The organism is Janthinobacterium lyxosi (genome assembly GCF_051380665.1).
Lineage (GTDB): Bacteria > Pseudomonadota > Gammaproteobacteria > Burkholderiales > Burkholderiaceae_D > Janthinobacterium.
In genome coordinates, this window is record NZ_JBNYXM010000002.1 from 115,343 (window position 1) to 225,486 (window position 110,144).

The 110,144-nt window shown below is 62.3% G+C and carries 114 protein-coding genes and 1 other RNA gene (2 of these 115 running past the window's edge); 49 read left to right on the forward strand and 66 right to left on the reverse strand.

The window, feature by feature from the left end:
* Window positions 1-59, forward strand: partial view of a DODA-type extradiol aromatic ring-opening family dioxygenase gene (locus ACQ4WP_RS02340; RefSeq protein WP_436518497.1) — the end only. Its footprint begins 757 nt before the window's first position; 59 of the gene's 816 nt are visible here — the last part of the coding sequence; the start codon falls outside the window, past its left edge; the stop codon is at window positions 57-59.
* 63 nt (window positions 60-122) lie between these two features.
* Here ACQ4WP_RS02340 and ylqF read toward each other — a convergent pair whose 3' ends face one another.
* On the reverse strand, window positions 123-1,070 hold the full coding sequence (gene ylqF, locus ACQ4WP_RS02345) for a ribosome biogenesis GTPase YlqF (protein ID WP_436518498.1): 948 nt from the start codon (window positions 1,068-1,070) through the stop codon (window positions 123-125).
* Between the two features lie 200 nt (window positions 1,071-1,270).
* Here ylqF and ACQ4WP_RS02350 point away from each other — a divergent pair, with 200 nt between their 5' ends.
* Together ACQ4WP_RS02350 and ACQ4WP_RS02355 are read left to right on the forward strand one after the other, a co-directional pair.
* Window positions 1,271-2,068, forward strand: a complete 798-nt coding sequence (locus ACQ4WP_RS02350) for a hypothetical protein (protein ID WP_436518499.1) — start codon at window positions 1,271-1,273, stop codon at window positions 2,066-2,068.
* A gap of 162 nt (window positions 2,069-2,230) precedes the next feature.
* Entirely contained in the window at window positions 2,231-2,554 is a 324-nt protein-coding gene (locus ACQ4WP_RS02355) for a hypothetical protein (RefSeq protein ID WP_436518500.1), read from the forward strand.
* Between the two features lie 14 nt (window positions 2,555-2,568).
* Here ACQ4WP_RS02355 and ACQ4WP_RS02360 read toward each other — a convergent pair whose 3' ends face one another.
* Entirely contained in the window at window positions 2,569-3,495 is a 927-nt protein-coding gene (locus ACQ4WP_RS02360) for a histone deacetylase family protein (RefSeq protein ID WP_436518501.1), read from the reverse strand.
* A 244-nt stretch (window positions 3,496-3,739) separates the two neighbouring features.
* On the opposite strand from ACQ4WP_RS02360, the gene ACQ4WP_RS02365 reads away from it, so the two are divergent.
* From ACQ4WP_RS02365 to ACQ4WP_RS02385, 5 genes are all read left to right on the forward strand, one after another.
* Window positions 3,740-4,648: an AAA family ATPase gene (locus tag ACQ4WP_RS02365; protein ID WP_436518502.1), complete on the forward strand. Its 909-nt coding sequence runs from the start codon at window positions 3,740-3,742 to the stop codon at window positions 4,646-4,648.
* 5 nt (window positions 4,649-4,653) lie between these two features.
* Window positions 4,654-5,652 carry a DUF58 domain-containing protein gene (locus ACQ4WP_RS02370; RefSeq protein ID WP_436518503.1) on the forward strand — a complete coding sequence of 333 codons (999 nt, stop codon included), beginning with the start codon at window positions 4,654-4,656 and terminating at the stop codon, window positions 5,650-5,652.
* A complete protein-coding gene (locus tag ACQ4WP_RS02375; protein WP_436518504.1) occupies window positions 5,649-7,670 on the forward strand; it encodes a transglutaminase TgpA family protein in 2,022 nt (673 codons plus the stop codon). The genes ACQ4WP_RS02370 and ACQ4WP_RS02375 overlap by 4 nt, the downstream gene beginning before the upstream one ends.
* A complete protein-coding gene (gene mltB, locus ACQ4WP_RS02380; RefSeq protein ID WP_436518505.1) occupies window positions 7,661-8,839 on the forward strand; it encodes a lytic murein transglycosylase B in 1,179 nt (392 codons plus the stop codon). The genes ACQ4WP_RS02375 and mltB overlap by 10 nt, the downstream gene beginning before the upstream one ends.
* A gap of 438 nt (window positions 8,840-9,277) precedes the next feature.
* Window positions 9,278-9,610, forward strand: coding sequence for a hypothetical protein (locus tag ACQ4WP_RS02385; RefSeq protein ID WP_034751784.1), 333 nt, complete (start codon window positions 9,278-9,280; stop codon window positions 9,608-9,610).
* A gap of 236 nt (window positions 9,611-9,846) precedes the next feature.
* On the opposite strand, the gene cysM is transcribed toward ACQ4WP_RS02385, so the two are convergent.
* The gene (cysM, locus tag ACQ4WP_RS02390) at window positions 9,847-10,749 is read right to left on the reverse strand and encodes a cysteine synthase CysM (protein WP_436518506.1); all 903 of its coding nucleotides are present in this window, start codon (window positions 10,747-10,749) and stop codon (window positions 9,847-9,849) included.
* Window positions 10,750-11,126: 377 nt separating this feature from the next.
* Between cysM and ACQ4WP_RS02395 the strand changes: the two genes are divergently transcribed.
* The gene (locus ACQ4WP_RS02395) at window positions 11,127-11,267 is read left to right on the forward strand and encodes a hypothetical protein (protein ID WP_436518507.1); all 141 of its coding nucleotides are present in this window, start codon (window positions 11,127-11,129) and stop codon (window positions 11,265-11,267) included.
* 558 nt (window positions 11,268-11,825) lie between these two features.
* Window positions 11,826-13,391 (forward strand): phospholipase D family protein, encoded by a 1,566-nt coding sequence (locus ACQ4WP_RS02400; RefSeq protein ID WP_436518508.1) that lies wholly within the window; start codon window positions 11,826-11,828, stop codon window positions 13,389-13,391.
* Between the two features lie 116 nt (window positions 13,392-13,507).
* Here the strand turns inward: ACQ4WP_RS02400 and ACQ4WP_RS02405 are convergent, their stop codons facing one another.
* From ACQ4WP_RS02405 to gyrA, 15 genes are all read right to left on the reverse strand, one after another.
* Window positions 13,508-14,173 carry a ComEA family DNA-binding protein gene (locus tag ACQ4WP_RS02405; protein WP_436518509.1) on the reverse strand — a complete coding sequence of 222 codons (666 nt, stop codon included), beginning with the start codon at window positions 14,171-14,173 and terminating at the stop codon, window positions 13,508-13,510.
* 174 nt (window positions 14,174-14,347) lie between these two features.
* A complete protein-coding gene (gene rfaE1 / locus ACQ4WP_RS02410) occupies window positions 14,348-15,301 on the reverse strand; it encodes a D-glycero-beta-D-manno-heptose-7-phosphate kinase (RefSeq protein WP_436518510.1) in 954 nt (317 codons plus the stop codon).
* Window positions 15,298-16,665 (reverse strand): UDP-glucose dehydrogenase family protein, encoded by a 1,368-nt coding sequence (locus ACQ4WP_RS02415; RefSeq protein ID WP_436518511.1) that lies wholly within the window; start codon window positions 16,663-16,665, stop codon window positions 15,298-15,300. The genes rfaE1 and ACQ4WP_RS02415 overlap by 4 nt, the downstream gene beginning before the upstream one ends.
* 89 nt (window positions 16,666-16,754) lie before the next feature.
* Window positions 16,755-17,930 carry a lipopolysaccharide assembly protein LapB gene (gene lapB, locus ACQ4WP_RS02420; protein ID WP_436518512.1) on the reverse strand — a complete coding sequence of 392 codons (1,176 nt, stop codon included), beginning with the start codon at window positions 17,928-17,930 and terminating at the stop codon, window positions 16,755-16,757.
* 46 nt (window positions 17,931-17,976) lie between these two features.
* Window positions 17,977-18,279 carry a LapA family protein gene (locus ACQ4WP_RS02425; RefSeq protein ID WP_436518513.1) on the reverse strand — a complete coding sequence of 101 codons (303 nt, stop codon included), beginning with the start codon at window positions 18,277-18,279 and terminating at the stop codon, window positions 17,977-17,979.
* A gap of 249 nt (window positions 18,280-18,528) precedes the next feature.
* Window positions 18,529-18,834 (reverse strand): integration host factor subunit beta, encoded by a 306-nt coding sequence (locus tag ACQ4WP_RS02430; protein ID WP_008446215.1) that lies wholly within the window; start codon window positions 18,832-18,834, stop codon window positions 18,529-18,531.
* Between the two features lie 17 nt (window positions 18,835-18,851).
* Window positions 18,852-20,564 carry a 30S ribosomal protein S1 gene (rpsA, locus tag ACQ4WP_RS02435; RefSeq protein ID WP_436518514.1) on the reverse strand — a complete coding sequence of 571 codons (1,713 nt, stop codon included), beginning with the start codon at window positions 20,562-20,564 and terminating at the stop codon, window positions 18,852-18,854.
* Between the two features lie 119 nt (window positions 20,565-20,683).
* Complete coding sequence (cmk, locus tag ACQ4WP_RS02440) at window positions 20,684-21,352, reverse strand: (d)CMP kinase (RefSeq protein WP_436518515.1); 669 nt, start codon at window positions 21,350-21,352, stop codon at window positions 20,684-20,686.
* Between the two features lie 16 nt (window positions 21,353-21,368).
* Window positions 21,369-22,724, reverse strand: coding sequence for a 3-phosphoshikimate 1-carboxyvinyltransferase (gene aroA, locus ACQ4WP_RS02445; RefSeq protein WP_436518516.1), 1,356 nt, complete (start codon window positions 22,722-22,724; stop codon window positions 21,369-21,371).
* 18 nt (window positions 22,725-22,742) lie between these two features.
* Window positions 22,743-23,651 carry a prephenate dehydrogenase gene (locus ACQ4WP_RS02450; RefSeq protein ID WP_436518517.1) on the reverse strand — a complete coding sequence of 303 codons (909 nt, stop codon included), beginning with the start codon at window positions 23,649-23,651 and terminating at the stop codon, window positions 22,743-22,745.
* 4 nt (window positions 23,652-23,655) lie between these two features.
* Entirely contained in the window at window positions 23,656-24,762 is a 1,107-nt protein-coding gene (gene hisC / locus ACQ4WP_RS02455) for a histidinol-phosphate transaminase (RefSeq protein ID WP_436518518.1), read from the reverse strand.
* A 44-nt stretch (window positions 24,763-24,806) separates the two neighbouring features.
* Complete coding sequence (pheA, locus tag ACQ4WP_RS02460) at window positions 24,807-25,877, reverse strand: prephenate dehydratase (protein WP_436518519.1); 1,071 nt, start codon at window positions 25,875-25,877, stop codon at window positions 24,807-24,809.
* Between the two features lie 83 nt (window positions 25,878-25,960).
* Window positions 25,961-27,052, reverse strand: a complete 1,092-nt coding sequence (serC, locus tag ACQ4WP_RS02465; RefSeq protein ID WP_436518520.1) for a 3-phosphoserine/phosphohydroxythreonine transaminase — start codon at window positions 27,050-27,052, stop codon at window positions 25,961-25,963.
* A 24-nt stretch (window positions 27,053-27,076) separates the two neighbouring features.
* On the reverse strand, window positions 27,077-27,661 hold the full coding sequence (locus ACQ4WP_RS02470) for a DUF2059 domain-containing protein (protein WP_436518521.1): 585 nt from the start codon (window positions 27,659-27,661) through the stop codon (window positions 27,077-27,079).
* Between the two features lie 105 nt (window positions 27,662-27,766).
* Window positions 27,767-30,445 carry a DNA gyrase subunit A gene (gene gyrA, locus ACQ4WP_RS02475; protein WP_436518522.1) on the reverse strand — a complete coding sequence of 893 codons (2,679 nt, stop codon included), beginning with the start codon at window positions 30,443-30,445 and terminating at the stop codon, window positions 27,767-27,769.
* Between the two features lie 264 nt (window positions 30,446-30,709).
* Between gyrA and ACQ4WP_RS02480 the strand changes: the two genes are divergently transcribed.
* The 6 genes from ACQ4WP_RS02480 (at window position 30,710) to ACQ4WP_RS02505 (ending at window position 34,770) form a co-directional block, all read left to right on the forward strand.
* The gene (locus ACQ4WP_RS02480; protein ID WP_436518523.1) at window positions 30,710-30,937 is read left to right on the forward strand and encodes a hypothetical protein; all 228 of its coding nucleotides are present in this window, start codon (window positions 30,710-30,712) and stop codon (window positions 30,935-30,937) included.
* A 164-nt stretch (window positions 30,938-31,101) separates the two neighbouring features.
* Window positions 31,102-31,812, forward strand: a complete 711-nt coding sequence (ompA, locus tag ACQ4WP_RS02485; protein WP_102121617.1) for an outer membrane protein OmpA — start codon at window positions 31,102-31,104, stop codon at window positions 31,810-31,812.
* 127 nt (window positions 31,813-31,939) lie between these two features.
* Window positions 31,940-32,635, forward strand: coding sequence for a bifunctional 2-polyprenyl-6-hydroxyphenol methylase/3-demethylubiquinol 3-O-methyltransferase UbiG (ubiG, locus tag ACQ4WP_RS02490; RefSeq protein ID WP_436518524.1), 696 nt, complete (start codon window positions 31,940-31,942; stop codon window positions 32,633-32,635).
* A gap of 69 nt (window positions 32,636-32,704) precedes the next feature.
* Window positions 32,705-33,409: an HAD family hydrolase gene (locus ACQ4WP_RS02495; protein ID WP_436518525.1), complete on the forward strand. Its 705-nt coding sequence runs from the start codon at window positions 32,705-32,707 to the stop codon at window positions 33,407-33,409.
* 83 nt (window positions 33,410-33,492) lie between these two features.
* Window positions 33,493-33,853, forward strand: a transfer-messenger RNA (tmRNA) gene (gene ssrA / locus ACQ4WP_RS02500).
* 395 nt (window positions 33,854-34,248) lie between these two features.
* Window positions 34,249-34,770 (forward strand): GNAT family N-acetyltransferase, encoded by a 522-nt coding sequence (locus ACQ4WP_RS02505; RefSeq protein ID WP_436518526.1) that lies wholly within the window; start codon window positions 34,249-34,251, stop codon window positions 34,768-34,770.
* 274 nt (window positions 34,771-35,044) lie between these two features.
* Here the strand turns inward: ACQ4WP_RS02505 and ACQ4WP_RS02510 are convergent, their stop codons facing one another.
* Both ACQ4WP_RS02510 and ACQ4WP_RS02515 read right to left on the reverse strand, forming a co-directional pair.
* Complete coding sequence (locus tag ACQ4WP_RS02510) at window positions 35,045-35,455, reverse strand: PDC sensor domain-containing protein (protein ID WP_436518527.1); 411 nt, start codon at window positions 35,453-35,455, stop codon at window positions 35,045-35,047.
* A 214-nt stretch (window positions 35,456-35,669) separates the two neighbouring features.
* On the reverse strand, window positions 35,670-35,996 hold the full coding sequence (locus tag ACQ4WP_RS02515) for a hypothetical protein (RefSeq protein WP_436518528.1): 327 nt from the start codon (window positions 35,994-35,996) through the stop codon (window positions 35,670-35,672).
* Window positions 35,997-36,147: 151 nt separating this feature from the next.
* On the opposite strand from ACQ4WP_RS02515, the gene ACQ4WP_RS02520 reads away from it, so the two are divergent.
* Window positions 36,148-37,467: an ATP-binding protein gene (locus ACQ4WP_RS02520; protein ID WP_436518529.1), complete on the forward strand. Its 1,320-nt coding sequence runs from the start codon at window positions 36,148-36,150 to the stop codon at window positions 37,465-37,467.
* A gap of 60 nt (window positions 37,468-37,527) precedes the next feature.
* Here the strand turns inward: ACQ4WP_RS02520 and ACQ4WP_RS02525 are convergent, their stop codons facing one another.
* The 5 genes from ACQ4WP_RS02525 to ACQ4WP_RS02545 form a co-directional block, all read right to left on the reverse strand.
* Window positions 37,528-37,773: a hypothetical protein gene (locus ACQ4WP_RS02525; RefSeq protein ID WP_070257558.1), complete on the reverse strand. Its 246-nt coding sequence runs from the start codon at window positions 37,771-37,773 to the stop codon at window positions 37,528-37,530.
* Window positions 37,774-37,878: 105 nt separating this feature from the next.
* Window positions 37,879-39,324: an ATPase domain-containing protein gene (locus ACQ4WP_RS02530; RefSeq protein WP_436518530.1), complete on the reverse strand. Its 1,446-nt coding sequence runs from the start codon at window positions 39,322-39,324 to the stop codon at window positions 37,879-37,881.
* Entirely contained in the window at window positions 39,321-39,737 is a 417-nt protein-coding gene (locus ACQ4WP_RS02535) for a hypothetical protein (RefSeq protein ID WP_436518531.1), read from the reverse strand. Before ACQ4WP_RS02535 ends, ACQ4WP_RS02530 begins: the two co-directional genes overlap by 4 nt.
* 72 nt (window positions 39,738-39,809) lie before the next feature.
* Window positions 39,810-41,180: a hybrid sensor histidine kinase/response regulator gene (locus ACQ4WP_RS02540; RefSeq protein WP_436518532.1), complete on the reverse strand. Its 1,371-nt coding sequence runs from the start codon at window positions 41,178-41,180 to the stop codon at window positions 39,810-39,812.
* A gap of 163 nt (window positions 41,181-41,343) precedes the next feature.
* Window positions 41,344-41,580, reverse strand: coding sequence for a hypothetical protein (locus ACQ4WP_RS02545; protein ID WP_282406083.1), 237 nt, complete (start codon window positions 41,578-41,580; stop codon window positions 41,344-41,346).
* 159 nt (window positions 41,581-41,739) lie between these two features.
* Here ACQ4WP_RS02545 and ACQ4WP_RS02550 point away from each other — a divergent pair, with 159 nt between their 5' ends.
* From ACQ4WP_RS02550 to ACQ4WP_RS02560, 3 genes are all read left to right on the forward strand, one after another.
* Window positions 41,740-42,255 (forward strand): hypothetical protein, encoded by a 516-nt coding sequence (locus tag ACQ4WP_RS02550; RefSeq protein ID WP_436518533.1) that lies wholly within the window; start codon window positions 41,740-41,742, stop codon window positions 42,253-42,255.
* A 79-nt stretch (window positions 42,256-42,334) separates the two neighbouring features.
* Window positions 42,335-42,577 (forward strand): Imm32 family immunity protein, encoded by a 243-nt coding sequence (locus ACQ4WP_RS02555; RefSeq protein WP_436518534.1) that lies wholly within the window; start codon window positions 42,335-42,337, stop codon window positions 42,575-42,577.
* Window positions 42,578-42,653: 76 nt separating this feature from the next.
* Window positions 42,654-43,667, forward strand: coding sequence for an SMP-30/gluconolactonase/LRE family protein (locus tag ACQ4WP_RS02560; RefSeq protein ID WP_436518535.1), 1,014 nt, complete (start codon window positions 42,654-42,656; stop codon window positions 43,665-43,667).
* Here ACQ4WP_RS02560 and ACQ4WP_RS02565 read toward each other — a convergent pair.
* Window positions 43,654-44,721, reverse strand: a complete 1,068-nt coding sequence (locus tag ACQ4WP_RS02565) for an SDR family oxidoreductase (RefSeq protein ID WP_436518536.1) — start codon at window positions 44,719-44,721, stop codon at window positions 43,654-43,656. The two genes, ACQ4WP_RS02560 and ACQ4WP_RS02565, sit on opposite strands and share 14 nt — an antisense overlap.
* Before the next feature lie 97 nt (window positions 44,722-44,818).
* On the opposite strand from ACQ4WP_RS02565, the gene ACQ4WP_RS02570 reads away from it, so the two are divergent.
* The 3 genes from ACQ4WP_RS02570 to ACQ4WP_RS02580 all read left to right on the forward strand — a co-directional run bounded on the left by ACQ4WP_RS02570 (window position 44,819) and on the right by ACQ4WP_RS02580 (window position 48,004).
* Window positions 44,819-45,733 (forward strand): LysR family transcriptional regulator, encoded by a 915-nt coding sequence (locus ACQ4WP_RS02570; RefSeq protein ID WP_436518537.1) that lies wholly within the window; start codon window positions 44,819-44,821, stop codon window positions 45,731-45,733.
* 78 nt (window positions 45,734-45,811) lie between these two features.
* Complete coding sequence (locus ACQ4WP_RS02575) at window positions 45,812-46,843, forward strand: MerR family transcriptional regulator (protein ID WP_436518538.1); 1,032 nt, start codon at window positions 45,812-45,814, stop codon at window positions 46,841-46,843.
* Window positions 46,844-46,912: 69 nt separating this feature from the next.
* Window positions 46,913-48,004 (forward strand): hypothetical protein, encoded by a 1,092-nt coding sequence (locus ACQ4WP_RS02580; RefSeq protein WP_436518539.1) that lies wholly within the window; start codon window positions 46,913-46,915, stop codon window positions 48,002-48,004.
* Here the strand turns inward: ACQ4WP_RS02580 and ACQ4WP_RS02585 are convergent.
* Entirely contained in the window at window positions 47,979-49,208 is a 1,230-nt protein-coding gene (locus ACQ4WP_RS02585; protein WP_436518540.1) for a D-amino acid dehydrogenase, read from the reverse strand. The two genes, ACQ4WP_RS02580 and ACQ4WP_RS02585, sit on opposite strands and share 26 nt — an antisense overlap.
* Window positions 49,205-49,672 (reverse strand): winged helix-turn-helix transcriptional regulator, encoded by a 468-nt coding sequence (locus ACQ4WP_RS02590; protein WP_436518541.1) that lies wholly within the window; start codon window positions 49,670-49,672, stop codon window positions 49,205-49,207. The genes ACQ4WP_RS02585 and ACQ4WP_RS02590 overlap by 4 nt, the downstream gene beginning before the upstream one ends.
* Before the next feature lie 91 nt (window positions 49,673-49,763).
* On the opposite strand from ACQ4WP_RS02590, the gene ACQ4WP_RS02595 reads away from it, so the two are divergent.
* Window positions 49,764-50,957, forward strand: coding sequence for an MFS transporter (locus ACQ4WP_RS02595; protein ID WP_436518542.1), 1,194 nt, complete (start codon window positions 49,764-49,766; stop codon window positions 50,955-50,957).
* On the opposite strand, the gene ACQ4WP_RS02600 is transcribed toward ACQ4WP_RS02595, so the two are convergent.
* The 4 genes from ACQ4WP_RS02600 to ACQ4WP_RS02615 form a co-directional block, all read right to left on the reverse strand.
* Window positions 50,954-51,649 carry a Crp/Fnr family transcriptional regulator gene (locus tag ACQ4WP_RS02600; RefSeq protein ID WP_426072696.1) on the reverse strand — a complete coding sequence of 232 codons (696 nt, stop codon included), beginning with the start codon at window positions 51,647-51,649 and terminating at the stop codon, window positions 50,954-50,956. The two genes, ACQ4WP_RS02595 and ACQ4WP_RS02600, sit on opposite strands and share 4 nt — an antisense overlap.
* Window positions 51,650-51,803: 154 nt before the next feature.
* Window positions 51,804-52,451 (reverse strand): response regulator, encoded by a 648-nt coding sequence (locus ACQ4WP_RS02605; RefSeq protein ID WP_436518543.1) that lies wholly within the window; start codon window positions 52,449-52,451, stop codon window positions 51,804-51,806.
* 38 nt (window positions 52,452-52,489) lie between these two features.
* Window positions 52,490-53,722, reverse strand: a complete 1,233-nt coding sequence (locus ACQ4WP_RS02610) for a GAF domain-containing sensor histidine kinase (protein WP_436518544.1) — start codon at window positions 53,720-53,722, stop codon at window positions 52,490-52,492.
* Window positions 53,723-53,786: 64 nt separating this feature from the next.
* The gene (locus ACQ4WP_RS02615) at window positions 53,787-54,368 is read right to left on the reverse strand and encodes a DJ-1/PfpI family protein (protein WP_102121651.1); all 582 of its coding nucleotides are present in this window, start codon (window positions 54,366-54,368) and stop codon (window positions 53,787-53,789) included.
* 199 nt (window positions 54,369-54,567) lie between these two features.
* Here ACQ4WP_RS02615 and ACQ4WP_RS02620 point away from each other — a divergent pair, with 199 nt between their 5' ends.
* On the forward strand, window positions 54,568-54,882 hold the full coding sequence (locus tag ACQ4WP_RS02620; RefSeq protein ID WP_436518545.1) for a hypothetical protein: 315 nt from the start codon (window positions 54,568-54,570) through the stop codon (window positions 54,880-54,882).
* A 110-nt stretch (window positions 54,883-54,992) separates the two neighbouring features.
* Window positions 54,993-55,292 carry an antibiotic biosynthesis monooxygenase family protein gene (locus tag ACQ4WP_RS02625; protein WP_436518546.1) on the forward strand — a complete coding sequence of 100 codons (300 nt, stop codon included), beginning with the start codon at window positions 54,993-54,995 and terminating at the stop codon, window positions 55,290-55,292.
* A gap of 16 nt (window positions 55,293-55,308) precedes the next feature.
* On the opposite strand, the gene pncB is transcribed toward ACQ4WP_RS02625, so the two are convergent.
* From pncB to ACQ4WP_RS02640, 3 genes are all read right to left on the reverse strand, one after another.
* Entirely contained in the window at window positions 55,309-56,499 is a 1,191-nt protein-coding gene (gene pncB, locus ACQ4WP_RS02630; protein ID WP_436518547.1) for a nicotinate phosphoribosyltransferase, read from the reverse strand.
* 77 nt (window positions 56,500-56,576) lie between these two features.
* The gene (locus tag ACQ4WP_RS02635) at window positions 56,577-57,452 is read right to left on the reverse strand and encodes a cysteine hydrolase family protein (protein WP_436518548.1); all 876 of its coding nucleotides are present in this window, start codon (window positions 57,450-57,452) and stop codon (window positions 56,577-56,579) included.
* A 116-nt stretch (window positions 57,453-57,568) separates the two neighbouring features.
* On the reverse strand, window positions 57,569-57,823 hold the full coding sequence (locus tag ACQ4WP_RS02640) for a hypothetical protein (RefSeq protein ID WP_436518549.1): 255 nt from the start codon (window positions 57,821-57,823) through the stop codon (window positions 57,569-57,571).
* A 139-nt stretch (window positions 57,824-57,962) separates the two neighbouring features.
* Between ACQ4WP_RS02640 and ACQ4WP_RS02645 the strand changes: the two genes are divergently transcribed.
* Window positions 57,963-58,166 (forward strand): hypothetical protein, encoded by a 204-nt coding sequence (locus tag ACQ4WP_RS02645; protein WP_436518550.1) that lies wholly within the window; start codon window positions 57,963-57,965, stop codon window positions 58,164-58,166.
* A gap of 108 nt (window positions 58,167-58,274) precedes the next feature.
* Here the strand turns inward: ACQ4WP_RS02645 and ACQ4WP_RS02650 are convergent, their stop codons facing one another.
* Both ACQ4WP_RS02650 and ACQ4WP_RS02655 read right to left on the reverse strand, forming a co-directional pair.
* Window positions 58,275-58,829: a Cif family virulence factor gene (locus ACQ4WP_RS02650; RefSeq protein ID WP_436518551.1), complete on the reverse strand. Its 555-nt coding sequence runs from the start codon at window positions 58,827-58,829 to the stop codon at window positions 58,275-58,277.
* Window positions 58,830-58,941: 112 nt separating this feature from the next.
* The gene (locus ACQ4WP_RS02655; protein ID WP_436518552.1) at window positions 58,942-59,547 is read right to left on the reverse strand and encodes an FMN-dependent NADH-azoreductase; all 606 of its coding nucleotides are present in this window, start codon (window positions 59,545-59,547) and stop codon (window positions 58,942-58,944) included.
* A 134-nt stretch (window positions 59,548-59,681) separates the two neighbouring features.
* Between ACQ4WP_RS02655 and ACQ4WP_RS02660 the strand changes: the two genes are divergently transcribed.
* Together ACQ4WP_RS02660 and ACQ4WP_RS02665 are read left to right on the forward strand one after the other, a co-directional pair.
* Window positions 59,682-60,596: a LysR family transcriptional regulator gene (locus ACQ4WP_RS02660; RefSeq protein WP_436518553.1), complete on the forward strand. Its 915-nt coding sequence runs from the start codon at window positions 59,682-59,684 to the stop codon at window positions 60,594-60,596.
* A 50-nt stretch (window positions 60,597-60,646) separates the two neighbouring features.
* The gene (locus tag ACQ4WP_RS02665) at window positions 60,647-60,874 is read left to right on the forward strand and encodes a hypothetical protein (RefSeq protein WP_070345622.1); all 228 of its coding nucleotides are present in this window, start codon (window positions 60,647-60,649) and stop codon (window positions 60,872-60,874) included.
* An 11-nt stretch (window positions 60,875-60,885) separates the two neighbouring features.
* Here the strand turns inward: ACQ4WP_RS02665 and ACQ4WP_RS02670 are convergent, their stop codons facing one another.
* From ACQ4WP_RS02670 to ACQ4WP_RS02690, 5 genes are all read right to left on the reverse strand, one after another.
* Entirely contained in the window at window positions 60,886-61,197 is a 312-nt protein-coding gene (locus tag ACQ4WP_RS02670; protein ID WP_436518554.1) for a chaperone modulator CbpM, read from the reverse strand.
* Between the two features lie 3 nt (window positions 61,198-61,200).
* Window positions 61,201-62,121, reverse strand: a complete 921-nt coding sequence (locus ACQ4WP_RS02675; protein ID WP_436518555.1) for a DnaJ C-terminal domain-containing protein — start codon at window positions 62,119-62,121, stop codon at window positions 61,201-61,203.
* Between the two features lie 132 nt (window positions 62,122-62,253).
* Window positions 62,254-62,934 (reverse strand): beta/gamma crystallin family protein, encoded by a 681-nt coding sequence (locus ACQ4WP_RS02680; RefSeq protein ID WP_436518556.1) that lies wholly within the window; start codon window positions 62,932-62,934, stop codon window positions 62,254-62,256.
* A 160-nt stretch (window positions 62,935-63,094) separates the two neighbouring features.
* A complete protein-coding gene (locus ACQ4WP_RS02685) occupies window positions 63,095-64,084 on the reverse strand; it encodes a beta/gamma crystallin family protein (protein WP_436518557.1) in 990 nt (329 codons plus the stop codon).
* Window positions 64,085-64,348: 264 nt separating this feature from the next.
* Entirely contained in the window at window positions 64,349-65,014 is a 666-nt protein-coding gene (locus ACQ4WP_RS02690) for a beta/gamma crystallin family protein (RefSeq protein WP_436518558.1), read from the reverse strand.
* A gap of 210 nt (window positions 65,015-65,224) precedes the next feature.
* Here ACQ4WP_RS02690 and ACQ4WP_RS02695 point away from each other — a divergent pair, with 210 nt between their 5' ends.
* Window positions 65,225-66,619 (forward strand): MATE family efflux transporter, encoded by a 1,395-nt coding sequence (locus tag ACQ4WP_RS02695; RefSeq protein ID WP_436518559.1) that lies wholly within the window; start codon window positions 65,225-65,227, stop codon window positions 66,617-66,619.
* Window positions 66,620-66,836: 217 nt separating this feature from the next.
* On the forward strand, window positions 66,837-69,044 hold the full coding sequence (locus tag ACQ4WP_RS02700; protein ID WP_436518560.1) for a S9 family peptidase: 2,208 nt from the start codon (window positions 66,837-66,839) through the stop codon (window positions 69,042-69,044).
* Window positions 69,045-69,115: 71 nt separating this feature from the next.
* On the opposite strand, the gene ACQ4WP_RS02705 is transcribed toward ACQ4WP_RS02700, so the two are convergent.
* From ACQ4WP_RS02705 to ACQ4WP_RS02715, 3 genes are all read right to left on the reverse strand, one after another.
* On the reverse strand, window positions 69,116-69,301 hold the full coding sequence (locus ACQ4WP_RS02705; RefSeq protein ID WP_034759763.1) for a CsbD family protein: 186 nt from the start codon (window positions 69,299-69,301) through the stop codon (window positions 69,116-69,118).
* A gap of 183 nt (window positions 69,302-69,484) precedes the next feature.
* On the reverse strand, window positions 69,485-70,129 hold the full coding sequence (locus tag ACQ4WP_RS02710; RefSeq protein ID WP_436518561.1) for a class I SAM-dependent methyltransferase: 645 nt from the start codon (window positions 70,127-70,129) through the stop codon (window positions 69,485-69,487).
* Between the two features lie 69 nt (window positions 70,130-70,198).
* On the reverse strand, window positions 70,199-72,283 hold the full coding sequence (locus ACQ4WP_RS02715) for a M13 family metallopeptidase (protein WP_436518562.1): 2,085 nt from the start codon (window positions 72,281-72,283) through the stop codon (window positions 70,199-70,201).
* 242 nt (window positions 72,284-72,525) lie between these two features.
* On the opposite strand from ACQ4WP_RS02715, the gene ACQ4WP_RS02720 reads away from it, so the two are divergent.
* On the forward strand, window positions 72,526-72,822 hold the full coding sequence (locus ACQ4WP_RS02720) for a flagellar protein FliT (RefSeq protein WP_436518563.1): 297 nt from the start codon (window positions 72,526-72,528) through the stop codon (window positions 72,820-72,822).
* Window positions 72,823-73,249: 427 nt separating this feature from the next.
* On the opposite strand, the gene ACQ4WP_RS02725 is transcribed toward ACQ4WP_RS02720, so the two are convergent.
* Window positions 73,250-74,380, reverse strand: a complete 1,131-nt coding sequence (locus ACQ4WP_RS02725; RefSeq protein ID WP_436518564.1) for a type IV pilus assembly protein FimV — start codon at window positions 74,378-74,380, stop codon at window positions 73,250-73,252.
* A gap of 172 nt (window positions 74,381-74,552) precedes the next feature.
* Between ACQ4WP_RS02725 and fumC the strand changes: the two genes are divergently transcribed.
* The 3 genes from fumC to ACQ4WP_RS02740 all read left to right on the forward strand — a co-directional run bounded on the left by fumC (window position 74,553) and on the right by ACQ4WP_RS02740 (window position 76,673).
* Window positions 74,553-75,947: a class II fumarate hydratase gene (gene fumC, locus ACQ4WP_RS02730; RefSeq protein WP_436518565.1), complete on the forward strand. Its 1,395-nt coding sequence runs from the start codon at window positions 74,553-74,555 to the stop codon at window positions 75,945-75,947.
* A 95-nt stretch (window positions 75,948-76,042) separates the two neighbouring features.
* A complete protein-coding gene (locus tag ACQ4WP_RS02735; protein WP_436518566.1) occupies window positions 76,043-76,264 on the forward strand; it encodes an RNA-binding S4 domain-containing protein in 222 nt (73 codons plus the stop codon).
* A gap of 124 nt (window positions 76,265-76,388) precedes the next feature.
* Window positions 76,389-76,673 carry a hypothetical protein gene (locus ACQ4WP_RS02740; protein WP_034759786.1) on the forward strand — a complete coding sequence of 95 codons (285 nt, stop codon included), beginning with the start codon at window positions 76,389-76,391 and terminating at the stop codon, window positions 76,671-76,673.
* Between the two features lie 4 nt (window positions 76,674-76,677).
* Here ACQ4WP_RS02740 and bufB read toward each other — a convergent pair whose 3' ends face one another.
* The 8 genes from bufB to ACQ4WP_RS02780 all read right to left on the reverse strand — a co-directional run bounded on the left by bufB (window position 76,678) and on the right by ACQ4WP_RS02780 (window position 84,309).
* Window positions 76,678-78,309 carry an MNIO family bufferin maturase gene (gene bufB, locus ACQ4WP_RS02745; protein WP_436518567.1) on the reverse strand — a complete coding sequence of 544 codons (1,632 nt, stop codon included), beginning with the start codon at window positions 78,307-78,309 and terminating at the stop codon, window positions 76,678-76,680.
* A 17-nt stretch (window positions 78,310-78,326) separates the two neighbouring features.
* Complete coding sequence (locus tag ACQ4WP_RS02750) at window positions 78,327-78,629, reverse strand: BufA1 family periplasmic bufferin-type metallophore (protein ID WP_436518568.1); 303 nt, start codon at window positions 78,627-78,629, stop codon at window positions 78,327-78,329.
* A 283-nt stretch (window positions 78,630-78,912) separates the two neighbouring features.
* The gene (locus tag ACQ4WP_RS02755; RefSeq protein WP_436518569.1) at window positions 78,913-79,113 is read right to left on the reverse strand and encodes a YjfB family protein; all 201 of its coding nucleotides are present in this window, start codon (window positions 79,111-79,113) and stop codon (window positions 78,913-78,915) included.
* Window positions 79,114-79,170: 57 nt separating this feature from the next.
* Complete coding sequence (gene mobB, locus ACQ4WP_RS02760; protein WP_436518570.1) at window positions 79,171-79,695, reverse strand: molybdopterin-guanine dinucleotide biosynthesis protein B; 525 nt, start codon at window positions 79,693-79,695, stop codon at window positions 79,171-79,173.
* A gap of 145 nt (window positions 79,696-79,840) precedes the next feature.
* Window positions 79,841-81,283, reverse strand: coding sequence for an alkaline phosphatase family protein (locus ACQ4WP_RS02765; protein ID WP_436518571.1), 1,443 nt, complete (start codon window positions 81,281-81,283; stop codon window positions 79,841-79,843).
* Between the two features lie 100 nt (window positions 81,284-81,383).
* Window positions 81,384-82,094: a general secretion pathway protein GspB gene (locus ACQ4WP_RS02770; protein WP_436518572.1), complete on the reverse strand. Its 711-nt coding sequence runs from the start codon at window positions 82,092-82,094 to the stop codon at window positions 81,384-81,386.
* 1 nt (window position 82,095) lies between these two features.
* A complete protein-coding gene (locus ACQ4WP_RS02775) occupies window positions 82,096-83,733 on the reverse strand; it encodes an ExeA family protein (protein WP_436518573.1) in 1,638 nt (545 codons plus the stop codon).
* Between the two features lie 51 nt (window positions 83,734-83,784).
* A complete protein-coding gene (locus tag ACQ4WP_RS02780) occupies window positions 83,785-84,309 on the reverse strand; it encodes a hypothetical protein (protein WP_436518574.1) in 525 nt (174 codons plus the stop codon).
* Between the two features lie 416 nt (window positions 84,310-84,725).
* Between ACQ4WP_RS02780 and ACQ4WP_RS02785 the strand changes: the two genes are divergently transcribed.
* Window positions 84,726-84,998, forward strand: coding sequence for a hypothetical protein (locus tag ACQ4WP_RS02785; protein WP_436518575.1), 273 nt, complete (start codon window positions 84,726-84,728; stop codon window positions 84,996-84,998).
* A gap of 51 nt (window positions 84,999-85,049) precedes the next feature.
* On the opposite strand, the gene ACQ4WP_RS02790 is transcribed toward ACQ4WP_RS02785, so the two are convergent.
* Window positions 85,050-85,337, reverse strand: a complete 288-nt coding sequence (locus tag ACQ4WP_RS02790; protein ID WP_034759823.1) for a hypothetical protein — start codon at window positions 85,335-85,337, stop codon at window positions 85,050-85,052.
* Between the two features lie 348 nt (window positions 85,338-85,685).
* Between ACQ4WP_RS02790 and ACQ4WP_RS02795 the strand changes: the two genes are divergently transcribed.
* The 10 genes from ACQ4WP_RS02795 (at window position 85,686) to ACQ4WP_RS02840 (ending at window position 96,505) form a co-directional block, all read left to right on the forward strand.
* Window positions 85,686-86,558 carry a glucosamine kinase nucleotide-binding domain-containing protein gene (locus ACQ4WP_RS02795; protein ID WP_436518576.1) on the forward strand — a complete coding sequence of 291 codons (873 nt, stop codon included), beginning with the start codon at window positions 85,686-85,688 and terminating at the stop codon, window positions 86,556-86,558.
* A 2-nt stretch (window positions 86,559-86,560) separates the two neighbouring features.
* Window positions 86,561-87,295, forward strand: coding sequence for a GntR family transcriptional regulator (locus tag ACQ4WP_RS02800; protein WP_219117950.1), 735 nt, complete (start codon window positions 86,561-86,563; stop codon window positions 87,293-87,295).
* The gene (gene nagA, locus ACQ4WP_RS02805) at window positions 87,292-88,404 is read left to right on the forward strand and encodes an N-acetylglucosamine-6-phosphate deacetylase (protein WP_436518577.1); all 1,113 of its coding nucleotides are present in this window, start codon (window positions 87,292-87,294) and stop codon (window positions 88,402-88,404) included. The genes ACQ4WP_RS02800 and nagA overlap by 4 nt, the downstream gene beginning before the upstream one ends.
* On the forward strand, window positions 88,394-89,407 hold the full coding sequence (locus tag ACQ4WP_RS02810; protein WP_071079063.1) for an SIS domain-containing protein: 1,014 nt from the start codon (window positions 88,394-88,396) through the stop codon (window positions 89,405-89,407). The genes nagA and ACQ4WP_RS02810 overlap by 11 nt, the downstream gene beginning before the upstream one ends.
* A gap of 131 nt (window positions 89,408-89,538) precedes the next feature.
* Window positions 89,539-90,798 (forward strand): ABC transporter substrate-binding protein, encoded by a 1,260-nt coding sequence (locus ACQ4WP_RS02815; protein WP_436518578.1) that lies wholly within the window; start codon window positions 89,539-89,541, stop codon window positions 90,796-90,798.
* 7 nt (window positions 90,799-90,805) lie between these two features.
* Window positions 90,806-91,675 carry a carbohydrate ABC transporter permease gene (locus ACQ4WP_RS02820; protein ID WP_436518579.1) on the forward strand — a complete coding sequence of 290 codons (870 nt, stop codon included), beginning with the start codon at window positions 90,806-90,808 and terminating at the stop codon, window positions 91,673-91,675.
* A gap of 13 nt (window positions 91,676-91,688) precedes the next feature.
* Window positions 91,689-92,525, forward strand: coding sequence for a carbohydrate ABC transporter permease (locus tag ACQ4WP_RS02825; protein ID WP_353658576.1), 837 nt, complete (start codon window positions 91,689-91,691; stop codon window positions 92,523-92,525).
* Window positions 92,526-92,551: 26 nt separating this feature from the next.
* Window positions 92,552-93,880: an MFS transporter gene (locus tag ACQ4WP_RS02830; RefSeq protein WP_436518580.1), complete on the forward strand. Its 1,329-nt coding sequence runs from the start codon at window positions 92,552-92,554 to the stop codon at window positions 93,878-93,880.
* A 14-nt stretch (window positions 93,881-93,894) separates the two neighbouring features.
* A complete protein-coding gene (locus ACQ4WP_RS02835; RefSeq protein WP_436518581.1) occupies window positions 93,895-95,028 on the forward strand; it encodes an ABC transporter ATP-binding protein in 1,134 nt (377 codons plus the stop codon).
* A gap of 160 nt (window positions 95,029-95,188) precedes the next feature.
* Window positions 95,189-96,505 carry a tetratricopeptide repeat protein gene (locus ACQ4WP_RS02840; protein ID WP_436518582.1) on the forward strand — a complete coding sequence of 439 codons (1,317 nt, stop codon included), beginning with the start codon at window positions 95,189-95,191 and terminating at the stop codon, window positions 96,503-96,505.
* 118 nt (window positions 96,506-96,623) lie between these two features.
* On the opposite strand, the gene ACQ4WP_RS02845 is transcribed toward ACQ4WP_RS02840, so the two are convergent.
* Both ACQ4WP_RS02845 and ACQ4WP_RS02850 read right to left on the reverse strand, forming a co-directional pair.
* Complete coding sequence (locus tag ACQ4WP_RS02845) at window positions 96,624-97,745, reverse strand: acyltransferase family protein (protein ID WP_436518583.1); 1,122 nt, start codon at window positions 97,743-97,745, stop codon at window positions 96,624-96,626.
* A 256-nt stretch (window positions 97,746-98,001) separates the two neighbouring features.
* A complete protein-coding gene (locus tag ACQ4WP_RS02850) occupies window positions 98,002-100,662 on the reverse strand; it encodes a TonB-dependent receptor (RefSeq protein ID WP_436518584.1) in 2,661 nt (886 codons plus the stop codon).
* A gap of 388 nt (window positions 100,663-101,050) precedes the next feature.
* On the opposite strand from ACQ4WP_RS02850, the gene ACQ4WP_RS02855 reads away from it, so the two are divergent.
* Window positions 101,051-101,791, forward strand: coding sequence for a GntR family transcriptional regulator (locus tag ACQ4WP_RS02855; protein ID WP_436518585.1), 741 nt, complete (start codon window positions 101,051-101,053; stop codon window positions 101,789-101,791).
* Between the two features lie 193 nt (window positions 101,792-101,984).
* Here ACQ4WP_RS02855 and ACQ4WP_RS02860 read toward each other — a convergent pair whose 3' ends face one another.
* The 9 genes from ACQ4WP_RS02860 to rpsP form a co-directional block, all read right to left on the reverse strand.
* Window positions 101,985-103,436 carry a nitrilase-related carbon-nitrogen hydrolase gene (locus ACQ4WP_RS02860; RefSeq protein ID WP_436518586.1) on the reverse strand — a complete coding sequence of 484 codons (1,452 nt, stop codon included), beginning with the start codon at window positions 103,434-103,436 and terminating at the stop codon, window positions 101,985-101,987.
* 2 nt (window positions 103,437-103,438) lie between these two features.
* Window positions 103,439-104,251 carry a GyrI-like domain-containing protein gene (locus ACQ4WP_RS02865; protein WP_436518587.1) on the reverse strand — a complete coding sequence of 271 codons (813 nt, stop codon included), beginning with the start codon at window positions 104,249-104,251 and terminating at the stop codon, window positions 103,439-103,441.
* 276 nt (window positions 104,252-104,527) lie between these two features.
* Window positions 104,528-104,863: a DUF3579 domain-containing protein gene (locus ACQ4WP_RS02870; protein ID WP_029496213.1), complete on the reverse strand. Its 336-nt coding sequence runs from the start codon at window positions 104,861-104,863 to the stop codon at window positions 104,528-104,530.
* A gap of 225 nt (window positions 104,864-105,088) precedes the next feature.
* A complete protein-coding gene (locus tag ACQ4WP_RS02875) occupies window positions 105,089-106,048 on the reverse strand; it encodes a CobD/CbiB family protein (RefSeq protein ID WP_436518588.1) in 960 nt (319 codons plus the stop codon).
* Window positions 106,049-106,145: 97 nt separating this feature from the next.
* Window positions 106,146-106,802 carry a CoA pyrophosphatase gene (locus ACQ4WP_RS02880; RefSeq protein WP_436518589.1) on the reverse strand — a complete coding sequence of 219 codons (657 nt, stop codon included), beginning with the start codon at window positions 106,800-106,802 and terminating at the stop codon, window positions 106,146-106,148.
* An 80-nt stretch (window positions 106,803-106,882) separates the two neighbouring features.
* Window positions 106,883-107,266, reverse strand: coding sequence for a 50S ribosomal protein L19 (gene rplS, locus ACQ4WP_RS02885; protein ID WP_010395528.1), 384 nt, complete (start codon window positions 107,264-107,266; stop codon window positions 106,883-106,885).
* 131 nt (window positions 107,267-107,397) lie between these two features.
* Window positions 107,398-108,144: a tRNA (guanosine(37)-N1)-methyltransferase TrmD gene (gene trmD, locus ACQ4WP_RS02890; protein WP_436518590.1), complete on the reverse strand. Its 747-nt coding sequence runs from the start codon at window positions 108,142-108,144 to the stop codon at window positions 107,398-107,400.
* Between the two features lie 50 nt (window positions 108,145-108,194).
* Entirely contained in the window at window positions 108,195-108,752 is a 558-nt protein-coding gene (gene rimM, locus ACQ4WP_RS02895; RefSeq protein WP_436518591.1) for a ribosome maturation factor RimM, read from the reverse strand.
* 13 nt (window positions 108,753-108,765) lie between these two features.
* Entirely contained in the window at window positions 108,766-109,017 is a 252-nt protein-coding gene (gene rpsP / locus ACQ4WP_RS02900) for a 30S ribosomal protein S16 (protein WP_010395524.1), read from the reverse strand.
* 288 nt (window positions 109,018-109,305) lie between these two features.
* Between rpsP and ACQ4WP_RS02905 the strand changes: the two genes are divergently transcribed.
* Together ACQ4WP_RS02905 and ACQ4WP_RS02910 are read left to right on the forward strand one after the other, a co-directional pair.
* Window positions 109,306-109,740 (forward strand): NINE protein, encoded by a 435-nt coding sequence (locus tag ACQ4WP_RS02905; protein WP_436518592.1) that lies wholly within the window; start codon window positions 109,306-109,308, stop codon window positions 109,738-109,740.
* 137 nt (window positions 109,741-109,877) lie between these two features.
* Window positions 109,878-110,144, forward strand: partial view of a glycine zipper 2TM domain-containing protein gene (locus ACQ4WP_RS02910; protein WP_436518593.1) — the 5' portion only. It continues 360 nt past the right edge of the window; the window shows 267 of its 627 coding nt (coding positions 1-267); it begins with the start codon at window positions 109,878-109,880; its stop codon lies off the right edge, out of view.

Below are 110,144 nucleotides of genomic sequence, written 5' to 3' on the forward strand. Positions count from 1 at the left end.
AGGATTTCTTTGGCGCCCTGGCAGTAAGCAGTTTCAGGTTTGGAGAAGGCGCACCATAAAAAAACGCCGCGACAGCAATGTCGCGGCGTTTTTCTGAGTGAAGCGGTAACTTAGGTGCCAAATTAGGTGCCGCGCTTGCCGCGCGCAGAATTCCTGGCCTTTTCGGCCGCAATCTCTGCCGCTTTCGCCGCTTTTTCCGCCATCTCGGCCGCGTGCAGGGCCAGCAGGGCCGCGCGCGTATCGGGCGTTTCCAGCGAGATACGTCCCAGGATGCCGCTGCGGTAGTCGAGCAGCAAGGTATGCGAGGCTTTCTCGAAATCGTAATCGCCGCCCTTGATGCGGAAACCGCGCTTGGCGGCAATGCCCTCGACCACGCCGATGGCATCGACTTCATCGACCTTGGTGCCGTAGCGGGCCGCCAGCAAGTCCGGATAGCGCTTGAGCAATTCCTCGGCCAGGAACACGGCCACTTCCTCTTCGATCAGCGCGTTCGAGCCGATGGCGTGGCTGGCCGCCAGCATCAGGCCGTCGCTGGGGATGGCGATCTTCGGCCACAGCATGCCGGGCGTGTCGACCAGGATGGTGTTCTTGTCCAGGTACAGCTTTTGCTGCATTTTTGTCACGGCCGGCTCGTCGCCCACCTTGGCCACGCGCTTTTTCAGCAGCGCGTTCATCAAGGTCGACTTGCCCACGTTGGGGATGCCCATGATCATGATGCGCAGCGGCTTGGTCGGCACGCCGCGGTGCGGTGCCAGCGATTTGGCCAGGTCCGGAATGCGCGCCACGTCGCCCGGCTTCTTGGTCGTCATCGCATACGCGGTCACGCCTTCCTGGGCATTGAAATAGGCCACCCAGGCGGCAGTGGCGGCCGGATCGGCCAAGTCGGTCTTGTTGAGGATCTTCAGGCAAGGGCGCTGGCGGAACAGGCGCAGCTCGTCCACCATGGGATTGCAACTGGCTGCCGGCAGGCGCGCGTCCACCACTTCAATCACCAGGTCGGTATTTTCCATGGTCTCGGCCGCTTTCTTGCGGGCCGCGTTCATGTGTCCTGGGTACCATTGTATCGCCATGCTCTTGCCTTCAGTTCGTTCAGTCAATCCGCTATTTTACGTGGTTGCCGCCACGACGTCCCATTTTCCACCGCCAGCGCCAGCCGTGCGACGCGGACGAGACAATTGGTGATAATTTGGCAGTTACTTGAATGATAAGATCCGCAGTCCGTCCAGCCTGGCCGGTTTCCCCATTGCAAGCTCAACCTGGCACGCATTCCATGCATCTTCCCCGTTTTTTCCTCCTTGCCCCCCTTTGCGCCTGCCTGCTGCCCGCCATGGCCCAGGAACAAGCAGCGGCGCCTGGCGACACGGCCACCCAGGCAATGCAGCAGGTTGTCGACGTGCAAGGCACGCGCGATCCCGACTTGCGCCCCTACCGCACCATGCTCAAGGGACTCGATGCGTATGCCGACCACCAGCGCCTGGCGCCGGGCGCGCCGCTGCGCTTCATGCTGATCCCCGCCACACCCCAGGCCAGGCTCGATGGCGTGACCTTGCACCTGTCGGCCGACAACCTGTCTATCCCTGTCCCCCTGGCGGCGGACGGCGGCTTCACCTTGACGCGCGACAAGACCGCCTACGACGCAAATGCCGACCTGGTCAGCAACAAGAAGCGCGACACCCTGCGCTGGCGCGCCGACATCCACACGCCAGGCCTGCCCCAGAACGTGCGCCGCCTGGGCGACTTGCGCCTGGAATGCGAAATCCGCTGGGCCGTCGAGCAAGATGACCTGCCCTTTGTCCGGCGCAACCTGTTCCGCCTGGCAGGCGGGCCCTGCCACTCGTCGCTGATCCACGTGCCGTTTCCCGTGTTTCGCAAGCTGCTGGCCGTACAGGCGCGCTCGGGCGAGCGCACGCTGGACATCCGCGTCACGCAAGACCGCCAGCGCTACGTGCCGCCGCTGCATGACCTGAACTGGGACGACAATACCCTGCTGACCCTGACGTACGCCGACGACGGCAACATGGCCGGAGCGACCCTCGCAGCACCCTTGAAGGAAGCGCAGCGCCAGTAACGCGCGTCAGGAAAGCCAGGTAAAATATTTCCACATGGATTTTAATATTTTCTACAAGTAACAAAAAAGTATGCTCTAATATCGCCTCTTAAATGAAAAGCAATTATTTTCCAGGCTGGCTCTCGCCAGGGAGATATGCGATGGGAATAGTTCGATAATATGATGATGGAACACACTGGCAAGACGCCCAAGCGCGTGCCGCGCAATGACTGGAAGACGGAATGCCGGCAGTTGCAGGGGCAAGTGACGCAGCTGGAAGAGCGCCTGAAACGCCAGAGCGCCGAAAGCTATGGCTTGCAAATGCTGTATGACCAATTGGTCAATGAAATCAAGCACCACCGCGACATGCTCCAGCTCGACAGCTTCGACGCGGATAAATCATCGCTCGTCTACACGCAAGCCTGGCGCCGCTTCATGGCCGGCGACGCACTCGATTACCAGACCCACCGCCATACCAATTCCCGCAGCCGCCCCAGCTTGCTGTAGTTACAGCTCAACCATTACAGCTCCGCCAGCGCCTTCACATGCGCCGCCACGCTGCGGCCCAGGGACGACAGGTTGTACCCCCCTTCGAGGCAGCTGACGATGCGGCCCTTGCCATACTGATTGGCCACTGCCATCATCTGCTGCGTCAGCCACGTGTAGTCGGCCTCCACCAGGCCCATGCCACCCACGTCGTCTTCGCGGTGGGCATCGAAACCGGCGGAAATGAAAATCATCTGCGGCTGCTGCCGGTGCAACGCGGGCAGCCAGTGGTCGAGCACCAGCTGGCGCACGGCATCGCCCTTCGAGCGGGCCGGCACGGGCACGTTGACGCGCGTGTCCGTGTAGGACTCGACATCGCTGTACGGATAAAACGGGTGCTGGAAAAAACTCACCATCAGGATGCGTGGATCATTTGCCACGGATTCGGCCGTGCCATTGCCATGGTGCACGTCAAAGTCGACGATGGCGACTCTATCGAGGCCCCGCACATCGAGTGCATGCTTGGCGGCGATGGCGACATTGTTGAACAGGCAGAAACCCATGGGTTCGCTGGGCCGCGCATGGTGGCCGGGCGGGCGGATCGCGCAGAAGGCGTTGCTGATCTCGCCATCGATGACGGCGTCGGTGGCAGTCACGGCCGAGCCAGCGGCGGCCAGCGCCGCGTCGTAGCTGTGCGCGTTGAGCAGAGTATCGCCGTCGAGCGGATAGTAGTCGCCCTCCGGCGGCACATTGTCGCGCACCAGGCCGATGGCCGTGGCGCTGTGATTGCGCTCGATATCGGACAATTGCGCGCGCACGCCGTCGCGGTGCTCGACCAGGTCGCTGATGTGCGCGAGTATCAATTGATCATTGATGGCCTGCAAGCGGGCCGGCGATTCAGGGTGCCAGTCGCCCATTTCGTGGCGCTGGCAATCGGGATGGGTATAAATGGCTGTGCTCATGCGCTGTACTGGTTACCTCTGTCTCTGCTCTCTATCCATACCGGGAATGCGCGCCGCAGTCACTGCAGAGCATTCCTGCCTGCCCGGCGCGTTCTCGCATAAAATCACTGGCTGGTCTGTGCCGCCCTTGCCGCCTTTGCTGTCACTCTAATCTACCACGAGCGCGCAGCTGGCGGGCGGCGCCGTTTGACCTGGCCAAAGCGATTGTAAATTAAATAATCTCACGTAATGTGATTAAAATAACATGTTTTCGAAAATACACCAGGCCGCACAGCAGATCGGCGAAGTTCTCGTCGGCAAACACTTGCAGATCCGCCAGACCCTCGCCTGTGTGCTGGCGGGCGGCCATCTGCTGATCGAAGACGTGCCCGGCGTGGGCAAGACCACGCTGGCGCATGCATTGGCCATCTCGCTGGGCCTGCAATGGAAGCGCCAGCAATTTACCAGCGACCTGCTGCCCGCCGACGTGGCCGGCATGAGCGTGTATGACCGCGCCAGCGCCAGTTTCATCTTCCACCCCGGCCCCCTGTTCACGCAAGTCCTGCTGGCCGACGAGATCAACCGCGCCACGCCGAAGACGCAATCGGGCTTGCTCGAAGCGATGGAAGAGCGGCAAGTGACACTCGATGGCGTCACGCGCGCACTGCCGCAGCCATTTTTCGTCATTGCCACACAGAACTGCGCGCACCAGCTGGGTACCTTCCCCTTACCCGAATCGCAGCTCGACCGTTTTCTCATGTGCGTCACCCTGGGCTACCCCGATGTGGCCGCCGAACGGGCGCTGCTGCTGGGCGCCGACCGCCGCGCCATGCTGCAAACCTTGCCGGCCGTGATGAATGCGGACGAATTACTGGAGGCGCAAGCGGGCCTGCACGCCATCCACGCCTCGCCCGCCGTGGTCGACTACGTGCTGGCCCTCGTGCATGCCACCCGCGTGCCCGGCGTGTTTGCCGATGGCCTCAGCCCGCGCGCCGCGCTGGCCCTGTTGCAGGCGGCGCGCGCCTGGGCCGCCCTGGCCGGACGCGACCACGTCACACCCGACGATGTACAAGCCGTGCTGCTGCCTGTCTGCGCCCACCGCCTGCATGCAGCGCAAGGGTCTACGGACAGCCGCGCGCTGCTGCAGCACCTGCTGTTGAGCATCCCCGTCTGAACGGCATGCGCTGGAGCACTATCCCATGGCTGCCGGCGCGCCCCTGGCTGGGCGCGCAGCGCGTGCACATCCGTCCCTCGCGTGCGGGCCTGGCGTTTGCCGCGCTGCTGCTGGCGCTGTGGATCGCCGCCGTCAATTACCGCCTGGGCCTGGGTTATGCGCTGACGTATTTCGCGGCCGCCTGCGCCATCGCCGACATGCTGTTTACCAGCCGCAACCTGGCGGGGCTGTCGCTGGCCGCGACGCCGGGCAGCCCCGTGTTCGCGGGCAGCCACGCCTTTTTCACCTTGCGCCTGATCAACCGCAGCACCCGCCCGCGCCATGCGATCAGCCTGGCGGCGAGCGGTGCGTCGGCAGTGCCCAGCCTGGCCGATATCGCCGCCCACGGGGAAACGGCGGTCAGCATCGGCATGCCGGCGCAGCAACGGGGTTGGTGCGATGCGCCAGCCGTGCGCCTGTCCGGCAGCTTTCCGCTGGGCTTGTTTGTTGCCTGGTGCCATTGGCAGCCCGAGGCGCGCGTGCTCGTGTATCCACAGCCAGAACAGAATGCGCCGCCGCTGCCCTGGCTGGCCGGCACGGTACAGCAAGCCCGGCAGCCAGGCTCGCGCGGCGGCGCCCTGGAACTGGTGGGCGTGCGCGCCTACCAGCCGGGCGACGCCTTGCAGCGCCTGGCCTGGCGCCAGATCGCCCGCCATGATGGCGAGCATTTATTCAGCAAGCAATTCCAGCCTGGCGCCGACGCACCAGCTGGCGCAGCGCACGGCACGCATGGCAACCTTATGCTCGACCACGCGGACCTGCACGCACTGACGCCGGAAACGCGCCTGTCGCGCCTGGCCGCCTGGGTGCTGCAGGCGGAATGCACGGGCCTGCCGTATGGCTTGCGCCTGGGTGCGCTGACCTTGGCGCCGGCCCTGGGCGCCAGCCAGCGCGACGCCTGCCTGCGCGCGCTGGCCCTGCATGGTTCGCCGCACGATTTGCCGCCAGCGCAGGCGATGCCATGAAAGCCTGGCTGAGCGGCTTGCCGCGCGAGAAGGCCGACATCCTGCTGCTGTTGCTGGCTGCCGCCATGGTGCTGGCGCCGCACGCGCTGCACCTGCCCCCATGGTTGTCGGTAGCGACAGCCGCACCGCTGCTGTGGCGCGCCGTCATTACCGTGCGGGGCCGGCGCCAGCCGCAGCTAGCCCTGCTCGTGCCGCTGGCCCTGCTGGGCATCGCCGGCGTGTACGCCAGCTATGGCAGCGTGCTGGGGCGCGATGCGGGCGTGGCCATGCTGGCCCTGCTGCTGGCCTTGAAATCGCTGGAAATGCATGGCCGGCGCGACATTTTTGTCTTCGTCTTCCTCAGTTTCTTTTTACTATTGGCGAATTTTTTTCATGCGCAAGGCATCCTCAGCGCCGCCTGGATGCTGGCCACCGTCATCGTCCTGCTGGCCGCCCTGCTGTCGGCCCAATACGGCACGCTGCGGCCGCGCCTGGCGCAAAGGCTAGGCTTGCTGGGACGCATGCTGGCGCTGGCCATTCCCCTGGCGGCCGTGATGTTTCTTGTCGTGCCGCGCCTCGACGGCCCCCTGTGGGGCGCCGCAGCAGAAGGCGCGCAAGCGCGCACGGGCTTGTCCGACAGCATGCAGCCAGGCGCCATCGCCTCGCTGGCCCTATCAAGCGAGCCCGTCTTCACGGCCCGCTTTTCCACGCCGCCCCCGCCGCAAGAGCAGCTGTATTGGCGCGGCGTGGTGCTGGGCGACTACGACGGCGCCACCTGGATGCGCAAGGGTGCGGGCCGGCGCGCGCCTGCTGGCGACAACCGGATAGACATCACCCTGGAAGGTCAGCCCAGCCACTACGAAGTCACCTTGCAAGCGAGCGGCCAGCGGCGCATCTTCGCACTCGACCTGCCGCGCAGCATCGAACGCTTGCCCGGCAACCCGTATGTCGTCTCGTCCGCGCTGGAAGTGCTGACCATACAGCCTATTACTTCGACCGTGCGTTACCGCGTCAGTTCCCAGCCACGCTACCGACTGCAGGCGGGCCTGTCTTTTGCCCAGCAACAGCCATGGCTGGCCTTGCCCGGGGGCAGCAATCCGCGCAGCGTGGCCTGGGCCCGCGCATTGCGTGGCCGCGGCGCGCACGCGCTAACGCCCGCCGACGCCATCGCCGCCGTGCTCGATCACTTCCGCCGCGCGCCCTTCCGCTACACCTTGCAGCCACCGCTGCTGGGCAAGCATGGCGTCGACGACTTCCTGTTTATCACGCAGGCGGGCTTTTGCGAGCATTACGCGGGCAGCTTCGTCGTGCTGATGCGCGCCATGGGTATTCCCGCGCGCGTCGTCACGGGCTACCAGGGCGGCCTGCGCAACGGGACAGACAACAGCTTGAGCGTGCGCCAGTCCGATGCCCATGCCTGGAGCGAAGTGTGGCTGGCTGGCCGGGGATGGGTGCGCGTCGATCCCACCAGCGCCGTCGCGCCCCTGCGCACGGAGCGCAACCTGGATGCCGCCCTGCCAGCGGCCCCGTCGCCGCTGACGGCGTGGCGCGCCCTGGCTGGGCTCGATGGCGGCGCGCACGGCGCGGTTGCCGCGTGGCGCCAGCAATGGCAGCAGGCCGAATACACCTGGAGCAGCTGGGTGGTCGACACCACGCCGCAACGCCAGCGCGCCATGCTCGATGGCTTGAAAAACTTGCCGGCGAAGAAACTGGCACTCGCTTGCGCCGTGCTGGCCCTGCTGGCCGCCGTGGCCGGCGCACTGGTCTGCTGGCGGCAGGCGCGGCAAGGCGATCCGCTCGATGCCCTATACGCGCAGTTTTGCCGCCAGCAGGCGCGGCGCGGCTACAGCCGTGCGCCGCATGAGGGCCCGCACGGTTATGCTGCCCGGCTGGCCGCAGGCAAGGCCACGCCCGAGGCGCACGCCGCCATCGCACAGTTTCTGGCAATCTATGCCGCGATGAAGTATGGTAATGCCAACCCAGACGAACAACTCCGCGCGCGGCGCAGCTTGCACCGCCTGTTAACCCAATGCCGATGAGACGCTCCTTGTTACCGATCAAAACCTCCGCCCTGTCCCTGCTCCTCTCCCTTCCCCTGTGCCTGGCGACCGCGCACGCGGGCGAAAACAGCAATATTTCCGCTGCCGACCGCGCCCGTGCCGTGCGCGCGGCCAAGGCCCAGCCCGTCAAGAAGGTGGCCGGCAAGCCGGCGGCGAAGAAAGCACCGGCGAAATTCGACTTCGAAGGCGAATTTGTCGACTATACCAACTGGAAAGAAGTCCGCGCCTTCCTCGACGAGATGTCCGCCAAGCATGGCTTTGACCGCGCCGAGCTCGATACCCTGATCGGCAAGGTGCGCTATGTCGAGTCGACCGTGCAGCTGATGAAGCCGGCCCCGCCGGGCAAGCCGAAGAACTGGCAAGCCTACAGCGCCCGCTTCATCGAGCCGGTGCGCATCAATGCGGGCGTGAAATTCTGGGAAGAGAACGCCGAAGCGCTGGCGCGCGCCGAGCGCGAATATGGCGTGCCGGCCGAGATCATCGTCGGCATCATCGGCGTGGAAACCGTGTACGGACGCAACACGGGCCGTTTCCGCGTGCTCGACGCACTGACCACCTTGGCGTTTTCCTATCCGGAAAGTCCGACGCGCGCCGCGCGCATGGAATTTTTCAAGGGGGAACTGGAAAACGCGCTGCTGTACGCGCGCAAGGATGGCATCGATCCGCTGACCCTGCTCGGCTCGTATGCGGGCGCCATCGGCCTGCCGCAGTTCATGCCCAGCAGCATCATGAAATATGCGGTGGACTTCGATGGCGATAGCCACATCGACTTGCGCAATTCCACCGCCGACGCCATCGGCAGCGTAGCGCATTTCCTCGTCGAACATGGCTGGCGCCGCGATGACCCGGCCATCAGCACGTATCGCGTCACCGTCTCGGCCAGCCACGCCTGGGAAAAGTTCATCGGCCAGGGCTTGCAAGCCAAGTACCGGCTGGAAGAATTGCAGGAGGCCGGCGTGAGTACCGTCTCGGCCACGCCCCCGAACATGTTGTTCGGCTTGATCGATCTGCAAAATGGTTCCGAAGCAACTGAGTATCACTTGGCAAGCAATAACTTCTTTGCTATAACTCAATACAACAGAAGTTATTTTTATGCCATGTCAGTGATTGACCTGGGCAAGGCCATCAGCCAAGTGCGCGCACGCTAACCGAAAGTCAGTGTAAAGTTATAATATTACTTGTAAGAAAGCGTAAGCGATGTTGAAGCGACCAGCAAACAGGTCTATGGTGGGGTCGATAACATGTGCCAGCCTCGCTCGCCAGCCTTTGTGCGCCACGGAATACAGAAATGGTTCTATACTTAACTTTTGTCAAAGTACAATTTTTGTTCTATCATAGAGCATAATAAAGAATAAATAGCTGTTGCAACAAGACAACACCTATTTTGTACAAAGCAAGATTACCAGGCTTTCCGGTCTGAAATTGAATCCTGTTGTACAATTGTGTATATATTATTAAAAACTGTATCCCGGATCGTACCGTGTGTGAATTTGTTCCTTTTAGTAAAGAATGAACATGAACGCAGCAAGAGCGAGCTCCGAGTGTTTTTTACTTTGCAGTGCAACTACAGAAGGAACATTAACATCATGACAAACCAAGTCGGCATTGATATGAACAGCGATTCGGACTCCGACGATCTGCTCCAGTACAACCCAAACAGATTGCTCGATACCCTGATCGAAAACCTGCGCCTGAAAAACGACGCAGCGCTGTCCCGCGCGCTGGAAGTCGCGCCACCAGTCATCAGCAAAATCCGTCACCACCGCCTGCCCGTCGGCGCATCGCTGCTGATCCGCATGCACGAAGTGAGCGACCTGAGCATCCGCGACCTGCGTTACCTGATGGGTGACCGTCGTAACAAATTCCGCATCAGCGACAAGCAATTCAAGCCAAAAGAAGGCGAAACGCCACAAGGCTGATCCTGCCAGTTTCGCAGGTTTTCCCTCCCCGCCATGGGGAGGGGGTATTTCCAGCACTTCTCAGGTCGTTCTGGCCGATATAATTTCCTACCGTATTCCCAACGCTGTATCGACGCCCAACAAAACCGTAGCGAGCGGTAGTGATTTGTGGCTAAGAAGCGCAACCGTGCTCTAGCACGGTGAGCATCGCCGGCCGCAAAGCGCGCCGCGCAGTAAGTTTGGTTGGGCGTTCTGCATCAGGCAGGGAATACACCCGTGGACAAGTAACGGTCGCCACGGTCACAGACGACGAACACGATGGTCGCGTTTTCCACCGTTTGCGAGATGCGCAGTGCGATTTCGCAGGCGCCGGCTGCCGAGATGCCGCAGAACAAGCCCTCTTCCGCCACCAGACTGCGCGCCATGCGCTCGGCCACACCCTGGCTCACGTATTCCACCTGATCCACGCGCGACTTGTCGTAAATTTTCGGCAAGTACGCTTCCGGCCATTTGCGGATGCCGGGAATCTGCGAACCGTCCTCGGGCTGTGCGCCGATGATCTGGATGGCGGGATTCTGTTCCTTCAAATAGCGCGACACGCCCATGATGGTGCCCGTCGTGCCCATGGCGCTGACGAAGTGGGTGACCTGACCGTTGGTATCGCGCCAGATCTCCGGCCCCGTGCTTTCATAGTGGGCACGCGAATTGTCTTCGTTGGCGAACTGGTCGAGGATCACGCCGCGACCATCCTTCTGCATCTGCTCGGCCAGGTCGCGCGCATATTCCATGCCGCCCGTCTTCGGCGTGAGCAGGATGTCGGCGCCATAGGCGGCCATGCTCTGGCGGCGCTCCACGCTGAGATTGTCGGGCATCAACAACAGCATCTTGTAGCCGCGCAAGGCGGCGGCCATGGCCAGCGCGATGCCCGTATTGCCGCTGGTGGCCTCGATCAGGGTATCGCCTGGCTTGATGACGCCGCGCTCTTCAGCGCGCTTGAGCATGGACATGGCGGCGCGGTCCTTCACGGAGCCGGCCGGGTTGTTGCCTTCCAATTTGCCGAGGATGACGTTGTTGCGCGCAAGCGCATCGGCGCCCGGCAAGCGCGTCAGTTGCACCAGCGGAGTATTGCCTATCGTATCTTCAAGTGTCTTGTAAGCCATCGTGTCTGTTTAAGTAATTTCAACAAAGACCCATTCTAATATGAGATGCTGGACGGCGCACGGCTAAAAGCCGGTGTTCCGCCAGGCAGCCCGTGCTGCGACCACCCGCGCGCCAGACCGCATGGCGCCTGGCTTTGTGCCATGCCAGGGTTGCCACGCGCAGTGTACCAGCGGGCCGCGCGCGCATGCGCTGGACTCGTGGCGCTTAGTTATTTTAGTAATTTGCTTATTCAATCAATGGATCAGTCATGACCAGCAGCGCACCCGAATTCATCCCCGAAACCACGCAGGACGATCCCGTCCAGGCCAGCAACCTCGATATCCAGGGCCGCATGCACCAGATTTCTCCCGTCTTTACCGAAGCGTAACTGCGCCGGTTGCAACGCTATGGCCAGGTCTGCCACCATGCGGGCGGCGCCACCCTGTTCGAGGCGGGCAGCAGCAGCTTCGGCATGCTGGTCATCCGGCGGGCCATGTCGCCGTCACGCGCCACGCAGGCCTGGGCCGTACCTCGCTGATGCGTGATATCGGCCCCGGCCACTTCATCGCTGAAGTGGCGCAGCTGTCGGGCCGCCCCGCCCTCGTCAATGGCCATGCCGTGGGCGACGTGGACGTGCTCGTTATCAGCTCGGAATCCCTGCGTGTCGAGCTATCTGATCGAGCGCATCGCCGCCACGCCCAACATCACCCTGCACACGCACACGGAAATCATCGCCTCGAAGACGACGAGGATGGCTTGACGGACCCCGCTGGCGCAACAAGCAGACGGGCGAAGAGTGCGATTGCGCCGTGGCCGTCGACGAACAGGGTTTCATTCGCACGGGCTTCGACGTTACGCGTGCCGAATGCCGCGCCCACGGCCACGCCGCGTATTTACCCGACCCGCCCCGGGCAGCCATGGTGCCGCAGATTCATGGCTTCCCGGCACGGCTGCCGGCGGGCACGGCCTGAAAATCGTGCATTATAGAAACTGCTACAATCGGCTGTTGCCATCCAGCTGAAAGAGACCGCATGCCCCACACCGCCAAGCTTTCCTCGCGCAGCAGCATGCCAGCGGTCCGTTGACGGTGCGCCGCATGTTTGTCAAACTGTTGCTGCTAGCCACGCTGTTTGCCGTGCTCAGCATCGCAGCCCTGTACAGCTACGGGCGCTTCGCCGAACGTTCGCTGGGAGCCCCGGGTACGGCCTTGCCCGTGGCAGCCGACGCTACCCTGCTCGACCGCGTGCTGGCGCCGCAACTGGCGCAACGTCCGGACCAGAGCGGCACGGCGCTGATCGACGACAATCAGGAAGCCTTCGCCCTGCGCGCCCTGAGCGCGCGCGAAGCAGGCCGCAGCATCGACCTGCAGTACTACATCTGGCATAACGACGTCACGGGACGGCTGCTGGTGCGCGAACTGCTGCGCGCGGCCGACCGCGGCGTGCGCGTGCGCGTGTTGCTCGACGACATCAACGCGCGGGGCCAGGACGCCGCCATCCTCGCGCTCGACAGCCATCCGCTGATCGACGTGCGCATCTTCAATCCGGGCCGCAACCGCGACGGCATCTGGTTGCGCGCCGTGGAAATGGCCTTGCGTGCCGTCAGCCTGAACCGGCGCATGCACAACAAGGCCTGGATCGTCGACGGCAGGGTGGCCCTCGTCGGCGGGCGCAATATCGGCGATGAATACTTCGATGCCGCCGAGCAAGTCAATTTCCAGGATGCCGACTTGCTTCTGGTGGGCCCCGCCGTACAGCAGACGAGCGACATTTTCGACCGCTTCTGGAACAGCCGCGCCGTCATCCCCATCGGCGCCTTACACGCCGGCAAGAATCCAGGCGCGCCGGAACTGCAGGCTGTGCGCGCCCGCCTCGATGCGCTCACGGGCGAACTGGGCGCCTCGCCCTACCTGCGGCAGCTGACCGATGCGGGCCAGCTGCAAGCCCACCTGGACGGTCGGCTGCGCCTGCACTGGAGCGCGCAGGTGCAAGTGCTGTCGGACCCGCCGGAAAAAGCCGCCCCCGTGGCCAGTTTGCAGCGCAGTGAGCACTGGCTCATGCACAGCTTGCTGCCGCTACTGACGGAGGCGCGCGAGGAAGCGCTGCTGACCTCGCCCTACTTCGTACCCGGCCAGGCGCTGACGCAGAGCCTGGCCGACAAGGTTGCCGCCGGCGTCAAGGTCAATGTGCTGACCAACTCGCTGGCCGCCACCGACGTGGCCCTCGTGCATGCGGGCTATACGCGCTACCGCGAAGCGCTGCTGGGCGGCGGCATCGGGCTGTATGAATTGAAGACCCTGCACCGCAAGCGCATCAGCCTGATGGGTTCGAGCCGCGCCAGCCTGCATACCAAGGCCGTAGTAATCGATGGCCAGCGGGGCTTCGTCGGTTCCTTCAACCTCGATCCCCGCTCGGTCCAGCTCAACACGGAGATGGGCGTGCTATTCAACGATGCCGCGCTGGCGGCCGACATGCGCCAACTGTTCCTGCACTCGACGTCGAGCGACACCAGCTACCGCGTATTCCTCGACAACGGTGCCCTGCGCTGGTCCGATGCCACCGAGCAGCCCGCCAAGGTGTGGACGCACGATCCCGAAGCGAGCTTCTGGCGCCGCATGCTGGTGTCCGTGATGCGCTGGCTGCCGATCGAGTCGCAACTGTAGGCGCTCCGGCAGGGAAAAGTGGCGCACCAAAAAAAAACCCCGCGCGGCCGGTACCACGCGGGGTTTTATCTCGTACTGCGCGGCACCACCACGCAACATGCTTTACAACAACACGCTTACTTTTTCTCGGCTTCAGCCTTCTTCGCATCGGCTGCAGCCAGCTTCGCTTCTTTCTTCGCGGCAGCGGCGGCAGTCTTCGCTTCTTTCTTGGCCGCAGCAGCTTCCTTCTTCGCTTCCACGGCGCTCTTCACAGGCGCGGCGCCATCGGCCGCGGCGGCGGCAGGAGCGGCAGCCTTGGCAGCAGCTGCTTCTTTCTTGGCGGCAGCAGCGGCAGCCCTGGCTTCTTTCTTCGCGGCAGCCGCTTCTTTTTTCGTTTCAGCGGCTGACTTGGCTGGTGCCGCAGCGGTATCGGTCGCAGCAGCGGGCTTCGGTGCGGCTTCTTTCGCTGCAACTTCCTTCACAGCAGCTTTTGCCGGGGCAGCTTTCGCCACCGGGGCCGCTGGCGCGCCGGACTTGGCCTGGCCATTCACCTGCAAGCCCGCTTCCGACAGTTTCACGGAACTTTTCGGGCCGATGCCCTTCACGCGGCTTTCGAAATCGGCCCAATCCTTGAAGGCGCCGCCCTTGGCGCGTTCATCGACGATGGCTTTCGAGGTGACGGGGCCGATGCCCTTGACGCTGTCGAGTGCCGCCTGGTCTGCCTTGTTGACATCGACCTGGGCAAAAGCAAAGCCCATCGTCGCGATCAGGGTGACGATGGCCAGCAGTATTTTTTTGAACATGGGTATCTCTCCGTGATGTGGTTTCAAGATGACTCGAACGCAAGGGATGAGCAGCGCCTTAACGGCTTTAACGGCTGTGACGTGATACGGTTGACAAGACGGGACAGCGGAAGCAGGGGAAAACCTGCGCCAGATCAAACGATGCGGCGCAGGTAGAAGGTGGAATGCAGGCGATTATTGCGAAAACAGCTCTTCGCGGGTGACGGTGGCCGTGCCCAGCTTGCCGACGACGATGCCGCCGGCCCGGTTGGCCGTGCGCACAGCGTCGCCCAGGCCCATGCCGGCGCCCAGCATGGCCGCCATGGTGGCGATCACCGTGTCGCCGGCACCCGAGACGTCGAACACTTCGCGCGCATCGGTAGGCATGTGCAGCACCTCATCGGCCGTGTACAAGCTCATGCCCTCTTCCGAGCGCGTCAGCAACAAGGCTTCCAGGCCCAGCTGCGCGCGCATCTGCTGCGCGCGTTCCGTGAGTTGCTCTTCCGTATTCCAGTTGCCGATCACACGGCGCAGTTCGGACTTGTTCGGAGTGAGCACTGACGCTCCCGCATAGCGGCTGAAATCATCCCCTTTCGGGTCGACCATGACGATCTTGCCGGCGGCCTTGGCCGCCTTGATCATCTCGGCCACATTCACCAGGCTGCCCTTGGCGTAGTCCGACAGGATCACCACGTCGTAGTGCGGCAGCAGCGCATTGAATTGCTTGAGCTTGTCGCGCAGCACCGTATCGCTGGGCGCATCCTCGAAGTCGATGCGCAGCATTTGCTGCTGGCGGCCAATCACGCGCAGCTTGATGATGGTGGAAATGGCCGCATCGCGCTGCAGATAACTGTGGATACCGCCGCCTTCGAGCAGGCGCTCGACCTGGCTGCCGGCCTCGTCGTCGCCGACCACGCCCAGCAAGCTCGTCTTCGCTCCCAGCGCGGCCGCGTTGCGCGCCACGTTGGCCGCGCCGCCCAGCCGCTCTTCGCGCTTCTCGATGCGCACGATGGGCACGGGCGCTTCCGGCGAAATACGGCTGACATCGCCAAACCAGTAGCGGTCCAGCATCACATCGCCCACCACCAGCAGGCGCACCTGGGCCAGCGCGGCCGGCGCCGTCAAGGCTGCCACCTCGTGGGCGCTCATGCGCGTGTCAGGATCGAGCGACCGATCCCGTGGTATTCGATGCCATTCTCGGCCATGACGGCCGGCTCGAACAGGTTGCGCCCGTCAAAGATCACGGGCTGCTTCAGGCGCGCCTTGATCTGCTCGAAATCCGGGCTGCGGAAGGCTTTCCATTCAGTCACGATGGCCAGCGCATCGGCGTCCGTCAGCGCATCCTTCGGACTGTCGGCAAAGCGCACTTTCGCCAATTGCTCCGGCGTCAAGTCCAGTTGCAGCACCCGCTTTGCCTCGGTCATTGCGACAGGATCGTAGACGGCTACCGTGGCGCCGCGCCCCAGCAAGTCGGCCAGCAGGACGCGGGCCGACGCTTCGCGCATGTCGTCCGTATTCGGCTTGAAAGCCAGGCCCCACACGGCAAAATGCCGGCCCGTCAGGTCCGCGCCGAAGCGAGTGACCACTTTGCGGCCCAGCACCTGCTTCTGCTGGTCGTTGACGGCTTCGACAGCACGCAGGATGAGCAATTCCTGGCCGTGGCCGCGCGCCGTGCGCTCGAGCGCCTGCACGTCTTTCGGGAAGCAGGAACCGCCATAGCCGCAGCCCGCGTACAAGAAGCTGTAGCCGATGCGCGGATCGGAACCGATGCCGTGGCGCACGGCCTCGATGTCGACGCCCACCTTGTCGGCCAGGTTGGCCAGTTCATTCATGAAGGAAATACGCGTGGCCAGCATGGCATTCGCCGCATACTTCGTGAATTCGGCCGAGCGCACATCCATCCAGTAAGTGCGTTCGTGGTTGCGGTTGAACGGCGCGTACAGGCTTTTCAGCAATTCGCGCGCGCGCTCGCCGTCCGGCGTGGCGTCGACGCCGATGACGATGCGGTCCGGGCGCATGAAATCTTCGACGGCCGCGCCTTCCTTGAGGAATTCCGGGTTCGACGCCACCGAGAACGTGGCGGCCACGCCGCGCGCGTCCAGTTCGCCCTGAATGGCGGCGCGCACTTTTTCAGCCGTGCCGACGGGCACGGTGGACTTGTCGACGATGACCTTGAAGTCCGTCATGTACTTGCCGATGCCGCGCGCGGCCGCCAGCACGTACTGCAGGTCGGCCGAGCCGTCTTCATCGGCCGGCGTGCCGACGGCGATGAATTGCATCACGCCGTGCGCGGCTGCCGCCTCGACGTCGGTGGAAAAGGTCATGCGGCCGGCGGCGCGGTTGCGCGCCACGACTTCTTCCAGGCCCGGTTCATGGATGGGGATGCCGCCGCTGTTGAGCAAGGCTACCTTCTGTGCGTCCAGGTCGAGGCAAAAGACGTCGTTGCCCAGTTCCGCCAGGCAGGCGCCCGTCACGAGGCCCACATAGCCCGTGCCGATAATGGTGATTTTCATGGTTGTGCCGTATTTCTTATTTGTAAAATTCAGATGCTACATACAAGTACACGCCACATTGCGCGGGGCAAGGTGGCGTGTAAGATTGATCAGTTCATGACGTTGAGCTCTTCTGTGCGGCGTGGAGGATACGTTTCCCACTTGTTGCAGCCCGGGCAGTGCCAGTAAAACTGGCGCGCCTTGAAGCCGCAGTGGCTGCACTGGTAGCGGGCCAGCTTCTGCGTGTAGCCGTGTACGAGGTTTTTCACCATCGACAGCTCGGACCAGATGGCGGCCGGGGCATCCATCATGCGCGCTTCCAGCAGTTTATCAAGGCCCAGCAAGGTCGGCGTGCGGCGCAGCTCGGCGCTGACCAGCTGCTTCGCCGCTTCCACGCCGTCGAGTTCGATGACGGCCTTGAAGACCACTTCGATCAAGTCGATCGACGACGCTTCTTCCAGGTAGGAGCGCAGCAGGTTGACGCCTTCCTGAGCACGGCCCACCTTGGTGTAGCCATCCATCAGGCGCTGCGCCACCAGGGCCACGTGCGGCACGCTTTGCTGCTCCACGCGGCGCCAGGTAATCAGCGCGCCTTCCACGTCGCCGCGCGCCAGCAGCACGTCGCCCGTCAGGATGGTGGCGCGCACACTCTTGCGGTCCGTCTGCAGGGCTTTTTCCAGCAGCGGCATGGCGTCGTCCGGCCTCATGTGTACCAACGCGTCATGCGCCAGCTCGCAATAGAACTGGGCGATTTCCTTCTGGCGCGCGCCGGCGCCCGATTCCTGCAAACCCACGGCCGCTTCGATGGCGCGTGGCCATTCCTTTTCGCGCTGGTAAATTTCCAGCAGGGCGCGGCGCGCCTGGGCCGCATATTGCGTGTCAACCAGGCTATTGAAGGTTTCTTCGGCGCGGTCCAGCAAGCCCGCCTTCAGGTAATCCATGCCCAGCTCATAGGCGGCATGGCCCTGCTGTTCCAGCGGCAAATCCGGGCGCGCCAGCAAATTCTGGTGCACGCGGATGGCGCGCTCCGTCTCGCCGCGGCGGCGGAACAGGTTGCCCAGCGCAAAATGCATATCGGCCGATTCCGGGTCCAGCTTGACGACTTCGATGAAGGCGTCGATGGCCTTGTCATGCTGTTCATTGAGCAGGAAATTCAAGCCCTTGAAGTAATTGCGCGGCAGGCTGCGCGATTCGGATACCAGTTGATGAATGTCCACACGCGCGGCAATCCAGCCCAGCGCGAAAAACACCGGGATACCCAAGAGCCACCAGAGTTCAAAATCCATGCGATTGTTTTTATTCGAGTAAGAGAGATAGGAGCGACGGCGCCGCTTACTGCGCGCTCACGCTGTCCGGTTGCGGCTGGGCATTGCTGGCCACGCCAACGGTTTGCAGCGCGGCAATGGTGGTTTTTTGCTTGGTCGCTTCGCGGCGGTGACGGAACACGGTCGGCGTCAAGGCCAGTACGCCCAGGCTGGCGCCGGCGACAAAAAAGCCCAGCAGCATCAGGACCAGGGGGCCGCGAATTTCATAATTGAGGAAAACATGCAGGTCGACAACCTGCGCATTCTTCAGCGCAAAACTGAAGAACAGGACGAAAAGAACACAGCCAACGATGGTGGAGATGATTTTCATCGATAGGTCCAGAGAGAGCTACACAAGGTGGTGTACATGCCGACAGGGCACAAACTTTGAACGCCTGACAGAACCGTAGCGAGCGGCAGTGATTTGTGGCTAAGAAGCGCAACCGTACTTTAGTACGGTGAGCATCGCAGGCCGCAAAGCGCGACGCGCAGTAGGTTATGTCGGGTGTTATTACAGCATATTAACAAAAAAAAGCGGCATCCAAGGACGCCGCTTTCTATGTCGCCTTCCAGCAGACGATTAATCCTCGATAATCGGTTGCCCGACCATCGCGTCCACCCGCTCGCGCAACTGTTTGCCCGGTTTGAAGTGAGGTACCCGTTTTTCAGGAACCATCACCTTGTCGCCGGATTTCGGGTTGCGGCCGATGCGCGGGGGCCTGCTGTTCAGGGCAAAACTGCCAAAACCGCGGATCTCGATACGCTGACCGGTCGCCAGGGCGTTGGTCATCGCATCGAGAATGGTCTTGACGGCATACTCCGCATCTTTCGCCACCAGCTGAGAATAACGCTCAGCAAGGCGGTTGATCAGCTCGGACTTTGTCATCTGCCGTATCCGCAGTCTTAGTTCTTGTTATCGAACTTAGCTTTCAACAAGGCGCCCAGGCTGGTGGTGCCCGAAGCTGCGTTGTTGTCGGTAGCTGCCATCTTCTGCATGGCTTCCTGGGTTTCAACGTTGTCTTTCGCTTTGATCGACAGTTGAATACCACGGGCTTTGCGGTCGATGTTCAACACCATCGCTTCGACGGTGTCGCCGACTTTCAGGTGCGTACCAGCATCTTCAACGCGGTCGCGCGAGATTTCGGAAGCGCGCAGGTAGCCTTCGACTTCTTCGGACAGTTGGATCACGGCGCCTTTAGGCTCAACCGATTTAACGATACCGGTTACCAGCGAGCCTTTGTCGTTCATGGCTGCGAAGTTATTGAATGGATCACCTTCCAGTTGCTTGACGCCCAGGGAAACGCGCTCGCGCTCAACGTCGATGGCCAGAACGATGGCTTCCAGTTCGTCACCTTTCTTGAAGCGACGCACGGCTTCTTCGCCGGTTTCGGTCCAGGACAGGTCGGACAGGTGCACCAGACCGTCGATGTTGCCGGCCAGGCCGATGAACACGCCGAAGTCGGTGATCGATTTGATCGCGCCGCGGACTTTATCGCCCTTCTTGTGGGTAACGCCAAAGTCATCCCAAGGGTTGGCTTTGCACTGTTTCATACCCAGCGAGATACGACGACGCTCTTCGTCGATTTCCAGAACCATGACTTCTACTTCGTCGCCCAGTTGGACAACTTTGTTAGGAGCAACGTTTTTGTTCGTCCAGTCCATTTCGGAAACGTGTACCAGACCTTCGATACCCTGTTCCACTTCAACGAACGCGCCGTAGTCGGTCAGGTTCGTTACTTTACCGAACAGACGGGTGCTTTGTGGGTAACGACGGGACAGACCGGTCCAAGGATCGTCGCCCAGTTGTTTCACGCCCAGCGAAACACGGTTTTTCTCTTGATCGTATTTCAGGACTTTGGCGGTGATTTCCTGGCCAACCGTCAGTACTTCCGACGGGTGACGTACACGGCGCCATGCCAGGTCGGTGATGTGCAGCAAGCCATCGATACCGCCCAGATCCACGAACGCGCCGTAGTCGGTGATATTTTTGACGACGCCGGTCACGACCGTGCCTTCTTTCAGCGTTTCCATCAGTTTCTGACGCTCTTCGCCCATCGAAGCTTCGATGACGGCGCGGCGGGACAGAACCACGTTGTTACGCTTGCGATCCAGCTTGATCACTTTGAATTCGAGGGTTTTGCCTTCGAATGGGGTGGTGTCTTTGACAGGACGGGTATCAACCAGCGAGCCCGGCAGGAACGCGCGGATGCCGTTGGTCAACACGGTCAGACCGCCTTTGACTTTACCATTGACGGTACCGACGACGATTTCGCCCGATTCCATCGCTTTTTCCAGAGCCAGCCACGAAGCCAGACGCTTGGCTTTATCGCGCGACAGGATGGTATCGCCGAAACCATTTTCCAGCGATTCGATCGCCACGGAAACGAAGTCGCCAACTTTGACTTCCAGTTCGCCGTGGTCGTTCTTGAATTCTTCGACAGGGATGAATGCTTCGGATTTGAGGCCAGCGTTCACGATCACGAAATTGTGGTCGAGGCGCACGACTTCAGCGGAAATAACTTCGCCGGAGCGCATATCTTGACGCGACAACGATTCCTCGAAGAGCGCAGCAAAACTTTCCATACCGGTAGATTCGTTAGTTGTAACAGTAGACATAGGGTTCACACAGGTTATCCAGCAGAGATCGCACGACGCGACTTAAACTGGGTTAGGTTTTTGACACACCCGGACAGGCCAGGAGCCGTCAACGGGCACCACATAGCATGGAAATCACACTATTTCATTACCGACGCATACCATTTCAACACGGTTTCAACGGCAACATCTGCCGTCATTTCCGACGTATCGAGGACATGCGCCCCTTCCGCTGGGACCAGCGGCGCAATCGCACGGTGAGTATCACGTTCGTCCCGCGCCTGCAAATCCATCAGAAGGTCTTCCATCTTAGCAGAAAAACCCTTGTCTATCAATTGCTTGTAGCGCCGTTGCGCGCGCGCCTCGACGCTGGCGGTGAGGAACACCTTCAATGGGGCATGCGGAAAGATCACCGTGCCCATGTCGCGTCCGTCGGCCACCAGACCGGGTGTCTTGCGAAAACCCAGCTGCAAGCTGACCAGGGCCTGGCGCACCGTTGGCAATACGGCAATCTTTGACGCCGTATTGCCCACCTCTTCGGCACGGATCTGCTCGGTGACGTTTTCCTGCGCCAGCAGGATCTCGCCGCCCGCAAAATGGCAAGGCAAGTGTTCGGCCAGCTTGGCCAGCGCATGCTCGTCGCGCAAGTCCGTGCCGCGGCGCAGCGCCGTCAGCGCCGTCAGCCGGTACAGCGCGCCCGAGTCGAGATAATGAAAGCCCAGCTTGTCGGCTACGCGGTGCGCCACCGTGCCCTTGCCGGAAGCGGTGGGGCCGTCGATGGCGATGACTGGAATGTTGGAGGTCGACATAGTATTAAACAATCAATTAAATCAAGGTGTCTTTGGCAATCCCCGCAAACGCGGCGAAATACTCGGGGAAGGTCTTGGCTACGCATTTCGGGTCATTGATGCGCATCTCGTTGCCACGGCGCGCGGCGCCGTCCAAAGAGGCCAGCGAGAAGCACATGGCCATGCGGTGGTCGTCATACGTGTCGATGCTGGCGGCAAGAATCTGTGCCGGCGGCGTCACGCGCAGGTAATCCGCGCCCTCTTCCACTTCCGCGCCCAGCTTGCGCAATTCCGTCGCCATGGCAGCCAGGCGGTCCGTTTCCTTCACCCTCCAGCTGGCGATATTGCGCAAGGTCGAAGTGCCATCCGCGTACAGGGCGGCCACGGCGATCGTCATGGCCGCGTCGGGAATGTGGTTGAAATCCATGTCGACGGCTTTCAAGACGCCGTTCGAACGGGCCTCGATCCAGTTCTCGCCCATGGTGATGGTCGCGCCCATCTGCTGCAAGGCTTCGACGAAGCGCACGTCGCCCTGGATGCTGTCGCGCCCCACACCTTCCACGCGCACGGGACCGCCGCCGATGGCGCCGGCCGCCAGGAAATACGAGGCCGACGAAGCGTCGCCCTCGACATGGATGGTGCCCGGGCTTTGATATTGCTGGCCCGGCTGCACGGTGAACGACTGCCAGCCGTCATGCTCGACCGTCACGCCGAAGCGGCGCATCAGGTTCAGCGTGATCTCGATGTAAGGCTTGGAAATCAGCTCGCCCGTGACATCGATGGTCACCGCGTGGTCGCGCGCCATCAGCGGCGCCACCATCAACAGGGCCGTCAGAAACTGGCTCGACACATTGCCGCGCACGGCGATGCGCTGCGCGTGGATGTGGCCGCGGCGGATGCGCAGCGGCGGGAAGCCCTGCTCCCCCGTGTACTCGATCTGCGTGCCGACGGCGTTCAGCGCGTCGACCAGGTCGCCGATGGGGCGCTCGTGCATGCGCGACACGCCATGCAAGGTGTAATCGCCGCCAATGACGGCCAGGGCCGCCGTCAGCGGGCGAATCGCCGTGCCGGCGTTGCCCATGAAGAGGTCCGCCTCATGGTGCGGGAAGACGCCGCCGCAGCCTTCCACGTGGTGCACCTGGTGCGCCGTGGCGGGGTCGCCCGTCAATTCATCCTGCGTCCATTTCACGCCCAGCGAGGTCAATGCCGTGAGCATGACGAAGGTGTCGTCGGAGGCGAGCAAGTCGATGATCTTCGTCGTACCCTTGGCCAGCGCTGCCAGCAGCAGCACGCGGTTGGAAATGCTTTTCGAGCCGGGCAAACGCACCGTGCCTTCGGCGTGCATCACCGGTTTCAGATCGATATGGTGGGGGTAGTGCTTGGTCTGGGTCATGCTGGAATCCTTGAGTATTTATCGTGTGGGCGCGGCCGGCATTTCCGCCGTTTCAATCGCCTCGATCCATTGCTGCCGCGCGTGCTGGGCGTTCGCATACACGCCCTCGATGGCGGCGCCGTCATTCACGGCCAGGTGGGCGCGCAAGGTCGTCAACTGCGCCAGGTAGGCGTCCAGTTCATGCAGCAGCGCCGGCTGGTTGGCCAGGCTGATGTCGCGCCACATTTCCGGCGATGAGCCGGCGATGCGCGTAAAGTCGCGAAAGCCGCTGGCCGCATATTGAAACAACAGGCCCGCGTGCGGTTTTTTGGCGATGTCGTCGACCAGCGCAAAGGCCAGCAAATGCGGCAGATGGCTGACGGCGGCAAACACCTTGTCATGTTCTTCGGGGCTCAAGGTGCGCAGGATGGCGCCGCAGGCGCGCCACGCGGCCGCCACCCGTTCCACATCGGCGGCACTATTTTCCGCCAGCGGCGTGAGCACCACTTTCTTGCCTTGATACAGATCGATGATGGCTGCGTCGGGGCCATTCGTCTCGCGTCCCGCGATCGGGTGGCCGGGCACGAATAGCCCCACCTTGCCACCGAGCGCCGCGCGCGCGGCCGCCACCACGTCGCTTTTCGTGCTGCCCGCATCGGTGACGATGGTGCCCGGCTGCAAATGCGGCGCGATGGACGCCAGGATGGCGCCCGTCTGCGCCACAGGCGCGGCCAGCAGCACCAGGTCGGCACCAAGCAAGGCCTCAGCCATGTCGCCGCCGATCTCGTCGATGATGCCCAGTTCGAGCGCGCGCGCCATCGATGCCGATGAACGGCCCATGCCGACCACCATGCCGACAGCACCCGCGTGTTTCAGGGCGCGCGCGAACGAGCCGCCGATCAGGCCTACGCCGAAGATAACGACCTTGTTCAGTGCAGGCGTCGTCATAAGGTCAGGCCAGCGCTTTCGTCAGCGCGGCGATGAAGATGGCGTTTTCCTGCGGCAGGCCGATGGAAATGCGCAGCCATTGCGGCAAGCCGTAGCTGCCGACCGGGCGCACAATCACGCCCTGTTTCAGAAGCGCCAGGTTGACTCTAGCGCCGGCGCCGTCATCGTCGCCCACTTTGACCAGCACGAAATTGCCGTGCGATGGCACGTACTCCAGGCCCAGTTGCGTAAACGCTTCTGTGAACTGCTGGTAGCCAGCCGCGTTGTTGCGCGCGCTTTGCTCGAGGAAGGCCTTGTCGTTCAGGGCGGCGATGGCGGCTGCCTGTGCCAGCGAGTTGACATTGAATGGCTGGCGGATGCGGTTCATCAGGTCCGTCAGCACCGGCTGGGCGATGGCGAAACCGATGCGCAGGCCGGCCAGGCCGTAGGCCTTCGACAGGGTGCGCGAGACCACCAGGTTCGGATACTGCCGCACCCACGCCGTCGATTCGTACTGGTCGTCGGCCGAGAGGAATTCGTTGTAGGCTTCGTCCAGCACCACCACCACGTGCTGCGGCACTTTCTGCAGGAAGGCTTCGAGCTGCGCGGCCGAAAGGAAAGTGCCGGTCGGGTTGTTCGGGTTGGCGATGAAGATCAATCGCGTGTCGTCGGCAATCGCCGCCGCCATCGCGTCCAGGTCATGGCCGTAAGCTTGCGCCGGCACGACGAGGTGGCGCGCGCCCAGGCCTTGCGTGGCCAGCGCGTACACGGCAAACGAATACTGCGAGTACACCACGGATTGGCCATGCTCGACAAACGCGTGCGCGGCGATTTCCAGGATGTCATTGCTGCCGTTGCCCAGCGTGATCCAGTCGGCCGGCACGTCATAGCGCTTCGACAGCACGGCTTTCAAGTCGAAGCCGTTGGCGTCCGGATAGCGGCCCAGGTCATCGATGGCGGCGATCATCGCCTGCTTGGCCGATTCCGGCATGCCGTACGGGTTTTCATTCGACGCCAGCTTGACGATGGCTGCCTCGTCGAGGCCGAATTCGCGCGCGACTTCCGCGATCGGTTTGCCGCTCTGGTAAGGGGCGATGGCGCGGACGTATTCTGGACCGATATTTTTAGACATGGTGCTCTTTAAAAAAGTGGGTAATTATTAGAATAGCTACAACTTCACAGACTGACCGGATACGACCCCAGCACCTTGAAAAACGCCGCATTGCTCTGCAGCTCGGCCAGCGCCTGGGCGACGGCCGCGTCGTGCACGTGGCCTTCCACGTCGACATAGAAATAATACTCCCAGCTGCCCATGCGCGCCGGGCGCGACTCGAAGCGCGTCATCGACACGCCGTGCTTCGCCAGGGGCGCGAGCAGTTGGTACACGGCGCCCGCCTTGTTCGGCACGGCCAATACCAGCGAGGTCTGGTCCTTGCCCGACGGCGCAGTCTGCAAGGTGCCCACGACGGCAAAGCGCGTGCGGTTGTGCGGGTCGTCCTGGATATGGCCCTTGACCACGCCCAGCTTGTACTGCGCGCCCGCCAGTTCGCTGGCAATGGCAGCGACCGCCGGGTCCTCACCGGCCATGCGCGCCGCCTCGGCATTCGATGCCACGGCGTGGCGCGCGATGTGCGGGTAGTTCTGGTTCAGCCAGACCTGGCATTGCGCCAGCGCCTGCGAATGGGCGCAGATGGAGGTGACGCCATCCATGTTGCCGCTCTTCGACATCAGGCTGTGGTGCACGGCAATGGCCACCTCGCCGCTGATGATGAGGCTCGTCTGCAGCATCATGTCGAGCGTGCGGTTGACGGCGCCTTCCGAGGAATTCTCGATCGGCACCACGCCGAAGTCCGCCGTTCCCGCCTCGGCCGAACGGAACACTTCGTCGATGGACGCGCACGGCAAGCCTTCGACGGCGCTGCCGAACTGCTGGTACACGGCCTGTTCGCTGAAGGTGCCGGCCGGGCCAAGATACGCCACGGTGACCCTCTTTTCCAGCGAGCGGCAGGACGACATGATTTCGCGGAAGATAGTCTGCACTTCGCGGTCGCCCATGGGGCCGGGATTGCGCTCGGCCACGCCGCGCAGCACCTGCGCTTCGCGCTCGGGGCGGAACACGGGCGCCTGCGTTTCGGCTTTCACATGGCCCACTTGCTGGGCGATTTGCGCGCGGCGGTTCAGCAGCTCGAGGATTTGCGCGTCGATCGCATCGATCTGTTCGCGCAGCGGTTTCAATTTATCGGTCATGGTTGGTGTGTTTCGTCAGCTGTACTTCAATCATGGCCGCGCGGCCAGCGCCGGCGGCGGGCCGGCGCGGTCGTCTATGCGACTCAGCGTCCGGCAAACTCGTTCAAATAGTTGACCAGGGCTTGCACGCCCTCGATCGGCATCGCGTTATAGATCGATGCACGCATGCCGCCGACGGACTTGTGGCCCTTCAGTTGCAGCAGGCCGCGCTGCTTGGCGCCGGCCAGGAATGCGTCGTTCAAGCTTTCATCGCGCAGATAGAACGGAATGGTCATGCGCGAGCGGTATTCCGGGGCGACCCGGTTCTGGTAGAAGTCGTCCGCAGCGAGCGCCGCGTACAGCAGCGCCGCTTTCTCAATATTACGCTGTTCCATGGCTGCCACGCCACCTTGGCGTTTCAGCCACTGGAAAACCAGGCCGGCGATATAGATGCCGTAGGTGGGCGGCGTGTTGTACATCGATTCATGTTCGGCCACGATGCTCCAGTCGAACGCGGACGGGCAGATCGGCAAGGCCTTGCCCAGCAAATCTTCGCGCACGATGACCAGAGTCAGGCCGGCCGGGCCGATATTTTTCTGTGCGCCGCCAAAAATGACGCCATATTGCGATACGTCGATCACGCGCGACAAAATGTGCGACGACATGTCGGCCACGATGGTGGTGCCTGCTGGTACATTCGGCGCCTGCTGGAACTCCACGCCATCGATGGTTTCGTTGGTGCAGATGTGCAGGTAGGCGGCGCCTGGCGTCAGCTTCCACTCGGAGACCGGCGGCACGCCCGTGAAACGCGTGGCCTTGGACGACGCGGCCACGTTGACGTTGGCATACTTGGCCGCTTCCTGGATCGACTTGCCCGACCACGAGCCCGTGTGCACGAAGTCGATAGTGGCTGGCTGCTGCGCGGCCAGGCCCACCAGGTTCATGGGGATGATGGCGTTCTCGCCCAGGCCACCGCCCTGCAGGAACAGGATCTTGTAGTTCTCGGGCACGGCCAGCAGCTCACGCAGGTCGGCCACTGCCTGCTGGTAGATGGAAATGAATTCGGGACCACGGTGGCTCATTTCCATCACCGACATGCCACTGCCATGCCAGTCCTGCATCTCGGCGGCCGCTTGCGCCAGCACTTCCTTGGGCAGGACGGCGGGGCCGGCGGAGAAGTTGTAGATATGGGTCACGATACGGTCCTTGGAAAAATGGAATTATTGGGGCGACTGCGTGGCCGCCCGCATGACTTGTTCGAGCACGGCATTCACGCGCGGGATCAGCACGCGCTGGCTGATGGCCATCGATTCGGCCGACAGTTGCGGCATGGTGGCCAGCATCTTGCGTCCCAGCGGCGTCTTGTAAAAGGCCGTCAGTTGCTCGACTTCCGGCACCGTGTAAAAACGCGCGTACAGGGGCACCATTTCGGCGCTCAGCTCATCGATCAGGGTCGGGTCGGCCAGCACCTGCGTCAAGGTGGCGATGGCGACGGGGATTTCTTCCTCGGCGCTGGCCAGCGCGCGCGCCTTGCGCTGCTCATCCAGTTTCGGGTTGCTGCTGATTTGCTGCTGCGCCGACTGGCGGATCATGGCGGGCACCGATTGCAGCATCTGGTCGAAGATATTGCGCGTCAGCTGCGGGAACTGCATCGCGTCGAGCATGCGCCGCACGGCCACTTTCATGGCGGGGCTGGGCGCTGCCTGGCGCGCTGGCGTGGCTTGTGCACTCTGGGCCAGGGCCGGCAGGGTCGCAAGGAAAGCCAGCGAAAACGCGGCGAAGAAGGTGGCGACGATTTTTCTCATGGCATGCGGGACTTTATAAAAGCGGGGAACAAATGGGACACGCAGGCTGGCGCTGCAAGTGGCGCGCCAATAGCAATTGGGGCTCCCGAAAGAGCCCCAATTATCTTACTCCGGCTGGGCCGGATCAGCCGGATCAACGGGTTCGGCGGCCGCCGGCGCGGCTTCCGTGCCCGCCTCCGTCGTCAGCTCGACTTCGTCGATATCCGTTTCCACCACGCGCTGCAGGCCGGACAGCTTGGTGCCGTCTTCCACGGCGATCAGGGTCACGCCCTGCGTCGCGCGGCCCATTTCGCGAATTTCCGACACGCGGGTACGGATCAGCACGCCACCGGTGGTGATCAGCATGATTTCATCGCTGGTATCGACCAGGGTCGCGGCAACCACTTTGCCATTGCGCTCGCTGGTCTGGATGGCGATCATGCCTTTCGTGCCACGGCCATGGCGCGTGTACTCGGTGATTGGCGTACGCTTGCCATAGCCGTTTTCCGTTGCCGTCAGCACCGACTGCTGCTCGTTCTCGGCCACCAGCAGGGCAATCACGTGCTGGCCTTCTTCCAGGTTCATGCCGCGCACGCCGCGCGCCGTACGGCCCATCGGACGCACATCGTTTTCGTCGAAGCGCACTGCCTTGCCCGAATCGGAGAACAGCATCACGTCGTGCTGGCCGTCGGTCAGCGCCGCACCGATCAGGAAGTCGCCGTCGTCCAGGTCGACCGCGATGATGCCGGCCTTGCGTGGATTGCTGAAGTCCTTCAGCGGCGTCTTCTTCACGGTACCGAGGCTGGTCGACATGAACACGTAATGGTCTTCCGGGAACGTGCGGTTCTCGCCCGACAGCGGCAGGATCACGGTGATCTTTTCGTTGTCCTGCAGCGGGAACATGTTGACGATCGGCTTGCCGCGCGAATTGCGCGAGCCTTGCGGCACTTCCCACACCTTCAGCCAGTACAGGCGGCCACGATCCGAGAAGCACAGGATGTAGTCGTGCGTATTGGCGATGAACAGCTGGTCGATCCAGTCTTCCTCTTTGGTCGCCATGGCCTGCTTGCCGCGTCCGCCGCGCTTCTGCGCGCGGTATTCGGAAATCGGCTGCGCCTTCATGTAACCGGTGTGCGACAGGGTCACGACCATGTCCTGCGGCGTGATCAGGTCTTCCGTTTCCAGGTCGGTCGCATTGAGCTCGATCTGCGAGCGGCGCACGTCCTTGTTGCCAGCGCCGTATTCGTTTTTCGCCGCCGTCATTTCATCGGTGATGATGACGGTGACGCGTTCCGGCTTGGCCAGGATGTCGAGCAAGTCGGCGATATGTTCCATCACGTCCTTGTACTCGTTGACGATCTTGTCCTGCTCCAGGCCGGTCAGGCGTTGCAAACGCATCTGCAAGATTTCCTGCGCCTGGTCGTCCGACAGCTTGTACAGGCCATCCGTTTGCATGCCGTAGTGCTTCGGCAGGTTTTCCGGACGGTAGGCATCGATGCCGCCTGGCGTCGTGCCGTCGCCCGTGCGGGCCAGCATTTCGCGCACGACGGACGAATCCCAGGCCTTGGCCATCAGCTCGACCTTGGCGATCGGCGGTGTCGGCGCGGCCTTGATGATGGCGATGAAGTCATCGATGTTGGCCAGCGCGACAGCCAGACCTTCGAGCACGTGGCCCCGTTCGCGCGCCTTGCGCAATTCGAACACGGTGCGGCGCGTCACCACTTCGCGGCGGTGCGACAGGAAGCATTGCAGCATCTGCTTGAGATTCAGCAGCTTCGGCTGGCCATCGACCAGGGCCACCATATTCATCCCGAAGGTATCTTGCAACTGGGTCTGCTTGTACAGGTTGTTCAGCACCACTTCCGGCACTTCGCCCCGTTTCAACTCGATCACCACGCGCATGCCCGACTTGTCGGATTCGTCGCGGATGTCGGAAATGCCGTCGAGCTTCTTGTCGCGCACGTTCTCGGCAATGCGTTCCAGCAAGGATTTCTTGTTGACCTGGAATGGCAGCTCGTCGACGATGATGGCGATGCGGCCGCCATCCTTGCCGTATTCTTCGAAGTGCGTCTTGGCGCGCATCACCACGCGGCCGCGGCCGGTGCGGTAGCCGTCGCGCACGCCCGACACACCATAGATGATGCCGGCGGTAGGGAAATCGGGGGCGGGAATGATCTCGATCAATTCATCGATCGTGCAATCGGGGTTGCGCAACACGTGCAGCGCGCCGTCGATGACTTCGGTGATGTTGTGTGGCGGAATGTTCGTCGCCATGCCGACGGCGATACCGGACGAGCCATTGATCAGCAGGTTCGGGATACGCGTCGGCAAGACCGTCGGTTCCTTTTCCTTGCCATCGTAGTTGGGCTGGAAGTCGACGGTATCCTTGTCGATATCGGCCAGCAACTCGCCGGCGATCTTGTCCAGGCGGCACTCGGTGTAACGCATCGCCGCGGCGCCATCGCCGTCGACAGAACCGAAGTTGCCCTGGCCATCGACGAGCATGTAGCGCAGCGAAAAATCTTGCGCCATGCGCACCAGTGTGTCGTAGATCGAGGCATCGCCGTGGGGATGGTATTTACCCATGGTTTCGCCGACCACGCGGGCGCACTTGACGTAAGGGCGGTTCCACACGTTATTCATTTCATGCATCGCGAACAAGACGCGGCGGTGCACTGGCTTCAAGCCATCACGCGCATCGGGCAAGGCGCGACCGACGATCACGCTCATGGCGTAATCGAGGTAGCTCTTGCGCATCTCTTCTTCGAGGGAAATAGGAATTGTTTCTTTTGCGAATTGATCCATTGGCGGTTCGACTGATCTCAGGCTGTGGTTAACTTATCTGTTACGCAATGTATGACGCAATACTGCATATCCTAGGCGGCTGTCGTCGTGGACGCCGCACCGCGCGCTGCTGGCGCGGCCCGGCTTCCATGTCGCAGAGTGCCCGAGCAAATCGGCGGACTGGCGACACGACCAGTACGCGTACCGCAGGGGTAGGTCCTGGCCATGCAGTGCCGCCGGCGGCATTTGCTCGACACTCTTAACAGTCAAGCGCACGATTTTAGCATGCGCGCCCAGCTACCTGTACAAATTGGCCATGCCGACAATATTGACAGTTTGCACCGGGGCCGTGCACGCTGGCCTGTCAACAATGCACAATGGCAATACCAGTTCAAGATACCTGCCCTTAAAAGTGGCAAAAAAAGCGATCAATTGTTACAGACGCGTTACAAATGGGCATTTTCGTTGCGCAAAAACAACGTGCGGTCTAAAATCGGGCAAGCTTTGATTTAACCACGGTCGTGTGCCCCTGATGCGTGTGGCAAAATGACTGGGAAGTTAATTGCTAGTTTCGCAATCTGAAACGAGCGCATATGGTCTACATGATAAAATCTTGGCACGTAGCACCAGTAGCGCAGTGTTGTTCTGCGGATATCACCCCCCGAAAGGAAAAAAGAATGAATAAATTTGTAACGCTGTTTTTCGCTGCATCCGCAGTGATTGCTGGCTCGGCTTCGGCCCAAACCCCAACCTCCCCGCCATTCGCGCCAGTTACCACGGACATCAAAGCACCAAGCCCAAAAAGCGCTTACGTGCAAGATGCCCGCGGCGTGATCGTGCGCGATCCATTCGGTCTGTGCTGGCGCACCGGCTACTGGACACCTGCTGACGCGGTGCCAGGTTGCGACGTGCCACTGTGCGTAGAGCCAGAAACCCTGCAAGACGGCAAATGCGTGGCTCCACCAGCGCCAGTCGTACCTGCTCCAGCACCAGCAGTTGTCGTGCCAGTACCAGTCGTCGTTGCTCCTACCTCGGAAAAAGTCAGCTTCGCTGCTGATGCATTCTTCGATTTCGACAAAGCTACGCTGAAGCCAGAAGGCAAAGCCAAGCTGGACGAGCTGACCGCACAACTGGGCGGCATCAACCTGGAAGTCATCATCGCTGTGGGTCACACCGACTCCGTCGGCACCGATGCTTACAACCAAAAACTGTCGGTACGTCGTGCTGATGCTGTCAAAGCCTACCTGGTCACCAAAGGCGTTGAAAGCAACCGCGTGTACACCGAAGGCAAAGGCGAGAAACAACCTGTTGCTGATAACAAAACTGCCGAAGGCCGTGCGAAAAACCGTCGCGTGGAAATCGAAGTTGTTGGTACCCGCAACAAGTAATAGCTGAGCCCCTGGACTTGCCGCAAGTCATCGCGCAAGTCAAGGACAGCATGAAAAACCCCGCCAAGGCGGGGTTTTTTTTCGTCCGTGGCTGCCCGATTGTAAAATTGCCGCTATTATTCGACCTATGAACGCCGACCCTCTCGAAATCCAAAAATTCAGTGAGCTGGCCCACCGCTGGTGGGACCCCACTTCCGAGTTTCGTCCCTTGCACGAAATTAACCCCCTGCGCCTGGAATGGATCAACGCGAAAGTGCCGCTGGCCGGCAAGCGCGTGATCGACATCGGCTGCGGCGGCGGCATCCTGGCCGAATCGATGGCCCGCAAGGGTGCAGACGTGACGGGCATCGACCTGTCCGACAAGGCCCTGAAAGTGGCCGACCTGCACAGCCTGGAATCGGGCGCCAAGGTACGCTACAAACTGATCGCCGCCGAAGCCATGGCCGAGGAAGAGCCGGGCCAGTACGACGTCGTGACCTGCATGGAAATGCTAGAGCACGTGCCGGACCCCGCCGCCATCGTCAAGGCCTGCGCCACCCTGGTCAAGCCGGGCGGCCACATTTTCCTGTCGACCCTGAACCGCAACCCGAAAGCGTATCTGTTCGCCATCCTGGGCGCCGAATACCTGCTGCGTCTGCTGCCGAAAGGCACGCACGACTATGACAAATTCATCACCCCGGCCGAACTGTCGCAATATGCGCGCAGCGCCGGCCTGGACATCAACAGCATGCGCGGCATGGGCTACAATCCGCTGACCAAGATTTACTCACTTAATAGCGATACCAGCGTCAATTATCTGGCGGCCTGCACCCGGCCGCTGTAACCGTCACGCACAATACAAGGCGGCTGCGGCCGCCATTTTTCATTCCTACTTGACACACTTTTGCCCGCCATGATCACAGACCATCTGCCAGCCCCGCGCGCCATCCTGTTCGACCTCGACGGCACCCTGGCCGACACCGCGCCCGACCTGGCAGCGGCCATCAACCTGCTGCGCGCGCGCGCCGGCCTGGCGCCGACCCCGTATGACATCCTGCGCCCCACCGCCTCGGCCGGTGCGCGCGGCATGATAGGCGCGTCGTATGGCATAGCCCCAGGCGAAAGCGGCTACGAAGCCCTGAAAGATGGCTTCCTGAACAATTACGAAGCGGCCCTGGCCGTGGAAAGCCGTTTATTTGACGGCATCCCCGCCATGCTCGACGGCTTGCAAGCGTTGGGCCTGGCCTGGGGCGTGGTCACCAACAAGGCGGCCCGCTTCACCGACCCGCTGGTGGGCCAGATCGGCCTGGGCGCCGCCGGCTGCGTGATCTCGGGCGACACCATGGCGCACCCGAAACCGCACCCCGCCCCTTTGCTGGAAGCGGCACGCCGCCTGGATCTTGCGCCGGAAGACTGCTGGTACGTGGGCGACGACCTGCGCGACATCCAGGCCGGCCGCGCCGCCGGCATGCGCACGGTCGCCTGCGCCTGGGGCTACTGCGGCCCCGTCGAACCGCAACACTGGAATGCCGACCATTTGCTGGACACGCCACTGACCCTGCTGGAGCTGGTCAGCGCGGTGGTGAAGGCGGCGCAGGCGCGGCAGCTGGCGGCGTAAATCGGCACCCGCTTGATCTGGCGCGCCAACAAACGAATGCATCATGCAAGAGTGTGCAGATTGCGCTACAATGAAGGTTCTGTGGGGACGACCTGGTTTCGACGTGGGTTGCAAAGCAGCGCAGGGCATACCGAGGGCGGGCTACCTCGTAAATACAACCTGAAAAAACTTAACTGCAAACGATAACTCGTACGCACTGGCAGCTTAATCGCTGTTAGCTCTAGAACACCTCGTCCCTGGGGTGGGCCGTTAAAAGCTCTAGAGTCATTTACAGGGACTCGTCGTATGCTGGGTTACTTAGCGTCCGACTAAATTATAGGTAACTCGCTTGCCCATAACGTGCACATCCGTGCTGGCTGAGTTAAATTAAATGATAGTGCTAAGTATGTAGAACTGTCTGTAGAGTGCTTGCGGACGCGGGTTCGATTCCCGCCGTCTCCACCACTGAATAAATAAAAGGGCTTCCCCGTTTTGGCGGGGAGGCCCTTTTTATTTATTCCATGCATGCAGAATGCACGTAGCGTATCCGCGTCCGGTACGGGCGCGGGGGTTTTGCGGGGCTTCGGCGAGCGCAGTTCGGCGCCGCAAAACCGGGTTGCGCTTGCAAGCGCAACCCTCTCCGATACTTCTGCCTAGCTCTTGCGCCACAGGCGGTTTTTCCTAACGATAACCTCAGCCGCTCAGGCTGCGGACAAATGATGGACCGGACATTCGCCCCCACAGCGTCTCAGGAAGCAAGACGAAATCCGTTTACGGCATGACTCCGCCACATAGCCCCAACGGAATGATGCAATTTGCAATATCATTGCATCTCCCGTTTCTGACTAAATCGAAAGAATATGATTAATATCCGTGAGGCTGAAATCACAGACCTGCGCGCTCTACAGGAAATCGGCTACCAGACCTACCGTGAGCATTTTTCGGATATTTGGTCCGCTGCCGGAATATCGGAGTTCCTGGATCAAGATTTTTCTCCCAGCACGCTTGAAAACTCGCTCAATTCATTGAAGCAAGTCTGGCTTGTCGCTTCCGACGAAAGTGGAAAACTCGTCGGCTTCGCCAAGGTCAACTTGTCGAAGCCGGCGCCTATCAGCGGCGAGGTGGGCCTAGAACTGCAGAAGATATACTTTCTCAAATCCGAGGCTGGGCGCGGTTATGGAAAGCAGCTTTTGAGCTACATTCACGATCTGGCGCTAGAGCACAGGGAGAGCTTGATATGGTTAGATGTGCTCAAAACCAACTTAAGTGCTCGCCGCTTCTACGCGAAACAGGGTTTTCAAGAACGCGGTGAAATCCCCTTCCAAACGGACAAAGTTGCAATTGGAATGGTAGTCATGGTCTGCCAACTTCCAATCACGTGACGCCTCATCTCACGTGCACTACGTACCGGTCTGGGCATCAGAAAACAAGGCAGCGGTCCCAACGCCGGTTTATACGAATCGGCGCAGAGGCGCAATAAGAAGTATCCCGGCGAACGACAGGGGTAGCTCCGCGGTGATATTGCTTGCAGGTGCCGGGATCAGGTCTTCCATTCAGACAATATCTCAGCATTCAAAAATTATTGCTGCGATATTAGTCGCTTAATCGCCTTCCGATACTTCTCCACCCGCTCCAGATCCCTCTGCGTTGGCTCCCCTATCCGATGAATCCAATCAGCAGCACCAATACCCCACCCACTGCATTTTGCAAGACCGCGTCAAGGCGCCACTCGGCCAGCACTTCTTCCTGTGACAATGCGGCAGAGAGCACCAGTGGGCATTCCTCGATTCTTCGGTAGCTATTGATACGCGTCACGCCATCGACGCGCGACTTGATCGCAGCCGTTCCGACCGGACTTTTGGGCAAATAATCATGAAACATGGGGAATTGTGAAATATCGCGTCCCAGCAAACTCTCATCGAACGGCCGTCTCAATAAGAGAATGCCCGCGCCATTCGCAATGAAAATAGCGCCCTTTTCCCCTATCGAAAAACGTTCATAAAACAGCCTGAAATAATTCATATTGACGGTCGCCAGCACCACGCCGCCGACACTTCCGTCAGGCATATTGATCCGCCGCGACACGGTAACAATCCAGCTCCCCGTTGATTTTCTGCGCACGGGAGGACCGACATAAGGCCCCGATCATCATGCGTTCGATGGTATGTGAAATAATCTCGATCAGAATTATTCAGATTGCTCAACAACGTTTTCTGAGAATTCACCAGCCAGCTGCCATCTTTGGCATAGATGAGGATGCCGTGTAACTGGGGCAGCTCGGCTACACGGGTGACCAGCAATTTGTGAATACGGGCCAGTTCATGATCGGAAACACCATCTGTCTCCACCCGCTCCACCAGTGCGACCAGTACCGTATCAGCCTTTTAATCGTGTCATACGCATGCTGGGCAACAGACTGTGCCAGATTGGAGCTTTCACGCGCGGCTTCATTCAATTGCACTTCCCGTGCGCGCAAGGTCATGCATAACTGGATCGCCAGGAGGGACAGGCACACCAGTACAACAAATGAAATGGCCAGCGGCAGCAAGGAAAAACCCCGGAAACCCGCTCCCGACAATCGTGGCGGCAGCTTGCGTGACCTGGTCATGGATACACTCCCGGATTGATATCCGGCAAAGTGTGCACCAAATAGATGGCAACATATTCACCTATTTATCACAAACAAGATATATAAAATTCACCACACTCGCCGGGCAGCATGCCTTCGCCGTCATGGCGTCGAAGAATCCGGTTTCAGCTTGCCATTGTTTGCAATACCGCCATTCCAGATGGAGCGGAATGGGAAGCAATTCAGCTCCCCCATCTGTTCCAGCAAGAGCCCTCGCAACGTCCTGCGCGCAATGCGCCATCCATCGCGTCAACGGCGTACACTGGCTTCTCTTCCATCAACGCATTGGTCCATCGTGAAACTATCGCGCTTTATTACCGACCATCTGGAGCAGATCCTGGAAGAGTGGGAACTCTTCGCCAGCTCGCTTCCCATTCCTGGAGCCGCCATCTCGAAAGCAGAATTACGCGATCATGCAAAGCAGATGCTGGAAACCATCGTGCGCGACATGGACGTCATCGAGAACGCGGCGCAGCGAAAAAAGAAATCAACCACAGGCGTGTCGGAAATAGCGGGCAAGGAAACCGCAGCCGCGACGCATGGTTCCCTGCGCCAGCAGATTGGCTTCACGCTGCCGCAGCTGACGGCGGAATTTCGCGCAATGCGGGCCAGCGTTCTGCGACTGTGGATGGTACAGGTGTCGGTGGCGTCAAAAACGGCGACAGAAGACATCCTGCGCTTCAATGAAGCGATAGACAAGGCGTTGCAGGAATCGGCCATACGCTATTCGCAGCAGAGCGACCGCACCCGCAATACCTTTCTCGCCATTCTCAGCCACGATCTGCGCAGTCCGCTGACCACCATGACGATGGCAGGCGCGCTGCTGAGCAGGCCAAGCGCGAGCTCCTCTTCCACGGTAGAGATCGGTGCACGGGTTGCCCGCAGCGCGGCCGCCATGACAACCATGGTGAACGATCTGCTGGAATTTGCCAGGACGCAGCTGGGCGGACACATGCCCGTCTCCCCCTCCTTGGGCGATATCGGGGAAATCTGCAAGACGGCCGTCGAGGATGCCTCGGCCGCTCACCCGAAATGCAAGTTTGAACTGAGCACCAAGGGCGAGATGATCGGCGACTTCGATGCGCCCCGCCTGGCCCAGCTGTTTTCCAATTTGCTCAACAATGCTGCGCAATATCGCACCGACGACCAGCCGGTGACCATCACAGCCTGCGGCGACGCCGATACGGCCGTGGTGCAGGTCAAGAATTTTGGCCGCCAGATCCCGGACGCCTCGCTGAAGACCATTTTCGATCCCCTGGTACAGCTGGCCGTTTCTGACGAGCACAAGGCGCCGAATGCCACCAGCATCGGATTGGGTCTGTTTATCGCGCGTGAAATCGCCTGCGCGCACGGCGGCACCATCGGCGCCGAGTCGAGCCTGGAATGCGGCACGGTGTTTACCGTGCGCCTGCCCAGGGTGTCGCTGAATGAAGGAGCGAACGGCGGCTAGGGGCGGATCCCGGCAAAAGACGGCATCTCCTGCTGGCGCCTCTGCCGGGACAGGCTCGCCCTACCTGCGGCTGAGCGGCACATACTCGCCGGGCAAGCTGGCCGCTTCCAGCGCATCGGCAAAGGCCAGCAAGAACTTCGCCGGGCCATGTTCCGACACCAGCAGGGAGGCCCCCTTGTGGCGCAGCAGTTTCAAGACTTCCTGCTGATGCGCCTGGTATTCCTGCGAATGTCCATAGAAGGTCTGATACATTTCCAGCGTTTCCATGGCTTTCGCGGCCAGGATGAATTCGGGTTTGTCCATCATATCTCCTCTTGATCAGCACGGAAACACAGAAGACCCATCATCCGTCTCCTCTGCGTACAGCCATCACCGTCTGCATGGCCGCACTTCCATCATACGCCTCAACGCCTAGACCCGGTAAGGGTCGCCCGACAGTATGCCCTGGTACTGGCTGAGGGCGGCACCGATCTTCACGCCGCCGGCGTCGATATCGTAGAAGCGGATATCCTTGCTGTGGCCGCTGCCACGCACCTTCACCACCGATACCACGCGCTTGAACTGGCCTTCGAGCTCGATGTAGCGCTGCATGACGATGGCGTCGGCCAGGAAAGCGTTGCCGTAGGAACTGAAGCGCAGCATGGTGTACTGGTCTTCCAGCTCGGCCGTCATCAGCACCGACACGCCCATTTCCGTCAAGGCCGCCACCAGACGGTACAGCGATTCGCGGAAGTCCTCGCGGAACATGGAGGCCAGCGCCATTTCAAAGCCGGACAGCGAATCGATGACCACGCGCTTGGCCTTCATGCGCGTGATCATACCCACCAGGTCATGCAGGATTTCATCGAGCGACAAATCCAGGGTGCGCGTGTTGATCACGCCGATCTGGCCGGAACTGACGAGTGCACTCAAATGATGGCTGAGCAACTGGTTCGGGCTTTTCTCGAAGGCGGCGATCACGCCGGGTTCGCCGCAGCGCACGCCTTCCGTCAGGAATTGCGTGGCCAGCACGGTCTTGCCGGAACCGGATGGTCCCACCAGCAGCAGTGAGTACCCTGCCGGCAAGCCGCCGCCCATCATGGCGTCGAGCTCCGGCACGCCCAGCGACAAGCGCTCATTGCCGGAAATGCTGACCTCTTGCATACCGCTGGTCTTCAACACGGCGCGGGAAAATATTTCCACCCCATCGTCATTGATGCGGAAGGTGTGCACGCCCAGGCTTTGTGACTGGCCGCGCATCTTGACCACCTGGATCTTGCGCACCATGGCATCGCGATGCACGAGCTGCGACAGCCACAGGATGCCGTCAGCCACCGTGAACACGGCGCTCGACTCGGCCTCGGGCGCCAGGTATTCGCCGATCAGGAAGGTCGTGGCCAGCCAGCTGGTCATTTGCGCACCCAGCTGCTGCACAAAATTCTGCAGGCCGGCAGCGCCCGTGTCCATGGCCGTGGCCGACTGCACCACGGAGCGGAAGGAATCGACGAAGACCAGGCTGGGCGAGAACGCCGCCACCTCTTCGGCGATGCGCGCCAGCACGCGGTCGAAATCGCCTTCCAGCAAGTCAGCCGACAGATTGACGAACTTGATCGACTGGTTGATCTTTTCCACATCGAAGAAGGGAAACTGCTGCTGATAGCGCAGCATCTTCAGGGGTGGCTCGCCCAGCACCGTGAAAAACAGCGCCCTGCGCTCCGGCGTGGCGAGGGAAAACATGATCTGGTGCGCCAGCGTCGTCTTGCCGCTGCCGGGCGTGCCCGCCACCAGGTTGAAGGAAAACTCGGGTATTCCGCCGCCCAGCAGTTCGTCCAACCCCGGCACGCCAGTTGCCAGGCGGTGGATGGTGACTTTGTTCATTCGTTCGGCTCCATTCCAGCATTATTCACAACGTCATCACCCCAGGCCTTCAGGAGGATGCTATTCGTTAAGAGTTCGCCAATTAATAAAATAAGGGTGTTGATGAAGTGCATCAACATCGCCGTGCTTGCCGCGCAGGCGACTGCGTCCGCCTGTCCCTGCAAGCTGGCGCGCAAGGCGGTCATTGCAGCTGCCAGCGCTTGCGGCGGATGGGGCGACAAGCAGCTGAACTGCTTCTGACTCTGGTGCAGGCTGCGGGCATACATTGACTCCACGCCCCGCTCACCAATGATCTGATTCAATTCAGTGGCCAGTTGCTCCCAAAGGCGAATACTGACGTCTACCACCGCACCTGGTTCGCGTAACAGCGCGTGCTCTATCCTGCGCTGCCGCTGTTCATGGACTGTGGCCATAATCGGATCTTTTCTCTGCGGTTTTCGGTGCATGGACCATGTTAAACAAAAGCATCAGGGTTTCCTCGCCCATCAGCGCGGAACCGTTGCCGTGATTATTCTCGACAAAGCGTCGATATTGATGGGCTTTACCAGATAGTGGTCAAACCCTGCCTGGCCAGCGCGGTCAAACTCGCCAAGCTGACTGTACCCTGACGCGGCGACAAAGCACGGCAGCGGTGCCACCAGGGCCGCACGGGCCGAACTGATGACCTGGTAGCCATCCATGCCCGGCAAGCCGATATCGCACACGATCACATCGTAGGGCGCATCGAGCGCGGCGCGCAAGCCGCTGGGGCCGTCATTGCGCACGTCGACATGGTGGCCGTCCTGCGTCAGCAGCAGCGCCAGCATTTCCGCCGCATCGGCGTTATCCTCGATCAGCAATATGCGGCGTGGCAGTGCGCACGCCGCAGGTACCGCCTGCATGCCCTGCGATGGCGGCGCCAGCGCCGACAAGGGCAGCTGCAACACAAACTGGCTGCCAAAACCGACCCCTGCGCTGAAGACATCCACGGTGCCGCCATGCAACTGGGTAATGATGCGCACCAGCGACAGGCCGATGCCCAGGCCGCCCTGCGCCCGTTCCAGCGAACGGAAGCCCTGGGTAAACAGGTCGAAGATGAAGGGCTGGATATCGAGGGCGATGCCGGCGCCATCGTCGCTGACCGCAATTTCCACCAAATCATCGTGGCGCCGGGCGACGATGTCGATGTGGCCAAACTCGTGCGTAAATTTGCTGGCATTGATGAGCAAGTTGGCAAACACTTGCGTCAGGCGCACCAGGTCTCCTTCGATCACCAAAGGTTCGGCCGGCAGACTCACGCTCAGCACTTGCTGGCGTAGACTGATGCTGGCCTGGCCAACTTCCACGGCACTGGCGACGATGTCGCTCAGCAGGATGGGCGCCAGCTGCAAGGTGATCTTCCCGCTGCTGACGCGCGAAGCGTCGAGCAAGTCGTCGATCAGGCGCGCCATATGCGCCACCTGGCGGCCGATCACGCCATGCACATCCACCAGTTGGGGATCGAGGTCGACCTTCTTGGCCAGCAAGTCATTGGCCATCGCCAGCGGCTGCAAGGGGTTGCGCAACTCATGCGCGAGCATGGCCAGGAATTCCGTCTGGCGCAAGGTTGTCGCTTCGGCGGACGCTTGCAGCTCCTGCGCGCCAAACGTCGCCAGCACGAGATTTTGATTGGCTTCGCGCAACTGCACGATCAACAGGCCAAAGGCGTCGGATTTGTCCTTTTCCTGCAACTGCATCTTGGCCATGATCAACAGTTGATTGATCGTCTCGCGCAACAGCTTGACTTCGCGGTTATGCAAGGCATGCAGATTTTGCTCGGAGGGCAACTGCTGGGCGGGCGCATCCTCAGGATCCGGCGAGAGTGCTGTGTGGTGCATGGTGACGGTGTGCGGCCTGTGGGGGCCGGCCTCAAGGACAACTCTTCGTTCCGCGGCGTTCACTCAGGCATCGCCGCGCACGCCAGCTCTATTGCTGCATACAGTGTATTTCTCTCTAGCCAAACACGATACTCTATTTACCTTACGAAATGAAAGCATTACATTACTTATCGTCAACAGTGCGCAGGGGTAGCACGTAATTGGCAAGCTGCCACCCCATGGCCAGGGCCGATTGCTCCGCTTCGTGCTGCGTGCTGCGATTTTCCAGATTGGCTTGCCGGACATCTTCAAAGCCGCACTTGCTCAGCACCAACTGTCCCTGCCAACACCCCTCGGGCAGTTCGCAGGCGTAGGCCGAGATCAGGAACCCATTGTGGGTGGTGGGATTCGCATAAGACATGAGGCCTCCGTAGGATTGCCAGCAACGCAGTGAACAAGCACCACGGTCGTCATTGCAGTATAGTCAGACTTAGTGTAACCGCAATACGGCTCGAAGTAAGCGCAATGCGGCTCGAATTTCATTTAAATCAAATACATACGCATCAGGCCGCCTGACGGAATGGTCGCGCGCGTGCATAGGCAATTTATTGCATTCCGTGCAAAAATGCGCCTGTCGCAACCTTGCCGGCATTGCTCCATGGACCAATACCATTTCCTCGTCGGCGAATTCAGCAAGAATAGCCCTTTCCTTCCCGCCGCGGCCAGCGCGCAGCTGTTTGCCTGGTTCGCGCAGATTGGCGAACCCGTCGAGCGCTACGGCAGCAAGCGCGGCAAGGCCGTCAAGTTCTCGCAGAGAAATTACGAGAAGAACCTGTTCGCGCCCGATGCCGCCAGCATCGCATTGTTTTCAGCGCGCATCGTGCCGCCCGACGAGGCCGACGAAGTCACGAACTGCGACGCGCTGGCCGTGTATGAGCCGGCCGTTTCGCTGCTGCTGGCGATGCGCGCCAGCAAGCTGCCCTTGCGCGGCAAGCATACCCGGCTTGCTCGAGCATGGCGAGTATGTGTATGGCTACAGCGAAACCCTGGACTATGGCAGCGGCTGCGCACGACAGCAAGACACGCTGGTTTATAAGCGGCGAAGAACAGGCAGCCGCCCGCGCCGACCTGCTCGCGCACGCCATGCCGGGCTCCCATATCGATCATTGAACCCCATGAACACACACCTTTCCCTGCACTGCTATCTGCAAGACGCGCCGTCCGAACGCCCCCTGCCCTGCTCCGACGTCACCATCCACGCCGATCCCGCCACCCTGCGCGCCATTGCCCATTTTCTGCTGGCCAGCGCCGACGCGTTTGATCTGGCGCAAGCACGCGCCGGCATGCACGCCCATCTGCAAGACGAATGGGACGGCTGGCAAGACGACTTCCCCGACCTGATCGTGGTGGCGGCCTGAGGTGAGACATAGACTGGCGCCCCGGCTGGCGCGCCTCGGGTAACATACGCCACCTTTGCTATACAGAGATCGCTCCATGCATCAGTCCTCCTCCTTGCCCGATTCCCGAACCGCCCTGCCCTGGTTGCGCACCGCCGTGCTGGCCGCCGCGCTGGCCAATCTGTCCGCCTGCGCCAGCCCGCCCGCGCACGAGACCTTGTTCCTCGCCACCACCCTTACGCCCGCGCATTCCTTTACCAAGGGCATCGAAGGGCCGGCCGTGGATGCGGATGGCAATATCTACGCCGTCAACTTTGCGCGCCAGCAAACCATCGGCAAGGTGCATCCCGATGGCAACGGCGAAGTGTGGCTGAGCCTGCCCGGCACCAGCATCGCCAACGGCATCCGCTTCGGCAGCCGGGGTCAGATGTATCTGGCCGACTACATGCAACACACGATCTACCTGGTTGACCCAGCCACGCGCGCGCTGTCCATCCACGCGCGCGAGCCGCGCATGACGCAACCGAACGATATCGCCATCACGGCCGATGACGTGCTGTATGCGAGCGACCCGAACTGGAAGGAAAACACGGGCCGCGTGTGGCGCATCGCACAGGATGGCACGGTGACCCTGGCGCTCGACACCATGGGCACGGCCAACGGCATCGAGGTCAGTCCCGACGGCAAGATTTTGTATGTGAATGAAAGCGTGCAGCGCAATATCTGGATGTATGACATCGCCACGGACGGCAGCCTGAGCGGCAAACGATTGCTGATCAAGTTCGACGATTTCGGCATGGACGGCATGCGCGTGGACGTCGACGGCAACCTGTACGTGACGCGCTACGGCAAGGGCAGCGTGGTCAAACTGTCGCCGCAGGGCCGCATCCTGCGCGAGATCAGCGTGCCCGGCGCCAAGCCCAGCAACATCACCTTCGGCGGCCCCGATGGCCGCACGGCGTACGTGACGGAAGTGGTGCAAGGACGCTTGCTGCAATTCCGCGTCGACCGCCCGGGCCTGGAGTGGCAGCGCGCGCAGCAACACAAGAGCAATGCAGCGGCAGCGGCAGCCCCGCCACCGGCCGCAACGGAGCAGGTCAGCGCGGAATGACGCGCTCCGCCTTCAGGCGCGCGAACAGGGCGATGAAGGCATCCTGCGTATCCTGGTAATCAAGAAAGCCCGCCTTGCGGCTCTTGCCCATGTCCGTCATCACTTCCATCGGCCGTCCCAGGTCGGCATCCGTATGCCACCAGGAGGCGAGGCGGCCGATGTCCGTTTCCACCAGATCATGCTGCTGCGCGATGGCACGCCATTGCGCGGGCGCATCCTGCATGCGGCCGGCCAGCGGCGCCATCGTCTCGGGCAAGTCCGCCGCTGCCACGCCGAAATACGCGGCCAGGCGGGGCCACAACCACTTCCAGCGGAACACGTCGCCATTGACGATATTAAAATCCTCGTTGCGCGCGGCGGGGCTGTCCGCCGCCCACGCCAGGTGGCGCGCAATCTGGCCCGCGTCCGTCATGTCGGACAAGCCATGCCACTGCGCGGGCGAACCGGGAAAGACGAAAGGCTGGCCGCTGGCCTTGCACAGGCTGGCATACACGGCCAGGGTCAGGCCCATGTTCATGGCATTGCCCAGCGCGTAGCCGATGATGGTATGCGGGCGGTGCACGCTCCACGTAAAACCGTACTGGGCGGCCGCTTCGAACAGGCGGTCTTCCTGTGCATAGTAAAAATTCTCGACGTCCTGGCGGCCCTGCTCTTCGCGAAATGGCGTGACAGGCACGGTGCCTTGTCCATACGCATCGAACGGCCCCAGATAGTGCTTGAGACCCGTCACCAGCGCCGCGTGGCGCAGGTGGCCGCTTGGCCCCAGCGCGGCCAGCACATTGGCCACCATGGCGCCGTTGACGCGGATGTTTTCCTGCTCGTTGGCCTGGCGCGCCCAGGCCGTGAAAAAGACGTGGCTGGCATCCAGGCCGGCCAGCGCCGATGCCACGGCGGCGCCATCCGTCGCATCGAGCGGCAAGGCCGTGCAGCCGGCGGGCACAGGCGTGCGGCCGCGCGAGACACCCGTCACCTGCCAGCCTTGCGCCAACAGATGCGTGGCCAGATTGCTGCCGATGACGCCGCTGGCGCCGATGATGAGGGCGTGTTTTTGCATGAGAGAGTGGCTCCGAAAGAAAAAACCATCATATCCGCGACACCAATTCTTATCCACGATACTATTTCACCTCATTCATGAATAAAATTCGCGAATCATGTTTTCATCGGAACATTTGAAAGGCCTGACGCCCTTCCTCGCCACGGCCGACGCGGGCAGTTTTACCAGGGCGGCCGAACGCCTGCACCTGAGCAGCTCGGCCGTCAGCAAGAGCGTCGCGCGCCTCGAAGAACGGCTGGGCGTGCTGCTGTTCGAGCGCAGCACGCGACGCCTGAAACTGAGCGATGCTGGCCGCGCCTACTACGCCACCTGCAAGCGCGTGCTGCAGGAACTGGCGGACGCGGAAGACGTGCTGGGCGAGCACGCGACGGAACTGGCGGGCAAGGTGCGCATCGGCGTGCCCGCCGCGTATGGCCGGCTGCGCGTGATGCCGGCTCTGCTGGAGCTGTGCGCGCAGTATCCGCGCCTGCAGCCGTCGATCGCCTTCAGCGACCGCTTCGTCGACCTGTTCGAAGAGCGCATCGATATCGCCGTGCGCATCGGCGCGCCCTCGCACTGGCCGGCCGCGCTGGGACAGATGCACCTGGGCGACGAGCAGCTGATCCTGTGCGCGGCGCCCGCCTACCTGGCGCGGCGCGGCACGCCCGCATCCATCGCAGATCTGGATGGCCACGACTGCATCGCCTACGGGCGCGGCGACGGCTCGCCCATGCCGTGGCTATTCCTGGACGCTGACCACGGCGGGCAGGTGGAACACCGCCTGACGTCTCCCCGCATGACGGTGGGCGACGCGGAAGCACGCACGGCCGCCGTGCTGGCGGGCCTGGGCGTGGCGCAACTGGCCACCTGGCTGGTGCAGGAACACCTGGCCACGGGCGCTATCGTGGCAGTGCTGCCGGCACTGGCCACGCCAGGCTTGCCCCTGTACCTGGCCTGGCCGCTGGCGCGCCAGCTGACGCCCAAGACGGGCACCCTGCTGCAGGAACTGCGGCAACGGCTGACGATCAATTGACTCAGTTGAATATTTCCCTTGACCATGACGTTACGTCAGGTTTGATCCTGTCTGTACGCACCAAGGAAGGAGCAAGCGATGCTGTTGAAAATCGGTGAACTGGCCAGGCTCACGGGCCTGACTATCCGCACCCTGCACCACTATGACAGCATCGGCCTGCTCTCGCCTTCGGCGCGCACACAAGCTGGCTACCGCCTGTACCAGCACGGCGACATGGACCGGCTGCACCGGATCATGGCGCTGCGCAAGTTCGGGCTGTCGCTGGCCGAGATCGCCAACGCACTCGCCGGCCCGGACCTGCCCTTGAGCACCATCGTGGCGCAGCAGATCGCCATGCTGGAGCGCCAGATCGCGCAAGCTTCCACCTTGCGCGCACGCCTGTGCACCTTGCAGGCGCAACTGGCGCAGGGGCAGGCGCCGGAACTGGCCGAGTGGCTCACTACGATGGAGTTGATGACCATGTACGACAAATACTTTACCCCGGAAGAACTGCAACAGATGCCGCTGCTGTCCGATGCAGCCGTAGAACAGGAATGGAAGGCGCTGGTAACGAGAGTGCGCGCCGCCAGGGACGCGGGTGCCGGCCCCGACGATGTGCGGGCGCAAGCGCTGGCCACGCAATGGATGGTCAAGCTGGTGCGCGACACGGGCGCCCACCCTGGCCTGTTCGCGCGACTGAACGACATGCACGCGCAGGAACCATCGATGCAAGCGACGACCAGCATCGATGCGGACTTGATGCAATTCATCATCGCCGCCTTCAATGCCTCGCGCATTGCGCTGTATCGCCCCTTCCTCAACGAACAGGAATATGCGCACCTGGCCGCCAATTACGGCAAGCGTTATGGCGAGTGGCCGGTCCTGATCGCCGCCGTGCGCGCCGCCATGGATGCGCGCACGCCGCCCACCGACCCGGCCGTGCTGCAACTGGCGCGGCAGTGGCTGGAGCTGTTCCGCTCGTATGCGGGCACGAACCCCGCCACGCAGCTGAAGTTTCGCCAGGCGCACCAGCAGGAACCGCGTTTGATGGAAGGCAGCTTTGTCGACGCCGCCATGCTGCAATACTTGGGCGCGGCGATGGCCGTGGTGTCGCAGGAAAAGCAAGCATAAAAGTTGACGTGCGGCACATCGTTGGCGTGGCCATGTAGAATCGGCCATCGCCAATCACCGGAAAACCCGATGCGCCGCTTCTTGTTTGTATGCCTGTCCCTGCCCGCCCTAAACCTGGCCCTGGCGGCCGAGCCGCCCGTGCAAGGGGTGTGGCAGGGCACTCTGGGCAAGGCCAATGTGGTGGCTTGCTTCAACCAGCCCAGCCCCACGCAAGGAGCTGACCGCAGCGGCAATTATTACTACACGCGCTACAAGACGCCGATCATGCTGGCCAAGCCCAACGGCAAAGCGCTGTGGCAGGAACTCGACGCCAAGGGCGACACGACAGGCACCTGGTCATTGAATGCGCCGCAAGACGGCAAGCTAAGTGACAAGCTCATCGGCACCTGGACGGAGCCAAAAAGCGGCAAGACCCTGCCCCTGGCCTTGACCCTGCTGGAAGCGGCGGGCGACCGCGACCATCCATCCTGCGCCAGCGATGCCTACAACCTGGCGCTGGAGGCCTTCCCCAGCACCAAGGTAAGCAAACCCATCGCCTTCGAAGGCAAGCAATACCGTAACCTGCAAATCGGCGACAGCATCACCGTGGAACTGATTGCGCCCGGCGATGGCGTGGCGAAAATCAATGCGCAGCTGCGCACCGTGCTGGCGAAGAACAAGCAGGACCTGGCCGACTTCTATGCCACGCGCCGCGAATATCTGGGCCGCAACGGTTTCACGACGGAAGACGAAGTGTATGCGGAGCCCACCTACTGGTCGCCGCGCTGGGTAACGGTCAAGTTTTACCGCTGGCCGGCCGGCTATGGCGCCAACGGCATCTCCATCAAGTTCCGCACCTGGGACGTGAAGACGGGCCAGGAAACGGACGTGTGGAACTGGTTTGGCGCCAGCGCCAGCGATGGCGACGACAAGGCCGAATTACCGGACCGCCTGCGGCAAGCCCTCTTCAAGGACGTCAAGATCGACGCCGAATGCAAGGGCACGGATTACGACGGCCGTGGCCGCTTCCACCTGTCGCTGAAGCAGGAAGGCGTGTCGTTCTGGGAAGATTCCAACGGCAGCGGCTGCGAAAACGACTTCCTGCTGCCCTACAGCAAGGTCGGCCCCTTCCTCACCGTCAAGGGCCGCGCCGCGCTCAGCGATTTGCTGCCGAAGAACTAGCCACCGCAGTGTTCACCATCGCGGCTACCAGCTCCGCCGTCGCGGCCGCCAAGGTCCAGCCCAGGTGACCATGGCCCGTGTTGTAGTACACGCCGGGCGCCTTGCCCGGCCCCACTTTTGGCAGCATGTCGGGCAGCATGGGACGCAGGCCCGCCCACGGGATCACCTTGCGCGTATTGACGTCCGGAAAACATTGCTCGACCCATGCCAGCAGCGGGCGGATGCGGTCGGCGCGAATGTCGTGGTTGACGCCATTGAATTCCGCCGTGCCCGCCACCCGCAGCCGGTCCTCGCCCAGGCGGCTGCTGACCAGCTTGGTGGCATCGTCGAGCAGGCTGACCTTGGGCGCCGCTGCGCGGCTGGCGGCGTCATCGAGCTGTACGGTGATCGAATAGCCTTTCACGGGATACACATTCACATGCTCGCCCAAGGATGCCGCCAGGGCACGGCTGGCCGTGCCCGCGCAGATGACGACGGCGTCGAACAAGGTGCTGTCCTCGCCCATGCTGACGCGCACCTTGCCGTGTTCGCGCGCCAGCGCCGTCACGTGTGTGCCATAGCGGCATGTCACGCCCAGGCGGGCGCAGGCGTCGGCCAGGCCGCTGGTGAATTTGTGGATGTCGCCCGTGGAATCGCTGTCCGTGTAGTAGCCGCCGTAAAAGTCGCCGGTAAGGGCCGGTTCGATGGCGCGCATTTCCGCAAGCGTGACGGCGCGCCGCTGCAAGCCGCCCCGGGCCAGCAGGCGCGACACGCCGGCCGCCCGCTCGAAGCCGGCCTTGTCGCGATAGACATGCAGGATGCCGGCGCGGCGATGATCGAAGTCGATATCTTCTTCTTGCGCCCACGCAAACAGGTGCTCGCGCGCGGCGATCGCCATGCGCGCCGTGGCGATGGTGTTGCGCTCATAGTCCGGCATGGCGGCGAGAAACTCGGCAAACCAGCTCAGCTTGTGCCAGCTGGGCCAGGGATGGAGCAGCAGCGGTGCATCGCGCCGCGCCATCCATTTCAGCGCGTTCCATATCGTCGCCTTGTGATTCCACACTTCCGCATGCGAGGCCGATAATTGCCCGCCATTCGCATACGACGTTTCCATGGCCGCATAGCGATGCCGCTCGATCAGGGTCACGTCCAAGCCCCGTTTCGCCAGCGCATACGCCGTCGTCACGCCGGTAATCCCACCGCCCAGCACGGCCACGCGCTTCATGCCTCAGGTTCCATTTGCGGCCCTACCTTGTGCACGACGGTATCGCCCGCCTGCAACACGCGGCCATCCTCGGCCAGCACGTCCATCCTGCGCACGGGCAAGCCTGAAGCGCGCTGCAGCAAGGTGGAATGCGCCTCGCCCGATTCGAACAATTGCGCCTCGCTCCACTGGCGCAAGCCCACCACGACGGGAAACAGGCCCAGACCCTTGGCCGTCAGCACGTATTCCTGGTAAGCCGTGCCGTCCGAGGCAGGCGCGACCGTAAAAATGCCCTCTTCCACCAGCGTGTGCAGGCGGTCGGCCAGGATGTTCTTCGCCACGCCCAGGCTTTTCTGGAATTCCCCAAACCTGCGCATGCCGTCGAAGGCGTCGCGCACGATCAGCAGCGACCAGCGCTCGCCGATCACGTCGAGCGCGCGCGCCACGGGACAGGGGTCGGTTTTCAGGCTTTTGCGCTTGGCCACGGGCATTCTCCAGGATTGAGTGGTTGCATTTTAAAACTTCTCGGCGTAGACTCCAAATGGTTTTAATTTGAAACCACATATACATACCCCTATGCGCGACACCACCTCTCCCCTTCCCCTGACAACTCTTGCCCCTTCCCTCGTCTGGCTGTTTGCCTGCGCGGCCGGCCTCAGCGTGGCCAATGTGTATTACGCCCAGCCCTTGCTCGCCACCCTGGCGCACGAATTCGGCTTGACGGACGCCGCCAGCGGCATGGTCATCACGGCCACGCAGCTCGGCTGCGCGCTGGCCCTGCTGCTACTTGTGCCGCTGGGCGACATGCTGAACCGGCGCCGCCTGACCTTGTTCCAGCTGGGCCTGCTTGTCATCACCCTGGCGGCGCTGGGCTGCGCCCGTTCCACGGCCGCCTTGCTGGGCGGCATGCTGCTGGTGGGCTTGCTGGGCACGGCCATGACACAGGGCTTGATCGCCTACGCGGCCAGCGCGGCGGCCAGCCACGAGCGGGGCCGCGTGGTCGGCATGGCACAGGGCGGCGTGGTGATCGGCTTGCTGCTGGCGCGCACCTTGTCCGGCGTGGTGGCCGACATCGCCGACTGGCGCGCCGTGTATTTTGTCTCGGCGGCCATGGCTTGCGCCCTGCTGTTGCTGCTGTGGCGCAAGCTGCCGCCGGCGCAACCGTCCAATCAACGGCTGGCGTATGTCGCCCTGCTTGCCTCGATGGTGAGCATGTTGAGGCACAACAAGGTATTGCGCGTGCGGGGCATGCTGGCCCTGCTGATGTTTGCCGTCTTCAATATTTTCTGGAGCGCCCTGGTACTGCCTTTGACTGAGCAAGGCTATACGCACGCGGCCATCGGCGCGTTTGGCCTCGTGGGCGTGATCGGGGCGCTGGGCGCGGCGCGGGCCGGGGCGCTGGCCGACAAGGGCCGGGCCCAGTGGACGACGGGCGCGGCGCTGCTGTTGCTGCTGGCCGCGTGGCTGCCGCTCGGCTTTGCCGGCACGGCTCTGTGGCCCCTGGTCGTCGGCATCATCGCGCTGGACCTGGCGGGCCAGGCCATCCACGTAACCAACCAGAGCCTGATCTTCCAGGATGACAGCGACGCGCACAGCCGCCTGGTGGCGTGCTATATGCTGTTTTATGCGGTGGGAAGCGGTGTGGGAGCGATTGCCGCCACCAGCGTATATGCGCTGGCGGACTGGCATGGGGTATGCGCGCTGGGCGCGGCGGTCAGCTTGCTCGCCCTGCTGTTCTGGCGGCTGACCTTGCCTGCTGAAAAAGCTTAGTTCAGCATGGCCGTGGCCGAGCCATGGCGGTAGGTTTTCAAGGCATCGGGCTGGATCTGGATCAGCGAACCGCTGACTTTAATCAAATGCAAGTCCGTCAACTGGTGCAGCACGCGCGACAGGGTGGCGGGCGCCAAGTTCAGGAACGATGCCAGCAGACTTTTCTTCAAGTCCAGCTTGACCTCGTTCGAACGCTGCTGGTCCGACGCCTGCAGCAGGTACTCGACCACGCGCTGGGTGGCGTTCTGCACGGAGCAGCGTTCCACGTTGCGAATAAAACCCATCAGGTGGTGCGACAGGCTATTCATCATCTGGCGCGCGATACGCGGCGACTGATCCAGCAGGCGCAGCAGCGCGTGCGGCGGGATGCGCAGCAGCAGGCAGTGCTCGAGCGCTTCGGCGCAGAACGGATACGGCTCATCGAGGAAAATCATGGCTTCGCCAAAGCTCTGGCCCGGGCGGATCAGTTCCAGTACCTTGTCGGTACCTTCCATGGAAAACACGCTCAGCTTGACGAGGCCGAAGACCACCACATAGGCGCCTTCCGCCGCTTCGCCCTTGCGGAACAGCACTTTGCCTTTTTCCACTTCGACGCGCACGACATCCTGGCGCAATTGTTCTAATTGCGAAGGGGAAATATGGCGAAACAGAGCCTGGCTCGATAGCAAGCCATCGACGTTGACCTTATGCATGACACTCTCTTATTAGATTAGCGAATGACTAAGAGTGTAATGCGCAGGCACCGTCAAGGCCATACGTCAAAGGAACTAGGGTTGTCTAGGCCGGAACGCCATGCAGATCAAACAATCGCGCATTCCCTGGGTTTATTTGCGCTTTGCTTGATCTTCATTTACCGAGTTCGCGCTCTACCGCATACACGGCGATCTGCACACGGCTGCTGAGCTTAAGCTTTTTGAGGATGTTTTGCACGTGGATTTTCACCGTGCTTTCGGCCACGTCCAGCTGGCGCGCGATTTCCTTGTTGCTCTGGCCGCGCGCCAGGCAAGCCATGGCTTCGCGTTCGCGCGGCGTCAATTTGTCGTAGTCGGCCTGGGGCGCGTTCTGTCCCGCGCGGAACTGCGACACGAGCTTGGCCGTCATGGCGTCGGCGATCACGGATTCGCCCGCGGCGGCGCGGCAGATGGCCTGGCCCAGCTGCTCGGCTTCGATGTTTTTCAGCAAGTAGCCGCGCGCGCCCGCGCGCAGTGCCGCGCCCAGGTCGGCCGCGTTTTCCGATACGGTCAGCATCAGCACCACCATCTGCGGCATGTCCTGCAAGATCAGCTGCAGCGCTTCCACGCCGGTCGCGCCGGGCATGTTCAAGTCCATCAGCACCACGTCGGGCCGCAGCTCGGCCGTCAGGCGCACGCCGTCGAGCCCGTTCGATGCCTCACCCACCACCTGGAATAAAGGATTGCGCTGCAGCAGCAGCTTGACGCCGCTGCGCAGCAAGGTGTGGTCGTCGACCAGCAGGATTTTGATTGGAGCGTTCACGTATTTGTATCTTCTGACTGGTAGGAATGAATCGTCTGTTACGCCGCCTGGCGCCGGGCTGCCGGCAAGGCCAGCGAGATCGTCGTGCCGCCGCCGGGCGTGCTGTCGATGGCAAATTGCGCACCCAGCCGCTCGGCTCTTTCCTGCATGATACGCAAACCGATCTGCAATTCCGTTTTCTTGTCGCGCAGGTTGGCGGCGAAGCCTTCGCCATCGTCGCGCACCTGCAGCGCAAAATCGCGCCCGTTTTCCACGCGCAGGGCCACGTTGCTCGCTTGCGCGTGCTTGCGGATATTCGACAGCGCTTCCTGCACGATGAAGAGGATCTGCAACTGCTGCTCCGGCGCCAACGGCGCGCCATTGCCGCTCATGTCCAGGGTGCCGACGACGCCCGTCTGCAGCTCGAACTTGGCCAGCACTTCGCTGAGCTTGCTTTCGAGGTCGCTGCCATGCCAGCGCGTGCGGAAATTGACCAGCAATTCGCGCACATCCTGGTAACTCTGTTCGACGCCCATGCGCATCAGCGGCAGCACTTCGGCCGCTTCGTCGAGCTGGCCGCGGCGCACGGAATCGTCGAGCATCTGCACTTGCAGGCTGATGAAGTTCAAGCTTTGCGCGATGCTGTCATGTAGACCTTCGGCCAGCAGGCTGCGTTCGCGCGCGACGGCGAATTCCTTCTCGCGTGCGATCAGGCGCTGGTTTTCGATGGCAATGCCCAGGCTCTGGCCCAGCGTTTCCAGCCAGCCCTGCTGCTGCGCATGCACCGCTTGCGGGCGCGCAAAGTGCAGCGAAAAACTGCCCACCACCTGCTCGCGCGCGAGGATGGGAAAGACGGCGATGGCAATAAATCCTTCGTCCTGGCAACGGTAGCGCTGCAGCGCATCGACCTGGCGGAAATCACGAATCTGGATCACGCCCTGCGCCACGGCCGCGCCGCACAGGCAATCGTTGTTGCGGATGCAGTGTTCCTCTTCCACCATGGCATCGGAAATGCCTTCATGCACGATGATGTGCACGGTGTCTTGTTGCGGATCGAGGATGCGCACGGTGCCGCCTTCGGCTTGCGCAAATTGCATCACATGGCGCAAGAAGCCGCGGCATAGCGCATCGATGGCGTGCTGGCCTGCCAGCAAGGTGGAAATCTCGTGCAGGGTGGCCAGCTGGCGTTCCTGCGCGGCGCTCAGGCCCGATTCGGCTTGCGCTAGGCGGCGCTGGCGCCAGCGCGACGCTGGAAGTTGTTTGCGGGAAGGTTGACTGCGCGGCGCATGCATGAAGAACTCGAATCTGAAAAGTGGTGCGCCCGGCAAGCGCTGCGGCCTGCCGGGCTGGTGAAGGTTACAAACGGATCTCGGTACCCAGCAGCTTGACGAACTGCGCCAGCCAGGCCGGATGCGCGGGCCAGGCGGGCGCCGTGACGAACTGGCCATCGGTGACGGCGTCCGTGACGGCGATGTCGGCATACGTGCCGCCCGCCAGCTTGACTTCCGGCGCGCAGGCGGGATAGGCGGAAATGCGCTTGCCGCGGATGACGTCGGCGGCGGCCAGCAATTGCGCGCCGTGGCAAACGGCCGCGACAGGCTTGCCCGCCTCGGCGAAATGGCGCACGGCGGCGATGACTTTCTCGTTCAGGCGCAGGTATTCGGGCGCGCGGCCGCCGGCGATCATCACGGCGTCATAGTCGGCCGGATCGATCTCGTCGAAGCTGGCGTTCAAAGTGAACAGGTGACCCGGCTTTTCCGTGTAGGTCTGGTCGCCCTCGAAATCGTGGATGGCCGTCTTGATCGTCGCGCCGCTTTTCTTGCCGGGACAAACGGCATGCACGGTATGGCCCAGCATCAGCAGGGCCTGGAACGGCACCATCGTTTCATAATCTTCTGCAAAATCGCCGGTCAAAAACAGAATTTTCTTCGCTGCCATTTAGTTCTCCTATGAAAGATTGATCCCGCATCCCTGCCTGCAGGACGCACCGCAAGACGTATCTTAGCGCGACTTGGCAGCCATACCGGATATTTATCAAACTTTTGCGCCTTGATCGAAGATTTTACAGGCTGAGGCAGAATTTTTTACAGGCTGGCAGGTCAAATTCGGATACCCCTTACTACTGGAAAGTTTGGCCATGAGCACCTCCACCAGCCCCCTTGTTTCGCCTGCCCTGATCCGCATCTTCGACCAGCTTGCCGATGCGCAGCAGGCCCGCAACGCCCTGCTGGAGCAGGGTTTCCCCGCGCACGCAGTCGAACTCGACACGGTTGATGACGAGGCCGTCCCCGTGCAAGGCAAGGCGGCGTGGCGCAGCATGTTCCGCCTTGTCGTCGCCGTGCACCAGGCCGGGGACAGCGAACGGGCCGCCGCCATCGTGCAGGCGCATGGCGGCAGCGACATCGAACAGCGCACGGCCAGCCACGCGGGCCGCAAGCGAGGGCAAGGGTGATGGCAAGGAGGATGGCAAAGAACATGCGGCCGCGCACTGAGCGCGGCCCTCCCCCGCGCGGCCAAATTATGGCAAGATCAAGCTTCCTTCATTCCACAGTGGAACTTGCCATGATTTTTGAAATTGCCCATATCCAGATCAAATCGGCCACGCATGACGCCTTCGAGGCGGCCGTCGCCAAGGCCGTGCCCGTGTTCCAGCGCGCGCGCGGCTGCGAGTCGATGCGCCTGGAGCGCTCGATCGAAAACGGCGATACCTACCGCCTGGTGGTCGGCTGGACGACGCTGGAAGACCATACCGTGCATTTCCGCGGCAGCGACGACTTCCAGGCCTGGCGTGGTCTCGTCGGCGAATTCTTTGCCGCCCCGCCCCAGGTCGAGCACATGAACACGGTAATCGCAGGCTTCTAGACCAGCAATCAAGCGCTTACACGGCGGGGTGGTGAAACACCTGCCGTAAATAGGCGAGAAAGGTTTCATCCTTGCACAGGGTCTTGCCCGGCGAATCCGACAATTTTGCCACCGACTGGCCGTTGCAGCGCACCAGTTTCATGACGATGTTGAGCGGCGTCAAACCCACGTCGTTGGTGAGATTGGTGCCGATGCCAAAGCCCGTCATGATGCGGTCGGCAAAGTGCTGGTACAGGGCGAAGGCCTTGTCCAGGTCCAGGCCGTCGGAAAACACGAGGCGCTTGGTATTGGCATCGATGCGCAGGGCTGCGTAGTGCGCCAGCGCCTTTTCGCCCCACTCGACGGGGTCGCCCGAATCGTGGCGCAAGCCGTCGAACAGCTTGGCGAAATACAGGTCGAAGTCGGCCAGGAAGGCATCCATGCCCACCACGTCCGTCAGGGCGATGCCCAGGTCGCCGCGGTATTCCTGCACCCAGTCTTCCAGTGCCGCCTTTTGAAAGTCGCGCAGGCGCACGCCGAAGGACTGGAATGACTGCATGTATTCATGCGCCATGGTGCCGATCGGCACGATGCCCAGCTTTTTCGCCAGGTACACATTCGACGTGCCTTTAAAATATTCCGGCACTTCATGCGCCAGACGCTGCACCACCTCGTCATGCCAGGCGCCGGAAAAACGCCGGCGCACGCCGAAATCGGAAAATTCAAACGGGTGTTTGCGCCGCGGCAGTTTGCCGAATTCCTTGACGGCCGCCACTTTCAAGCCCAGGCGATGACGCCCTTCGCGCATGGCCGCGTCCAGGTCGAAACGGCGAAAATACAGCTCGTTGATGATGTACAGCACGAAAATCTCGAAGCCCATCACATGCACCTGCGGCCCGGCCGCGTGCACCAGCAAGGTCTCGCCATCCGTGCTGACCTCGATGAACTTGCGCTGGAAGCGGAACACCGTCAAAAAGTCAACGAAATCGCTCTTCATGAAGCGCAGGGTGCGCAAATAGGCCAGCTCGTCGTCGGCAAACGACATCGAGCACAGGTGGTCGAGCTGTTCTTCCAGCTCGACCTTCAGTTCGGCCAGGGGAAAGGCGGTCGCGTTGCGGCAGACAAATTCGTATTCGGTATGGGTATTCGGATGACCGTGCAGCAATGCTTGCCACATTGTAAATTTATACAGATCGGTTTCCAGCAAACTGCGCACTATCGGGGTCATGTGTGTTTTCTCCAACTTCCTGAAGCCAGAATAGTACGCCACTGCAAGCATTTCAGCAGGGCACGTTCGACAGTGGCTCAGGCAGCCGCGTTGGCCAACGCGTTGGCCAGCAATTCGGGCAAGACGGTGGCGGAGGTGGCCAGCCGCACGCCGCGCTCTTGCATGGCGGCAAGGAAGTCGCGCTGCTGCGCTGCAAAGCCCGTGACGGGGCTCATGCAGTCTGTCAGCAAGACCAGGCGCGACAGGGCCGGCTTGCCTTGCTGCCCTTCCAGGTAGTCGGCGATGTGCTCCGTGCTGGCTTTCACGCAATGGCTGCCCGCTTCGCCGGCGACATAAATCTGCTGCGCCGGCAGCAAGGTGGCGAGGAAATCCAGGTTCAGCTGGGTGGCCGCATCTTGCGCGTCGGGCACTTCCGCCATGACGGCCGAGTAATGCTCGGTCCACGGGTTGGACCCCTTGCTCAGCTTGGCCACCACTTGCAGGTGATCCACTTCCCAGGCGTTGTAGGCGGCGCGCACGGCCGCATGGATATTCTGGCCCCAGCTGCCGATCTCGCAATGCACGGGCCACACCATCAACTGGTAGCGTCCCGCTTGCTGCAAGGCATCGAGATAAGCCAGCGCGCGCGGCAAGGCGCCGCTGGCGGCGGGCAGGAACAGGCGGTCGCGCACCTGCTGCGCGCTGATCTGCGTAAACGGCGCAACGGGACCGCCATCGCCCGTGCGCCAGAAGGCGGGGTGGGCGATGTCGTAGCGGTGGTGGGCGTCGAGCGTCACGCTGATCTGCGTCAAACCGCCGCCCCCTTCCCGGATCAGCCGCGCCACGCGCAGCATGTCGGCGTGGGCGCCCGGCACGGCCAGCGCCGGTGCCGCATCTGGCGGCAGCCAGGTGGCGGGCAAGTCGCAAAAATCGTTTTGCGGGTCGATGACGAGCAGGTGCAACTGGCGTTTCATGACAATCCTCTGGCGTGACGATATGTTGCATGATACGGGCACCTTCGCCAGCGCGCCTACCCCGGCGGCACCAGGAGCGTGCTCATTCGCAATAACTTGCACCTGAACAAGCCAGGTCAGGGGTGGAAGACATAACGGCGCTGGCGCCGTTCGACCAGCTTGACGGCCACCTCGCCCGCTTCCGCCATGGCGTCCGATTCCGTTGTAAACTGGTGGTCGGCCGACACCCTGCGCTTGTGCAGCAGATTCACCCGGTGCATGGGGTTGGGCGAAGGGGCATAAATGGCGACGTAGGCGCCCCATAGCTTGCAGCCCCGCAAGCGCTCTGCCGTGTAATTCACTTCATAAAAATCAACATACTTTATCGGCACGATGTGCGCTCCAAAAATGACATGGCCGGACAGCTTGTCTCTACGGACTGACGCGGTAAAAGGGTAAAACCATGCGCTCGCGATTGCTCAGGATACTCAATTCAGCTCTCTTTTTATCACGCGGCACAGGAGAAAAAGGATGAATGACTACATCATCTTCATGCATGACGACACGGAAACACCAATGGACATCGCCACGTCCGCCTGGCAAGACTACTTCGCCATGCTCAGGGCCAGTGGCCGCTTCTGCGGTGGCAGCTCCATCGGGCCCGGCATCTGCGTGCACCGGTCAGGCCAGGCCGGTTACGCCACACTTGTCAGGCTATCTACGTGTGCAGGCTGAGAGTATAGACGATGCGAAAAAATTATTGCTGGGCAACCCTGTACTGAACGCAGGTGGCACGGTGGAAATCCGCGAACTGCCGCGGGACTGACGCGGCCTGGCTGGCGCCTATTTGCCCGCCTCGACGGCGGCATGCATGGACCAGACGACGCTGAGGATTTTCCATTCGCCGTCGCGCTTGACCATTTGCCACGCTTCCACGCCATAGTTCGACAGCTTGTCGCCGACGAGGAATTCATAGTCGAAATTGACCCAGGCCACATGGCGGTCCTGGGTGATCTTGACGTTGTAGAATTTTTCTTCCGTGCGCTGCGGTTCGCGCTTGATGAAGTTGGCGAAACTGACATAGCCACCCACCGCGACGCCATCGAAGTGGACGTCCGTCGTGTCGCGCATTTTCTTGATGAAACCGTCATCGGCCGGCGCAGCGAACAGAATGTTTGTGTGCAGCATCAGCGTCGACAGCAGCTTGACATCCTTGGCGATCAGCGCCGCCTGGAAGTCGGCGACGACTTTTTCGATGGCGCGGATATCGTCGGGCGTGGAGGCGTAGCGACCCACGTGGGGCGGCGCAGCGGGCGCAGGCGGCGCAGTCTGCGCCTGCGCAATGCCTGCCGCCAACAGGGAACATCCGAACAATACTGCGCTTGCCAACTTGTGCATGGGGGACTTTCATGGTGAACCGCTCGCCGGGCTGGCACGGGGCGTGCCGGCGGCAAGCTTATGTCAACCATGGCAAATTGGCAATCCCCATTGGAACTAGATAGCAGCAAACTCAGGCGGCCAGGGCCTCGATCGAGGCGCGGCCCTTGGCGATCGCGCTGGCGACGGCATCCTCGCCCATGGCCCCCCCCTCGGCTTGCACGAACTCGATATCGGTGATGCCGATGAAGCCCAGGGCCGTGCGCAGATAGGTGCTCAGGTAATCATACGCGGCGCCCGGGCCTGCGCTGTAAACGCCGCCGCTGGCCGTGAAAATGACCGCTTTCTTGCCAGTCGCCAGGCCGACGGGGCCCGTCGCCGTATAGTGAAAAGTGCGGCCCGCGCGCGCCACGTGATCGATCCACGCCTTCAGGGTCGAGGGCACGGAAAAATTGTACATGGGCGCGGCCAGCACCAGTACGTCGACGGCCAGCAATTCATCGACCAGGGTATCGGACAACTGCACAGCCGCAGCCGCCTGCGCGCTGCGCTGCCCGGCCGGCGTGAAGAAGGCACCCATCACCTCTTCCGTCAGGTGCGGCACGGGCTGCGCCGCCAAGTCGCGTTCGACGACGCTGGCCCCTTGCGCAGCCAGTTTCGCGACGAATTCGCCGGACAATTGGCGCGACAGGGAACCGCTGTTGCGCACGCTGCTATTGATGTGTAATACCTTGCTCATGAATTGCTCCTGTGGAAATCGGTGACGGGATGGGCCATATCGCAGCCCTTGCACACAGCATAGTTCGGGTCTACCATCGATGAAACCGTATAAATATAAATGTTTAGCATCGAAATTCTAGATATGGAGTTGCCATGAGAGAACCGGGCCAGCCTTCGCTCGACCAGTTGCGCGTGTTCGTCGCCGTCATCGACGCGGGCGGCTTCGCCCACGCGGCGCGCCAGCTGCACCGCACACAGTCGGTGATCAGCTACACCATCGCCAACCTGGAAGAACAACTGAATGTGGTGCTGCTCGACCGCAGCAAGCGCAAGCCCACCCTGACGGACGCGGGCAAGGCCCTGCTGGCCGATGCGCGCGCCGTGGCCCTGAAAGTCGATGGCATGCGCGCGCGCGCCAAGGCGCTGGCCGGCGGGCTGGAAGCGGAGGTATCGGTGGTGGTCGACGTGATGTTTCCCACCTGCGTGCTGGTGCGCATTCTGGAGGCGTTCCAGGCGCAGTTCCCCACCGTCGCCCTGCGCCTGCGCATCGAAGCCATGGGCGCCGTGGCGCAGCTGGTGATGGATGGCAGCTGCCACATCGGCCTCGGTGGCTGGATGACGGCCACGGCCAGCGTCTTCGAGCGCCTGGCCGTGGGCCATGTGCGCCTGATTCCCGTGGCAGCGCCCAGCCACGCGCTGGCGCAGCAAGAAGGGCCGATTGCCTCCAACGTGGCGCGCGAACACGTGCAGCTGGTGCTCAGCGACCGCAGCGACCTGACGCAGGGCCAGGATTTCGGCGTGCTGGGATTGCGCAACTGGCGCCTGGGCGACCTTGGTTCCAAGCACGCCTTGCTGCGCGCGGGACTTGGCTGGGGCAACATGCCCGAAGCGATGGTGCGCGAGGATCTGGCGGCAGGACGGCTGGTGCACCTGCCGCTGGCCGTCGACAAGGGCGAGAATTATCCGATTTACCTGATCCAGCGCGCCGACACGCCGCCCGGCCAGGCGGGCAAATGGCTGACGGAGCGCTTTGCGGAGCAGTTGCCGTTGCTGGAACAGGTCTTCTAGAAGCACGCGCGGGCAGGTATCATGCGCGCATACATTGATAAGGAACCACCATGGCCGGCATCGACGACTTCGTCAACAAACAAAAACCTGGCGCGCGCTTCGTCATCACGGCGCAGATGCTGCGCATGACGCCGCAGCAATTCGACTCCGTGGCGCAGGAATGGATGGAAGACGGCGGCCCCGGTTTCGACGTGGCCGGCATCCCGCACCGGGTGGTCGTCGATGGGCAGTTTTATATAGCCAGGCTCACCGTGACACGCCACGGCGAGCCGGCATAAGGGCGAATGGTCTAATCGACGCCCAGCACGTGCAGGCGCCGCCGCAAACGCGCCACCTCTTCCGACAGGTCGACCACCAGCGCAGCCAGTTCGGCATTCGCGTCGAACACGGATTCGATTTCGTGCAGGCGGCGCGCGCGCACCAGATCCAGGCTGGTGAAGCGCCAGGCCGTCAGTTGCCCCGCCGGCGGGCCGTCCTGCAGCAGCACACCCGTCTGCACATGCTGCACCACCCAGTCCGGCTCCACGGCGCAGGCGCGCGCCAGCTCCTCCAGGCTCAGGGCACGATCTTCGAGCAATTCGCCAATTACCTTGTTTGTCATGATTTACCCTCCCAGCTTCTGGCGCGGATTGAAAGCCATCTCGCGCGCCATGGTTGCATACAGTTCACGCGCCTTGTCGTCGTTCGCCGGCGGCAGCACCACTTCCAGCAGCAGATACAAGTCGCCCGGCTGGGCGGCGGGAATGCCGCGCCCCTTCAGGCGCAGCTTGCGCCCCGTCTGCGAATTGGGCGGCACGCTGACTGCCACCGTGCCCGATGGCGTGGGCACGTCGATTTCGCCGCCCAGCGCCGCCTCCCATGGCGTGACGGGCACCGTCTCGAACACGTCGCGTCCTTCCACCTTGTAGCGCGCATCGGGCTGGAAGCGGATCTCCAGATACAGGTCGCCGGCTGGCGCGCCGCCGCTGCCCGGATGGCCCTGGCCCTTCATGCGCAGCTGCTGGCCCTGCGTGACACCTTTCGGTATCGTCACTTCCAGGGTGCGCTCGCGCGTCACCACGTGGCCCTGGGCGTCCGCTTCGGGCACGCGCATGACAATGTGGCGCTTGGCGCCCTGGTAGCTGTCGTGCAAATCGATGGTGATGGCGGCGTGGCTGTCCTCGCCCTGCATCTGGAAACTGCCGCCGGCGCGGCGACGCCCGCCCACATGGGCAAACAGGTCGGCAAAGAAGTCGCTGTCGTCGGCGCCCGATGATTCGTAGCCCGAACCCCAGTCCGGCGGGGGCCGGAATGGCTGCCCTTGGGCGCCCTGGTTACGCCCCAGCTCATCATAGGCGGCGCGCTTTTCCGCGTCGCCCAGCACGCCGTAGGCCTCATTCAGGGCCTTGGTGCGCTTGTCGGCGTCCGCTTCCTTGCTCACGTCGGGGTGGTATTTGCGTACCAGCTTGCGGTACGCCTTCTTGATCTCGGCCTCGGTCGCCGTCTTCTCGACGCCAAGCTCCTTGTAGTAGTCCTTGTATTCCACCGTGCCTGCTCCCCATGGTTGAACTGCCTATGGGAAGAGTACACGAATTGACTGTGACATAACGTGCGCACAATACAACACCGCCCGCTAGGCACGGGGCGCGCGGGCGGTGCAAGGGGCAACTGAAAACGCCTAGCGCACGCGGCGCAGCGAGGAAATGCGGCGGTCGAGGCCACCGTGCAGGCGGCCGTAGCTGCCTGGCCCCATCACCACGCAGCGGCCACGGAAGTTGGCATCGACGCAGAATTCCCAGCGGCCGTAGTTGACGACGATCGACTCGGCGCGGTCGTTGAAGCCATAGCGACTCAAATCACGCACTTCGCGGTCCAGGCGCACGGGCCGGCCGCGCATGCCGGCGTCAGGAAACATCAGCACGGCGCCATTCATGTCGGGACGGTGTCCGCCGCCATGGCCTGGATAACCGGGATGGGGACGCTCCGGCTCCGGACGCGGAGGGCGCGGCGGGTAGGGACGGTGGTCGCCGCCGCCATGGCCCGGGCGGCCCACTTCGCGCACCGAGGAAACGGCGTCGTTCATGCCCGGCATGCTGTCGTAGCGGCCAGGCTGCAGCACGCGGCAGTTGCCCCGGTAATTGGCGTCCTTGCACACTTCCCAGGTGCCCGAGCGCACGATGATGCTGGAGGTCTTGTCGTTGAAGCCCATGCGCGACAGGTCTCCCGTATCTGAACGCAGGGTGACCGGGCGGCCGCGGAAACCGGCATCCTGGAACAAGGTGATTTCGCCCGCGGATGCGACAAGGGGAGCGAGGAAGGTGGCGGCGCACAGCAGCGCGGGCCGGAAAGATCGAACCATGACAACTCCAATACTGATTACATTTTCGCCAGTGTAGTCCAGGCGACAGGCGGCGAGTGTAACAAAGGGCAAGCAAATGTCAGCGCACGGCAGCGAATGTAAAAACCGCCTGGCGGGATCAACCCGGCAGGCGGCCTGTCAGCATCTCTGCGGGAGAAAATCAGCGCACGCGGCGCAGCGAGGAAATCTGGTTTTCCATGCTGTTCAGGCGATCGTATTCGCCCGGTCCGATCACTTCGCAACGGCCACGGAAATTCGAATCGCTGCACACTTCCCATTGGCCCTCGTTGACGACGATGGACGAGGCGCGGTCATTGAAATTGTAGCGCACCAGGTCTTCCGCATTGCGGTCCAGCGCCAGCGGCTCGCCGCGCATGCCAGCCTCGGGGAACAGCAGGACGGCGCCGCGCTGCTGGTACTGCGGCTGCTGGTATTGTGGATACTGCTGCTCGTATTGCGGCCGCTGGTACTGCTGTTCATACTGCTGCTGGCGCCGCGCTTCGCGCTCGTCGACCATGCGCGCCGACGAGACGCGCCCATCGAGGCCGCGTCCCAGGTCGTCGTGGCGGCCGGGCCCGAAGATGCGGCACACGCCGTTATAGTTCGAGTCGCTGCACAGCTGCCAGTAGCCGTTGTGGATGACGATGCTGCTGGTGCGGTCGTTGAAACCGATGCTGACGAAATCGTCCGTATCGCGGTTCAGGCGCGCCGAACCGCCATTCTGGCCCGCCCCCGAATACACTTCCAGGCTGCCGCCACGGCCATAGCCGCCATGGCCACGATCCGGATCGCGTCCCGGGCGCCCCGGATTGTAGCCATCGCCACGGCCCGACTCGCGCACCGAGCTGATGGCGTCGTTCATGCCCGGCATCGAGCGGTATTCGCCTGGCCCCAGGGTGCGGCAATTGCCGCGGAAACCGGCATCGGTACACACATCCCAGGTGCCCGAACGCACCAGGATGCTCGACACCTTGTCATTGAATCCAAAGCGCGACAGATCATCCGTCGTCTCGCGCAGGTTCACGGCGCGGCCACGCAGATCAACGTCTTCGAACAAGGTGATATCGCCCGCATGGGCGGCCGCATGAACCCCCAGCGACAGCAGCAAGGTCGCCGCGCATGCCAGCGTGTGTTTGAAAGGGCCCGTCATGATTAACTCCATTCTTCATTCTTTGGTGATGATTTGCCTGGCCAAAACGCCAGGATGCCATTGTAACAAGTGCTCGCCCGCGCGGAAGGTCGCCGGCGCTTTCCAAGGTCGATCAAGGCAAATGCATGATCGACATGACAACTGATACCAGTGTAACCATCCGCAGAAAAAACGGTGTAACAAAGTATGGGGAAAGCACAATAAATTGTTACCAAAAGCAATAGCCGGCCCACGCAAGGGCCGGCCACTCTTGCCAGCCTGGCGTCAGCGCACTTCGCGCACCGACGAGATGCGGTTGCTCAGGCGCTCCAGACTCGCGTACTCGCCGGGACCCAGCGTGCGGCAGCGGCCGCGGAAGTCCGCGTCCTCGCACACTTCCCAATACCCGGCGCGCACGCGCGCGCTCTGCGCCGTGTCGTTGAAGTCGCGTTCGCGCAAGTCGGCCGCGCCATTGCGCACGCTCAGGCTGCGGCCGACAAAGTCGTCGCGCGTGTACAAGGTCAGTTCGCCGCCCAGCGCGCGGCCAGGCAGGTGGCCGCGCTCGCGGTCCCGACGCTCGTCCCAGTCACGCTCATGCTCGCGCTCCCGGTCGCGGTCCCGCCCACGGTCCCAGCCGCCGCGCACTTCGCGCAGCGACGTGATTTTGTTGGCGCGGCCATCAAGCGAGGGATAGTCGCCCGCCTCGAGCAGGAAGCAGGCGCCGCGGAAATCGGCTTCCTCGCACGCTTCCCAGCGTCCCGAGCGCACGCGGATGCTTTGCGTCGTGTCGTTGAAACGGACATCTTCCAGGTCGGCGACGGCATCGCGCACGGTCTGCGAGCGGCCGTGATAATCGTCGCGCGAATACAGGGTCAGTTCGCCGGCGCCGGCCAGTTCGGCCGTCATGGCGGCGCCCAACAACAGGGCGCAGTTCAAGGCTTTCTTCAACATGGTCTTACTCCATAGTCAGGATAATGCGGTGTGACTATTTGGTCATTTTGCCAAATAGAGCGCGCAGTCTATCCGCGACTGGCTGTCTTAGCTGTAACAAATGATTACCGCGCGCGCGCCCCCCCCCTTCGGGCCGGGCGCCAGGGATGCCGCGGCGGACAAGCACGGCGAATGCCGGTAGAATCTTGTGTTTAGTCAAGCTTGCCGCCCATGCCACACACTACCTCGTTCACCCTGCCCGCCGTCCGTACTGAAATTTCTTCACTCTGGAAGCTGGCCTGGCCCATCCTGATCGGCCAGCTGGCGACCGTCGGCATGGGCGCGGCCGACGTGGCGATGACGGGACATACGAATCCCGAGGAACTGGCCGCCGTGTCGCTGGGCGCGGCCATCTGGTCCATCGTGCTCGTCACCGTGAGCGGCATCATGATGGCGATCAATACCCTGGTGGCGCATGAAATCGGCGCCGCGCGCCACGACCGGGTGCCGCACATCGTGCGCCAGTCGCTGTGGAAGGCGCTGCTGGTGGGCCTGGTGGCTTGCCTGCTGACGAACATGGCGGCGCTGGTATTCGACCACCTGATGCTGGAACCCGCCGTGGCGGCCAAGGCCAAGCTGTTCGTGCACATCATCAGCTGCGCGCTGCCGCCATTCGCCGCCTACCGCGCGCTGTACGGCTACAGCACCAGCATCAACCAGACCAAGCCCGTGATGGTCATCGCGCTGGCCGCGCTGGGCCTCAATATCCTCGTCAATTACCTGCTGATCTACGGCCACTGGGGCATGCCGAAGATGGGCGGCGTGGGCTGCGCCGTGGCCACCACCTGCTGCGTGTGGATGATGCTGCTGGCCATGCTGGCCTGGATCAGGATCGCGCCCGCCTACCACGCCACGTATCCGTTCACGCACTGGGAAGGGCCGCAGATGTCGTCCATCGGCCCCATGCTGCGCCTGGGCCTGCCCATCGGCGTGACCTACTTTGCCGAAGTGAGCGCGTTTGGCGTCATCAGCCTGCTGGTGGCGCGCTTCGGCGTGATCCAGGTGTCGGCGCACCAGATCGCCCTGAACTTCTCGTCCGTCGTCTTCATGGTGCCGCTCACCTTCGGCATCGCGCTGGTCACGCGCGTGGGCCACGCCGTGGGCGAAGCCAATCTGCGCCGCGCCCGCTTCATTTCGTGGGTGGGCGTGGCCATGTCGCTGACGGCGGCCATCGTCTCGGCCACCCTCATCACCGTCTTCCGCCACCAGATCGCGCAAGCCTACACGTCCGACCCGCAGGTGCAGGCGCTGTGCGCGCAGCTGCTGCTGTTTGCCGCCCTGTTCCAGCTGTCCGACGCGACCCAGGTGGCCACTTCCTGCGCCATCCGCGGCTACAAGGTGACGCGCCAGCCGATGCTGATCCAGCTGCTGGCCTTCTGGGGCTTCTCGCTGCCGATCGGCTATGTGCTGGGACTCGCGCCGGCCGGTTTCATCTGGTCGCCGGCCGAGCCGATGGCCGCCGCCGGTTTCTGGATCGGTCTCGTCACGGGCCTGACGGTGGCCGCCGTGCTGCTGACCTGGTATCTGAACCGCCTGTCGCTGCAGCGCCTGCGCGCGGGGCATTAACCGCAGCGCATTGAACACAGGGCGGCGCGCAATTTATGCGCGCCACTCTTACTGCTTCGCCATACAAAGCACCACCGCCCCACTCTTTCCACCAAAGTAAAGTAGGCAATTGCCGGATTATTCCGTGGCTGACCCTATCGCATTAAATGTCTTGCTCTGGTATCGTTTGCTGTCAAGCATCTTTCTTGACCATCCTTTTACAATCACTGAGACATCCATGCGTTTTATTCTTTGTTTTCTGGCCGCGATGGCCAGCGTTCCCGCATCGGCTGACAAGCTGACCCTGGAACGCATCCATGCCGATCCGGCGCTGGCCGGCCCCGGCGTGCGCAACCTGAAGGTCTCGCCCGACGGCGAGCGCGTCACATTCCTGCGCGGCCGCGCCGACAACCAGTTCCAGCTCGACCTGTGGGAATTCAAGCTGAAAGACAAGAGCACGCACCGCCTGGTCGACTCCAAGGCGCTGGTACCGAATGAAACAATTTCGCCCGAAGAGCAGGCGCGCCGCGAACGCGAGCGCACGGCCAGCCTGAACGGCATTCTCAGCTACAGCTGGTCGCCCGACGGCAAGCAGCTACTGGTACCGTTGGCCGGCAATCTGTACCTGGTCGACGCAGCCCACCCGGACAAGGCGCGCCTGGTCGCCAAGGGCAATGTGCTGGACCCGAAAATCTCGCCGAAAGGCCGCTACGTCTCGTTCGTGCGCGATCAAAACATCTATGTAATCGACCTCAAGACTGGCAAGGAGCGCCAGCTGACGACCGATGGCAAGGGCACGATCCGCAACGGCGAAGCCGAATTCGTGGCGCAGGAAGAAATGGGCCAGCGCACCGGCTACTACTGGGCGCCCGACGATTCCGCCATCGCGTATAAACGCTACGACGAAGCACCCGTACCCGTGGTACGCCGCTTCGAAATCTTCGCCGACCGCACGGACGTCGTCGAGCAGCGCTACCCGGCCGCCGGCGACCCGAACGTGCTGGTGCAGCTGCTGATTGTCTCGCCGGAAACGGGCTCTCAGCGCCAGGTTGACCTGGGCACGAACCCGGACATCTACCTGGTACGCGCCGACTGGAGCTTTGATGGCAAGTCGCTGGTGTACCAACGCCAGTCGCGCGACCAGAAGACCCTCGACCTGGTCGCCGTCGATGCGGCCACCCTGACGCAGCGCACCTTGCTGACGGAAACGTCGACAACCTGGGTCAGCATCCACGACGACCTGCGCTTCCTGTCGAACGGCACCTTCCTCTGGTCGTCCGAGCGCACGGGCCGCAATCACCTGTACCTGTACGACATGAGCGGCAAGCTGCTGCATCCCGTCACCAGCGGAGAATGGGGCATCGACAGCGTGCTGGCCGTGAACCAGAAAACCGGCAAGGTCTTCGTCTCGTCGAACCGCGATGCGGTGATCGACAAGCAAACCTACGCCCTGGCGCTCGATGGCAGCACGGCCGACAAGCCGCAGCGCGTCACCAAGGCCGATGGCTGGCACGACACGACGTTCTCGCGCAATGGCGAAGTCTTCGTCGACACGTATTCCGACCCGGCCACGCCACCGCAAGTGAGCATCCGCCGTCCGGACGGCGCCATGGTGGGCTGGCTGGAAGAAAACGCACTCAATGCCAGCCACCCGTATGCAAAATACAAGGCCGACCACCTGCCGACGCAATACGGCACCCTGAAGGCCAACGATGGCCAGACGCTGCATTATTCCATCGTCAAACCGTCGAACTTCGACGCGACCAAACGCTATCCCGTCTACCTGTCGACGTACGGCGGCCCGCACTCGCAGCACGTGGCTCGCCGCTGGGGCAACAACTTCGACCAGTACATGGCGCAGCAAGGCTTTGTCGTCTTCCGCCTGGATAACCGGGGATCGTCGCGCCGCGAGCGCGCGTTCACGGACGCCATCTATCACAATCTGGGCGCGGCCGAAGTGGCGGATCAACTGGTCGGCATAGCCTGGCTGGGCAAGCAAAGCTTCGTCGACGCGAAGCGCATCGGCGTGTTCGGCTGGAGCTATGGCGGCTTCATGACCTTGCGTTTGCTGTCGGCGGCATCCGACAAGATCGCCATGGGCGTCTCCGTGGCGCCCGTGACCGACTGGTCGCTGTACGACACCCACTACACGGAGCAATTCCTCGGCATGCCGAAGGAAAACGTGGATGGCTACAAGGCCAGCACCGTGTTCGCCCACCTCGACGGCTTGAAATCGCCGCTGCTGCTGGTGCATGGCATGGCCGACGACAATGTGCTGTTCAGCAACAGCACGCGCTTGATCGACGCGCTGGTCAACCGCGGCGTGCAATTCGACCTGATGACGTATCCGGGCGCCAAGCACGGCATCTCGTCGCGCGCGGGCCAACGCCACGTGTACAAGAAAATTGAAATGTTCTTCAAGCAGAACCTTGACGTAGCGAAGTAAAGCGCGCCAAAAATGAAAACCGCCGCCTGTCTCGCGACAGGCGGCGGTTTTTTACATTATTGCTGCCAGATTTACGGTTTGCGGGTGACAGTCTCGACTGCATCCTTGACGTCGCCAACCTTCTTCTGCACTTTGCCTTCGACCTGGTTTGCCAGGCCCTTGGCTTGCTGTTCTTCGCTGCCGACGACTTTGCCAGCGGCTTCCTGGATTTTACCGCCGACTTCCTTCAGTTTACCTTCGACTTGATCTTTGTTCATGATGATATCCTCACGTAGTTGGTACCTCTGTAGTCCGGCACCCGAAGGGCCGGTACTGCGGCTCACACACTGCCACAAGCTTCTTGCTGTGCTTGCTGCGTGTCGATGGGTTCATACTACGCTTGAGCTAACAAAAACTCTGTACGCTTGCTAACACATACTCAATGTCCGTCAACTCCATGGTCATCGAGCTTTACGCCAGACGGTGGCCAGCCAAGGCTGCTGTTCGCGTGGCAAGCCCGGCGGGCGATAGTACTGTTCGACCAGACTGAAACCGGCCGCCTGCACATACGCGGCCCAACGCTCTTCGTCATGGTAGCTGCCGTAGCGCGCGCCGTTCCAGCCTTCCTGGTTGTGGCCGCGCGGATTTGAGCTGAACAGCACGCCGCCCTCCTTCAGGCACGCGTGCAAAGCACTTAGCACGCCAGGCAAGGCGGCGCTGGGCACATGGAACAGCACGGCATTGGCGAACACGCCGTCGAAGTGCGCGGTGGGTAAATCGAGGTCGACAAAATCCTGTTGCCACACCGTGCAGCCGCTGTAGGCGCGTGCCATCTCGACGAAGCGGGGGCAGCCATCGACGCCCGTGGCGTGGTGGCCCAGGGCCGTGAACGCTTTCAGATCGCGGCCCGGGCCGCAGCCCAGGTCGAGGATCGCCAGCGGCGCCGGCTTGCCGATGGCTTTCATCAGCGCGTTAATATTCTGGCTGACGTCATGATCGCGCGTGCCTTCGAAAAACTGCTCGGCGCTGGCGTCGTAATGGGCCAGGGTGCGATGGGTGATGACGTGGATGGGGTCTTGCGGATCTTGCGGTGGGGTCGGCTTCATGGCGCTCCTGTCATCGATGGGCGCATTTTACGCTGCCGACCGGCTCCCCGGCCGGCAGCGTCAGCACTCTTACCAGACGCGCACGCGCTGTTCCGGCGTCAGGTACAGCTGCTGCCCCGGCTGGACGTCGAAGGCCGGGTACCAGGCGTCGAGGTTGCGCACGGTGGCGGCGCGGTATTGCGCCGGCGCATGGCCATCCGTGAGGATTTGCTGGCGCGCCGCCGCTTCGCGCGCCTTGCTGCGCCAGCTGACGCCGTAGCCCGTGAAGAAATCACGGTCCGCCCCCGCTTGCGCCGGCTTGCCCTGCTGCGACAGGGTGAATGCGTCATGCGCGGCAGCCACACCGGCCAGGTCGGCCAGGTTTTCGCTGAGGGTCAGCTGGCCATTCACGGCCATGTCGGGGAACGGCTTGTAGGCCGCGAACTGCGCCACCAATTGTTTTGATGCCGTCTGGAAATGCGCCAGGTCGGCCGGCGTCCACCAGTCGCGCAGCTTGCCCTGGGCATCGAACTGCGCGCCCTGGTCGTCGAAGCTGTGGCTGATCTCGTGACCGATGGTGGCGCCGATGCCGCCATAGTTGGCCGCATCGGACGCTGCCGGGTCGAAAAACGGCGGCTGCAGGATGGCGGCAGGGAAGTTCAGCGCATTTTGCAGCGGCAGGTTGACGGCGTTGACCAGCTGCGCCGGCATGGCCCAGGCCTTGCGGTCAGGAGATTGGCTCAGCTTGGCCAGCTCCTGCTGGTAATGAAACTGTTCCGCCCGCTGCACATTGCCCAGCGCGTCGCCGCGCACCACGCGCAAGCCCGCATAGCTGGCCCAGCGTTCCGGATAGCCCACGCCCACATACAGGGTCTTGAGTTTTTCCTGCGCCTGCGCCTTGGTGGCCGGCGCCATCCAGTCCAGCTTGTCGATGCGGCGCGAGAAGGCGGCGACGATATTCGTCACCATGTCCTGCACGCGGGCTTTCGATTCCGGCGGGAAATAGCGCTCCACGTACAGCTTGCCGACGGCGTCGCTCAGCGCCGCGTTCGTCGCGGCCAGCGCCCGCTTGCTGCGCAGCGACTGCTGCGGCGTGCCGCTCAGGGCGCTGCCATAGAAGGCGAAGCGCTGGTCGGCCGCCGCCTTCGGCAAGGTCGTGCTGAAATGGTTGATCGCGTGGAAAGCGAGGAAATCTTTCCAGGTGGCCAACGGCACGCTCGCCACCAGCGCGGCGCTGCCCGTCATGGCCTTCGGATGCCAGACGATGAAATCCGTCTGCTGGCCCAGCCCTGCCGCCTGGAAGAAGGCTTTCCAGTCCAGGCCTGGCGCTTTGCTGGCGAAGTCGGCGGCGCGCCACGCGTTGTTGCCCTTGGCGACATCGGCCGAATCCTCGCGGCTGGCGTGACTGGCGGCAATCTGCTGCTCCAACGCAAACACGCGCGCGGCGCGGGCCGGCGCATCGCTGTAGCCGGCCTGCTTGAGCATGGCCGCGATATGCGCCTGGTAGCCCGTGCGCAAGCCCTGCATGCGCGCGCTGTCGCCCTGGTAAAAGGCGCGGTCGGGCAAGCCCAGGCCGCCCTGCAGCAGATAGGCCACATTGCGCGTGGTGTCGTTCAAGTCTTGCGCCACCCACAGGCCGAACAGGTTTTCCGTATAAAAATTGGTGGCGTTGAGCGGGTCGACATCGGCGCGCAAGCTCTCGCCCAGCGCGCGAGCCAGGCCCGCCTGGTCGCGGATGCCATTGATCCTTGTCAACAAGGGCTTGATCGGCGCCCAGCCTTTCGCTTCGATAACCCCTTCATCCATCCATGAACGGTAAAAATCGCTGACCTGGCGCGCGGATGCATCCGTCTGTGGCTCCGCCGCCAAGCCTTCGACGAGGCTGATGATGCGCTCGTTGGTCGCGTTGGCAAGCATGGCGAAGGAACCCCAGCTGCTGCGGTCGACGGGAATCTCCGTGCCGCGCAGCCACTCGCCATTCACGTAGTCATAGAAGTCGTCGCCAGGCAAGACAGCCGTGGGCGCCGCCATCGCGGCGGCAGAACTGGCGACCGCCTCCTGGCCATGCGCGTGGACGGCGGCGCCGGTCAGCGCGAAGCCGGACAGGGCCAGCGCCATGGCGCGTTTGCGCCAGGAAGCAGGGAAAGAGGAAGCGGCAGCAGCGACAACGCGCATGGTGATCCTTTCAGGCAAAGTGACGGCGGTAGTGTGCAAAATCATAACGCGTTTTGAGGCGCAGCAACACACTCCCCTGTCACCGCGACGCCAGCGGGCATGCGGCTTGGCAGGCGATTCTGGCGGCATACAAGCAATCATCTAAATTATTTTCATTTTTTTCAAAAAAACCCTCAAGTTCCCGTTCTGGCCGCCGTTAATTTAGACAAGCGGTAATCCTTTCACTAGTTACGGGTGTGCTCATGACCTCCAACGACGTTCTCTCGATGTATGAAAATATTGCAGGAATGACCAACAAAATGGTTGTGGCCGCACGTTCGAGCGACTGGGATGGCTTGGATACCCTGGAAAACCAGTGCGCCAGCGCCGCCAGCACGACCATGACGGGCAGCGTACCTGCCCTGGCCGGCGCCTCGCGCCTGCGCAAGATCGATTTACTCAAGCAAATCCTGGCCAATGATCGCGAAATCCGCGCCATCACGGAACCGTGGATGACGCAGTTGTCGAATGCCATGCCAGGATCGCGCGCCCACATGTAAGTCAATAAGCAAGCTTGCAGAGCCAGAAACAACAAAAGCACCCGGGGGTGCTTTTTTTACGTCTGCCGCCGTGCCAGGGAGCCCGACATCTGCGGCGCTCAAGAAGCAAGGAGGGGAAATTTGGAAGGCGAACCCCAGGTATCTCCTGGCGCCGCCTCGCTGCCGGTTGCATCCGGCGTTCGCGAGCACATCGTCGGCATCGCAAACCGCTTCCAGACCCAGGCGTTTATGCAACGCTACACCTGTTTGTCGCGCCACACTATCGTTGGTGACTGCGCCAGGCTGGGGCTGTTTTATCGTAGAGCAAGTCCACTAAGTTAATCATATCACCATCTTTAAAAAATAGGCAACACGATAGGCAGGCTTTTTTCTGTATTTTTTAAATATCTTTTTTTATATCAAATTTGAGCGCGGCCTTGCAGCACCATTAACGCGAGAACGGCTCCGGTTCCGGTTCGGCCGCTTCCTCCTCCAGCGCTTCCGTCAGCACCGGCACATCCTTTTTCTTGCGGCCGAATGGTTTGCGCAGCAGGACCCAGTATTTCGACGGCGCGCCCGCCCCCGCAGCTTGCTTGCGCTTGCGCACGACATACACGATGAGCGCCGTCAGCAGCAGGAAGATCAGCGTGCCAACACCCAGCCACAGCAAGCCGTTGCCGCCCGCTTTCGTTTCCTTGTCAGCCGCTGGCGCCGCATACAGGGGCTTGGGCTTGGCATGGGGCGCCTCCGCCACGGCAGGCGGAACGGCAGCGGTCGTAGCGGCGGGCAGCGCCAGCGCCTTTTGCAAGGCGCCAATCTTGCCTTCCAATTCGCCGAGCTTTTCATTCAGGACCACGTTTTTCTGGTCCAGCGCCACGCACGCTTCCGCCTGCCCAGCATCCGCCTGCGGCGCGCAAGCGGCCACGGGCGCCGTGGCGCGGCGCAACGGCGCCGTACGCAGCACGGGGGCGGCCAACTTGGGCGCGGCGGGCGGCGGCACAAACACGCGCGACGGGCGCACCAGACCCTCGGCACGCGCGCGGGCCGCCAGCGCGGCGGCATCGGGCGGCGGCGCGCCGGGCGCAACGCGCGGCTGCGGCAGTGGCTGCACCAGCGGCACAGGCACAGTCGCCGGAATAGCTGGCCTGACTGGCGCACTGGCGGCGACGGCAACGGGCGGCGCCGGCGTCAGCCACAAGGTGCCCAGGCGCACGACGGCGCCACTACCATTGCCCAATAACAAATACAAATGCACATGACCAGCCTGGATCGCTTGCCGGGTGGTCACGCGCACATAGTGCCGCCCACCCCGTTCCAGCGGACTGATCGTCAAGGTTTGCAAGGCCGGGTCCATGCCGATGCCGCCGCCGCGGTACACATCGGGCGAAGCCAGGCGCACGGCCACGCCACTGGCTTCCTCAGGCGCCAGGGCCGTCAGTTCGATCTCGGCCAGCAAGGGCTGGCCCACGTGCGACAGCACCGCCATCTCGCCCAGTTCGGCCGCCATGACGGGCGACAAGGCCAGGCTGGCGGCGGCGCACGCGATCAGGGACCAACGGGGAAGGATGCTGCTTTGCATGGACTGATCGCTTTGATAACAAGATAAATAAGGGGAACTCGCCTGTCTTTAACGGCAGGAAATCGCAAAAATATAGATGGACCATGGCAAAAATGATGCAATACAGCATCATCCTGTGCCTTTTTGACGCCTGGAGTACACTCGTTCCACCTCCATCGATGAAAGGGATGCCATGAGTAGCAGAATCGAACGCGACAGTTTCGGCCCGATCGACGTACCCGCCGACCGGCTGTGGGGAGCGCAAACGCAGCGCTCGCTCGAGCATTTCCATATCTCCACGGAAAAGATGCCGCCCGAACTGATCGCCGCCCTGGCCACCGTCAAGCGCGCGGCCGCCCACGTCAACCTGGACCTGGGTCTATTGGATGGCAAGAAAGCCATCGCCATCACGCAAGCGGCCGACGAAGTGCTGGCCGGCAAGCATGACGCAGAATTCCCGCTGGCCGTCTGGCAGACGGGATCCGGTACGCAAAGCAATATGAACATGAATGAAGTGCTGGCCAACCGTGGTTCCGAACTGATCGGCGGCTTGCGGGGCGCCGAGCGCCTGCTGCACCCGAACGACGACGTCAACCTGGGCCAGTCCTCGAACGACATCTTTCCTACCGCCATCCATGTGGCGGCTGCCCTGGCTGTCGCCAACACGGTCTTGCCGCCGCTGCGCCAGCTGCGCGCCACGCTCGACGCCAAGGCCACGGAGTTTGCCGACATCGTCAAGATCGGCCGCACGCATTTGCAGGATGCGACGCCCTTGACCCTGGGCCAGGAATTTTCCGGCTATGTGGCGCAGCTGGACTTTGCCGAGCACATCATCACGGCATCCTTGCCGCCGCTGCTGCAACTGGCCGCCGGTGGCACGGCCGTGGGCACGGGCTTGAACGCCCACGTGGAATTTGCCGGCCGCATCGCCTTTGAACTGGCGCGCCTGACGGGCCAGCCGTTCGAGACGGCCAGCAACAAGTTTGCCGCGCTGGCCGCCCACGATGCGCTGGTGGCCGCCCATGGCGCGCTGAAAACCCTGGCCACGGCCCTGATGAAGATCGCCAACGACGTGCGCTGGATGGCCTCCGGCCCCCGTTCCGGCCTCGGTGAAATCACCATCCCCGAAAACGAGCCGGGCAGCTCCATCATGCCGGGCAAGGTCAATCCCACCCAGTGCGAAGCGCTGACCATGCTGTGCTGTCAGGTGTTCGGCAACGACGTCGCCATCACGGTGGGGGGCGCCTCGGGCAATTTCGAGCTGAACGTCTTCAAGCCCCTGATCGCGCACAATTTCCTGCAAAGCGCACGCCTGCTGGGCGACGGCATGCGCAGCTTCGACGCGCATTGCGCGCACGGCATCGCGCCGAACCGTGTACGCATCGCCGAACTGATGGAGCGCTCCCTGATGCTGGTCACGGCGCTGGCGCCGCATATCGGCTACGACAAGGCGGCGCAAATCGCCAAGCAGGCGCAGCACGAAGGCACGACCTTGAAGGAAGCGGCGCTGGCCCTGGGCTTTGTGACGGAAGAGCAATTCAGTGCATGGATCGTGCCATTGGAGATGACGCGGCCCAACAAAAGCTGACCTCCACCCTGCATTGCTGGCGGCTTCAGGTAAACTATGGATTAGTTGAGGTCGTCATCAAGTGTTTAAAACACATCGTTGCAATAAGGGATACAATGCAAAAAGTAAGCTTTGATTTAACATCCGAGTTCGTCGAGCTGAACCAGCTATTGAAACTGGTCGGCCTGTGCGACAGCGGTGGCGCAGGCAAGGTCATGGTCGATAGCGGCGTGGTGAAGGTCGATGGCAAGAAGGAATTGCGCAAGACCGCCAAGATCCGCGCCGGCCAGGTCGTCAGCGTGGACGATATTCGTATCACGGTCGTCGCTCCAGTCTGACCCCGGCATGGGGCGCGCGAGCAGCCCCGTGCGTCCAGCCAGCCCCCTGCCAGCCCGGCTGCCCGAATCAAGCTGCAACATGTCGTTATTGTCAGATAAATATCGATTGCAGAAGGGAAGCGCCATGGACCATCCCGAACAAGGTACGCGCAGCCAGGAACGCCTGATCGGCGACTTGCGCCAGGTGATAGAAAACGCGGAAGAATTACTGCGCAACACAGACAAATACACCAGCAGCCTGTACCAGAGCGCGCGCGCCAGGCTGGAACTGGCCCTCGTCGCGGCCACGGCCGAACTGGCCCGCTTCGAAGAGGAGCAAGTGACGCGCATGATGGACGCCACCCTGGCCGCGAATGCCCTGTATCGCGATCAGACGGGCGAAGCGCGCTTGCTGCGGGCCTTCGAATAAAGCATTACGCTGCCAGCACCGCATGCGCCAGCCACTGGCGCAAGTGTGCCGCCAGGTCAAAGGCCGGGTCCCGCTCGAACACCACATCGAGCGCGGCACCAAATGTCTGTCCTTGCTGCAACGCCAGCAAGGCCGCGTGCGCGGCCGCATCCACTACCAGCACCTGCGCCTTCCAGCGCGGCCGGCACACCAGTGCCCAGCTAGCCACCTGCATATCCTGCGGAAACCTCCCCTGCCCTTCACTCTGCCCATCCCCCTCCTGATGCACCTGCCACAGGGCCGCCACTTGCCAGTTCGATGCCAGCAAGGCGCAAGCGGGATGCAAGGTCAAACGGCGTGCTTCCAGCTGATCGGGATGCAAGGCGGCCAGCGACTCGGGCGCCAGCGCCTGCGCATCGGACGCGTAATGGGCCAGGTGCACGGCCCATTCCAGGCGCGCCATGTCAGGCAGGTAGGGCAACTCGACCACGGGCGGGAACGCAGCGAGAAAATCGGCGAAACTGGTGCCAAACCGGTTCAAATCGGCGCTATCTGACGGATACTGGCGGCCATACGCGCGTGCCAGGCCAGCAAAGAAATCCTCGCCCACCAGCGCCAGCACGACGGGATAGGCGTGCGCCAGGGTGCGGCGCCAGGTGGCGCTCAAGTTGCCGCGATACAGTGAAAAACGCTGCGCTACCGCCTCTCCCGCGAACGATGGCAGGGCTGCCATCGTATCAAGCAAGGCCGTGGCAAACACTTGCTGACCGGCCACCAGCGTATCGGCAGGAGCAGCCGGCGGCGCCGCCAGCAGCGCTCCCTGCCATGGTGCCTGCGGCACATGGCGCGCCAGCATGGCCTGCGCCTTGTCCGCTTCGCCCAGCAGGATATCCAGCGGCGGTATATGCGTATCCCATTCGACCAGGGTGGGAATGGCGCCAAAGCGCAGCAAGGCGGCCGCATACAAGTCCCAGACAGGATCAGCCACGGCGGCGCCATGGTGGTCGATCACGGCGTGCGGCGTCAGCAAATGGCCGCCCAGGTGCAGCTCGCCCACGCTGCCCGGCGCGATGGACTGCATGGCCGTCAAGGCGTCTTCGCCGTGGTTGCACTGGTTCACATACAGGTTATTGATATCGAGCAGCAGCCCGCAGCCGCTACGGCGCGCCAGCTCCGCCAGGAATTGCGCCTCGCTCATGGCATCGTCGGCAAAGCGCAGGTAAGTGGAGACATTCTCCAGCAAGATCGGTCTTTTCAGCACCTCCTGCACGCGCCCCACTCTGGCGCACAGCAAATCCAGGGCGGCGCCATTCAAGGCCAGCGGCAACAGATCATTGAGTTGCCGTTGCGCCACGGCGCCCCAGCACAGGTGTTCCGACACGAGGGCCGGCTCGATGCGCTCCACCACGGCGCGCACACGCTGCAAATGGGCCTCGGAAAAGCCCCGCGCGGACCCCAGGCCCAGCCCCACGCCATGCAGGCTGAGCGGGTAATCCTGGCGCAGGGCATGCAACACATGACTATCCCAGCCCGACGGCTGCAGATAATTTTCGGTATGCACTTCCAGCCAGCCCACGCGAGGCCGGCGCGCCAGGAAGTCGTGGTAGTGCGCGGCGCGCAAGCCGACGCCGGCAAGCGCTCGAAGTGGCTGCGGCATGGGCAAGCGGCGAGAGCTTACGGCTGCGTGGCCGGTTTGGCGGCCTTGCCGGCCTTGATGGGCTTGACGGAGCCGCCCGCCTGTTCGCATGTGCCCTTGGCAACATAGGTCCATTCCGTGGGCAAGTTGTCCGCCTCCGCCTGGCCCGCGCAGGAATGCGCGCCATCGGACGAGGCACAATCGTTCTGCCCTGCCTTGGCCACGCCATAGCATTTTTCCTTGTCGGCGGGGGCGGGACCATCGTGCGCGGCCGCGCTGACGGTGGCGCCGGCACAGATGCCCGCGAGGGCGGCGGCGATGAGAGCTTGACGTTTGTTCATGGGAAATCCTCTTGCATGAGTCAAAGTAATCGGTAAGTCCTGACGGCACGCCCCGGGCTGCGCCATGGGCAACGCGAGGTGATGGACGTCATTTTACCGAATCGGCCGCGCCATGGCGAATCATGGTCAGTTAATCAACTTGATGGAGGCGGAAAGGAAGGCGGGAAATTCGGGCAGCGATGACGATTGCAGCGAAGAAAAACAAACACGCCCACGCCACCGTCGGCAGCGGTGGCGTGGGCATAGGTATCGCGAGCGCCGAACTGGCGCTACAGACCTGCATTCAGGCTGTCGTGTTGATGCGGTTACCGAGGTGAGCCGGCAGACTCGTCGCCGACTGTACTGGCGGCAGGGCTGCCAGCAAGGCAGTGGCAGTCGAACTTTGAATATCCTGGGCTTTTTTCAGGACAGCCAAACCGACGGCTTGCCGCGTGCCTGTCTCCGCCATCGTAGTTGACAGTTGAGCAATGCTTCCGACGTCCATACGTTTCTCCAATGAGGTTCTATCAGTATTAACGGATGGCTGCGGCAAACCTTTAGCTTATTTTTCCAGTCTGTGCAGCAGCCAGGCCAGCACTTGCTCGCGCGCATTCAAGTCCAGCCATTGCACGCCCTCGCGCAAGTCGGCCGGTGCCGGGCTGTCGGAGGCGACGGCGATCACCTGCGGGTCATGCGGATACAGGGGCGCCTGCCCCACTCCCGGGCGAAACACTTCCAGCTTGGGGATGGGGTCCGTCTTGAAGCCTTCCACCAGCGTCAGGTCTGCCGGCCCCATGCGAGCCAATTGCTGCGCCAGGCTCGGCTCGGGCGCGCCGCGCAGCTCATGCACGATGGCAAAACGATACGGCGACGCCACCAGCACTTCCGCCGCCCCCGCCAGGCGCAACCGGGCGCTGTCTTTTTGCGGCGGCTCCAGCGCCAGGTCATGGTGGCTGTGCTTGACCAGGTTGACGCGCAAGCCGCGCGCCGCCAGTTCCTTCACCACAAATTCCAGCAGGGTCGTCTTGCCGCTACCGGAACGGCCGATCACACCCAGTACCGGGTGGGCGGGCATCGCATCGTGCATGGTCACTCCTTGATTGAGAAGGAATGATTATACGCAGCCCCACCGGCGCCGGCGCCGTGCATTGCCCAGGTCAGCGCCCAGCTCATCGCCCAAGTCAAGCGCCACAGGATTTCCGCATGGCATCGCCTGTGGGACGGCGTCTGTCTCAACGGCCGCCGCCATCGAGCGTGCCCTTGCCGGACCGCGCATCGGCGTGCGCTGGCTTGCCGCCCTGCCGCCGGCGCCGGCCTGCCGGCCGGGTCGCTGTCTTGCCATTCGCCGTCTGTGCATTCCTGGCCGAGCGCGCCAATTGCCGGTGTGCGGCGACCACACCCGCTTCAGCCTCCGATTGCACGGGCACGGCGGCAGTGGCGGCCAACTCGCCAGCCAGCGCCAGCGGGGCGAATTCCTGCGCCCGCACCTCCGCTTCCCATGCGGCGCGCTGCACCAGCACCACGGCGGGCACGACCGGCGCCGCGCGGGGCTGGGCCAGGGTCAGCACCGCACCCAGGCCGCTGGCGGCTGCCACGCGCGCGCCCATCTGGGGCAAGGCGCCATCGGCGGCGCGGCAAAAGCGCTGCAAGATGGTCTTGATGATGGACGTGTGGTCGACCACCTCATGGCTGACGCTGCCCGGCGCGATCAGCGGCGACACCAGCAACATGGGCACGCGCACGCCGTACTGGCGAAACGCGGGCTCGTCGTCCACAGCGGCAGGCGGCGGCACATGGTCGAAAAATCCGCCGTGTTCGTCATAACTGAGGATCAGCAAGGTGCGCGCCCAGGCCGGTCCACGCGACAGGGCCTGGTAAACCTGCGCCACCAGTGCCTGGCCGGCGCGGATATCGGCCGGCGGATGGTCGTCATTGCCAAAGAAATGCGGATCGATCCAGCTGACCGAGGGCAAGGTGCCAGCCAGCGCATCGCCGATGAAGCCATAGCGGCGCCCGAAAGAGCCGAAAGGCTCGTAAAACTCGGACGAGCGGTAATGGTCGTCCGTCAGCGCCAGGCTCCAGGGTTTCCAGGCGGAATAAAATTTCCAGCTGACCATGGCATGCTCGAGGTGGCGCACGAAGGACTTGTTTGCATACTGGGGCACGCGCTTGCTGTCGCGGCTGCCGGCCGCCTTGCCGCTGATCGCATACAGGCGGTTGGGCCAGGTGGCGCCCGGCACGGAGCTGTAGCAGCGGTCGCAGACGCAGAACTGCTGCGCCAGGAAATCATACATGGGCAAGTCGGCCCCATTGTAGTACCCCATCACCAGGTCGATGTCGGGGTCGCCCGGATGCGTTTGTGCATAGTCGTCGATGAAGCCGCCGTTATTGTTTTGCAATTGCTGCGCCACCGACAGGCCCGTATGCGACGGGTCTTGCTGCGGGCCGAAGGCCGTGCGCCGCAAATGGTGCACGGGGTACGCCACGCCCGCGTGCAGGTTGGCATGGCTGGCCTGCAAGCCGTCGATGTCGGCGCGCCCGCCTTCCAGGCTCAGGTAGCCGAGCATGTGGTCGAACGAGCGGTTTTCCATCATCAGCACGACGATATGCTCGATGCGCGCCAGATTTTCCGGCGCATCCGCATCAAAGGCACCTTCACCAGCAGCAGCAATCATCGGAACTCCCCGGCCGCGCACACGGGCGCAGCGACCCTGGTTCGACCAGGCCAGGCCAGTATGGTTCAGCTATGGCGGCCCGGCCTTGATGCGCAACAAATCAATACGGCACGCGGTAGCGGTAGCCCTTGAAACTGAAGATGGCCGCCTTCGGCTGCAACTTTTCCAACACCAGGCCGGGCGCCAGTTCCTCGCCCTCGTGGCGCAAGACCTTGTCGATCAGCAACAGGCGGTCGGTCGGATTCTTCGAATAAATATAGCCGCCGATGGCGACCGGCGGGATTTGCCGCTGTATCGGCTCGGGCAAGTCGCGCATGCCGGGCACGCTTTCCTCGGCGCCAGGCGTGGGCGTGGAAGCGGGCGGCGCTGCAGGCATCGGAGCCACAACGGGCGGCGGTGCGACCTGGCCGGGCGTCTCTTGCCGGGGTTCCGCCACGGGCCTGGCATGGTGCACGGGCGCGGCGGTGGCCGCCGACGGCAGGGACGGGGCAGCCAGCGGCACAGGCGCCGGCGCGGGTACGGCTGGCGGGGCAGCGACGGGCACGGGTGCGGGCACGGCCTGGGCCAGCACGGCAGGGACGACAGCAGCGGCCGCAGGCGCAGCCGCACCCGCCTGCCAGGGCTGCCACAGCAGCAGCGCGGCAGCCACGGCCACGCTCACACCGCCCAGCGCCAGCCAGACGGGCGCGCGCCGCGCAGCAGAGGACGCTGCAGCAGCGTGCAGCTGCACTTGCGGTGCGTGGATCGAAGGCAACTCGCCCAATTGGCGCTCGGCCTGCGATTTTTTCAGTGCTTCAAGTATGTAGGACATCTTATTTCCCCGCCACCATCGCCGTCGCAGCGGGCGCTGCCACGGCAGGAGCTGCGCTGCTCAGGCGCGGCTCCGCGTTGTCACCCAGTTGCATCAGGCGTATGTACGTTTTCGGGCCCGCCAGGCCATCGGCCCGCAAGTTCTGGCTCTGCTGGAAAGCACGCAGCTGGCCTTGCATCTCGGCATCGAGCGACAGGTTGGCGGCCGGTGCCGGCAAGCCCCGCTGTTGCGCCAGGCGCTGCGCCAGCCAGTCCACATCGGCACCGCGGGCACCCTGCGGCACCTCGTCGCGCCAGCTGCGCGGGGCGCGCCAGAAAGTGGTGAAAATGCCATCGCTGCGCTGCGCCAGCTGGCCCAGGGGCAGGCTGAGTTGCTTACCGTCCAGCATCAGCGTAGCGGTCTCGCCCTGCAGCCGCGTCAGCAGCGCCAGCTGTTCCGCCCCTTGCCCATCGCGCAAGGCCAGCATGGCGGGACGGTCCAGCACGCGCAGTTCGGCGATGCCGCCCCGGCTGTGCAGGCAGCGCAGGCCGGCACGCGAACCCGCCTGGCAAGCATCGCCGGCAGGCAACTGCTCGCCCCACAGGGCGGCCAGCTGGCGCAGCACGGCGTTGCGGTCCGGCACGCTGGCGGGTGCGGACGCGGCCACCGCTGCGGACGCCGCCGGCACGGATGCGGCCAAGGCCGGTGCCGGCGCAGTGACCGCCGGTACGGGCACGCTGGCGTGCGGCATGAAATGCCATGCCAACGCAGCCGTGACCACGGCGCCGGCCAGCACGCCGGCCGCCACGTGCGGCCAGTGCAGGCCCCGTCCGACAGCCGGTTTCCCCTCTTCGGCAAACACTTCCTCGGCGGCACGGCGCAGTATCTGGCGCGTCACCTGCGGCTGGTTTTCCACGTAGGCACCCAGCAGCGCGCGGTCGCACAGCAGGTTGATGCGGCGCGGCACGCCGTGGCTCAAGGCATGGATCTGCGCCATCAGGCGGGGCGCGAACGGCGTCTGCGCCGTGCTGCCTGCCACGGCCAAGCGGTGGCGGATATAGCTGGCCGTTTCCTCGGCCGTCAGCGAGCCAAGGTGATAGCGGGCGATCACGCGCTGCGCCAGTTGCTCCAGCTCGGGCCGGGCCAGCATGGCGCGCAATTCCGGCTGGCCGATCAGGATGATCTGCAGCAGCTTGCGCTCGCTCGTTTCCAGGTTCGTCAGCAAACGCAGCTGCTCCAGCACGGCGGCGGACAGGTTTTGTGCTTCATCAATGATCAGCACATTGTTCTTGCCTTGTGCATGGCTGGCCAGCAGGTGTGCATTGATGGCGTCGACATAGCCTTTCACGCTGGCCACGCCGGGCGCCAGGGCGATGCGGAATTCCTCGCAGATCGACAGCAGCAATTCCTCGACGGACAGTTTCGGATTGAAGATATACGCCAGCTGGCAATTTTCCGGAATCTGCTCCATGAAGCAGCGGCACACGGTGGTCTTGCCGGCGCCGATTTCCCCCGTCAGCAGCACGAAGCCGCCGCCGCTGCCCACGCCATACAGCAGGTGCGCCAGCGCTTCGCGGTGGCGTTCACTCATGAACAGGTAGCGCGGATCGGGGGCGATCGAGAACGGCGATTGCTTGAGCTGGAAATAATGCGTGTACATGGAGACCCTGCGGATGAAACGATCAAAATGCGCGGCGGCAAGCCGATACCCTCATCGGGTGCGAGCGGGCGGCAACGGCTTGTATTTGGCGCAATACACTTTCGCCTTGCTACGGAAGTAGACGATTTTACTGCCAGGCACGGAAGCACGGACAGGAAAGGCGGAATTGTCGAGTTTATTGAAACGCAGGCCCGAGGCGCTGCGGATGGCCGGTTCCAGCTTTTCCGGCGTCGCGTCCGCTACCACGCCCATGAAGACGAGGGGACTGGTGTCGTCGCTGACGATCACGTCGGTTACGGGCGCGCCCCACAAGGTGGCGTCCGTGCGGAACCAGTAGGCGCCCCCTTCATGCTTGTAGGCAGGACCGAAGGCCGTCAGCAAATAGGCATAGAAGGCCTTGTTGTCGATCTGGTCGATGCACAGCACGGCATTGCCCACCACTTGCCCGAACGTGGACGGCGGTGCTTTTTGCTGCGCCAGCACGCCGGACACGGGTACACCGAAGGCCAGCAGGGCGAACGCCGCCAGCAGGGCCGGCGCACGCCACCGGCGCATCAATGAACGGCGCACGCGCATGATCAGCGCTTGCGCTCTTCTTTCTTGACCTTCTTGGCTTCCTTCTTCTCCTTCATGCTCTTGGCCGGTTCCTTCTTGGCTTCTTTCTTGCTGTCCTGTGCCTTGCTCATCATTTACTCCATACCTGGGCGAAAATGCCTGAGCCATTATGACACTCCCCCATGAAAATGCCACGTCATTTCCCCCATGCAATAAATCCCACCCCGGAAGCACAGGCAGCGCATGCGCTTATTTGCAAAAAGAGTTTTGCATTTTCATTTTATTATGTTTTAATACACGCAATTTATAAAAAGATATCATTTCGGTGCGGCATGACCAGCACTGGAGGCAAGCATACACACTGGGGACAGGACATGGGCCGGCATACGGCGGGACCATGTGTCATCGACGTACAGCCCTCGGCGGAAATAGACAATATGATGAGAAAGATGATCTTGCTGGGCGCGGCCCTGTCGCTCTGGGCCGCTGGCAACACGCATGCGGCGGGCACACCACCGATTCACGCGGCCACCTACCAGGCGGCGCCCGCCACCCTGGCCATGCGCCTGGCCAGTTTCCAGTCACCGGAAGGCAGCCTGCACGCCCCCACGCCGTATGAACCGAGCACGCAATCGCTGCTGCTGGTCGCCCTCGTGCTGCTGAGCCTGCGCATGCGCGTGCGCGCCAGCAGCGAAAAGTTCAGTACCTGACGTTAAAACGGCCGCACAAGGCGGCCGTTCCAGTCACGCGCGCGTGTCAGCCTAGTGCAGGCACAGGCGGCGGCGCGTCTTTTCGATCAGCGCTGCATCGTAGGGATACAGGTTCTCGATAAAGAACAATTCCGTTTCCGCCTCGTCTTCCAGGCACATTTCAATCATGACCGGGCCATCGCTTTCGCGGCCCAGGAAATCCTTCGGCCAGCGGTTCTTGCGGTGCGTGCGCATCATTTCCATGCCCAGCGCGGCCAGCGGCGCCGACACGCCGGCGGCCAGCGCCTCTTGCTGCCAGTCGTCCCAGTACTCGCTCTTTGCTGCCTTGTCGTTCATCATGCTCTTCCAACTCAGATGTAAAAGGCGGACTTTACTCTTCATGGCGCGCCTTGCCAAGCATGCATACAAGCAATACCACAGTGCGCGGCACAGACCACCCGGGAAAAATTGGCATTAAACAAGGCCAATTTCAATACCATTCACGGCACACAAAAACTCCTTTATTAACAATTACTTGCAATCATTCCCTCGGGCATGGCGCGCCATCGCACAAGGCATTTATCAATACCACTTAAATACCTGTTGACAAGCCATCGAGGCGACAATATAGTGCCTTCAGCTTTTTCGCCGCCCGACAAATAAAAGAACCGAGACAGGCGCAATCAACCAAACGCGGGACTGCATAACATGATCGAATACATAATCGGCGTCGACGGCGGGGGAAGCGGCACTCGCGTACGCCTGGCGCGCCTCGATGGCCAGGAGCTGGCGCAGGGACAAAGCGGCCCATCCGGCCTGGGATTGGGCATCGAACGGGCCTGGACGTCCGTGGCGCATGCCGTCACCCTGGCCTTCCGCGCCGCCGGCCTGGAACAGCCGCCGCTGCAGCGCATGGCCATCGGCCTGGGCCTGGCCGGCGTGCACAACAAGCAGTGGGCCGCCAGCTTCATCGAACACAATCCCGGCTATGCCTTTGTCGCACTCGAATCGGATGCCCTGACCACCCTGCTGGGCGCGCATGCCGGCCAGCCGGGCGCCATCGTCGCCATCGGCACCGGCAGCGTGGGCGAAGTGTTGCACGCGGACGGCAGCCGTCACGAAGTAGGCGGCTGGGGCTTCCCCTCCGGCGACGAAGCGGGCGGCGCCTGGATCGGCATGCGCGCCGTCAACCACGCGCAGCAAGTGGTCGACGGGCGCGTGCCCGGCAGCGCCTTCGCCACGGCCGTCATCGAGGCCTGCGGCGGCCAGCGCGACGCCATGCAGGTGTGGCTGGCGGCCGCCAGCCAGACCACTTTCGCGCAACTGGCGCGGCTGGTGCTCGAACACGCGGCCACCAATGTAGTGGCACGCACCATCCTGATGGGCGCGGGCCAGCAGATCGCCCTCATCGCCAGGGCGCTCGACCCGGCCGGCACCTTGCCCGTGGCCCTGTGCGGCGGCCTGGCGGCACCGTTGTCGGCCTACCTGCCGGCGGCATTGTTGCAACTGGTCGTGCCGGCACAGGGCGACTCGGCGGCAGGCGGCCTGCGCCTGATACGCAAGCACTTGCAGGAGCAATGACCATGCTGGCCAAACTGTCCGCCTTCAAACCCAATCCGGCCAGCGACACGCCGCTCTACATGCAACTGGCGAACATGCTGTCGGACGGCATCGCCAGCGGCGACTGGCGCGCCAACCAGGCTTTGCCTTCGGAGCGCGTGCTGTCGGAAATCCTGGAAATCTCGCGCGTCACGGCGCGCAAGGCCATCGACATGCTGTGCGACCGGGGCATGCTGACGCGCAAGCGCGGCTCGGGCACCTACATCACGCCCAAGCTGGAGCAGCCGCTGTCGCGCCTGACGAGCTTTTCGGAAGAATTGCGCCAGCGGGGCTTCACGGCCGGCTCGCGCTGGCTGCAGCGCGATATCGGCGCGGCCGCGCCACTGGAACTGCTGTCGCTGGGCCTGTCGCCGCACATGCCGGTAGCGCGCCTGCGCCGTTTGCGCACGGCCGATGACGTGGTGATGGCGATCGAGACGACCACCATCCCCGCCCTGTACATGCCGGACCCGCAGCAGGTGACCGATTCGCTGTACGGCTACCTGGAGTCGCGCGGCACCATCCCGATGCGCGCGCTGCAGCATATCCGCGCCGTCAACGCCACGGCGGAACAGGCCAAGCTGGCCAATATCAAGACGGGTGAAGCCATGCTGCACATCACCCGTGTCAGTTATCTCGACAACGGCGCAGCGGTGGAACTGACCCACTCGTATTGCCGCAGTGATTATTATGAATTCGTAGCGGAGTCGCGCAGATGAGCAGCACTATCAAAGGCAATATCCTTACCCCCGGCGGCTGGATCCACGGCGCCATCGCCTTCGGCGAGCGGGTCGACAGCATCACGGGCAATTCCCTCCACCCGTCGAACAACAGCGACGATTATATTTTGCCCGGTTTTATCGACCTGCACGTGCATGGCGGCGCCGGCAAGGACATCATGGAAGGCGGCGACGCCGTCTACACCATCGCGGCCATCCATGCGCGCCACGGCACCACCAGCCTGCTGGCCACCACCATGACGGCGCCGCCGGAAGATATCGACATGGCCCTGACGGCCATCGGCATCGCCGCCAACCACCGCCGTCCGAACACGGCGCGCGTGCTGGGCGCCCACCTGGAAGGCCCGTACATCAATTCCGGCAAGCTCGGTGCGCAGCCCAACTACGCGCGCGCCGCCACGCTGGCCGAAATCGAACGCCTGCAAACCCTGGCCAAGCTGCGCGTCATCACCGTGGCGCCGGAAATCGCCGGCCACCTGGAACTGGTGCGCTCGCTGGCCGACGCCGGCGTGCGCGTGCAGATCGGTCACACGCTCGGTTCGTATGAAGATGGCGTGGCCGCGCTGGAACACGGCGCCATGGGTTTCACGCACCTGTTCAACGCCATGAGCGGCCTGCATCACCGCGAGCCTGGCATGGTCGGCGCCGCCCTGGCGCACGCCGAGTACGCCGAACTGATACCCGACCTGCTGCATGTGCATCCGGGCGCCATCAAGGTGGCCCTGCGCGCCATCCCGCGCCTGTACTGCGTCACCGATTCGACCGCCGCCACCGGCATGCCGGACGGCGAATACATGCTGGGCCGCCACGCCGTGCAGAAATGCATGGGCGGCGTACGCCTGCCCGACGGCACCCTGGCGGGCAGCACCCTGACCCTGGACCAGGCGCTGCGCAACCTGGTGGGACTGGGACTGGATCTGGCCGACGCGTCCAAGCGCGTGTCGACCAACGCCGCCGATTACCTGGGCCTGGAAGAACGTGGCCGGCTGGCCCCCGGTACTTACGCCGATCTGGTGGTACTCGATCGCGATCTCAAACTCAAAGCTGTGTATATAGAAGGAGAAATCTGTGACCTCAATGATGCTTAAAGAAGCCATTTCCGCCGCCGAATGCGTCGCCCTGCAACTGGCCAGCGACACGGAACGCTACGCGGAACTGGGCCGCAAATTGAGGAGCACCTCATTCTCGACCGCGCTGACCATCGCGCGCGGCAGCTCGGATCACGCCTGCAACTACGTCGCCTATCTGATCATGGCGCGCCTGGGCCGTGTCGTCGCTTCGCTGCCGATGTCGCTGGTGACCCTGAACAAGTCGCCGCTGGTGACGCGCGACACCCTGGCCATCTCGATTTCGCAATCGGGACAGAGCCCGGACGTGGTCGAACCGATCCGCTACTTCCGCGACGGCGGCGCCACCACCGTGGCCCTCGTCAACGATATCGATTCGCCGCTGGCGCACGCCGCCGAATGGGCCATGCCCCTGCGCGCGGGCAAGGAACAAAGCGTCGCCGCCACCAAGAGCTTCATTACCAGCCTGGTCGCGGGCGCGCGCATGGTGGCACAGTGGCAGAACGACCCCGAGCTGCAGGCTGGCCTGGAAGCACTGCCCGAAGCGCTGCTCGAAGCGACCCGCGTCGACTGGTCTCCGGCGATTGACGTGCTGGCGCCGGCGCGCAACATCATGGTCGTGGGCCGCGGCATCAGCTTCCCCGTGGCGCTGGAAGCGGCATTGAAATTCAAGGAAACCTCGGCCCTGCAGGCGGAGGCCTTCAGCGGCGCCGAAATCAAGCACGGCCCGATGGCCCTGATCGAAGACGGCTACCCGCTGCTGATTTTCGCCACGCGCGGCCCGACCCAGGCCGGCCTGCTGCAGCTGGCCACGGAAATGCGCGGCCGCGGCGCCAAGGTCTTGCTGGCGGCCCCCGCCGACGTGGCCGAGCGCGACCTGACCCTGCCCGTGGCGGCCACGCCGGATCTCGACCCTATCGTCGCCATCCAGTCCTTCTACGTGATGGCGGCAAAACTGTCGGCCGCGCGCGGCATGGACCCGGATGCGCCGCGCCATTTGAGCAAGGTCACGAAGACCAACTAAGCAGTATCGGCAGCTGCGTCCCCGGCACGGGGCGCAGCTGCCGGCAGCAGCACCCGAATATAAGCGACGGCAAGGGCATGTACCCGCGCTGCGGACTCATGGACATTGGAGCGCCACGCTCCAGGATAAAAATGACGATCAAGAGACTGTTGGCAGTGTTTGCCTGCGCGGGCCTGCTCGCGCCACAGGCATGGGCTGCCGAGAAAATCGAATTCTGGACCTTCAGCATGAAGCCCAAGTTCACGCCGTATTTCAATGCGGTGGTGGCGCGCTATGAGGCGCAGAATCCCGACGTCAAGATCGAATGGATAGACTTCCCGTGGGACGTCATCCAGACCAAGCTGGTCACGCGCATCGTGGCCGGCACGCCGCCCGCACTGGTCAGCCTGAACGTGCCCTGGGCCGACGAATTTGCGCGCGACGGCTTGCTCACGCCCGTCGATGGCCTGATCGCGGAGGCGCGCGCCAACTACATTCCCAGCGCCCTGGACGACTTGCGCTTCAAGGGCCGCACCTACGGTTTTCCCATGTACAGCAATGTCGCGGTGATCGCCTTCAATACCGCCATTTTCAAGCAGGCGGGCCTCACGCGCGGCCCCGCCAGCCTCGATGAACAGCTGGCGTTCGCACGCCAGATCGCGCAACGCACGGGCAAGGCCGGCATCGCCCCCGCCCTCTCTAAAATCGACGGCCTGTTCATGCAGCAAGGCCTGGCCGTGATCCAGGACAAGCGCGCCGTCTTCAATTCGCCGCAGCACGTGGCGCTGGTGCAAAAGCTGGCCGACACTTATAAAGTGGGTGGCCTGCTGAAGGAAAGCCTGTTCGCCGAAGATAATTTCCCGGCCGTGATCGACGCCTACAAGGGCGGCCGCCTGGGCATGCTGCTGGCGCCGCCGACGGCCATGCAGCGCATCCGCGGCGACGCAAAGGACATCTACGCCATCACCGACGTGGCGCCCGCGCCGCTGGGCCCCACCGGCATCGCCGATGGCGGCTGGCTGGTGCACTTCGCCATTCCAAAAGGCGTGCCGGCGCGCCAGCTGCCATCGGTCGGCAAGTTCGCGCGCTTCCTGACGAACGACGCCAACCAGCTGGCCTTCGCCAGACAGGCCAGCGTCTTTCCCACCACCGTCAAGGCAGCCGCCGACCCGTTTTTCCTCGCCACGCCGCAGAACGCGGGCGCGGCCGAAAAGGCGGTGGCTGCCGGCGCCCTGTCGATGGGCCACTCGCGCACCCTGTACGTGGCCGGCATCGACGACTACGACGAATTGCGCCGCTCGCTGGTAAAGGCCGTCGAGGCGGGCGTGACGGGCAAGCAGGATGTGAAGCAGGCGCTGGATCAGGCCGTCGCCATCTGGAACCGCAAGCTGGCCACCCTGCCGCGTCACTGAGGACACCATGAAACTCGCCCACCGCCACACCGTGCAAGCCTGGCTGTTCCTGACCCCGGCCCTGCTGCTGCTGGCCGCCTTTTCCTTCTGGCCCGTCGGCTACGGCTCCGTGCTGGCCTTCACCGACTACAGCCTGATACGCGAGACGCGCTTCGTCGGCCTGGATAATTTCCGCTACATTTTCAATAACGAGATGTTCGTCTCGGGCCTGAAAAACTCGCTGATGTTTTTGCTGATGGTGCCCTTTGTGCAGGTAGGCGCCATCGTGCTGGCCGTACTGGTCAACAACCGCCTGCCCGGCATCCGTTTGTTCCGCGCCGCCTTCTACGTGCCGGTGGTGACCACCGTTTCCGTCGTCGGCATCATGTGGGGCTTCATGTTCCACGAGCAGGGTGCGCTCAATTACGTGATGCTGACCCTGAAACTCGTGAACGCGCCCGTGGGCTGGCTGACGAACGACAGCCTGGCCCTGTTCGCCGTGATGTTCGTCACCCTGTGGCGCGGCCTGGGCTGGTACATGGTGATGTACCTGGCGGCCCTGCAATCGATTCCGTCGGACATGCAGGAAGCGGCCATGCTCGATGGCGCCAACCGCTGGCAGCGTTTCTGGAAAATCACCGTGCCGATGCTGCGCCCGACCATCATGCTGTGCTCCATCCTGTCCGTGCTGGCAGCCTTGAAGGCATACCAGGAAGTCGACGTGCTGACCCAGGGCGGGCCGATGAATTCCACCTTCACGGCGCTGTATTACGCCTACGATCAGGGCCTCAAGCACTTGAAACTGCCGCGCGCGCTGGCGGCCAGTTTCGTCGTCTCGCTGTTCTGCATAGGCATCGCCCTGCTGTGCCTGCGCTATTTGAAACCGAAGCACCGCTGACAGGGGAATGACCATGAAAACCCGCTCCCGCCCCCTGAAAACGCGCCTGCAAATACTGGGCCACTATGCCGTGCTGTGCGCGATCGCCGTCGTCTGCGTCTTCCCGTTCTGGTGGACCCTGGTGACGGCCATCTCCACGGAAGGCAATATCTTCGCCTTCCCGCCCACTTTCTGGCCAAAGGCCCCGTCCTTCGACAACTTCATCGAAGTCTTCCAGGCCATCCCGATCTGGTCGTTTTTCAAAAACTCGGTGCTGATCGCCGTGTTCACCGTGTTCTGGAAACTGCTGCTGTGCTCACTGGCCGCGTATCCGCTGGCGCGCCTGAAATTCCGCGGCCGCAAGCTGGTGTTCGGCCTGATCCTGGCCACCCTGGTGCTGCCGTCGGAAGTGAATTTCCTCGTCAACTTCATCACCATCACGCAAATGAGCCTGGTCGACACTTACACAGGCGTGATCCTGCCCAACGTGGTGACGGCCGTGGCCATTTTGCTGCTCAAGCAGGCGTTCGAGGAAGTGCCGCAAGACCTGATCGACGCGGCGCGTGTCGATGGCGCTTCCGAGTGGGTCATCTTCAGCCGCATCATGCTGCCCCTGATTACGCCATGGCTGGCCACCGTCGGCATCCTGACGGCCGTCGAATCGTGGAATGAATACATCTGGCCCTCCATCGTCATGAGCAAACCCGATGAATTCCCGCTCTCTGTCGGCGTGCTGTATTTGCGCGGCACCTTCGGCAGCAGCACGCGCGTGATCGCCGCCGGCACCCTGATCACCATCGTGCCGACCCTGCTCGCCTTCCTGTTTACCCAACGCTTCTTCATGCGCGGCATGGACGGCGCAGTCAAATGAAAACGTCTCTCAATAAGGAAGCCTCCATGCACGACAAGCGCATCAGCATCAGCAAGAAAGCACGCAGCCCGATTTCCTGGGTGCCCACCTTGTACTTCGCCCAGGGCCTGCCGTTCTACGCCGTGGCCCTGGTGGCCGGCCTGATGTTCAAGAGCATGGGCGTGCCGAACGACCAGATCGCCCGCTGGACGGGCCTGATCGGCTTTGCCTGGGTCTTCAAGTCGCTGTGGAGCCCCTTCCTGGAACTGGCGTCGAGCAAGAAAACCATGGTGGTGCTGTTCCAGTTCGCGGGTGGCCTGAGCCTGGGCCTGATCGCGCTGGCGCTGCAAACGCCGCTGTGGTTCGCCGCCTGCATCGCCGTGCTGTTCGTCGCCGCGCTGGCCTCGTCCACACACGACATCGTCTGCGACGGCCTGTATATCGCCAGCCTGTCGGACAAGCAGCAGGCCGCCTACGCGGGCTGGCAAGGCGCCTTCTTCAATGCCGGCAAATTCATCTCGCTGGGCGGCCTGGTGATCCTGGCCGGCTACCTGGAGAAAAAAATCGGCATCAAGCCCGCATGGTCGGTGATCTTCCTGATCATCGGCGCCATGATGCTGTCGCTGGCCGCGTATCACCTGTGGGCGCTGCCCCAGGTGCGCAATGCGGCCGTGGCCGACAAGAGCGTGGCAGGCGTCAGCCGCACCCTGTGGGACGTGCTGGTGGACTTCCTGAAAAAGCCCGGCATCTGGGGTATGATCGCCTTCATCATCCTGTTCCGCGCCGGCGAGGCGCAAGTGCAGACTATCGGCCCGCTGTTCCTGCGCGAAGCGCGCGAACTTGGCGGCCTGGGCCTGTCGACGACGGAAGTGGGCGCCGTGTACGGCACGGCCGGCACCGTCGCCTTTTTGCTGGGCAGCATAGGCGGCGGCTACTTCACATCGTGGCTGGGCCTGAAGCGCGCCATGTTCTTCCTGATCCTGGCCATGAACCTGCCGAACCTGGTGTTCTACTACCTGAGCCACAGCATGCCGACCGATTTGACCCTGATCACGGCCGCGCTCAGCGTGGAAATGTTCGGCTATGGCTTCGGCTTCGTCGGCCTGATCCTGTTCATGATGCAGGTGGTTTCCGTCGGCAAGTACCAGACGGCCCACTATGCGTTTGCCACCGGCGTGATGCAGCTGGGTTTCGTGCTGTTCAAGATGATCAGCGGCGACATCCAGACGGCGCTGGGCTACAAGACCTTTTTCCTGTGGGTGCTGGTGTCGGCCGTGCCCGTCTTGATCCTGTCGCGCTTCATGCGCATCGGACCAAAGGCCCCCTCCGACCAGGCTGATGCCGGCGCCACGTCCGCGCCGGCCAGCGCAAGCTAGGAATCACACAGTCCATGGCACACATCGTTTTAAAGAATATCGTCAAGCTGTACGACGACAAGCACCCGGTCATCCACGGCATCGACCTCGATATCCGCGACGGCGAATTCGTCGTCTTCGTGGGGCCGTCCGGCTGCGGCAAATCGACCCTGCTGCGCATGATCGCCGGGCTGGAAGACATCACGGACGGCGAGCTGCATATCGGCGGCAAGCTGGCCAACGATATCGCGCCGGCCGAGCGGGGCCTGGCCATGGTCTTCCAGAGCTACGCCCTGTATCCGCACATGACGGTGTACGAGAACATGGCCTTCTCCCTGAGCCTGGCCGGGCACAAGAAGGCCGAGGTGCGCGCCGCCGTCGAGCGCGCGGCCGAGATCCTGCAAATCACGCCACTATTGAAACGCAAGCCGAAAGACCTGTCGGGCGGCCAGCGCCAGCGCGTGGCCATCGGCCGCGCCATCGTGCGCAAACCCAAGGTGTTCCTGTTCGACGAACCGCTGTCGAACCTCGATGCCTCCTTGCGCGTGCAGATGCGGGTGGAAATTTCGCGCCTGCACCAGGAACTGAAAACCACCATGATCTACGTCACGCACGACCAGGTCGAGGCGATGACCCTGGGCGAGCGCATCGTCGTCTTCAACGGCGGGCGCATCGAGCAGGTGGGCAGTCCGCACGAACTGTATAACCGTCCCGGCAACCTGTTCGTGGCCGGCTTCCTGGGCGCGCCGAAGATGAACTTCGTCGCCTGCGAGGCCGTCGCCTGCGGTCCCGGCTCGGTGGCCGTGCGCCTGCCCGGCGGCACCGTGATCGAGGTCGAGGCGCACGGTGATGGCGTGGCGCCGGGCGAGCAACTGACCCTGGGCGTGCGCGCCGAGCATGTCGTCCTGCAGCACGGGGAGACGGCGAACAACAACGTGATCGGGGCCAGTGTCAGCCATGTCGAATACCTGGGTGACGTGGCCATCGTCTACGCCAGCATGCCGGGCGTGGCAGAGATGCTGGCCGTCAAGCTGCCGGCCGAGGATGGCTTGCGCCAGGCGGGCGACGCCATGCGCCTGCATCTGCCGCCGCAGCGCTGCCTGCTGTTCGATGCCAAAGGGCAAGCACTCGCGCGCACGTTTGCCGCACCAGCCCAGCAGTTTATGTGACAATAGCCGCTCTGTATCATGCCGCTTCTGTTTGACTTATGCAGGCAGACTGGCAGAAATGTGTTTTTTCGAGCTTCCTTGCCCCTCTGGCAATGCCACTGCACGATGTTGCGGCTGCCACTGCAGGTGCGTATTTTTGTTATTGATTGAAGGATAACCCATGTCCCAATTCCGTCTTGCCCGTCTTAGCCTGATCCTGGCCGCCATCGGCCTGAACGTCCTGCCAGCCCTGTCGCACGCGCAGGATGCCAAGCCAGCCGCTGCCGCCGGTGCGCCCGCCGCCGTGCCCGCAGACACGGTGCGCCCTGAAGTGTTCAAGCTGCTCGATCCGACCGTCGTGAAGGCCTCGATGGATGCCAAAAACTACGCCGACGTGCAAAGCCGCATCGACCAGGCTGCCGCCATTCCCGCCCTGACGCCGTATGAAACGTTCGTGCTGAACCGCCTGCGCGTGGCGCTGGCTTCGACCACCAACAATGCACCGATGGCCATGACGGCGCTGGAAGCGGTGATCGAATCGGGCAAGCTGGACAAAAAAGCCCAGGGCGACTTCATCCAGGCCTTGGCGAACTACCACTATAACGCCAAGGATTATCCGAACGCCATCAAATGGTTCACGCGTTACCAGACGGAAACAGGCGACGTGGCTACCGTGCGCCCCTACATCATCCGCGCCTATTACTTCAGCAACGATTTCGCGCGCGCCAAGCAGGAACTGATGGCCGACGTGACGGCCAAGCAGCAAGCGGGCAAGACGCCGAGCATCGAAGAATTGCAATTGCTGGCCAACACGGGCTCGAAGAGAAAGGATCCGGCCACCTACCTGGTCGCCATGGAAAACCTGGTGCGCTACTACCCGTCGGACGACTACTGGACCGACCTGCTGGGCCGTCTGCAGGGCAAGGCCGGCTATTCGGACCGCTTCGCGCTGGACGTGCTGCGCCTGCAATTCAAGGCCGTCGACACCATGCCGCCGCAAGATTACAGCGACATGGCTGAAATTGCCCTGCAGAACGCCTTCCCGACGGAAGCGAAAAAAATTCTCGACGCGGGCTTTGCCAAAGGCGTGCTGGGCACGGGGGCGAATGCCGCCAAGCACAAGAAACTGCGCGACCAGGCCAACAAGGCAGCTGCCGACGATGCGAAAAATATCGCCAGCGGCGAAGCCTCGGCCATGAAGAGCAAGGATGGTACGGGCTTGATCAACCTGGGCTACGCCTTCGTGACGATGGACCAGTTCGACAAAGGTATCGACCTGATCCAGAAAGGCATCGCCAAGGGCGGCTTGAAGCGTGCTGAAGACGCCAAACTGCGCCTCGGCTATTCCTACGCCATGGCGGGCAAGAAAGACGACGCCATCAAGGTACTGGAAACGGTCAAGGGCGGCGACGGCGTGGGCGACCTGGCCCGCTACTGGATCCTGTGGCTGAACCGTCCTGCTACGGCAGCGGCGGCTCCGGCAGCAGCGGCACAGTAATTCCGGCTCCCTCAAGCATGCGCAAGGCAGTTCCCGGCTCAGGCCGGGGCTGATTTTTTTTCGACCTGTCGTCTGCGCATCGCCTCCCTGGCCGCGCGGCATGGGCTAACGTAAAGTTTCAGACCTTGATATAGATCTTGCGCTTGTCCATGCCGTAGGCGATCAGCCAGCACAGCAGCATGAAGCTGACGGCAAACAGCATGGATCCCACGCGCGCTGGCGCCCAGCCTGTAAAGCCATGCTGGTACAGCCACTGGTACAGCTTGCCGCCGCCGACGCGCACGGTAAACGCGATGATCACCAGCACTTCCGACACCAGGTAGATAAACAGGGTGTTCTTGCCGAAGACTTCAAAAAAATACGTCCAGCCCGTGATCTTGCGCACGTCGATGACGAACATCAGCAACACCAGCAGCAGCAAGTCCAGGCCGATACCCAGCATCACGTAAGAGCTGGTCCACAGCTTCTTGTTGATCGGAAACACCTCGTTCCAGCACAGGGCCACCGCCACGCAGAGGACGCCAGCCACGGCCAGCTTAACCAAGCTGGAGCGCAACTGCGCCGGCGCCGCCTGGCGCAGGAAACTGCCCGCCAGGTAGCCGGCAATCACATTCACGACCGAGGGCAAGGTGCCGAGGATACCTTCCGGATCGAAGGCGATGCCTTCGCCGTGGTACAGGTGGCTGTCGCCCAGCAAGATCAGATCCAGCTTGGCCGGCGCGTTACCGTGCAAGCTGTAATCGCCCCAGGTCGCCAGGATGGCCCAGTAGCCGAGCAAGGCGCAGGCGCTGAAGAGCAGCGCACCGCGTGTCTTCCAGTAATGCAGGATCAGGGCGGCGGCCAGGTAGCACACGGCGATGCGCTGCAGCACGCCGGGGATGCGCGTATGCGACAGGGGCGACCAGGCGAACTGGCCCGCATCGTCGAGCTTGAAGAAGGGGAACCAATACAGCAGGAATCCCAGTAAAAAGATCAGGGCGCTGCGCTGGCACAGCTTGGCCAGCACGGCGCCATGGCCCAGGTTTTCATATTTCCCCAGCGCAAAAGCCAGCGCATTGCCGACGACAAACAAAAAGCTGGGGAAGACCAGGTCCGTCAGGGTAAAACCATGCCATTCGGCATGCAGGAACGGCGCATACACACTGCCCCAGTCGCCGGGCGTATTGACGACGATCATCAGGGCCACGGTCAGGCCGCGCAGGACGTCGGGGGCGAGGTAGCGCTGAGGTGCAATAGTCATGATCAAACAATTCCAAATAAGAAGAACCGCCTTCCTGCTTGCGGCAAGGCGGCGGCAGAAAACCTTACGCCGCCGGATACAAGCTTAGCGGGCGCAAGTCATGCTGGCGACCGGCGGGGACAGCCCTGGCGTGAAAAAGACAGAAGCAGCACTGCCGGTGAGCGCAAAAAAAAAGCAAGCCCCTGAAGCAGGAACTTGCTTGAAAGACAGAGGAAGACCTGGCCTGACGCGGGCGCATCAGGCCAGATCGTCTTGCTTACAGCTTGCCGCGCAAGCCCAGGTAGAAGGTACGGCCGTTGCTATAGAAAGCGCGTGGCTGATCCTTGTTTTCCGCGTACATCTTGATGGTTTCATTGGTCAGGTTAAGCGCATCGAACGTAATCGTGAAGTGCTCGTTGATCTTGTAGTTGAGCGAACCTGCCAGGGTGCTGCTGTCGTCGACGTGCTGGCTGGCGCCACGGTCCACGCCCGCTTTGTAAGCCGAACGATAGTTGTAAGCCAGGCGCGCGCTAAAACCGTGGGATTCGTAGAAAGCGGTCAGGTTGTAGGTGTTCTTCGACGCGTTAAGCAATTCGCTGCCATCGTTCAGCTTGCCATCAGCGTAGGTGTAGTTGGCCAGTACGCCGAAATCACCCAGCACCGGTTGCTGATAGCTCAACTCGATACCCTTGTTCTTGCCCTTGGTGTTGTAAGACTCGGTAACTTGGAACACCCTGTCTGCACCGACCTTGGTATTGAAATAGGTAGCGTTGACGTTACGTTGCGCCACGATCGAATTCAAATCCATGTAGAAAATACCGGCCGATACCGCCGATTTTGGCGCGAAATACCACTCGGCGCTGACTTCGGCATTGTTCGAACGCACAGGATTGAGGTTGATGTTGCCCTTGGTACCACTCAGGGAATCCTCATTCAGCGATACGGCGCCGCCCAACGCGCTGTAGTCAGGACGCGCAATGGTCTTGGCCAATGCGCCGCGCACAACGAGATCGCGGCTGACATCAAACTTGATGTTGGCACTAGGCAGGAAATCGTTATAGCTGCGCTCGTAGGTATTTTGCGAGTAGGCGCCAAAAGCGGAACCTGTGATCGGACCGCCACTGGAATTAACAGTAGTGGACTGCTTGGTATGGACTGCACGCACGCCGAAGTTACCGCTCCAGTTATCGCCAGCCAAATTGGCCATACCGTAGACTGCCTGGGTTTTTTCCTGCAGTTTGAATTCATCGCGCCAATTGTGGCGCGCTACGCGATCGGGATTGCGGTTACCGGGAATCGCCGCCCATTTTGCCAAGGCATCACCGTCATAGCGGAAATAGTTGGTAGGCAAATTGCCGCCCAGGTTGGAGGCGAAATTACCAGGATACTGCGTACCGTTCCAGATGGGGCCGGCACTGTCCAAACCTGTCGCGCCAGGACCCGTTTCAAACGGATGCTCGGCAGTACGTTTATGGTCAGTGAAGCGTGCACCAAACTTAATAGAATCCCATATTCCGTTTGACAGGCGTAATTCGCCATCGATCTGGGTGTACAGTTCCTTGTCGACCGACTGCGATTCCCCGCCACCGATCCATGCCGTGCCCAATGGCGCGGTAGTCGTGCCGCCCGGATAGGTGACGGTAGCCGGACTCATGCCATTAAGCGCATAGTTCATGCCACCATCGACCTTGTTTTGGTAGTACACATCATCACGGTCGTAGCCCACGCCGTGGGTCTTGCCCAGCTTGCCTGTGAAGGTCAGGTCCTTGCTGGCACGATATTTGAAGTTGAAATCCAGATAGTACGTTTCACCGCCTGCGTCGGGACGATAAATATTATCGACCTCGCCAGCATTCTGCGTGAAGTTCGCCGCCACAAGCGTATTATTGCGCACCGTGTAGGACGTCGGTACCATCCCCGCGTTAATCGAGCCACTCGGCGCGGCCAAATGGTTGGTGTTCGAATGTGGCGCCTTCAATTGCGAATAGAAGCCATTGAAATCCAGCGTCAGATCCTTGCTCGGTTTGAACTCGATATCAAAAGCACCACCTTCCCGGGTTTTCTTTTGCTCGAAGAAACTCGCGCCTATGAAGGTAGGAGCCAGTACTCCCACCAGGTCAGGATGCGCCTTCGCAGCAGCCTTGTCAGCCGCAATTGCCGTGTAACCGAGGATTTCCTGGCCGTCACGACGCACTTGCGACTTTTGCGAGAAACCCTGAACCATGATCCCCAACGTATTATCGTCATTTTTCCAGTTCACCATACCGGAGAATTGCGGCTGTGTTTTTTCCGACAGGTCGTTGTAGTTGGCCTGAATGGAGCCTTCGGCGGTAAGCTTGTTCTTGAACTCCAGCGGGCGACGGGTGATCACGTCGATCGCACCGGACACGCCACCTTCCACCAGATCGGCTGTCGCGCTCTTCCGCACGACAACCGAGCTCACCAGCTCCGATGGCAGCAGGGAGAAGCTGCTGCTGCGGCCGACGTTGCCACCGAACTGGTTCAGCACGAACCAGTCGCCCGTGCTGATAGCGTGGCCATTGAACAGAGTTTGCTGCAAGCTGGGGCTGGTGCCGCGCAGGCTGACGCGGTCGTTTTCGCCGAAGCCGCCTTCGCCACCCGCAGACGATTGGGTATTCACACCTGGCAGGCGCTGGATCGCGTCAGCCACGTTACGGTCTGGCATCTTGCCGATATCTTCGGCGGTGACCACTTCCACCACGGAATCCGCATTACGTTTTTGCTTCAGCGATTTTTCCAGCGAGGCACGCACGCCGGTCACCGTCACTACGGTGGACACGTCGTCGGCGGGTGCTTCCTGCGCCTGCGCCGAAAAGGCCAGACCAGCGACCATCACGGCAACGGCCATAGCGATCGGCGTACGGCTACGCGATCCGGATTTCACGACGGCAGCTGCAGGTGTCAAATTGCGTTTCATGTACTCCCCCTTGATTTAGGCTCCAGGATTGGACCCTTTTCATTTTTAACGTAGGTCTTCTTTCCAGCCCGCCCACTCTCGCCGGCATGCTGCAGACCCTTCGGTACAACCACTTACAAAACCAATTCAACGCCAATATACTACTATCCAATACCAGAACACTACCAGTTGCAACTTTTTTTTTATAACGTTGTTTGAATCACACAGACCACTTCACCTGAATCAATCTGTAGCCCGTATGAGCGGGCTAAATACCAGCGAGGCCAGGCATAAATTGCCGGCCTGATAATTCAAATTGGTTTTATAACGGTCTTTTTTGGTATTATCCAGCGACACAAAACAGATACAGAGCGCGTCTGCAACGCGCCGTAACGGAGACCCTCAGCGTATGACAACCCTGGCTCACATCATGCAAGGCCTGGGGCAGACGAGTAGCCTGCCCCTGTACCAGCAACTGCAGCGCGCGCTGCGCGAAGCGATCGACAAGCGCATCCTCGGTCCCGACGAAGCCCTGCCGGCCGAGCGCCAGCTGGCCAGCGACCTGGCCGTCTCGCGCATCACCGTGCGCAAGGCCATTGATGGCCTGGTCAACGAGGGCTTGCTAGTGCGGCGCCCCGGCTCGGGCAATTTCATCAATACGCGCATCGAGAAGAATTTCGCCAAGCTGACCTCGTTTTCCGAGGACATGCGGGCGCGCGGACGCACGCCCCGCAGTGTCTGGCTCAAGCGCGCAGAGGGCACCGTTACGCCGGAAGAGGCCTTGCGCCTGCGGCTATCGCCGGGCGCGCCCGTGTACCGCTTCCACCGCATCCGCTATGCGGACGAGGTGCCGATGTGCCTGGAGTACGCCACCATCGTCGCCAGTTGCCTGCCGGCACTCGACGCTGTCGATATCTCCATGTATGACGCGCTGGAACAGGCGGGCAACCGGCCCGTGCGCGCCTTGCAGCGCCTCAGCGCGCTTTTACTGACGGGGGAGCAGGCCAGCCTGCTGCAGGCGCAGGAAGGTGATGCGGGCTTGTCGGTGGAAAGGCTGGGCTTTTTGCGCGATGGCCGCGCCGTGGAATTTTGCCGCTCCTACTTCCGCGGTGATATGTATGACTTCGTGGCTGAATTAAGTACCAATTAATACCAGCCGCCCGAATTTCTCAATACCAGATAACACCACTTATTGCAGTGCAATATATATGCCGGCATCGCCGCCGATATAGGCACCGCAATGGTGAAATAATCGGCGGTGATTATAGGGTTAGCGTATGGAGAATATAAAAAAGGCGACGCAATGCAGTTTTGCGCATTGCAGCAAAACGTAACATTTCCGGTCAGGAAGCGGGCGCGGCGCGGCGGCCCAGGCACAGCAAAATCACGCCCAGCGCCACGCACAGCCAGCCGAATAGCGGCCCCAGCCATCCTGCCCAGGTGGCGACGGGCGGGTGCACCGGCAACGGCGCCAGCAAGGTGCTGCCCGGCATGGCGCTGCTGGCCCGTTCCGCCAGTACACGTCCATACACATCGCTGACCGTCAGCACACCCTCGCGCGCCGCGCGCAGCACCGCATAGCCGTTTTCCACGCCCCGCACCATGGTCATGCGCGCACCCATCCAGGCGTCCAGCTGAAAATCCCAGGCCGGCACCAGCATCGCCTGCGCCCCGGCCGCGCCATACGCCTGCCCCAAGGGCGAGAAATGCATGTCCTTGCAGATGGCCAGACCCATGGCCTGCCCCGCCACCGGCTGCACGGCATACGCGCTGCCAGCAAGAAAATTGCGCTCGGGCGGCGCCAGATGATGTTTTTGGTAGCTGACGAGCGCGGCGCCATCGGGCGCGAACAGCCAGGCCAGGTTGCGCCGGCCGGCAGCGTCTTGCACGCCGATGCCCACGGTGATCCACACGCCCGCGCTGCGCGCCAGCGCATGGAAACGCTGCCGCACGGCATCCGCCTGCGCGGGCGCCAGCACGGCTATCTTTTCCGGCAACAGCACCAGCCGGGCGCCCTGCCCGGCCAGCTCTTCGACGTGGCGCGCGTACTGGTCCCAGATGGCTTGCGCGCGTGCCGGCGGCGTGGCCGGGCCGATAAAGTCATCGATGGCCACCAGCCCTGCCAGCGGCCCGCCTGGCGCCGGAGCGCCCTGCACGCGCCAAGCGCCACACGCCCACGCGGCCAGCAGCAATAGCACGGTCGCGCCCGCCGCTGGCGGATATGCGCGGCCGCCCGCCAGCAGCAAGGCCAGCGCGGATGGCAGCAGGCAAAGCAAAAATAGCAAGCCAGGCACGCCCGCCAGGGCAGCCAACTGCAATATGGCAACATTGTCCGCTTGCGAATACGCGAGGCTGCCCCAGTTGCCATCGGGCAGCAAGGCCGCCATCAGCGTATCGATGGCGACCCACAGCACCGGATACGCCAGCACTGTCCAGCCGGAGCGGTAGCGCAGCACGAGGCGCCGCGTGGCCAGCACCACCAGCAGCCACAGCATTGCCTTGACGGCGATCACGGCCAGCACGGTCGGCAAGGGCATGAGCAGGCGGAAATAAGCAACGTTGGATGACAGGCCCAGCACGGCGGCCAGGCACGTCATCCAGGCGGCATCGCGGCGCGAAGAGCGCAGGGCCAGCCATAGCACGGGCAGCGGCGCGCACCAGGCGAGCCAGCCCAGCGGCTGCGGCCCCAGCACCCAGTACAGGGGCAGGCCCGCCACCAGCGCGGCGGCAGTTTGCAGCAGGCGCTGGCGCAGCGCCGTACTGCTGGCAGCCGGCGCAGACAAGGTATTGAGCATGCTCAGGCTTTCAAGGGGAGCCAGATTTCCACGCCGCCGATGCCGCTGGCGGGATCGAACTGCTGGTCGTAGCGTTCAAAATCGGGCGCGTCGGCCACTTCCAGCCCGGACTGGGGCAGCCACGCGTTCCACAGCGTGTGCCAGGTGGCGCGGATGGTGGAAATATGGCCCCGGTGACGAAACACGGCATAGCGCTGCGGCGCGATGCGCAGCCGCGTCCAGCCGTCGGGGGCCTGGGAAAAGTCGCTTACCGGCATGGCGCACAGATAATCGAAATTGCCCGCATCGTCATTGTTACAGCACACGCCATACACCAGCTGGCCGGGCGCCACATGGGGCAGGAAGCGCTGCCACAGGGCGGGGATGGCGGCAGAAGTTTCTGCACGATAACGTTCAACCAGCCCCGCCACCAGCAAGGCGGGCCCCTGCTCGAAACGGGGCGGTTCCAGGACCACGCCCGGCGCCACATCGAGGTTGATGGCCCCGACCAGCGCGAGGTTGGCGACGTGGCGCTGGGCCCGCACTCGTTCCGGCGTGAGCTGGAACTGGTCGCGGAAAGCCCGTGTAAATGCTTCATGGGAACTGTAACCAGCCTGCTGCGCGACCGAAAGAATGTCTTGCGCGCCCTGCGCCAGGGCTGCCTCGCTGAGCCGGCGCGCCCGCACATAGCGCATCACGGAGTGGCCCGTGGCCAGGCCAAATGCGCGCGTCAGGTGGCAGGGCGAGGCGCCGCCCACGTGGGCGATATCGCCGAGCGAGATATTCTCCGCATAATGCGATTCGATATACCAGAGTACCTTGGCCAGATAGTGCATGAACGCTTCCCGTTGAACGAGCAGCGACTGTAGCATTTTCGGGTGACGAGGATTTGACTGAAATTGCGCAATGCGGGTTTATTTGCGCGTGCGCTTTTCGCACACCAGCTGGCCGCTATTGATCCGAGCCAATCAGCAGCGCCGCTTCCTGCACGCTGCTGTCACGCTGACAATGTATGGTGTGCAGGGTACAGAGGGCCACTCCGTTTGAGGCAGAGTGTCCACGCTACGCCAGCCCGCCGTGGCGGGTTTGAGGCAAATCAATGGAAACGGGTCTTACTTTTCTTCGGGGGGCGGCAGGAAGCAGGCTTCGACGATCTGCAGGTCGTTATCCTTGGCGAACTCGCGCACGAAGTGAAACGCCATGGGCTCGATCTCGCGCAGCTTGGTGTTGACCACCACCGACTTGACGCCATTGACGACGGTCGGGCGCACGTAGGGCGAATACTGGAGGTGCGCATTGCGCCCGCCACCTTCGGGATTGAAACAGGACATCACTCCGCAAAGGCGCTCGGCCCAATCGCTGGGTCGGAATTGCTTGCCATTGCTGGTGAGACCAAGGATGAAGAACTCGTCTGAGAGTTCCCCTGTTTTTTGAGATAACTCGGCCATGTGGCTTGTCGGGACTGGATTGCGTGAATGGCCCCGGCGGGTAAGCCGGGCTGGTAATTCAACTACGTTTGCTGCGGTAAGCTAGTATTATATCTTATAGAAGACTTGGGTTCTACCTCGATCTGCCCTGAGCATGCAAACAGGGGCCGGCACGCCTTGCGCGCCAGCCCCTATTTTAACCTTGTTCCACGCGCAAGGCGCATGGACAGCGCGTGTGCGCCCGCGTCAGCCGAGGAAAACGGCGCCCGACATCAGCAGCAGCAGCAGCATCCACAGCAGCAAGGCGCGCCATACGAGGCCCACCGTGCTCTGCAAGGCGCGCGCGCCCGGCTCTTCGCCGGGCAGGATATCGCTTTCGCTGTCGCTGTCATCGACGGCCAGATCGGGCGTCGTCAACACGCGTGCCGCCGTTTCGGCTGGCGTGCCCAGGCGTACGCCCATGGCGCCGCCGCCTGCCGTCAGGATGATGCCGATGGCCTCGTCCTGCCAGCGCTGGGCGAAGTTGCGCCAGGCGTAGATGGCATCCTCGAAATTGCCGACCACGGCAAACGCCACGGCCGTCAGGCGCACGGGGATCCAGTCGATCCAGTAAAAGGCGCGTGCGGCGAACTGGCCGAAGGCTTCATTGCGCATGTGCTCGGGCTCGTTCCAGGCGCGCGCCAGGTATTCGGCCACGCGGTACATGACGGCGCAGGCAGGGCCCAGCGGCATGAGGAACCAGAAGAAGACGCCAAATACATTGCGATGCGTGGTGATCAGGGCTTTTTCCACGGCGATGCGGGCGATTTCACTCGCTTCCATGCCCACCGTATCGAGCTTGGTCCAGTCGGCCAGCAAGCTACGCGCGGTCGCTTCGTCGCCGGCGCTCAAGGCCAGCTGGATGGAGGTGAAGTAGTGGCTGTAATGGCGGAAGCCCAGGGTCAGGTAGACGATCAGGACGTTCCAGGCAAAGGCCAGCAAGGTCAGCTGATAATGCTGCAAGAGCCAATACACGCCTGCCGTCGGCACCATCAGCACGCCGATCATGAGGAACCAGCCCATGCGGCCGTGGTTGGCGTGGCCGGCATTGAACCAGGTCTCCATGCGCATTGCCAGGCTCTTGATTTCGGCGTAGATCGGATTGTCCGCGCGCAAAGGTTTGAGCTGCTCGATCAGCAATGCGCAAAGTATGGAGAGAAATGTCATCAAACGTCCTTTTTGTCTTTTTCAGCAATACCGCAATGCCCGCTACGATAGCGCAGTGCAGTGCTGGAATCAAACTTATTACGTGCGGGGCACCATTTTACGCGCGCAAGAGGTGAAACAGATTGCGCAGCATGCCAGCGGTGGCGCCCCAAATGTAGAAGCGCTCATACGGCATGGCGTAGAACGAGCGCCGTCCACCGGGCAATTCCACCGACAGGCGCTGATGGTTGAGGCCATCCATGAGGAAAGCCAGCGGCACTTCGAAGATTTCCGCCACTTCAGAGGGGTCGGGGCGCAGTTCGAACGGTGGCGCCACCAGGCCCACCACGGGCGTGACCTGGTAGCCGGTGCCCGTCAGGTAATCGGGCAGGCAGCCCAGCACTTCGATGTGTTCGCGCGCCAGGCCCACCTCTTCCTGCGTTTCGCGCAAGGCCGTGGCCATGGGCGACGCATCGAAGGCTTCGCTGCGCCCGCCGGGAAAGCTGACCTGGCCCGCATGGCTGCTCAGGTGGTCCGTGCGCATGGTCAGCAAGATGGTCAAGCCTTGCGGGCGTTGCACCAAGGGAATGAGCACGGCGGCGCGCACGGGCACGGCGCGGGCGGAAAGGAAATCCTGGGTAATCTCGGGCTGCCAGTCAGGCTGTTCGGCCAGGCGCTGGCGCAGCCAGTCCGGCGTCAGGCGCACGGCATCCAGCGCCGCCTCGCCGGCGATACTATCGATGGCAAGTTGTTGTGGATCAAATAAGGACGCCATTACTATCTCTCTCATCACAACGCCACAAATGAAAAAAGGGCACCCTGAGGCGCCCTTTTTTTCCAACGCAGACGCTGATATTACGCGCTTGCTTTCGCCACAACGCGGCGATTTGGCAATTTTTCTTTGATACGCGCCGATTTACCCGAACGCTCACGCAGATAGTACAGCTTGGCGCGGCGAACGTCACCACGGCGTTTCACTTCGATCGAAGCGATCAGCGGCGAGTACAGTTGGAACGTACGCTCAACGCCTTCGCCGGACGAGATCTTACGAACGATGAAGTTCGAGTTCAGGCCACGGTTACGACGCGAGATAACGACGCCTTCGTAAGCCTGGGCGCGCTTGCGCGTACCTTCGACTACGTTGACGCTGACGATAACGGTATCGCCTGGTGCGAATTCAGGAATGGTTTTACCCAGACGAGCAATTTCTTCCTGCTCTAATTGTTGAATCAAGTCCATTTTTATAACTCCGAAAACCATCATGCCGGCGCACTGTGGATAGCAAGTATCCGCCCGGTAGAGGATGGGTAACACAATTTGGGCAACATGCCCGGCACTACTGGCCACCCTGCCGACCATCCGGAGACGGCTTACAGGCTGGCCAGGAATTTTTCGTCGTTCTTGCTGAGCAAGCCGGCGGCGCGCGCACTGACCAGCAGGTCAGGCCGCTTTGTCGCGGTCGCTTCCAGCATGCGCTGACGGCGCCACTTGACGATCTCGGCATGATTGCCACCCATCAAAACGGGCGGCACAGCCATGCCTTCATACGTTTCCGGCCGCGTGTAGTGCGGCGAATCAAGCAAACCATTGACGAAGCTGTCTTCGATGGCCGATGCCTCGGTGTTCAAGACACCCGGCAACAGGCGGATCACCGCATCCATCAGCGCCATGGCAGGCAATTCACCGCCCGACAGGACAAAGTCGCCGACGCTGCATTCTTCGTCGACGCAACGGTCCAGCAAACGCTGGTCCACGGCTTCATAGCGGCCACACAGGATCACCAAACCAGGTTCAGCTTTCAACTGCGTAACGCGCTCGTGCGTCAGCGGACGGCCTTGCGGCGACATGAACACCACGCGGGGCGCCGCCAGTCCCAATGCTGCCTGGCGTTGCTTGGCGGCATGAATTGTCGCTTCGAGGGGACGGGCCATCATCACCATGCCGGGGCCGCCGCCATACGGGCGGTCATCCACGGTACGATGATTGTCGGTGGTGAAATCACGGGGATTCCACAGCGACAAGCCACATTTCCCCTGCTCGAAGGCGCGCCGGGTCACACCCGACTGCGTCAGCGCGGCAAACATCTCCGGGAACAGGGTCACGACATCAAATTGCATCGCTCACCATCCTGCAAAGTTTGCCCGGCGCAATATAAAGCGCAGGCGGCTTAATAATCGAGGCCCCAGTCGACCGTGATCTTGTTGGCGGTCTTGTCAACGTTAATGACAAACTGGCCAACAAACGGGATCAGGCGCTCAGGCGCCATTTCAACGGTCTCATCGGCAGTGGCGACGGGCGTAACGCGCAAGATCGACTGCGGACCATTGCTCATCATGTCGTGCACTGTGCCGAGGCACTCGCCTTGCAAATTCTCAACTGTCAGCCCGATCAGATCGGACCAATAAAATTCATCGGCCGTCAGCATCGGGAAATGGCTACGCGGAATTTGCACAGAGACGCCTTTCAGCGCTTCTGCGGCATCCCGCCCGACCACACCCACCAGCTGGGCCACGACGTCGCCGCCGTGTAACTTCGCTTGCCTGACTTGAACATCATGCAAGGTCGGTTTATCAAACCACCAGGTTTTGACGCTTAATAATGCATCCGCGTCGTCGGAGAAAGGAGTGATCCTGACCCCGCCAGCAATGCCATAAGCACCGGAGACATAGCCTACCTGTACCAGGTCATCGGGGACTTTCACCCCGGATGCAGTCTTGACCGTCAAACCAGTGATCTAATTAAGCTGCTGCTTTGTTGTTGCTGGCTACCAAGCGAGCAACGGTTGGCGACAATTGTGCGCCAACGCCTTGCCAGTAGGCCAGACGGTCTGCGGTGATACGCAGTGGAACTTCGCCACCTTGCGCCATCGGGTTGTAAAAACCGATACGCTCAATGAAGCGACCATCGCGGCGATTGCGCGAATCAGTAGCGACGATGTTGAAGAACGGGCGCTTCTTGGCGCCTCCACGAGCTAAACGAATAACGACCATAATATTTCCAAAAAGTGTGCTGAGGCGAAAAAAGCCGCAAATTATAGCGCGCTTTACCGCCAGGCAGCAAGCGTTATGATGACGGGCGTGTAATTTGGGCTAATCAAACATTATGACCAGTCATGGCCGAAGACGCAATAGGCGTGTGCGTCTATCGTGCCGGCAATGTCACGCCAAGGCGGTGATATTGCGCGACAGCATCGCCTGAACGGCGCATGAAAGTGCTATCGTTGCGGCAGGCAATGACCGATACTGACAATCTTTACCGATGAGCAACTCTGGAGTCCCATGACCACCGCTACCATTTTGCAACAGTCGCACAAGAACAAGGCGTTCACGACACTACTGGCCTTCCTGCTGGGCATGCTGGGCGCGCACCGCTTCTACTTGCATGGCGCCAAGGACCGGTGGGGCTGGCTACACTTGGCTGCCCTGCCCGCCTCCTTGCTGCTGCGCCAGCTGCTTCCCGAAGCCGACTGGTTTTACCAGATATTGCCACTGACCCTGTCCGCCCTGGGCGGCTTCCTGGAAGCGCTGGTGCTGGGCCTGATGCCAGACGACAAGTGGGATGCCCGCTACAACACCGCCTCCGGCCACCTGTCGGACACGGGCTGGCCCCTGGCCGTGGTGCTGGTCGCTACCTTGATGCTAGGCGCAGGCGTGCTGATCGCCACCATGGCCCGCCTGTTCGACTTGCTGTACACAGGCGGCGCCTACGGTTAATTCCCATATAGAAATTACATCATTGCCCGCGCCCCGCACGCACATGTAAGTGTTGGTAAGCGATCATGATTTTCCTCTATACTGCATTCACAATGCCGACATTACTGACACATTCCACACCCCCCTAGGAGAAGATCATGATTCGTCGCCCACTCATCCTCGCAGTCGCCATCACGGCCCTGTTCAGCACTTCCACCTTCGCGCAAAACCTGTCGCCGAAAGCGCAATACGCCTACGATACGAAGCAAGCCAGCACGCGCTATGCGGACGACAAGAAATTGTGCGCAGAAGAAACCAGCTCGAAAGCCCGCATGCAATGCCTGCGCGACGCCAAGGGCGAATACGACCAGGCCATCATCAACACCAAGGCCGCGCAAAAAGCCGGCAATTCCTACGCCAGCCAG

Bases quoted from the DNA above. Each gene is read 5' to 3' on its own strand.
- ylqF (WP_436518498.1), bottom strand. From the start codon at position 1,070: ATGGCGATACAATGGTACCCAGGACACATGAACGCGGCCCGCAAGAAA.
- ACQ4WP_RS02350 (WP_436518499.1), top strand. From the start codon at position 1,271: ATGCATCTTCCCCGTTTTTTCCTCCTTGCCCCCCTTTGCGCCTGCCTG.
- ACQ4WP_RS02355 (WP_436518500.1), top strand. From the start codon at position 2,231: ATGATGGAACACACTGGCAAGACGCCCAAGCGCGTGCCGCGCAATGAC.
- ACQ4WP_RS02360 (WP_436518501.1), bottom strand. From the start codon at position 3,495: ATGAGCACAGCCATTTATACCCATCCCGATTGCCAGCGCCACGAAATG.
- ACQ4WP_RS02365 (WP_436518502.1), top strand. From the start codon at position 3,740: ATGTTTTCGAAAATACACCAGGCCGCACAGCAGATCGGCGAAGTTCTC.
- ACQ4WP_RS02370 (WP_436518503.1), top strand. From the start codon at position 4,654: ATGCGCTGGAGCACTATCCCATGGCTGCCGGCGCGCCCCTGGCTGGGC.
- ACQ4WP_RS02375 (WP_436518504.1), top strand. From the start codon at position 5,649: ATGAAAGCCTGGCTGAGCGGCTTGCCGCGCGAGAAGGCCGACATCCTG.
- mltB (WP_436518505.1), top strand. From the start codon at position 7,661: ATGCCGATGAGACGCTCCTTGTTACCGATCAAAACCTCCGCCCTGTCC.
- ACQ4WP_RS02385 (WP_034751784.1), top strand. From the start codon at position 9,278: ATGACAAACCAAGTCGGCATTGATATGAACAGCGATTCGGACTCCGAC.
- cysM (WP_436518506.1), bottom strand. From the start codon at position 10,749: ATGGCTTACAAGACACTTGAAGATACGATAGGCAATACTCCGCTGGTG.
- ACQ4WP_RS02400 (WP_436518508.1), top strand. From the start codon at position 11,826: ATGTTTGTCAAACTGTTGCTGCTAGCCACGCTGTTTGCCGTGCTCAGC.
- ACQ4WP_RS02405 (WP_436518509.1), bottom strand. From the start codon at position 14,173: ATGTTCAAAAAAATACTGCTGGCCATCGTCACCCTGATCGCGACGATG.
- rfaE1 (WP_436518510.1), bottom strand. From the start codon at position 15,301: ATGAGCGCCCACGAGGTGGCAGCCTTGACGGCGCCGGCCGCGCTGGCC.
- ACQ4WP_RS02415 (WP_436518511.1), bottom strand. From the start codon at position 16,665: ATGAAAATCACCATTATCGGCACGGGCTATGTGGGCCTCGTGACGGGC.
- lapB (WP_436518512.1), bottom strand. From the start codon at position 17,930: ATGGATTTTGAACTCTGGTGGCTCTTGGGTATCCCGGTGTTTTTCGCG.
- ACQ4WP_RS02425 (WP_436518513.1), bottom strand. From the start codon at position 18,279: ATGAAAATCATCTCCACCATCGTTGGCTGTGTTCTTTTCGTCCTGTTC.
- ACQ4WP_RS02430 (WP_008446215.1), bottom strand. From the start codon at position 18,834: ATGACAAAGTCCGAGCTGATCAACCGCCTTGCTGAGCGTTATTCTCAG.
- rpsA (WP_436518514.1), bottom strand. From the start codon at position 20,564: ATGTCTACTGTTACAACTAACGAATCTACCGGTATGGAAAGTTTTGCT.
- cmk (WP_436518515.1), bottom strand. From the start codon at position 21,352: ATGTCGACCTCCAACATTCCAGTCATCGCCATCGACGGCCCCACCGCT.
- aroA (WP_436518516.1), bottom strand. From the start codon at position 22,724: ATGACCCAGACCAAGCACTACCCCCACCATATCGATCTGAAACCGGTG.
- ACQ4WP_RS02450 (WP_436518517.1), bottom strand. From the start codon at position 23,651: ATGACGACGCCTGCACTGAACAAGGTCGTTATCTTCGGCGTAGGCCTG.
- hisC (WP_436518518.1), bottom strand. From the start codon at position 24,762: ATGTCTAAAAATATCGGTCCAGAATACGTCCGCGCCATCGCCCCTTAC.
- pheA (WP_436518519.1), bottom strand. From the start codon at position 25,877: ATGACCGATAAATTGAAACCGCTGCGCGAACAGATCGATGCGATCGAC.
- ACQ4WP_RS02470 (WP_436518521.1), bottom strand. From the start codon at position 27,661: ATGAGAAAAATCGTCGCCACCTTCTTCGCCGCGTTTTCGCTGGCTTTC.
- gyrA (WP_436518522.1), bottom strand. From the start codon at position 30,445: ATGGATCAATTCGCAAAAGAAACAATTCCTATTTCCCTCGAAGAAGAG.
- ACQ4WP_RS02480 (WP_436518523.1), top strand. From the start codon at position 30,710: ATGCGCGCCCAGCTACCTGTACAAATTGGCCATGCCGACAATATTGAC.
- ompA (WP_102121617.1), top strand. From the start codon at position 31,102: ATGAATAAATTTGTAACGCTGTTTTTCGCTGCATCCGCAGTGATTGCT.
- ubiG (WP_436518524.1), top strand. From the start codon at position 31,940: ATGAACGCCGACCCTCTCGAAATCCAAAAATTCAGTGAGCTGGCCCAC.
- ACQ4WP_RS02495 (WP_436518525.1), top strand. From the start codon at position 32,705: ATGATCACAGACCATCTGCCAGCCCCGCGCGCCATCCTGTTCGACCTC.
- ACQ4WP_RS02505 (WP_436518526.1), top strand. From the start codon at position 34,249: ATGATTAATATCCGTGAGGCTGAAATCACAGACCTGCGCGCTCTACAG.
- ACQ4WP_RS02510 (WP_436518527.1), bottom strand. From the start codon at position 35,455: ATGCCTGACGGAAGTGTCGGCGGCGTGGTGCTGGCGACCGTCAATATG.
- ACQ4WP_RS02515 (WP_436518528.1), bottom strand. From the start codon at position 35,996: ATGACCAGGTCACGCAAGCTGCCGCCACGATTGTCGGGAGCGGGTTTC.
- ACQ4WP_RS02525 (WP_070257558.1), bottom strand. From the start codon at position 37,773: ATGATGGACAAACCCGAATTCATCCTGGCCGCGAAAGCCATGGAAACG.
- ACQ4WP_RS02530 (WP_436518530.1), bottom strand. From the start codon at position 39,324: ATGAACAAAGTCACCATCCACCGCCTGGCAACTGGCGTGCCGGGGTTG.
- ACQ4WP_RS02535 (WP_436518531.1), bottom strand. From the start codon at position 39,737: ATGGCCACAGTCCATGAACAGCGGCAGCGCAGGATAGAGCACGCGCTG.
- ACQ4WP_RS02540 (WP_436518532.1), bottom strand. From the start codon at position 41,180: ATGCACCACACAGCACTCTCGCCGGATCCTGAGGATGCGCCCGCCCAG.
- ACQ4WP_RS02545 (WP_282406083.1), bottom strand. From the start codon at position 41,580: ATGTCTTATGCGAATCCCACCACCCACAATGGGTTCCTGATCTCGGCC.
- ACQ4WP_RS02550 (WP_436518533.1), top strand. From the start codon at position 41,740: ATGGTCGCGCGCGTGCATAGGCAATTTATTGCATTCCGTGCAAAAATG.
- ACQ4WP_RS02555 (WP_436518534.1), top strand. From the start codon at position 42,335: ATGAACACACACCTTTCCCTGCACTGCTATCTGCAAGACGCGCCGTCC.
- ACQ4WP_RS02560 (WP_436518535.1), top strand. From the start codon at position 42,654: ATGCATCAGTCCTCCTCCTTGCCCGATTCCCGAACCGCCCTGCCCTGG.
- ACQ4WP_RS02565 (WP_436518536.1), bottom strand. From the start codon at position 44,721: ATGCAAAAACACGCCCTCATCATCGGCGCCAGCGGCGTCATCGGCAGC.
- ACQ4WP_RS02570 (WP_436518537.1), top strand. From the start codon at position 44,819: ATGTTTTCATCGGAACATTTGAAAGGCCTGACGCCCTTCCTCGCCACG.
- ACQ4WP_RS02575 (WP_436518538.1), top strand. From the start codon at position 45,812: ATGCTGTTGAAAATCGGTGAACTGGCCAGGCTCACGGGCCTGACTATC.
- ACQ4WP_RS02580 (WP_436518539.1), top strand. From the start codon at position 46,913: ATGCGCCGCTTCTTGTTTGTATGCCTGTCCCTGCCCGCCCTAAACCTG.
- ACQ4WP_RS02585 (WP_436518540.1), bottom strand. From the start codon at position 49,208: ATGAAGCGCGTGGCCGTGCTGGGCGGTGGGATTACCGGCGTGACGACG.
- ACQ4WP_RS02595 (WP_436518542.1), top strand. From the start codon at position 49,764: ATGCGCGACACCACCTCTCCCCTTCCCCTGACAACTCTTGCCCCTTCC.
- ACQ4WP_RS02600 (WP_426072696.1), bottom strand. From the start codon at position 51,649: ATGCATAAGGTCAACGTCGATGGCTTGCTATCGAGCCAGGCTCTGTTT.
- ACQ4WP_RS02610 (WP_436518544.1), bottom strand. From the start codon at position 53,722: ATGCATGCGCCGCGCAGTCAACCTTCCCGCAAACAACTTCCAGCGTCG.
- ACQ4WP_RS02615 (WP_102121651.1), bottom strand. From the start codon at position 54,368: ATGGCAGCGAAGAAAATTCTGTTTTTGACCGGCGATTTTGCAGAAGAT.
- ACQ4WP_RS02620 (WP_436518545.1), top strand. From the start codon at position 54,568: ATGAGCACCTCCACCAGCCCCCTTGTTTCGCCTGCCCTGATCCGCATC.
- ACQ4WP_RS02625 (WP_436518546.1), top strand. From the start codon at position 54,993: ATGATTTTTGAAATTGCCCATATCCAGATCAAATCGGCCACGCATGAC.
- pncB (WP_436518547.1), bottom strand. From the start codon at position 56,499: ATGACCCCGATAGTGCGCAGTTTGCTGGAAACCGATCTGTATAAATTT.
- ACQ4WP_RS02635 (WP_436518548.1), bottom strand. From the start codon at position 57,452: ATGAAACGCCAGTTGCACCTGCTCGTCATCGACCCGCAAAACGATTTT.
- ACQ4WP_RS02645 (WP_436518550.1), top strand. From the start codon at position 57,963: ATGAATGACTACATCATCTTCATGCATGACGACACGGAAACACCAATG.
- ACQ4WP_RS02650 (WP_436518551.1), bottom strand. From the start codon at position 58,829: ATGCACAAGTTGGCAAGCGCAGTATTGTTCGGATGTTCCCTGTTGGCG.
- ACQ4WP_RS02655 (WP_436518552.1), bottom strand. From the start codon at position 59,547: ATGAGCAAGGTATTACACATCAATAGCAGCGTGCGCAACAGCGGTTCC.
- ACQ4WP_RS02660 (WP_436518553.1), top strand. From the start codon at position 59,682: ATGAGAGAACCGGGCCAGCCTTCGCTCGACCAGTTGCGCGTGTTCGTC.
- ACQ4WP_RS02665 (WP_070345622.1), top strand. From the start codon at position 60,647: ATGGCCGGCATCGACGACTTCGTCAACAAACAAAAACCTGGCGCGCGC.
- ACQ4WP_RS02670 (WP_436518554.1), bottom strand. From the start codon at position 61,197: ATGACAAACAAGGTAATTGGCGAATTGCTCGAAGATCGTGCCCTGAGC.
- ACQ4WP_RS02680 (WP_436518556.1), bottom strand. From the start codon at position 62,934: ATGGTTCGATCTTTCCGGCCCGCGCTGCTGTGCGCCGCCACCTTCCTC.
- ACQ4WP_RS02685 (WP_436518557.1), bottom strand. From the start codon at position 64,084: ATGACGGGCCCTTTCAAACACACGCTGGCATGCGCGGCGACCTTGCTG.
- ACQ4WP_RS02690 (WP_436518558.1), bottom strand. From the start codon at position 65,014: ATGTTGAAGAAAGCCTTGAACTGCGCCCTGTTGTTGGGCGCCGCCATG.
- ACQ4WP_RS02695 (WP_436518559.1), top strand. From the start codon at position 65,225: ATGCCACACACTACCTCGTTCACCCTGCCCGCCGTCCGTACTGAAATT.
- ACQ4WP_RS02700 (WP_436518560.1), top strand. From the start codon at position 66,837: ATGCGTTTTATTCTTTGTTTTCTGGCCGCGATGGCCAGCGTTCCCGCA.
- ACQ4WP_RS02705 (WP_034759763.1), bottom strand. From the start codon at position 69,301: ATGAACAAAGATCAAGTCGAAGGTAAACTGAAGGAAGTCGGCGGTAAA.
- ACQ4WP_RS02710 (WP_436518561.1), bottom strand. From the start codon at position 70,129: ATGAAGCCGACCCCACCGCAAGATCCGCAAGACCCCATCCACGTCATC.
- ACQ4WP_RS02715 (WP_436518562.1), bottom strand. From the start codon at position 72,283: ATGCGCGTTGTCGCTGCTGCCGCTTCCTCTTTCCCTGCTTCCTGGCGC.
- ACQ4WP_RS02720 (WP_436518563.1), top strand. From the start codon at position 72,526: ATGACCTCCAACGACGTTCTCTCGATGTATGAAAATATTGCAGGAATG.
- ACQ4WP_RS02725 (WP_436518564.1), bottom strand. From the start codon at position 74,380: ATGCAAAGCAGCATCCTTCCCCGTTGGTCCCTGATCGCGTGCGCCGCC.
- fumC (WP_436518565.1), top strand. From the start codon at position 74,553: ATGAGTAGCAGAATCGAACGCGACAGTTTCGGCCCGATCGACGTACCC.
- ACQ4WP_RS02735 (WP_436518566.1), top strand. From the start codon at position 76,043: ATGCAAAAAGTAAGCTTTGATTTAACATCCGAGTTCGTCGAGCTGAAC.
- ACQ4WP_RS02740 (WP_034759786.1), top strand. From the start codon at position 76,389: ATGGACCATCCCGAACAAGGTACGCGCAGCCAGGAACGCCTGATCGGC.
- bufB (WP_436518567.1), bottom strand. From the start codon at position 78,309: ATGCCGCAGCCACTTCGAGCGCTTGCCGGCGTCGGCTTGCGCGCCGCG.
- ACQ4WP_RS02750 (WP_436518568.1), bottom strand. From the start codon at position 78,629: ATGAACAAACGTCAAGCTCTCATCGCCGCCGCCCTCGCGGGCATCTGT.
- ACQ4WP_RS02755 (WP_436518569.1), bottom strand. From the start codon at position 79,113: ATGGACGTCGGAAGCATTGCTCAACTGTCAACTACGATGGCGGAGACA.
- mobB (WP_436518570.1), bottom strand. From the start codon at position 79,695: ATGCACGATGCGATGCCCGCCCACCCGGTACTGGGTGTGATCGGCCGT.
- ACQ4WP_RS02765 (WP_436518571.1), bottom strand. From the start codon at position 81,283: ATGATTGCTGCTGCTGGTGAAGGTGCCTTTGATGCGGATGCGCCGGAA.
- ACQ4WP_RS02770 (WP_436518572.1), bottom strand. From the start codon at position 82,094: ATGTCCTACATACTTGAAGCACTGAAAAAATCGCAGGCCGAGCGCCAA.
- ACQ4WP_RS02775 (WP_436518573.1), bottom strand. From the start codon at position 83,733: ATGTACACGCATTATTTCCAGCTCAAGCAATCGCCGTTCTCGATCGCC.
- ACQ4WP_RS02780 (WP_436518574.1), bottom strand. From the start codon at position 84,309: ATGCGCGTGCGCCGTTCATTGATGCGCCGGTGGCGTGCGCCGGCCCTG.
- ACQ4WP_RS02785 (WP_436518575.1), top strand. From the start codon at position 84,726: ATGATGAGAAAGATGATCTTGCTGGGCGCGGCCCTGTCGCTCTGGGCC.
- ACQ4WP_RS02790 (WP_034759823.1), bottom strand. From the start codon at position 85,337: ATGATGAACGACAAGGCAGCAAAGAGCGAGTACTGGGACGACTGGCAG.
- ACQ4WP_RS02795 (WP_436518576.1), top strand. From the start codon at position 85,686: ATGATCGAATACATAATCGGCGTCGACGGCGGGGGAAGCGGCACTCGC.
- ACQ4WP_RS02800 (WP_219117950.1), top strand. From the start codon at position 86,561: ATGCTGGCCAAACTGTCCGCCTTCAAACCCAATCCGGCCAGCGACACG.
- nagA (WP_436518577.1), top strand. From the start codon at position 87,292: ATGAGCAGCACTATCAAAGGCAATATCCTTACCCCCGGCGGCTGGATC.
- ACQ4WP_RS02810 (WP_071079063.1), top strand. From the start codon at position 88,394: ATGATGCTTAAAGAAGCCATTTCCGCCGCCGAATGCGTCGCCCTGCAA.
- ACQ4WP_RS02815 (WP_436518578.1), top strand. From the start codon at position 89,539: ATGACGATCAAGAGACTGTTGGCAGTGTTTGCCTGCGCGGGCCTGCTC.
- ACQ4WP_RS02820 (WP_436518579.1), top strand. From the start codon at position 90,806: ATGAAACTCGCCCACCGCCACACCGTGCAAGCCTGGCTGTTCCTGACC.
- ACQ4WP_RS02825 (WP_353658576.1), top strand. From the start codon at position 91,689: ATGAAAACCCGCTCCCGCCCCCTGAAAACGCGCCTGCAAATACTGGGC.
- ACQ4WP_RS02830 (WP_436518580.1), top strand. From the start codon at position 92,552: ATGCACGACAAGCGCATCAGCATCAGCAAGAAAGCACGCAGCCCGATT.
- ACQ4WP_RS02835 (WP_436518581.1), top strand. From the start codon at position 93,895: ATGGCACACATCGTTTTAAAGAATATCGTCAAGCTGTACGACGACAAG.
- ACQ4WP_RS02840 (WP_436518582.1), top strand. From the start codon at position 95,189: ATGTCCCAATTCCGTCTTGCCCGTCTTAGCCTGATCCTGGCCGCCATC.
- ACQ4WP_RS02845 (WP_436518583.1), bottom strand. From the start codon at position 97,745: ATGACTATTGCACCTCAGCGCTACCTCGCCCCCGACGTCCTGCGCGGC.
- ACQ4WP_RS02850 (WP_436518584.1), bottom strand. From the start codon at position 100,662: ATGAAACGCAATTTGACACCTGCAGCTGCCGTCGTGAAATCCGGATCG.
- ACQ4WP_RS02855 (WP_436518585.1), top strand. From the start codon at position 101,051: ATGACAACCCTGGCTCACATCATGCAAGGCCTGGGGCAGACGAGTAGC.
- ACQ4WP_RS02860 (WP_436518586.1), bottom strand. From the start codon at position 103,436: ATGCTCAATACCTTGTCTGCGCCGGCTGCCAGCAGTACGGCGCTGCGC.
- ACQ4WP_RS02865 (WP_436518587.1), bottom strand. From the start codon at position 104,251: ATGCACTATCTGGCCAAGGTACTCTGGTATATCGAATCGCATTATGCG.
- ACQ4WP_RS02870 (WP_029496213.1), bottom strand. From the start codon at position 104,863: ATGGCCGAGTTATCTCAAAAAACAGGGGAACTCTCAGACGAGTTCTTC.
- ACQ4WP_RS02875 (WP_436518588.1), bottom strand. From the start codon at position 106,048: ATGACATTTCTCTCCATACTTTGCGCATTGCTGATCGAGCAGCTCAAA.
- ACQ4WP_RS02880 (WP_436518589.1), bottom strand. From the start codon at position 106,802: ATGGCGTCCTTATTTGATCCACAACAACTTGCCATCGATAGTATCGCC.
- rplS (WP_010395528.1), bottom strand. From the start codon at position 107,266: ATGGACTTGATTCAACAATTAGAGCAGGAAGAAATTGCTCGTCTGGGT.
- trmD (WP_436518590.1), bottom strand. From the start codon at position 108,144: ATGCAATTTGATGTCGTGACCCTGTTCCCGGAGATGTTTGCCGCGCTG.
- rpsP (WP_010395524.1), bottom strand. From the start codon at position 109,017: ATGGTCGTTATTCGTTTAGCTCGTGGAGGCGCCAAGAAGCGCCCGTTC.
- ACQ4WP_RS02905 (WP_436518592.1), top strand. From the start codon at position 109,306: ATGACCACCGCTACCATTTTGCAACAGTCGCACAAGAACAAGGCGTTC.